The 115,343-nt window shown below is 68.8% G+C and carries 77 protein-coding genes (2 of these 77 only partly in view); 27 read left to right on the plus strand and 50 right to left on the minus strand.

The genetic code is table 11. The features are described 5' to 3' along the window. The 10 genes in view from AC1PMG_RS10575 to fabD are tightly spaced (at most 55 nt apart) and all read right to left on the minus strand, a layout consistent with a single transcriptional unit that may run on beyond the window. A protein-coding gene (locus AC1PMG_RS10575; RefSeq protein WP_481108851.1) for a polyketide synthase crosses the window boundary here: on the minus strand, positions 1-648 show its 5' portion. 105 nt of this gene lie to the left of the window's left edge; the window shows 648 of its 753 coding nt (coding positions 1-648); its start codon is at positions 646-648; the stop codon falls past the left edge of the window. 4 nt (positions 649-652) lie between these two features. Beyond that, entirely contained in the window at positions 653-1,453 is an 801-nt protein-coding gene (locus AC1PMG_RS10580) for an ABC transporter permease (protein WP_481108852.1), read from the minus strand. Then, positions 1,450-2,349 carry an ABC transporter ATP-binding protein gene (locus AC1PMG_RS10585; RefSeq protein WP_481108853.1) on the minus strand — a complete coding sequence of 300 codons (900 nt, stop codon included), beginning with the start codon at positions 2,347-2,349 and terminating at the stop codon, positions 1,450-1,452. The genes AC1PMG_RS10580 and AC1PMG_RS10585 overlap by 4 nt, the downstream gene beginning before the upstream one ends. Positions 2,350-2,404: 55 nt before the next feature. After that, positions 2,405-7,801, minus strand: a complete 5,397-nt coding sequence (locus tag AC1PMG_RS10590; protein ID WP_481108854.1) for an amino acid adenylation domain-containing protein — start codon at positions 7,799-7,801, stop codon at positions 2,405-2,407. Between the two features lie 28 nt (positions 7,802-7,829). Beyond that, on the minus strand, positions 7,830-8,594 hold the full coding sequence (locus tag AC1PMG_RS10595; protein ID WP_481108855.1) for an enoyl-CoA hydratase/isomerase: 765 nt from the start codon (positions 8,592-8,594) through the stop codon (positions 7,830-7,832). Continuing rightward, a complete protein-coding gene (locus AC1PMG_RS10600) occupies positions 8,591-9,850 on the minus strand; it encodes a hydroxymethylglutaryl-CoA synthase family protein (RefSeq protein ID WP_481108856.1) in 1,260 nt (419 codons plus the stop codon). The genes AC1PMG_RS10595 and AC1PMG_RS10600 overlap by 4 nt, the downstream gene beginning before the upstream one ends. Positions 9,851-9,903: 53 nt before the next feature. After that, complete coding sequence (locus AC1PMG_RS10605) at positions 9,904-10,152, minus strand: acyl carrier protein (protein WP_481108857.1); 249 nt, start codon at positions 10,150-10,152, stop codon at positions 9,904-9,906. A 7-nt stretch (positions 10,153-10,159) separates the two neighbouring features. Then, positions 10,160-11,581, minus strand: a complete 1,422-nt coding sequence (locus tag AC1PMG_RS10610) for a PfaD family polyunsaturated fatty acid/polyketide biosynthesis protein (protein ID WP_481108858.1) — start codon at positions 11,579-11,581, stop codon at positions 10,160-10,162. A gap of 37 nt (positions 11,582-11,618) precedes the next feature. Then, complete coding sequence (locus tag AC1PMG_RS10615) at positions 11,619-12,095, minus strand: PspC domain-containing protein (RefSeq protein WP_481108859.1); 477 nt, start codon at positions 12,093-12,095, stop codon at positions 11,619-11,621. 12 nt (positions 12,096-12,107) lie between these two features. Then, positions 12,108-12,980, minus strand: a complete 873-nt coding sequence (fabD, locus tag AC1PMG_RS10620; RefSeq protein WP_481108860.1) for an ACP S-malonyltransferase — start codon at positions 12,978-12,980, stop codon at positions 12,108-12,110. 333 nt (positions 12,981-13,313) lie between these two features. On the opposite strand from fabD, the gene AC1PMG_RS10625 reads away from it, so the two are divergent. Next, the gene (locus AC1PMG_RS10625; protein WP_481108861.1) at positions 13,314-14,045 is read left to right on the plus strand and encodes a metallophosphoesterase; all 732 of its coding nucleotides are present in this window, start codon (positions 13,314-13,316) and stop codon (positions 14,043-14,045) included. Positions 14,046-14,047: 2 nt separating this feature from the next. After that, positions 14,048-14,842, plus strand: coding sequence for a 4'-phosphopantetheinyl transferase family protein (locus AC1PMG_RS10630; protein WP_481108862.1), 795 nt, complete (start codon positions 14,048-14,050; stop codon positions 14,840-14,842). Here AC1PMG_RS10630 and AC1PMG_RS10635 read toward each other — a convergent pair. Genes AC1PMG_RS10635 through AC1PMG_RS10660 form a run of 6 tightly spaced genes read right to left on the minus strand, consistent with a single transcriptional unit; the run spans position 14,829 to position 56,710 of the window. Then, on the minus strand, positions 14,829-15,776 hold the full coding sequence (locus tag AC1PMG_RS10635; protein WP_481108863.1) for an acyltransferase domain-containing protein: 948 nt from the start codon (positions 15,774-15,776) through the stop codon (positions 14,829-14,831). The genes AC1PMG_RS10630 and AC1PMG_RS10635 overlap by 14 nt on opposite strands. A gap of 6 nt (positions 15,777-15,782) precedes the next feature. After that, on the minus strand, positions 15,783-16,433 hold the full coding sequence (locus tag AC1PMG_RS10640; protein WP_481108864.1) for a glutathione S-transferase family protein: 651 nt from the start codon (positions 16,431-16,433) through the stop codon (positions 15,783-15,785). 3 nt (positions 16,434-16,436) lie between these two features. Then, on the minus strand, positions 16,437-19,070 hold the full coding sequence (locus tag AC1PMG_RS10645) for a 50S ribosomal protein L11 methyltransferase (RefSeq protein WP_481108865.1): 2,634 nt from the start codon (positions 19,068-19,070) through the stop codon (positions 16,437-16,439). A gap of 29 nt (positions 19,071-19,099) precedes the next feature. Further along, the gene (locus tag AC1PMG_RS10650; RefSeq protein ID WP_481108866.1) at positions 19,100-23,656 is read right to left on the minus strand and encodes an amino acid adenylation domain-containing protein; all 4,557 of its coding nucleotides are present in this window, start codon (positions 23,654-23,656) and stop codon (positions 19,100-19,102) included. Positions 23,657-23,667: 11 nt separating this feature from the next. Next, positions 23,668-32,559 carry an SDR family NAD(P)-dependent oxidoreductase gene (locus AC1PMG_RS10655; protein WP_481108867.1) on the minus strand — a complete coding sequence of 2,964 codons (8,892 nt, stop codon included), beginning with the start codon at positions 32,557-32,559 and terminating at the stop codon, positions 23,668-23,670. 34 nt (positions 32,560-32,593) lie between these two features. Next, positions 32,594-56,710 (minus strand): SDR family NAD(P)-dependent oxidoreductase, encoded by a 24,117-nt coding sequence (locus tag AC1PMG_RS10660; RefSeq protein WP_481108868.1) that lies wholly within the window; start codon positions 56,708-56,710, stop codon positions 32,594-32,596. Between the two features lie 405 nt (positions 56,711-57,115). On the opposite strand from AC1PMG_RS10660, the gene AC1PMG_RS10665 reads away from it, so the two are divergent. Then, the gene (locus AC1PMG_RS10665) at positions 57,116-57,388 is read left to right on the plus strand and encodes a hypothetical protein (protein WP_481108869.1); all 273 of its coding nucleotides are present in this window, start codon (positions 57,116-57,118) and stop codon (positions 57,386-57,388) included. A 4-nt stretch (positions 57,389-57,392) separates the two neighbouring features. On the opposite strand, the gene AC1PMG_RS10670 is transcribed toward AC1PMG_RS10665, so the two are convergent. From AC1PMG_RS10670 to AC1PMG_RS10685, 4 genes are all read right to left on the minus strand, one after another. After that, positions 57,393-58,328: a beta-ketoacyl-[acyl-carrier-protein] synthase family protein gene (locus AC1PMG_RS10670; RefSeq protein ID WP_481108870.1), complete on the minus strand. Its 936-nt coding sequence runs from the start codon at positions 58,326-58,328 to the stop codon at positions 57,393-57,395. After that, positions 58,325-65,554: an amino acid adenylation domain-containing protein gene (locus tag AC1PMG_RS10675; protein WP_481108871.1), complete on the minus strand. Its 7,230-nt coding sequence runs from the start codon at positions 65,552-65,554 to the stop codon at positions 58,325-58,327. The genes AC1PMG_RS10670 and AC1PMG_RS10675 overlap by 4 nt, the downstream gene beginning before the upstream one ends. A 108-nt stretch (positions 65,555-65,662) precedes the next feature. Beyond that, positions 65,663-66,922, minus strand: coding sequence for a serine hydrolase (locus AC1PMG_RS10680; protein ID WP_481108872.1), 1,260 nt, complete (start codon positions 66,920-66,922; stop codon positions 65,663-65,665). A gap of 8 nt (positions 66,923-66,930) precedes the next feature. After that, complete coding sequence (locus AC1PMG_RS10685; RefSeq protein WP_481108873.1) at positions 66,931-67,983, minus strand: GNAT family N-acetyltransferase; 1,053 nt, start codon at positions 67,981-67,983, stop codon at positions 66,931-66,933. A gap of 146 nt (positions 67,984-68,129) precedes the next feature. On the opposite strand from AC1PMG_RS10685, the gene AC1PMG_RS10690 reads away from it, so the two are divergent. Continuing rightward, positions 68,130-68,405: a hypothetical protein gene (locus AC1PMG_RS10690; protein ID WP_481108874.1), complete on the plus strand. Its 276-nt coding sequence runs from the start codon at positions 68,130-68,132 to the stop codon at positions 68,403-68,405. Positions 68,406-68,787: 382 nt separating this feature from the next. On the opposite strand, the gene AC1PMG_RS10695 is transcribed toward AC1PMG_RS10690, so the two are convergent. Then, positions 68,788-69,033, minus strand: coding sequence for a CPCC family cysteine-rich protein (locus tag AC1PMG_RS10695; RefSeq protein WP_481108875.1), 246 nt, complete (start codon positions 69,031-69,033; stop codon positions 68,788-68,790). A 92-nt stretch (positions 69,034-69,125) separates the two neighbouring features. Further along, positions 69,126-70,331 (minus strand): FAD-dependent oxidoreductase, encoded by a 1,206-nt coding sequence (locus AC1PMG_RS10700; RefSeq protein ID WP_481108876.1) that lies wholly within the window; start codon positions 70,329-70,331, stop codon positions 69,126-69,128. 134 nt (positions 70,332-70,465) lie between these two features. Between AC1PMG_RS10700 and AC1PMG_RS10705 the strand changes: the two genes are divergently transcribed. Continuing rightward, entirely contained in the window at positions 70,466-71,386 is a 921-nt protein-coding gene (locus tag AC1PMG_RS10705; RefSeq protein WP_481108877.1) for a LysR family transcriptional regulator, read from the plus strand. Positions 71,387-71,505: 119 nt separating this feature from the next. Here AC1PMG_RS10705 and AC1PMG_RS10710 read toward each other — a convergent pair whose 3' ends face one another. From AC1PMG_RS10710 to AC1PMG_RS10735, 6 genes are read right to left on the minus strand one after another with little or no spacing between them, the layout of a single operon-like run. Then, on the minus strand, positions 71,506-72,312 hold the full coding sequence (locus AC1PMG_RS10710; protein WP_481108878.1) for a hypothetical protein: 807 nt from the start codon (positions 72,310-72,312) through the stop codon (positions 71,506-71,508). 12 nt (positions 72,313-72,324) lie between these two features. Further along, the gene (locus AC1PMG_RS10715) at positions 72,325-72,975 is read right to left on the minus strand and encodes a DUF3299 domain-containing protein (RefSeq protein ID WP_481108879.1); all 651 of its coding nucleotides are present in this window, start codon (positions 72,973-72,975) and stop codon (positions 72,325-72,327) included. Beyond that, entirely contained in the window at positions 72,962-73,558 is a 597-nt protein-coding gene (locus tag AC1PMG_RS10720) for a DUF3299 domain-containing protein (RefSeq protein ID WP_481108880.1), read from the minus strand. The genes AC1PMG_RS10715 and AC1PMG_RS10720 overlap by 14 nt, the downstream gene beginning before the upstream one ends. 2 nt (positions 73,559-73,560) lie before the next feature. Further along, the gene (locus tag AC1PMG_RS10725; RefSeq protein WP_481111654.1) at positions 73,561-74,814 is read right to left on the minus strand and encodes an ABC transporter permease; all 1,254 of its coding nucleotides are present in this window, start codon (positions 74,812-74,814) and stop codon (positions 73,561-73,563) included. A gap of 2 nt (positions 74,815-74,816) precedes the next feature. Continuing rightward, a complete protein-coding gene (locus tag AC1PMG_RS10730; RefSeq protein ID WP_481108881.1) occupies positions 74,817-75,530 on the minus strand; it encodes an ATP-binding cassette domain-containing protein in 714 nt (237 codons plus the stop codon). After that, complete coding sequence (locus AC1PMG_RS10735) at positions 75,527-76,036, minus strand: ZrgA family zinc uptake protein (RefSeq protein WP_481108882.1); 510 nt, start codon at positions 76,034-76,036, stop codon at positions 75,527-75,529. Before AC1PMG_RS10735 ends, AC1PMG_RS10730 begins: the two co-directional genes overlap by 4 nt. Before the next feature lie 190 nt (positions 76,037-76,226). Between AC1PMG_RS10735 and AC1PMG_RS10740 the strand changes: the two genes are divergently transcribed. From AC1PMG_RS10740 to AC1PMG_RS10750, 3 genes are all read left to right on the plus strand, one after another. Continuing rightward, on the plus strand, positions 76,227-76,457 hold the full coding sequence (locus AC1PMG_RS10740) for a hypothetical protein (RefSeq protein ID WP_481108883.1): 231 nt from the start codon (positions 76,227-76,229) through the stop codon (positions 76,455-76,457). A 353-nt stretch (positions 76,458-76,810) separates the two neighbouring features. Then, positions 76,811-78,091: a phospholipase D-like domain-containing protein gene (locus AC1PMG_RS10745; protein ID WP_481108884.1), complete on the plus strand. Its 1,281-nt coding sequence runs from the start codon at positions 76,811-76,813 to the stop codon at positions 78,089-78,091. Between the two features lie 272 nt (positions 78,092-78,363). Continuing rightward, positions 78,364-78,639 carry a hypothetical protein gene (locus AC1PMG_RS10750; protein WP_481108885.1) on the plus strand — a complete coding sequence of 92 codons (276 nt, stop codon included), beginning with the start codon at positions 78,364-78,366 and terminating at the stop codon, positions 78,637-78,639. Positions 78,640-78,746: 107 nt separating this feature from the next. On the opposite strand, the gene AC1PMG_RS10755 is transcribed toward AC1PMG_RS10750, so the two are convergent. The 3 genes from AC1PMG_RS10755 to AC1PMG_RS10765 all read right to left on the minus strand — a co-directional run bounded on the left by AC1PMG_RS10755 (position 78,747) and on the right by AC1PMG_RS10765 (position 82,194). Then, positions 78,747-79,187, minus strand: coding sequence for a hypothetical protein (locus tag AC1PMG_RS10755; RefSeq protein ID WP_481108886.1), 441 nt, complete (start codon positions 79,185-79,187; stop codon positions 78,747-78,749). 133 nt (positions 79,188-79,320) lie between these two features. After that, positions 79,321-81,033, minus strand: a complete 1,713-nt coding sequence (locus tag AC1PMG_RS10760; protein ID WP_481108887.1) for an ATP-binding cassette domain-containing protein — start codon at positions 81,031-81,033, stop codon at positions 79,321-79,323. A gap of 99 nt (positions 81,034-81,132) precedes the next feature. Continuing rightward, on the minus strand, positions 81,133-82,194 hold the full coding sequence (locus tag AC1PMG_RS10765; protein WP_481108888.1) for a phosphoenolpyruvate carboxykinase (ATP): 1,062 nt from the start codon (positions 82,192-82,194) through the stop codon (positions 81,133-81,135). A 184-nt stretch (positions 82,195-82,378) separates the two neighbouring features. Between AC1PMG_RS10765 and AC1PMG_RS10770 the strand changes: the two genes are divergently transcribed. After that, a complete protein-coding gene (locus tag AC1PMG_RS10770; protein ID WP_481108889.1) occupies positions 82,379-83,887 on the plus strand; it encodes a B12-binding domain-containing radical SAM protein in 1,509 nt (502 codons plus the stop codon). Beyond that, entirely contained in the window at positions 83,884-85,167 is a 1,284-nt protein-coding gene (locus tag AC1PMG_RS10775) for a nucleotidyltransferase family protein (RefSeq protein WP_481108890.1), read from the plus strand. The genes AC1PMG_RS10770 and AC1PMG_RS10775 overlap by 4 nt, the downstream gene beginning before the upstream one ends. A gap of 141 nt (positions 85,168-85,308) precedes the next feature. Here the strand turns inward: AC1PMG_RS10775 and AC1PMG_RS10780 are convergent, their stop codons facing one another. The 15 genes from AC1PMG_RS10780 to AC1PMG_RS10850 all read right to left on the minus strand — a co-directional run bounded on the left by AC1PMG_RS10780 (position 85,309) and on the right by AC1PMG_RS10850 (position 100,323). Next, on the minus strand, positions 85,309-86,445 hold the full coding sequence (locus tag AC1PMG_RS10780) for a glycosyltransferase family 4 protein (protein WP_481108891.1): 1,137 nt from the start codon (positions 86,443-86,445) through the stop codon (positions 85,309-85,311). Further along, positions 86,442-87,590 (minus strand): glycosyltransferase family 4 protein, encoded by a 1,149-nt coding sequence (locus AC1PMG_RS10785; RefSeq protein WP_481108892.1) that lies wholly within the window; start codon positions 87,588-87,590, stop codon positions 86,442-86,444. Before AC1PMG_RS10785 ends, AC1PMG_RS10780 begins: the two co-directional genes overlap by 4 nt. Before the next feature lie 2 nt (positions 87,591-87,592). Continuing rightward, a complete protein-coding gene (locus AC1PMG_RS10790; RefSeq protein WP_481108893.1) occupies positions 87,593-89,104 on the minus strand; it encodes a B12-binding domain-containing radical SAM protein in 1,512 nt (503 codons plus the stop codon). Positions 89,105-89,127: 23 nt separating this feature from the next. Next, positions 89,128-89,823 carry a class I SAM-dependent methyltransferase gene (locus AC1PMG_RS10795; RefSeq protein ID WP_481108894.1) on the minus strand — a complete coding sequence of 232 codons (696 nt, stop codon included), beginning with the start codon at positions 89,821-89,823 and terminating at the stop codon, positions 89,128-89,130. Further along, positions 89,820-91,052: an amidohydrolase family protein gene (locus tag AC1PMG_RS10800; protein WP_481108895.1), complete on the minus strand. Its 1,233-nt coding sequence runs from the start codon at positions 91,050-91,052 to the stop codon at positions 89,820-89,822. The genes AC1PMG_RS10795 and AC1PMG_RS10800 overlap by 4 nt, the downstream gene beginning before the upstream one ends. 2 nt (positions 91,053-91,054) lie before the next feature. Continuing rightward, entirely contained in the window at positions 91,055-91,903 is an 849-nt protein-coding gene (locus AC1PMG_RS10805) for a class I SAM-dependent methyltransferase (protein ID WP_342072751.1), read from the minus strand. A gap of 108 nt (positions 91,904-92,011) precedes the next feature. Continuing rightward, complete coding sequence (locus AC1PMG_RS10810) at positions 92,012-92,857, minus strand: Wzz/FepE/Etk N-terminal domain-containing protein (protein WP_481108896.1); 846 nt, start codon at positions 92,855-92,857, stop codon at positions 92,012-92,014. An 11-nt stretch (positions 92,858-92,868) separates the two neighbouring features. Then, positions 92,869-94,035, minus strand: a complete 1,167-nt coding sequence (locus AC1PMG_RS10815; RefSeq protein WP_481108897.1) for a hypothetical protein — start codon at positions 94,033-94,035, stop codon at positions 92,869-92,871. Next, entirely contained in the window at positions 94,032-94,973 is a 942-nt protein-coding gene (locus AC1PMG_RS10820) for a glycosyltransferase family 2 protein (protein WP_481108898.1), read from the minus strand. Before AC1PMG_RS10820 ends, AC1PMG_RS10815 begins: the two co-directional genes overlap by 4 nt. Next, positions 94,973-96,226: an O-antigen translocase gene (locus AC1PMG_RS10825; RefSeq protein WP_481108899.1), complete on the minus strand. Its 1,254-nt coding sequence runs from the start codon at positions 96,224-96,226 to the stop codon at positions 94,973-94,975. Before AC1PMG_RS10825 ends, AC1PMG_RS10820 begins: the two co-directional genes overlap by 1 nt. Beyond that, positions 96,223-97,353: a DegT/DnrJ/EryC1/StrS family aminotransferase gene (locus AC1PMG_RS10830; protein WP_481108900.1), complete on the minus strand. Its 1,131-nt coding sequence runs from the start codon at positions 97,351-97,353 to the stop codon at positions 96,223-96,225. Before AC1PMG_RS10830 ends, AC1PMG_RS10825 begins: the two co-directional genes overlap by 4 nt. Further along, a complete protein-coding gene (locus tag AC1PMG_RS10835) occupies positions 97,350-98,285 on the minus strand; it encodes a GNAT family N-acetyltransferase (RefSeq protein WP_481108901.1) in 936 nt (311 codons plus the stop codon). Before AC1PMG_RS10835 ends, AC1PMG_RS10830 begins: the two co-directional genes overlap by 4 nt. Further along, positions 98,272-99,231: a hypothetical protein gene (locus AC1PMG_RS10840; RefSeq protein WP_481108902.1), complete on the minus strand. Its 960-nt coding sequence runs from the start codon at positions 99,229-99,231 to the stop codon at positions 98,272-98,274. Before AC1PMG_RS10840 ends, AC1PMG_RS10835 begins: the two co-directional genes overlap by 14 nt. A 5-nt stretch (positions 99,232-99,236) precedes the next feature. Next, complete coding sequence (locus AC1PMG_RS10845) at positions 99,237-99,902, minus strand: acetyltransferase (RefSeq protein ID WP_481108903.1); 666 nt, start codon at positions 99,900-99,902, stop codon at positions 99,237-99,239. 4 nt (positions 99,903-99,906) lie between these two features. After that, positions 99,907-100,323, minus strand: a complete 417-nt coding sequence (locus tag AC1PMG_RS10850) for a sugar 3,4-ketoisomerase (RefSeq protein WP_150409103.1) — start codon at positions 100,321-100,323, stop codon at positions 99,907-99,909. A 277-nt stretch (positions 100,324-100,600) separates the two neighbouring features. Between AC1PMG_RS10850 and AC1PMG_RS10855 the strand changes: the two genes are divergently transcribed. The 14 genes from AC1PMG_RS10855 (at position 100,601) to AC1PMG_RS10920 (ending at position 111,601) form a co-directional block, all read left to right on the plus strand. After that, entirely contained in the window at positions 100,601-101,113 is a 513-nt protein-coding gene (locus AC1PMG_RS10855) for a cytochrome b (protein WP_017916198.1), read from the plus strand. Between the two features lie 65 nt (positions 101,114-101,178). After that, a complete protein-coding gene (locus AC1PMG_RS10860) occupies positions 101,179-102,543 on the plus strand; it encodes a cytochrome C (protein WP_481108904.1) in 1,365 nt (454 codons plus the stop codon). A gap of 23 nt (positions 102,544-102,566) precedes the next feature. Then, positions 102,567-102,962, plus strand: a complete 396-nt coding sequence (locus AC1PMG_RS10865; protein ID WP_481108905.1) for a c-type cytochrome — start codon at positions 102,567-102,569, stop codon at positions 102,960-102,962. Between the two features lie 184 nt (positions 102,963-103,146). Further along, positions 103,147-103,848 (plus strand): hypothetical protein, encoded by a 702-nt coding sequence (locus AC1PMG_RS10870; protein ID WP_481108906.1) that lies wholly within the window; start codon positions 103,147-103,149, stop codon positions 103,846-103,848. 63 nt (positions 103,849-103,911) lie between these two features. Next, positions 103,912-104,493, plus strand: coding sequence for an RNA polymerase sigma factor (locus AC1PMG_RS10875; RefSeq protein ID WP_017913785.1), 582 nt, complete (start codon positions 103,912-103,914; stop codon positions 104,491-104,493). Continuing rightward, complete coding sequence (locus AC1PMG_RS10880; RefSeq protein WP_481108907.1) at positions 104,493-105,134, plus strand: zf-HC2 domain-containing protein; 642 nt, start codon at positions 104,493-104,495, stop codon at positions 105,132-105,134. Before AC1PMG_RS10875 ends, AC1PMG_RS10880 begins: the two co-directional genes overlap by 1 nt. After that, a complete protein-coding gene (locus AC1PMG_RS10885; protein ID WP_481108908.1) occupies positions 105,131-106,459 on the plus strand; it encodes a S8 family serine peptidase in 1,329 nt (442 codons plus the stop codon). Before AC1PMG_RS10880 ends, AC1PMG_RS10885 begins: the two co-directional genes overlap by 4 nt. 8 nt (positions 106,460-106,467) lie before the next feature. Further along, on the plus strand, positions 106,468-107,268 hold the full coding sequence (locus tag AC1PMG_RS10890; RefSeq protein WP_481108909.1) for a heme ABC transporter permease: 801 nt from the start codon (positions 106,468-106,470) through the stop codon (positions 107,266-107,268). Further along, a complete protein-coding gene (ccmD, locus tag AC1PMG_RS10895) occupies positions 107,265-107,477 on the plus strand; it encodes a heme exporter protein CcmD (RefSeq protein ID WP_481108910.1) in 213 nt (70 codons plus the stop codon). The genes AC1PMG_RS10890 and ccmD overlap by 4 nt, the downstream gene beginning before the upstream one ends. Continuing rightward, on the plus strand, positions 107,461-107,940 hold the full coding sequence (gene ccmE / locus AC1PMG_RS10900) for a cytochrome c maturation protein CcmE (protein ID WP_342072736.1): 480 nt from the start codon (positions 107,461-107,463) through the stop codon (positions 107,938-107,940). Before ccmD ends, ccmE begins: the two co-directional genes overlap by 17 nt. Before the next feature lie 37 nt (positions 107,941-107,977). Continuing rightward, positions 107,978-109,948, plus strand: coding sequence for a heme lyase CcmF/NrfE family subunit (locus AC1PMG_RS10905; RefSeq protein WP_481108911.1), 1,971 nt, complete (start codon positions 107,978-107,980; stop codon positions 109,946-109,948). Then, positions 109,945-110,487, plus strand: coding sequence for a DsbE family thiol:disulfide interchange protein (locus AC1PMG_RS10910; RefSeq protein WP_481108912.1), 543 nt, complete (start codon positions 109,945-109,947; stop codon positions 110,485-110,487). The genes AC1PMG_RS10905 and AC1PMG_RS10910 overlap by 4 nt, the downstream gene beginning before the upstream one ends. Continuing rightward, positions 110,484-110,954 (plus strand): cytochrome c-type biogenesis protein, encoded by a 471-nt coding sequence (locus tag AC1PMG_RS10915; RefSeq protein WP_481108913.1) that lies wholly within the window; start codon positions 110,484-110,486, stop codon positions 110,952-110,954. The genes AC1PMG_RS10910 and AC1PMG_RS10915 overlap by 4 nt, the downstream gene beginning before the upstream one ends. Then, positions 110,951-111,601 (plus strand): tetratricopeptide repeat protein, encoded by a 651-nt coding sequence (locus AC1PMG_RS10920; RefSeq protein ID WP_481108914.1) that lies wholly within the window; start codon positions 110,951-110,953, stop codon positions 111,599-111,601. The genes AC1PMG_RS10915 and AC1PMG_RS10920 overlap by 4 nt, the downstream gene beginning before the upstream one ends. Positions 111,602-111,638: 37 nt before the next feature. Here the strand turns inward: AC1PMG_RS10920 and AC1PMG_RS10925 are convergent, their stop codons facing one another. Beyond that, positions 111,639-111,998, minus strand: coding sequence for a response regulator (locus AC1PMG_RS10925; protein ID WP_267081423.1), 360 nt, complete (start codon positions 111,996-111,998; stop codon positions 111,639-111,641). Between the two features lie 220 nt (positions 111,999-112,218). Between AC1PMG_RS10925 and AC1PMG_RS10930 the strand changes: the two genes are divergently transcribed. From AC1PMG_RS10930 to AC1PMG_RS10940, 3 genes are read left to right on the plus strand one after another with little or no spacing between them, the layout of a single operon-like run. Next, positions 112,219-112,557, plus strand: coding sequence for a DUF3649 domain-containing protein (locus AC1PMG_RS10930; RefSeq protein ID WP_267094086.1), 339 nt, complete (start codon positions 112,219-112,221; stop codon positions 112,555-112,557). Continuing rightward, positions 112,554-114,170 carry a PepSY-associated TM helix domain-containing protein gene (locus tag AC1PMG_RS10935; RefSeq protein WP_481108915.1) on the plus strand — a complete coding sequence of 539 codons (1,617 nt, stop codon included), beginning with the start codon at positions 112,554-112,556 and terminating at the stop codon, positions 114,168-114,170. The genes AC1PMG_RS10930 and AC1PMG_RS10935 overlap by 4 nt, the downstream gene beginning before the upstream one ends. Continuing rightward, positions 114,167-114,499, plus strand: coding sequence for a DUF3325 domain-containing protein (locus tag AC1PMG_RS10940; RefSeq protein ID WP_148828700.1), 333 nt, complete (start codon positions 114,167-114,169; stop codon positions 114,497-114,499). The genes AC1PMG_RS10935 and AC1PMG_RS10940 overlap by 4 nt, the downstream gene beginning before the upstream one ends. Before the next feature lie 41 nt (positions 114,500-114,540). Here the strand turns inward: AC1PMG_RS10940 and AC1PMG_RS10945 are convergent, their stop codons facing one another. The 3 genes in view from AC1PMG_RS10945 to AC1PMG_RS10955 are tightly spaced (at most 14 nt apart) and all read right to left on the minus strand, a layout consistent with a single transcriptional unit that may run on beyond the window. Then, on the minus strand, positions 114,541-114,864 hold the full coding sequence (locus tag AC1PMG_RS10945; RefSeq protein ID WP_481108916.1) for a DUF190 domain-containing protein: 324 nt from the start codon (positions 114,862-114,864) through the stop codon (positions 114,541-114,543). Between the two features lie 14 nt (positions 114,865-114,878). Further along, positions 114,879-115,268 carry a fluoride efflux transporter CrcB gene (gene crcB, locus AC1PMG_RS10950; RefSeq protein WP_019801484.1) on the minus strand — a complete coding sequence of 130 codons (390 nt, stop codon included), beginning with the start codon at positions 115,266-115,268 and terminating at the stop codon, positions 114,879-114,881. Beyond that, positions 115,265-115,343: the final stretch of a hypothetical protein gene (locus AC1PMG_RS10955; RefSeq protein WP_225851617.1), read on the minus strand. The gene runs 329 nt beyond the window's last position; the window shows 79 of its 408 coding nt (coding positions 330-408); its start codon lies off the right edge, out of view; it ends in the stop codon at positions 115,265-115,267. Before AC1PMG_RS10955 ends, crcB begins: the two co-directional genes overlap by 4 nt.

Below are 115,343 nucleotides of genomic sequence, written 5' to 3' on the forward strand. Positions count from 1 at the left end.
CATGCCGCCCACGAGGTGATCTTTCAGCGTGACCAGCGCCCCGCGGGGCTTGTCCGCCAGATCCACCGCCAACTCCTTGGCGTACCCTAGCACATCGGCGCGGGGCATCACGGGGAACGGCACGCCGCGCTTGGCGAGGTCGTCGCCGCGGTAGCTGCGGGCGCTCATCAGCATTTCGTGACCGAGCGGAATGCCGAGCTTGCGCACCAGAATATAGGTGGCGCCCATGCCGGGCGTGAAGCCGTATTTCATGAAGTTCGTGGTGTAGACGCTCTCGCGGCTGAGCACCACGAAGTCGGCGAATAGCCCGAAAACGAACCCGCCTCCGATCCCGTGGCCCTGCATAGCCGAGATGACCGGAATCCGGCACTCCAGCGCCAGGCTGTAGAGATTCACGTCAGAAAATTTGCTGCGCCCCTGCTGGATGCTATGCAGCCCCTCCTTGGTGCCGCCGGAGGCGAAATAGGTGTCGTAGCCCGTAAGGATCACCGCCCGGTAGCAGGGGTTCGCCTCGATGTGGGCGAAGGCCTCGACGAGCCCATGCATGAGCTCCGGCGAAAACGTGTTCTTGTTCTGGCGGTCCTGCATGGTGACCTGCAGGACGCCCGGCGCCACCTCGCTCAAATCGACGACCGATGTCATGGGCATGCCTTTATCCGTGGCGCGTCATCTTCTTTACGGTCAGTAGGGTGAGCCCGACGGTAAGCACCGCCAGGAAAAGCACGTGGAACCATGCCCCCACGATGTAGATGTGATTGGCGCCCCCCACTCCCAGCACTAGCTGGTTCAGGTAGAACGGCGGCATGAACAGCGCGATCCAGCCGATGGCCGCGGGCAGCGGGAAGAACAGGCCGGAAAAATACAGCTGCGGCATGTAGACGATAGTGGTGATGCCGTTGGCCACGTGTGCGCTGGCGCGGGCGCCAATGAAAAAACCGATGGCGCAGAACGGCAGCACGCCCAACCACAGCACCAGGCCCACCATCACCGCCTGGGTCGCGTTCAGCGAGATGCGGCCCATGGCCAATCCTACTGCGATCATCACCACGATCACCATGGCCGCATAGGCCATCGCGCAGACGAACTTGCCGATGAGATGTGCTGCCGCCGGCATCGCAATCGCCCGCTTGAACTCGAGCAGCTTGAATTGACGCTCGCCGGCGAGAATGGCGCCGAAACCGAACATCGCCGGTCCCATGATGCCGAGGATCGCCATGCCGCTGAACAATCCGAGCCGGAGATCGGGATCGGCCTTCTGCGGCGACCCCAGGGCACTGAACACGAGGAACAGCACCACCGGCATCACCAGGAAGGGAAAGCCGAAGCCGGGATTGCGCAACGAGCGGATGAACTCGTACTTGGCTTCCAGGTAATAGATGCGCAACACCTTCAGGCGCGACATCCGCTTGCGCTGCATCTTCGCGGTGTCCAGTCCGGAAACAGTCGAGTTCACAGGCGGTTCTCCTGGGTAATCTTCACGAAGGCATCAGCCAACCCCGCCTGGCTGACGGACAAGTCGCCGAGCGTACTGTCCCTTTCCAGCAAGCGGCTCACGGTGGCCTCCAATTCGGCATGGTCCACGGTCAGCTTAAGGGACCCGTTCTCGACCACCGCGATCGCCACGCCGGGCCACGTGCCGACTTCTTCGGCGGTGAGATGGCTGGTACAGGTGATCCGGCGGGTGGAAATCGACTGGGTCACTTCCTTGACCGTACCTGATTTGACGACGCGTCCTTTGGCCAGTACCACGATTCGGTCGGCGAGCGCCTCGGCTTCTTCCAGGTAATGGGTGGTCAGGAGGATGGAACACCCGGCATCGACCTGCTTGCGCACGATGTCCCACAGGCTCTGCCGGGCCTGCACGTCGAGACCCACCGTCGGTTCGTCGAGGAACAGCAGCTCGGGCTTGCCGCACAACGCGATGGCGAACTGCACCTGGCGCTTCTGGCCACCCGAGAGCAAGCCGTAGCGGCGATCGCGCAGCGAGTCGGTATTGGTCATCCGCAGGATCTCGTCGGGATCGTGACCGTCCGGATAGTAGCTGGCGAACAGCGTCACCAGCTCGCGCACCTTCAACTCCGGTGCCATGAAGACTTCCTGCAGCATGACGCCGAGGCGCCGCCTCGCCTCCATGTCGCCAGGCGGCAGGCCGAACATGCGGATCTGCCCGGCATCGGGCTTCTGCAGCCCCAGCATCAGGGAGATGGCGGTGGTCTTGCCCGCGCCGTTCTCGCCGAGTAGCGCGACCAACTCGCCACGATGCACGCGAAGATCGAAACCGTCGAGCGCGGTGGTGTCTCCGAAGCGCTTGTACACGCCTTCCATTTCAGCCAGATCGACGCTTGCCATCATGTTTCCCTGATTTCTTGGGTTGACTGGATGTAGCCGAAGCGGCGAGAGATCGTCAATGCGACGCCCCTCGTCCGGTGAGGCTCGATAGCGAAACCTCGAACGAATCCGCGATCCCCTGCAATGTATCGCGAGAATACCTGCTGCTGACGAAATTTACACAGAGGCAGCCATCCGTCAGGTTGCTTAGCAGCGCCATCTTCCACGGCACCGATACCTGCTCAAGGACACTGGCGTACTCGCGGTTGTCGAAGTGCATGGTGAACAGGCCACCCGGCGCCTCGCCGCCCAGCACGCCCTGGTGATTCAGCAGTACGTCGATGGGCGCATGCGGGAGACGTTGCTCCTTTTCGGCCAGATGGCGCGAAATGCCGTAGCCGAGGCCTTCGTGCGGCAGTTCGCGCAGCCTATGCCGCACGCCGGCCAGCGTCGCGTCCATCGTCGTGTCGGCCGCCAGTTCGAGCAGGCACGGCACCGGCGTGGAGAACCAGCCGAGCGTGCGTGATACATCGAGGCCATCGAAGCCGGCTACCCGGCCATGGTGATAGACGCCGAGCGCGAAGCTGGTCAGCCCCGACCATTGCCAGAGGGCACGTACCAGCGCGGCCAGCAACAGCTCGCCCGTCTGTGCCGCATGGTCGCGAGCGGCCCGGGCGAGCAGTCCGGACGTCCGTCGGGCATCGATGCACAGCATGACGCATTCGGAACGTTCCGCATCGCCGCCGTCTTCGAACTCCACCGGCAGCGGCTTGTGCGTGTTCCACGGCAACGCCTGCCAGAACTCCCGTTCCGCCGTGGCGCCCGAAGACCTGGCGTAATCCTCCAGGCCGAGTGCCCATTGCCGCAGGGACGCACCCTTCACGGGCAGGCGCACCGGCAGGCACGCCTCGAGTTGTTCGTACACGGTCTGCAGGTCTTGCAGCAGGATGCCCCACGAAAGCGGGTCGATCGCGAAGTGATGGACCGCCAGCAGCAAAACCTGGGTCGACGCATCGGCAGCTTCGACGAGGCTGGCTTGCAGCAGCAGGCCGTCACCGGCATCCACGCGTTCGCGCGTTCGCGAAAGGATCGCCGCGACAGCTTCGCCGACATCCGCGCCGGCATCCAGCCGTTCGACGGCCAGCACCTCGCGGCCGGCCATCGTGGCGATGGGCGCGATCGTCTGCGCCCATTCGCCTCCCGGCGTGGTGGTCACACCCAACCTGAGGACGTCGTGATAGATCACCAGCTTGCGCAGCGCGGCGCCAAGCAACGCCGGCGACAGCGGTCGGCGGCATGCCAGCACCTGGGAGGACACGAGGTGGCGGATCACCTGTTCGCCCTGCGCCAGCGCCCCGTGCTGGATGGGCGTAAACGGCACGTCGCCGGTCACGCCGCCGCGCTCGGGAGCTTGCGTCGCATCCGCGCGCCCGAGATGGCGCAGCGCGTCCGGCACGGACGCGGCGTCCGCCAGCGTTGCCGCTAAGCGGGCCACGGTGGGCTGCTCGAAGATCGCATGAAGGGTCAGGCGCAGGCCCGCGCGGCTTGCCCGCCCGATGACTTCGATCGCGCTGATGGAGCTGCCGCCCAGTTCGAAGAAATCGTCGTCGCGTCCCACGCGATCCACGCGCAGCGCCTCGCGCCACGCGTCCGCCAGCGCCGTCTCGACCGGTCCACGGGGAGGCTCGAAGGACCGCTCGCGTCCCCGTGGCGGTAGCGGCAATGCGCGCCGGTCCACCTTGCCCTGGAGGTTCATCGGCAACGCGTCCAGGACGACGAACGCGGCAGGCACCATATAGGCGGGAAGCGAGTCGCCTAGCCGACGGCGCAAGACCTCCACGATGGTCGCGCGGTCGGCGTCCGCGCAGCTCACCCACGCCACCAGCATCGGTTCGCCGGCCGACGATCGGTCGACGCCCACGACCGCCTCGCGCACCTGCGCGACCGCGCGCAAGCATGCCTCTATCTCCCCGGGCTCGATACGGAACCCGCGCAGCTTCACCTGATCGTCGTTGCGGCCCACGTAAGCCAGGTCGCCGCCGGGAAGCCAGCGGGCGAGATCCCCGGTGCGATAGATGCGCGCGCCCTCGACGAAGGGATCCGCGACGAAGCGGGCAGCGGTGAGGTCGTCACGATGCAGGTAACCGCGCGCGACGCCGGCGCCACCGATGCACAGTTCACCCACGACCCCCACCGGCACGGGATGCCCCTGCGCATCGAGCACATAGACACGTGCGCCGTCGATCGGGCGTCCGATTGGTACGTCTTCGAGCGAAGTCGTGTCGGCAGGCACGCGATACGCGGTACTGGTCACCGTGCCCTCGGTGGGACCGTACGTATTGAGCCATGCGATACGCGTTCCGGCGAGTGCGTGCCAGCGGCGCAGCGACGCCAGCGACACCCGTTCGCCCCCGACGATCACCAGCCGCAGCGGACCGGTATCGATCGATTCTCCGGCCAATGCCTCGACGAACGCATGCCAGTAGGCGGTGGGCAGGTTGAGCACCGTCACCCGCCGCATGACGATGCAGCACAGCAGTTCAGCCGCCGTCGGTACGCCCGCCTCGCGCAGGACGATCGCCGCGCCGGCCGCGAGTGTGGGAAAGATTTCTTCGACGGATGCGTCGAAACTGATCGAAGCGAACTGCAATGCGCGGTCGGCATCGGTCAGCGCGAACGCCTCGCACGCCCAGCGGGCATGTCCGGCCACGCTACCGTGTTCGACCACCACGCCCTTCGGTTCGCCCGTGGAACCCGAGGTGTAGATGACGTAGGCGGCATCGCGCGCCCCACGGGAGGCGGCATGCGGCGCCGGATTCGTGGACGGCTGGGCCGCCGCCAGGCAAGCGTCGCCATCCATCGCGACCAGCGGGACGGCGACGTCCGGTAGGCTCGCGGCCAACGCCGATTGCGTGAGAACCGCCACGGGGCGCGTCTGGGCGAGGATGTGGCCGAGACGCGCGTCCGACGTCGCGGGATCGACCGGCACGTATGCCGCGCCCGCCTTGAGCGTTGCCAGCAGCGCCACGATCAGCGAGGAGCTTCGCTCGACGTACACCACCACCCGGCTCTCCGGAGCGGCACCCAGCGAACGCAGGTGATGGGCCAGCCGGTTGGCTCGAGCGTTGAGTTCGGCGTAATCGATATCGACGACGCCGTCGGATATCGCGATCGCGTGGGGGCGTCGTTCCGCTTGAGCCTCGAAAAGCGCGTGTATCGTCGCGGCAGGCGCCGCTGTTTCTTCGCCTCGCGAGAAGCGCAACAATTCGTCGCGGGCGTCGCCGTCCGCCAGCGGAATGCGGGCCAGCGGCCCAGCCAGCGCGGCGGGATCGGTCAGCCGCGCGAGCAGGTCGAGCAGTCCGCGCGCATGGACCTGGATTTCCCAGGCCTCGAAGTGCCGTGCGTCGGCACTCCATGCCAGTCGGAGCTCTCCGTTCAGGTGCGCGCGAATGCGAAGTTCCACGTCGGCGTCGTTGGCGCCGCCGGCCACGTCGAGCACCGTGCGCCAGGCGGGCGATGCCTCGCCGGGGATGCGGCCGCGACCGGCCGCGACCACACGGGCTGCGCAATCTTGGATGAAGTTCGATGCAGGAACGGATGGCTGCGCGAGGTACGTGACGGGAACGGGCGTGCCGCCGGCGGACGACACGAGTGCCACACTCGCCTGCTCCATACGTAGGGCCTTGCACAGATAGAGCACGGCGGCGGCGACGAACACGTCGGCGGCCGCCACATTGCACGCCTCGGAGGCCGCGTGCAACGTGCGGAGCACGCTCGCCGGCGCGATGACCTCATGGCGCAGGCGTCCCGGTTCGGCGTGCGGATGCATCGCCACGCAGAGGCTTGCCGGCGCACCATCGCTCGCCGAGGCATCCGCTGGCGCGCCGAGTCGGCGGGCGGAGAACCGTTCGTCACGGTCCGGCGACGCGCCCAAGGCCAGGTCGAGGTCGTCGAGCGCGACGTCCGGAGACGCCGCGACCTGTCGCGTCAGCGCGACGAAGCGTTTCGCCAGATCCTCGACGGTCGATGCGTCGAAGAGGTCCGTGGCGTACTCGAAGGCCCCATAAAAGGCACCGGACGCCTCCTGGATACTCAGCGTCAATTCGTTCTTCGCCGTGGTCCAGGGAAGGATGACCGGCTCCATGCGTGCATCGCCCAGGGTCGCCTCGCGTGCCGAGTCACCGTGCATGGCGAACGCGATCGTACCCAGTGCCGGAGGTACGCCACCGGATTTCGCGCGCAGCGCCGCCACCAGTTCCTCGAAGGGCAGGTCCTGGTGCGCATAGGCGTCGATCACCACGTCGCGCACGTGGACCAACCATCGACGAAAGGTCATGCCTTCCACGGCCACGGCGCGCAGCACGAGATTGTTCACGCACAGACCGACGATGGCCTCGGTACCCGGATGGTTACGGCCGGCAACCGGCGTGGAAACGACGAGATCGCGCTGCCCGATCCACCGCGAAAGCAGCACGTGGAACACGGCGAACATCGCCATGAACGGCGACGCCCCCGTGGAGACGGCCAGGGAGCGCAGCGCCGCGCCGTCGGCCGCGGGAATCGCGAACCCGTGCACCGCGCCGCGAAAACTAGGCATCGCGGGACGCTCGCGATCCACTGGCGGCACCGGGGCGCGGAAACCGTCGAGCCGCCCCATCCCTTCGGCAAGCAGTGCTTCCAGGACCGGGCCGCGTAACCATTCCCTCTGCCATCGCGCGTAATCCGAATAGCGCAGCCGCACCGGCGGCAAGGGATCGGGTGCGCCGGAACGGAACGCCTCGTAGAGCGCCACCAGTTCGCTCCAGAGCAATTGCGACGCCCAACCATCGCACGCGACGTGGTGCAGGGTGACGAAGAGGACATGATCCTCGGGCCCCATCCGGATCAGTGCGCCGCGCACGAGCGGCCCGGCGGCGAGATCGAATGGCGACCGCAGTTCCTCCCCGAGCACCTCGCGGAGGCGCTCGTCCGCCGCTTCGACCGCGGCAGTGGCCAGGTCGACCTGACGCAAGGAAAACCCGCGGGGATCACCCACGTGCTGCATCGGCGTGCCGTCGACCAGCGACAGCGTCGTGCGAAGGACCTCGTGCCGTTCGACCAGGGTATCCAGGGCTCGCCGCAACGATGCGGTATCGAGCGCACCGATCAGGCGCACGGCCGATGGCACGTGGTAACGCGCCGCGCCCCGTGGGGCGGCCAACTGGTCGACGATCCACAGGCGCTGCTGTGCGAGCGAAAGCGGAGCCGGCCCGTTTCCGGGCGCCGGTACCAGCGGCGGCGGATCCACGCGATGCCCCAGGCTACTGAGGAAAGCGAGAATCTCCGCCTTGTGCGCGCGCAACCGGGATACGTCTTCCTCGCGCAACGCGCCGCGCGGCGCGTCCACCGCCAGTTCGCCGTTCTCCACCCAGAGACGAACGTCCCTGGCGCGAAGGCCATGGACCAGCCGGTCGATGGAGGGCTCGGCGCTCACGGAGGCCGATGGCCGTTCGGCGTGGCGGTCAGGCCTCCCACGGAAACACCCCGTGTTCCACGTAGCGGACGATGCCCTCGACGTTGCGGGGATCGGAAAACACTTCCGCGTTCACGTCGATCGCCGACTGCCGTTGCGCCCGGAGCCCGCCCGCGAGCTGGTCGGCATAGCGTTTGTAGCGGCCTATCGCGACGGGGGACAGCCGGCGCAGGCGCAACAGGTGCTTGCGCAGCAAGGCGTCGGATTGGGGTTCGAGCGCATCGACGAGTCCCCAGGAGAGCGCCTGCGACGCCTCGACCGGATGGGTCATCAGGGTGAGGTAATGCGCTCTCTGGAAACCGATTCGCCTGATGAGGAACGGCAGCACACAGGCGGGTATGAGACCGAACAGCAATTCGGAAAGGCTGAAGCGCGCCGTTTCATCGGCCAGCACAATGTCGCTCGCCGCCACGAAGCCCATGCCGCCGGCGTTGACCTTGCCGCGCACGTGCGACACGCACAGGTAGGGTCCGGTCGCCATGCGCAGCCACAGGTCGTACAGGCGGTCGGGGCCGGCCTCGGGGGCTTCGGCACCCAGGGAACGATCGCGGATGTCCGAGAAATCGGCACCGAAGCAGAACGTCTCCGCGTTGCCGCTGAACACGATGGCGTTCGCGCTGCCCTCGCATTCGTCGAGGACACGGTGGCATTCCTCCACCAGTCTGGCATTGATGGTGTTGTTGGCCTCGGGACGGTCGAACTGCAGGAAGCAGATAGAATCCTGCATGCGCACCTGCAACGTTTCGTAGTTCACGCGGTCCACTCGTACTCGCGATGGAATTCACGGATCTGGCGAAGGTACATGCGCGGGCGTCCTGAATGATTCATGCGCGCCGCTCTCTCCCACTGATCGTGCAGCACGACGTTGCGCGTGCCGAACTTCACGATGGCGCTTTCCCTCAACAGTTCGTCGTACTCGCCCATCGTGAGCGAATGGCGCGCATCCAGGCCACCCTTGATGTCGAAGCGGCTCTGCCGCTTCTGCCCCTCGGCGGTCACCACGCCGCTGTAGAACTCCGAACAGCAGCCTGAGCCATAGGAAAAGCATCCTATGCGCTTGGGATGCTCATACTCGCCGGTGTCGATGGTTCCCGCCAGCGACATGAAGACCGTACCGCCCATGATGTTGCCTACCCGCTGGCAGTACGACATGCCCGGGACGACGCGGCGCTGGAAATCCTCGTCGATCTCGTTCGGCCGGGCCTGCGCCACCTTCCGCATCATTGTGCGGTGGGCGCCTTTGACCATGCCGCCGAAGGGAGTGTGGAACGTCAGGTACTGGAAAGAGTCCCGGTAATCCACACCCTCGACGCGCCGCTGATACTCGCGGAACGCATTCTCGCAGCAGTCCAGGTACGAGAGCAGGGACAGATCCGCGTCGCCCGCTTCGCTGTCGGCCACCGGCCGACAGGTGTCCATCACTTCGTAACCGTAATAGCCGTTCGCGCCGACGTCGACCTGGAATACTTCCGGGTTTTCGCCGATCAGCATTGCGACCGCACCCGCGCCCGAACTCGGCTCGGCGAACGACCAATCCTGGGTAAGGGCCTCCCCAGCGTCGACGGCCATGAAACGTGAGATGTCGGTCGCCACCACGAGAGCCTTCGCCCCGGGCGAGGACTGTGAAAGGATGAAGTTCACGGCCATCTGGAAGCCGGCGGTGCCCGAATAGCACGCCTGCTTGATCTCGAACAGCCGACAGTTCCGGTTGAGCTTGAGATGATGGTGGATGTACGTGCTCATCGACTTGCCGAAGTCGATACCCGATTCCGTACACGTAATGAGCAGTTCGATCCGGTCCCGTTCCGATTCGTCGAGGCTGTCGACGATGGGCTTAGCCGCGTTCACCGCGAAGGTGATCGGGTCTTCGCATGGCAGCGCGACCGCCTTTTCCTTCATGAGAAGGTTTTCAAAACGCGTGGTGTCCAGTCGCCGGTGCTCGGCTAGCCTGCCGACATCCAGGCACGCAGTGCCTCCGAACACGTTCAACGCCTCGATTCCAACCAGCATTCCCTCACCCCCTTTCGATAGGCCGCGCCCGTGATCCTTAACAGACCGCCATGTCAGGCGGATGGCAGCTTGCCCAGCAACAGGTCGGCGAGTTCGCCGATGTTGCGCGGGCCGAACAGTTCCACACGAGGGATGGCCAGGTTCAGCTCCGACAGAACCTCCGCGAGTATCTCGGCGCGATCGATGGAATTGGCGCCAAGATCTTTCAGGCTGTCCTCGGCGACGAAACGATGGTCTTCCAGCGCGGGAAGAACCTCCGAAGCCTTGGCGCCGATGATTGCGACGATGTCGTTCTTGTCCATCAATGCCTCACGATGGCAGTCCACCGACCGCCCTCAACGATTTCGATTCAGACGCTTGGCTGGCGCGCTGCATCGACGCCAGTTCTGCGTAACTTTGGCTCAGCAGTTGCGCCGCACCTTCCATCAGGCGCACGCCGAGATCGGCGACACGCCGGTTGCGCCACGGCACGAGCGGCGTATCCCTTACCCACTGGTTGAACGCGCCCAGGGCGGGACCGCAGTGAATCTGGTAGTCGACCTTGCCCTCCGCGACGCCCTGCATGGCGAGCCGCGTCGTGTGCACGAAATACCACTTGAAGATGAGCGCCATCTTGTGCCGCGGATTGCGCTCCATCTCGCCGATCCTGTCCGGCATGACGCGCGCGTAATACGCCATCGTCTCTTCCCACACCGCCTCGAACGATCGCTGGAAATACTTGTCCTGAATCTGCTGGCGCGTCTGCGGGTCGATGTCCTCGATGGAACCGAACCGCTGGTACAGCTCGTAGAGCTTGTTTGCGCGCGCGGGGAAGAACAATCCGCGCCGGGCCACCTGAACCTTGGCGCCCAGTTCGAACATGTCGCCGGCCGGGGCATAGCACGTGTCCTGCACGTTCAGCTCCTGCAGAATGTCCTTTACCGCATCGCTGGTGCCCGCCTCGACCGTGCACTGGTTGATCGAGCCGGTCATGACGAAGGCGGCGCCCATGATGAACGCCGCGGCGACCGCATGAGGCGTACCGATGCCGCCAGCGGCGCCCACCCGGATGCGTCGGCGGTAACCGTGCTCCTTCATCGCCGCGTCGCGCAGCGCGAACATCGCCGGCAACAGCGCGAACGCCACGCCCTGGTCGGTGTGTCCTCCCGAATCGGATTCGACGCAGATGTCCTCGGACATCGGGATGCCTGCACCGATTTCCGCTTCCTCCGCGGTGAGGCGACCGGCGGCGATCAGGGCGCGCACGATCTCTTCCGGCGGCGGCCGCATGAAGGCCGAGGCCACCTCCGGACGCGATACCTTGGCCAGGATGCGGCGCGGGGATACGGCATGGCCATGCGCGTCGCGCCGGATGCCGTGCAGGCGAAACCGAACCAGGCTCGGCGTGATGCGCATGAACGCGGCGGCCTCGACGAAACGCACGCCGTGGCGCAGGTACATGTCGACCGTGTGGTCTTCGATGTCCGGTCGGTCGAGACTGCACAGCAGGTTCATGCCGTACGCCTCGCCGCCCGGAAGCCGCTCACGTATGCGCACCAGCGCCGCCTCGAGCGCATCGAAGGTCATGCCGCCGGCGCCGAGGTAGCCGAGCATCCCGGCCCGACCCATCGCGATAACGAGATCGGCGGAAGAAATACCTTTATACATCGCGCCGGCGAGATACGCGTAGCGCAGGCCATGATCGGCCCTGAACCCTTCGTCACCCAGCGAATCGGCGCCGATGGTCAGCATGGAAAGCTCCGGCCGGATCGTTGCCGCATCATCGGGCTCACCCGGCGTCCCGCGATCGCGTGGCAGCATGCGCATCGTCGGCCACTGGCACGACAAATATCGCGATCAGGTAGAGCACGGCCAGTGCGCCTCCGCTGAACACGCCGAGGATGATGAAAATGGAGCGCATCCAGGCCACGTCCACCTTCGAGTACACGGCCAGCCCATTGCACAGCCCGGCCAGCCACTGGCCCTCGCGGATGCGGTAGAGCCTGCGTCCTTCTTCCCGGACCGTCGGCGCCGCCGAAGAGGATGGCGTGCCAGCGACGTCGCGGAGGATCGCATCGATCTCGGGGGCGGTGACAACCGTCTTGGTCGCATCCACGCACGCGGCCAGCCTCCCGGCCAGCAAGCGCTCGGCGTCATCCCTCTCGGCAGGCGCGAGCGATTCCAGATACTCGCGCAGGTTCCGATAGCCGTCCTGCTCCACCTGGAATGCCCTGCCGCGCACGCTCAGTGTGACTACTGTTTTCACGGAATGCGCTCCTCAGCCGGCGATGGCTCGCGCGGCATCCTGGATCTGTTTGACAAGCCGGGTCAATACGTTGCCCGGACCCACTTCGCGGAAGTCCTTGATGCCCTGCGACAGGAGGTACTCGACGCTTTCGGTCCAGCGCACCGGCTGCGTGATCTGTTTCACCAGCAGTTCGCGGATGCTCGCTGCGTCGCCCGGATAAGGCTTCGCCGTGACGTTCGCCACCACGGGTATCCGCGGCGGCGCGAACGCGAACGAGGCCAGGTACCCTTCGAACTGACGGGCATAGGGTTCCATGTAGCGCGAATGGAACGCCGCGCTCACCGGCAACGGAACGAACAGGGAAGCCCCGGAGGATTCGAAGAGCGGGCCAAGCCGCGCGATGTCGGCCGTGGGACCGCTGATCACCGTCTGCGACGGCGAGTTGTAGTTGGCGACGTCGATGCCCTGAAAGCCGTGGTCGTCGATCACCGCGCGGACCCGCTCCGGCGCCAGGCCGATGACCGCGCCCATGCCACCGTCGCGCGCCTGGCCCATGAGCTCGCCGCGCTTGTGCACGAGGCGCAGCCCGGTCATGAAATCGATGACTCCCGCCGCCACGAGCGCGCTGTACTCTCCCAGGCTGTGGCCGGCCGCGTAGCGCGGCACATGGCCGTCCTTCACCGCCTTCAGCATGTGCAGCGAGCAGACCACATAGAGGGCCGGCTGCGTGTATCGAGTGTCCTTCAGCAGGCCGTCGGCGTCGTCGACGCAGAGCCTGCGCATCGAATAGCCGACGAGATCGTCGATGTCTTTTTCGACGGCACGATATTCGGGCAGATCGAAGAGCTCCTGACCCATGCCCTTCTGCTGCGACCCCTGCCCGGGAAAAACGAATGCAGTCATCAACGTCCTCCGCTTGCTCCCTGAACGTCGAGAATGCTTCGACGTAGCGATCCTCACGATGGTCACCGGCATCGTGAAGATCCCGGACAGCCGGTTATGCACGTGTTTTCGTAACTGAACCCGCATACGAGCGATGGACGGCGCGAATTCCGTTGCGCATCCAGGAAAATCCAAACCCCGAGGCGATGATTACAGATTCCCCTGGGGGCCGCAACCATGATCCAGGCCGTCGGCTGCGGCGTGGAGGGCACATGATAAAGTGCCTCGGGCGGCGGTTTTGCCGTGCCTCCAGACCGCCTTGCCATGCGAGTGTTTGCATTGTCGGATATCCACGTGGATTACGAGGTCAACGCGCGCTGGGTCCAACGCCTTTCCATCGTCGATTACCGCCACGACCTGCTCATCCTGGCCGGCGACGTCACCGATCGGCTCGATCTGCTCTCGTGGTGCATCGCCGAGTTCGCGCGGCGTTTCCGGCAGGTGTTGTTCGTGCCCGGCAACCACGATCTCTGGGTGATGCGCGACGCGCCGGGCAAGACATCCTGGGAGAAGTTCGACGACGTGGCCGCCTGCGTGAACGATGCCGGCGCAAGCATGCGCCCCTTCGAGCACGCCGGCCTCCACGTCATTCCCCTGCTGAGCTGGTACGACTACTCCTTCGGCGAGCCGGACGAGGCCCTGCAATCCATCTGGATGGATTTCGCGGCATGCCGTTGGCCCGAGGGCATCCGGGCGAACGACGTCAGCGAGCGCTTCGCGGCCATGAATCAGAGCGAGCCGCCGTCCGGCGCGAAACGCGTCGTGACGTTCTCGCACTTCCTGCCGCGCATCGACCTGATGCCGGCCTCCGTCCCCGGCCCGGTGCGCATGCTCTTTCCCGTGTTCGGGTCGATCCGCCTCGACGCGCAGCTCCGTCGCCTGGGCGCCGACACGCACGTCTACGGCCACAGCCATCTCAACAGGACGAAAAGCATCGACGGGGTGACCTACGTCAACAACGCCTTCGGCTATCCCTACGAAGATCACATCGCCGCGAAACTCCTGGTCCCGATCGTCGCGGAGTGACCATGGAGCCGCTCCTGCCCGGCGAGGTGCACCTGTGGATGGCTCGCTATCCGCAATTCGGCGATCCCTTGTCCAGCGCCAAGTGCGATGCCGTCATGACCGACGAAGAAAAGGCGAGGACGGAACGTTTCCACTTCGAGGACGATCGTCTGCGCCACCGGGTCACCCGCGCCCTGCTGCGCAACAGCCTGTCACGGTACGCGCCGGTGAATCCGGACGCGTGGCGCTTCGTCTCCAACGCCTACGGACGCCCCGCGATCGACCCGCATCACGGCGAGGCCTGTACGTTGTCATTCAACCTGTCGCACACGCGGGGCCTCATCGTCCTCGCCATTGCCCGGGACGTCGACCTCGGCGTCGACGTGGAGAACGTTCGCCATCGCGCCGCGCCACTGGACGTCGCCGACCGCTTCTTCTCGATCGAAGAGGTCGGCGCGCTCGCCAAGATCGATGCTGCGGCGCGTCCGCGCCGCTTCTACGAATACTGGACGTTGAAGGAGTCGTACATCAAGGCGAGGGGGATGGGTCTTTCCCTACCCCTCGACGGTTTCGCCTTCTCGTATCCCACCGACGATGCCATTGCACTGGCGATCGATCCGACCCTGTCCGACGACCCGGCGCGATGGGAATTCTGGCAATGGCACCCGATCGACGATTGCCTCGTCGCCCTTTGCCTCCAGCGGCGTGGCGACGCCGCCACGCGCATCCATGCGCGCCTCGCCTTGCCGGGCGGTGAGGCAACGCTGTCGCTCGTGCCGCTGCGCCGCTCCCGCGATGCTTCGCTCAGCACGCGGTAACGAAGCCGAAGCTCTTCAGCTCGCCCCCCAGGGGCGAAAGCACCTTGCTGATGCGCGACGCCGAGCCGGCTGGCAGCAGGTAGTTCAGGAATGTGGCGAGCGTGCCGGACGGACCGACGTCGAGGTAGTGGAAGGACTCGCGTGCCTCCAGTCGCTGGACGGCGGCCGGAAAGGCGATGGGATCGCGAACCACGTGCCAAAAGAAATCTTCCGGCAACGTTTGGTAGTCGATGGCCTTGGCGCAGCATACGACCGGCATGCGGGCCGGCCCCATGGGCAGCCCATCGAAACACCACCGTAGCGGTTGGCCGGCCGCGTCGATCCAGCGCGAATGAAACGCGTGCGTCACCGGTAACCGCTGGTAGGGTACCGTGCGTGCGTCGAGGAAACGCTCGACCTCGTCCAGCGCGGCGTCCAGTCCGGCCACCACGAAATGCGAAGAGAAGTTCACCGCCGCCAGCTCGGCGCGCGTGGCGATCTCCGGCGTGTCGTACAGCGTCGGGTCGCCGACGATGGCGAGCATGCCGCCCGGCGGGCAATGCTGTTCCACGATCCGAGACTGGCGCAGGATCGCCGCCAGCGCGTCCTCGGGCGTGATCGCACCGGCCACGGCCACTGCCGCGTAACTGCCCAGGCTGGCGCCCAGGGTGAGGTCGGCATGTACGTGAGCGGCCTCCAGGGCCTTCGCCATCGCGTACTCGACCATGAAGATCGCCAGGCCGCTGAGGGGCGTGCGCGCGAACGTGTCCGATCGCGAACGGGCCGGATCGTAGATCATGCGAACGATCGAGGTACCGCACAGCGCGAGGGCATGCGCGTCGAGGCGGTCCATCCAGCGCCGGAACACCTCGTTGCCCTGGTAGAGCGGTTCGCCCATGCGGTAGTACTGCGAGCCCTGCCCCGAGAACATGAAGATCGTCTTGAGTGGTTGCATAGAGACTCAGCTGGAGGATGGATGCGACATGCCCGGGGGCGACGCGGCCGCTCCGGGAGGCGCGGTGAAGAATCGGCTCGGCCATGGGCGACCGATGCATTGCGCCAGCCAGCGGCGCACGTCCGGGAACGCCGCTAGGTCGATCGATGTGGCGTGGACCGAACTGATGACACCGGCCACGTTCACGTCCGCCGCGGTGAACGCGGGGCCGAGCAGAAAGCGGGAGCGCGCGAGCGCGCGATCGAGCACGGTCAGCGGCGTGGCGAGACGCTTGGCATGCTCCGCGGCTCTCCCCGTGCTGTCCGCAAGCGCCGCGACCACATGCGGCTCGACGTCGCTCACGGCCCATAAGCTCCATTGCAGCACCGTCGCCTGCTGCGCCAACGCCGTCGGCCAAAGCGGGCCGCCGGCCTTTATCGCCAGGTAGAGATTGATCGCGATCGACTCCCAGACCACCACCGCGCCATCGCGCAACACGGGCATCCGTCCATTCGGATTCAGGGCCAGGTACGCGTCGGATTTCATGTCGTCCGCGCTGGCGCCTACCCACTCGTACGCCAAACCCAGCTCTTCGAGCATCCACAGGCAGCGGAACGTGCGCGATGGCAACGAACCGTAGAGGATGGGCACCGTCGGCCCGGCGTCCGCGTCGGCCATCGCTCAATCCCTGGAAGGGAGAAATTTCGCGACGAACCGTTCCGCGATGCGCGGATCGATGCCATGTGCGGCCGGGTCGACCGCGAAGCGTTGCGCGAGCTCCGCCACCCGTCGGTATTCGGCCGGATCGGACATGCAGTGCTGGAAAAGATCGGCGGTCTGGGCCTGCAGCTCGCTCGCCTGCTGGAACACGCGCGGATCGAAACGGGGTAGCGCCGAGAACGCGTCAGGCGGCACGGCGTCCTGCCGCCAGCGGAACATCAGCGAACTTCCGTTGTGACGCGCGGTGAGCGGCAACGCGTCGTCCTTCGCCACTCGCACCTCGGGAAGAAACTGCAACCCCTGCTTCCAGTGATAGCCCGGACCCTGACCGGGTTCGTTCGAGAGCCACCGTCCGGGCGTCATTTCCAGGTCGAACCAGAATAGCACCGCGCCTGCGATGCCGTCGGCCTTCGCGACGAGGTCGAGCTCCTGCTCCTGCGGGGACGGCTCGGCCCGGGCGAAATCGAAGGCGAACACGTCGAACGGTTCGCTCAGCGGCCGGTAGTCGATCTCGCGGGCATCGACGTTGGTGAACTCGGCCGTGAAACGGTAGGGATTGAGGAGGTTGACGTCGATGTCCAGTATGCGATCAAGCCGATACTCGACGAGCATCGCGCGCAGGCGCCCCGCCATCGGGAGATAGGTGGCGCCGTCCGCGAGCAGGTGCTCCCGCGCATGCGCCAGGAAATGCAGTACTCCCTCGCCGATAAGGCTGCAATCAAACAGTTCGAACAGCGCCAGTTCGGCGCGTTCCGGCAAGGATGCCGACACGGATAGCGCGCGACAGTCCATGGCGAGCACATCGACCCGTTCGTCCACCCCGTTGGCGGCGGCCACCTCGCCGGCGATGCGCGCCAGACGCGTATCCACTTCGCATGCATGCACGCGCGCGCCCATCTGCGCCGCCATCACCGACAGCAGACCGCAGCCGGCCCCGATGTCCAGCACGCGCGTGCCTTCGGCGCCTGAAAGGCGCAAGGCGAGCGCGTCGTGATAGGCCTGGTTGCGGGCGCCGTCGAGCACCATCGGCACGTACCACGACGGCAGCATGGCCGTGCGCGGCATTCGTGCCGGCGGCACCGTGGCAATCGACAGGCGCGTGGCCTCGATGCCTGCGCGGATCGTGAATGACTCGGCCGCTGCCACGTCGACGGGATCGATGTAGTGAGCCGCGGGCCGCAGGCAGCGCAGCCCGCCGTCAATGCCGGTATCCAGCCGCGCATCGGCCAGTTCGATCGAGAACCAGAACAGGATCGCCTCGACCGTGCCGTCGGCGGTCACCGTGAGCTCGCGCGTCCGCACCTCGGGCGCGAAGTCGTTTAGGTCGATGTCGCCCAGGTCGGTCGCCGCGGTGAGCGCCCTCCAGCTGTCCGCGGACGACGAAACCGCGAGGGGATAGGGACTCCAGCGAAGGGATGACAAGGGGCGGATGTCGACGCCGGCCCCCGGATAGTTCCACTGTACCGCCATCGCAAAAAGACGCGCGCGACCCGGCAGCACGCGCAGGTCGGGCGCCCCGCGACGGCGATAGCGTTCGGCGATGCGCACGATGCCCGTTCCCAGCAACGTATGGTCGATGTCGGGTACCACGAGCCAGTCGTAAGTCGCCGGCTGCAGGGACGCGTCGTCCTCGGGCAGCACGTCCACGTGCGCGGCGAAGGTTTCGAACGACGCGCGCCGCTGCTCGTCGTTCCAGCTCGCGATCTCGCCGACGTGCGAGGCATGCCAGGCCGCCAGCAGGTGCTTCTGCACCACACCGGAAGCGATCCGCGCGTCGATAGCGGAAGGCTCCACGATGGTGACGTGCGCCGCGCCGTGCGCCAGGGCACGCAGGGCCAGCACACCGAGTTCGCTGCCATGCATGAGCACGCGCTTGCCGGCCGTCGATCGCAGCGCCTGATCCCAGGCTCCGAGCCAGCCGTCGTCGTCCAGCCTCGCGAGGGCGTTGCGCGAGGCCTGGTGCGCGCCGTAACGGACGAGGTGCTGGCGAAGCCCACCCACCATGGCGGCGTTCATCGATTCGGGAATCGTCGGATCGACCAGCAGGACGGGATCGAACGGCATCGAAGGAAGCTGTTCGGGCTCGCCGGACGGCACTGCCGATTCCGGGTCGAGCGCCTGTCGCAGGATGTCGTCCTTGCGCAGTTGTTCCTGAAGCCACCCGATGCGTTCGGCGACGTCGGTGTCGTCGGGATCGAGCGCCTGCACGCGCAGATAGGCGGCAAGCGCGGCGGCACGGTCGCGCTCGTTGTGGTACGTATCGGCCAGCAGGCGGTGTCCCACGACGGAATCGGGATCGATCGCGACGATGCGCGAAGCGTCCTCGATCACCGCGCCGGGTTCGTCGAGGCGCACGTTGACCCGTGCGCGTTCCGCGCGCCAGCGCACTTCGTCGGGTTCGATCGCAACGAGCTGGTCGAGGTAGATAAGCGCCTGCTCGAGGTCGTTCTTGCCGAGCGCGTCGTCGGCCATGTGTGAGAACACCGGGATACCCTCACGCAGCACGTCGTGCGGCACGCGTTCCAGCGCGGCCTTCATCCCGGCCGGATCGCCGCGCCCGAGGGCGCGCGCGAGCTCATCCTGCCAATCCACCATGATTGCGACGCTCCCTGCTTCGTCGCGAGTTATAGTACGAACCGCTCCCGTTCCTTGGCAACCTCGGAACCGGCGGACGACGCCGCTTCGCGCGACCAGCGGATCGTTTCGATCCGCTGCGCGAGTTCGCTCAGATCCCGGCATTCGAAAAGGGTCTCGAAGGGGAGATCGACGCCGAACTCCGCATGCACTCGCGCGAGCACCCGTATGCCGAGCAGCGAATGCCCGCCCAACTCGAAGAAGTTGTCGCGACGACCGACGGCATGCACTGCGAGTACGTCTTTCCAGATGCGGGCCAGCGCTTCTTCCGTTTCGCCCGTGGGAACGCCTCCGGTCGGCTCGCCATCGTCCCGTCCTTCGGGCAACGGCAGCGCGTCGCGATCGAGCTTGCCGTTCGCCGAGAGCGGCCACGACGAGAGGCGCACCACTGCGGTCGGCACCATGTGCGGCGGCAGGTGGGCCTTGAGATGGTCGCGCAAGGCATCGATCGCGATCGTTTCCCCATCCACCCCTGTGACGTAGGCGACCAGGCGCCGATCGCCCGCGTATTCCTTCACCACGACCACCGCGTCGCGCACCGACGGATGGGCGGCCAGCGTGGCCTCGATCTCGCCTGGTTCGATCCTCACGCCGCGCAACTTCACCTGGTGGTCGCGGCGGCCCAGGTATTCGATCGTACCGTCGACGCTGCATCTCGCTAGGTCGCCGGTGCGATACATGCGCTGACCGGGTTCGGTCGCATGGGGATCGGGGATGAACCGGTCGGCGGTGAGATCCGGACGATAGCGGTATCCGCGGGCCAGGCCGGTCCCCGCGATGTAGAGCTCGCCCGGCACGCCGGGAGGCGTCGGATCGAGCCGGTCGTCGAGTACGAGCATGCGCGTGTTCCAGATCGCCCGGCCGATGGGCACCCGGTCGGGCACGTGGCCACGTTCGCATTCGAACGCGGTGACGTCGATCGCCGCCTCCGTGGGGCCATACAGGTTGTGCAGCCGCGCGGTGGCATGCGCGGCCAGGAAGCGACGGGCGAGATCGGCGGACAATGCTTCGCCGCTGCAGATGAGATGACGCAGTGCGGGAGCCTCGACGATAGGCACGCGAGCGAGGAAGGCGGCCAGCATCGACGGCACGAAATGCGCCACCGTGATGCCCTCGTCGCGCAGCATCCGATGGAGATGGTCGACGTCACGGTGGCCGTCGGGACGCGCGAGCACCAGGCACCCGCCGCACATGAGCGGCAGCAGGAACTCCCACACCGATACGTCGAAGGTATAGGGCGTCTTTTGCAGAATGCGGTCGTGTGGCCCGATCTCGTAGGCATGCTCCATCCAGCGAAGCCGGTTGAGCAACGCGGCGTGCGGGATATCCACGCACTTGGGCATGCCCGTCGATCCGGACGTGTACATGGCGTAGGCCTGCGACGCGCCATCTACGGCGACCGCCGGGTCGGTGGACGGAAAGTCCGCGAACGCCGTTGCGTCGACCACGCACGTCGGCGTGTCGCCGCGCAGCGCGGCCAGCCTCGTCTGGAGGCGGGCCTCCGTCGCGACGAGACGGGGCCGGGACTGGCCCAGGAAGTACCCGAGCCGTGCGTCGGGCGAACCGGTGTCCAGCGGAAGATAGGCAGCGCCGGCCTTGAGGATGCCGAGCATGGCGACCACCAGCGCACTGCAGCGCTCGAAGAACAGGCCGACGAGCGCACCGGCATTTACCTCGATGAGGTAATGGGCGAACCGATTGGCGCGTTCGTCGAGTTCGCGATAGCTCAGCGTCTCGCCATCTGAGCGTAGTGCGACGGCATCGGGGGTCAGCCGCGCATGCTCGGCGAAACGCTGGTGAACGGGGACCAGGCACGCGGCGTCGATGATGTCGCCGGTGCATCGCTCCAGCAGTCGCACACGGGCCGCGTAGCCGAGTAACGACAGGGCACGCGGCGAGTCCGTCGGTCGCTGTTGTGCCGCGCCGTCGAGGAAATGCACGAAGGCTTCCAGCAGCGCCTCGCGCTCCCACGACGACGCGGATGCACCGGCCATGTCGAACCGCACCACCGGGCCATCGGCGGAACCGCGCCGCACGATGCGGATGATCGATGGCCCACGTACGGATGATACGGCGCTGCCGGCGGACGGCGAGTCGTGCACATCCACGACGACGCGAAAACCGGGGCCCTGCTCCTCCGGCAGCCGAGCCTGCATCGAGGCGACCGCCGCCAACTCGGCGAACGCGACAGACCGGTTCGCGACGATGCGCCGGACCGCGTTTGCCATGTCCTCCGTTTCGTCCCTCCGGGACACCACCGGTACGAGCGCCTCGCGCGGCAATCGGATCGACGATGCATCCGCTTCACCCTGGCGCAGCACCACACCCACGCGCAGCACCGGCACGTCGGTGATCCGGTGCAGAAACAACACGGTCCATGCGAAAAGCAGGTCGTGGGGGTGATGTCCCAGGCTCGAGGCGCAGGCGTCGATGTATGCCGCGAGGCGCGGCGAAAGCTGGCGCTCCAGAGTGGATCGCTCGCGTTCGTCGTGGTCTCTGGCGAAGCCCTCTTGCGCGGGGAACGGGTCCACCGGGATGGCTTCCAAGACGTCGGCATGCCATGAGTGCGGAACCTCCGCGATACGGGGTGCATAGGCTGCCTCGCGCGACGCGTGCAGATCGGCGACAAGCATCGCCTCGTCGGACAAGGCATCCACGTCCGGCGCACCCTCGGGCTCCCGGCTCGCCGCCAGGCAACGTCGCACGATCGCCACGGCCTGCGTCTCGTCCACCGCCAGGGGGTGAAATCGAACATGCAACTCGGACGCGTGGCCCGGCCGAAGCACGAGCAGGCAGGCCATCGCCGGCATGGCCAATGCGTCGGACGCGACGTCGGTGACGTCGCTATCGCTCACCCGCACCTCGACGCGCGCCGCCGGCAGGACCGCCTGCCAGGCGCCCTCACGCGCACTGCCGCCGAAGGCCAGGCGCAAGGCGGCCGTGGTTTCCGCGACGGCGTTCACGGCCCGCTCCAGCGATGAGGGATCGACATCGGCCGGCACTGGCGCGACGACCCGGAGCGCAGCGAGTCCCTGCCCTCCCTGCCGTCGGTAACCCATCCAGCGAAGGCGCTGGATGGCGGTCAGCGGATAGCGCCTTCCGGAGGCGCCGGACGACAGGCGCATGTCGATGCGGTCCAGCGGTGCGTCCGGCGCCTCGGCCACGAAGCGGGCGACCCGAAGGAAACGCTCCGCAAAGGCCTGGATGACTTCGGCGTCGAACAGCCCGGTGGCGTAGACGAATTCGCAATCGAGGCCGCCTATCGTGGGCTGCGCGATCAGGGTGAGATCGTTGATCGCGCCGGATGGCGTACCGTGCACCGGGCCGATCTTCAGCCCCGCCACGCTATCGCCGTCGCGCTGCGCGTCCCGCAATACGAAATCGACCTGCGCGATGGGTTCGTGGGACAGATCGCGCCGGCCCACGCGCTCGGCGACCAGCCATTCGTAGGGAAAATCCTGGTGACTGAACGCCGCGAGCGCGCGTTCGCGCACGCGGTCGAGGTGGGCATTGAACGACGATCCCGCCTCGACCCTCGTACGCAGGGCGAGCAGGTTGACGAACAGACCGATGACGCCGCCGATCCGGGGATGCGTTCGCCCGGAGGATGGCGTACGGATCACGACGTCCGGCGTGTCGCACAGGCGCGCGAGGAACACCTGGAACACGGCGAGCAGGGTCATGTACGGCGTAGCGCCCGCCGCGCGCCCCAGGGCGTTCAATCGGCCCAGCGTCGGCGAAGGGACCTGGAATCGGTGCGTGGCGCCGCGGAAATCGCGCCGTGCCGGCCGTTCGCGCTCGAGGGGGAGGCGCAGCAGCGCAGGAGCGCCGTCCAGGTAATCTCGCCAGAACACGCGTTGCGCATGCAACGCCTCGGCGGTGAGGCGACCGCGCTGCCACACTGCGAAATCGGCATAGCTCATCGACGCCTCGCGAGAGTGTGGCGGCGAACGTCCGGCCCGGAACGCCGCATACGCCTCCATGAGGCCGGCGACGAAGATCTGCGACGACCAGCCGTCCCAGACGATGTGGTGCACCACCCACACGAAGACGTGAGACGCCGTGGCCCGCCGCAATAGCGACGCGCGAAACAGCGGGGCGACGCGCAGGTCGAACGCAAGCTCGGCCCGCTGCCGTATGGCCTTCAGGCAGGCCTCGTCGTCGGCATCCTCGAGGTCGACCCATTCGACGAACACCGGAAGCGTCGCTTCCGCGACCTGCGAGGCGGTGCCGTCCGCAGCGGTCACGATGCGCATGCGAAGCGCATCGTGCCGCTCCACCGTCCACGCCAGCGCCCGCTGCAACGTGTCGGCATCGAGCGGACCGTCGATGCGCAGCGCCACGGTCTCGTTGTACGCCGCGACCTGCGTACCGAGCCGTTCGACCAGCCACAAGGCTTCCTGCGCGTAGGTCAAGGGCCCGGGCGCGCCCGGCGCGCGCGCAGGCTCGGGAGCGGCCACACCACGTCGCTGGCTAAACAGGCGATCCGCCAGCGCCTGCAACTGTTCGGGCGACAAGTCGGGGACGTTATCGGGTTCGGAAGACATGCGGGTTTCCTTCATCCTTCGCTTTCGGCGGCGACCTGCCTGGCCAGTTCCATCACCAGCAGCTCGCTGAGCCGGACGATCGTCCCTTCCGGCCGCAGAAGGGCGGGCACCTCGATGGTCACGCGGTAATGCTCGTCGATCATCGCGACGACCCGGGCGGCGAGAAGCGAGCTGCCGCCGAGATCGAGGAAGGGATCGAAGATGCCGATGGACGAAAAGCCGAGAACCTCGCGCCAGATGTCAAGCAGGGTCGTCTCCAGTTCGTTGCGCGGTGCCACTACCTCGCGGTGCGACAAGGCCAGCAGCGACGTGTCCCCGATCTCGTATCCCTCGGTCGCGCTCCCGTCGGGCTCCGCGTCGCGGCATGATGCGAAGGCGGCGTCGCGAACGCCGACGCATCGCCCGACCCGGATGCCTGCGGCATCGAACAGGTCGATATCCACCACGATGGCCCGATCGTCGCCCATGTCGCCACGACGTATCCACGCAGTCCGGGCCTCGGCGACGCGCCCCCCCATCCACAGTTCCCGGCAGGCAAGCGCGGCGGGCAGCACGACGGTGCGCTCGTCGTCGCCGTGGCGTGCGACCTGTAGGGCGGCCGCCTGCAAAGCGATGTTCACCAGCACAGGCGGCAGGCCAAAGCCGGCATCCACCTCGGTGGCGGCCGGAGACGCGTCGATGTCCACCACGGTAAAGGGCTGGCCGTCCTCGTCGGCGCCGCGCGCCACCTCGCCATTCCGCCGGTAGGGCTCGCCGAATTCCAGGCCGATGCGCCGCATCATCCCGATCCATTGCGGCGCCGGCATGCGGTTCGCGGCGAGAACGCGCCAGGGACCGAGGTCGCCGCCCTCGTCGGACGAATTTTCCGCCGGTACCGCCGTGCCACGCAGGTGCGTCCGCCGGGTCCCGTCGCCATCATCCGGTACCAGCGAATACACCTCGACATCGAGTCGTCCCGCTGCGGCGAGACGCATGCCAACGTGCACGGTCACTGGCCTGGACGCGATCTCCACCGGGCCGTTCCAGCGCAGGTCCAGCAGGCGCACGGCATCGCCGGGACGGCCCGCTACACGCTCCACCGCGGCGCGGAGCATTTCCAGGCACAGCACGTCGGGCAGCAGCCGCAGACCGCGCACCTCGTCGCGAACCGCCCAGGGTTCGTCGCCGGAAAACGTGCTGCTGAAGCGGTACTCGCCGATGTCGGAGCTGTTCATCTGCAACAGGGGATGGAGCACCGGCACGCCCAGGCGTCCGTCGTACCCGATCGTTTCCACCCGGCGCGGCGCATCCGGCAGCGTAATGGCGGGCGGAACGACCGCCTGCGGCGCCGATGGCAACCAGAGACGCTCCCTGGCGAAGGGATAACCCGGCAGCGCGAGGATGCGGCGCCGACGCGGATGCAGCCGCGCCCAGGGCACCTTGCCGCCACGCGCCCAGAACATGGCCAGTTTCTCCGCGTCCGCTTCGCGCAGGAACGTCTCCAGCAGCGCGTCTCCCGCGCTGCCGCTGGTGAACGAATGGAAGTCCGCGGCCTCCGCCGGACCGCCACTGAAGACGGTCGTGCCGGGCACCGGCCGTTTGTCGCCGGCGAGCCAGGCATCGAATGCGGCACGCAAGGTGACGCGATCGCCCACCACCAGTGCGAGCCGGTGGGGCATCGCCTCACGGCCGCATTGCAGCGTATAGGCGAGGTCGCCCATCCTCATGCGCGGATCCGCGTCGACTGCCTCCGCCAGGGCGCGTACGAGGGCATGCAACCGATCCACGCCGCGCGCCGAGACGATCACCACGTAACGATCGGCGAACGGTTCGGCCGGAACGACGTCCGCCGAGACCTGCTCGTACTCCGACACGACCAGGCAGGCATTCGAACCGCCCGCGCCGAACGAATTGATCAGGGCGGTCCGCGTGCGTTCGCGCGGCCACGGCTCCACGGCCCGCGGCAGGCGGAACGGCGAACCCTCCAGGACGATCGCGGGATTGGGCGGTTCTGTCTGGATCGTCGGCACCCTTTCCCCATGGCGCATCTGCAGCAGCACCTTGGCCAACTGGGCCATGCCCGACGCCGCCTCGGCATGGCCGATGTTCGATTTCACCGCGCCTATCGCGCATGCGTGCTCAGGCAACCCGGAGAAGACCGTGCGCAGCGCGGCCACTTCGATCGCATCGCCCAAGGGCGAGCCGTTCGCCGCCGCCTCCACGTAACCGATCGACGACGCCGAGATGCGCGCCTGCCGCAGGGCTTCGCGCATGACGGCCGCCTGCGCGTCCGGATTAGGCACCGAATAGCCATTGCTTCGGCCGCCATGGTTCAACGCCGATCCCTTGATCACGCCGAAGATCGTGTCCGCGTCCTCGATGGCGCCGGACAGTGGCTTGAGCAGCACGGCACCGACGGCCTCGGACGGCAGATAACCGTCCGTCTGTCCGAAACTCCGGCCGGTGGCCTGGCTGGCGAGCATCTGAGCCTGCCCGAGCGTGATGTACTTCTTCGGATGGAGCGACAGGTTCACTCCCCCGGCGATGGCCAGTGTGCACACGCCCGCGCGCAGGTCCGTGCACGCCATGTGGATGGCGGCGAATGCCGACGAGCACATGGTGTCCACGGCGATGCTTGGACCTTGCAGGCCGAAGAAGTAGGACACGCGGTTGGCGATGGCGGCCTGCGGAGAGGTGCCCAGGGCGTCGACGCCCTCGTCGTCGCTCGTCGCGCCGTATTGGTTGTACATCGAGCCGACGTAGACGCCCACATTGCCGGCATGTTCCTCGCGCAACGCATCGCGCGTGTAGCCGCTTCCCTCCAGCAGGTTCCACACCGTTTCCAGGTAGAGGCGCTGCTGGGGATCGGTGAACCGCGCCTCCACGGGAGTCATGTTGAAGAACAGCGGATCGAAGGCATCCACGTCGTCCAGGAAACCGCCCCATCGACAATAGGTCTTGCCGAAAAAGGCCTTGCGCGCGTCGAAACGGGCGTCGTGATCCCAGCGTTCGGGCGGTATCCCGGTGATGCTGTCGGTACCTGCACGCAGGTTGCGCCAGAACGCGTCGAGGTCCGCGGCCTGGGGAAACCGTCCGCTGAACCCGACGATGGCTATGTCGTCTTCGATCGCGTCACACCTGGGCGCGGCATGGCCACCCAGGATCGACGGCGCCGACCGTGGCGGGCGCGCCGGCGCCGCGGCGGCCGCCACATGCGCATCGGGCATGTCCGCTGCCACGCCGAGCAGCCGGGCCACGGCCGGACGATGTTCGCGCAGCAGGTAGCCGTTGAGCGATACGAGGTCGTGGTGCTCGAAGAACAGCGTCTTCGGCAACGAGCCGAACGACTTCTCCAGCTCGTTGGTCATCTGCATTGCGAGGATCGAATCGAAACCGTAATCGTCCAGCGGTGTGTCCGCCGAAACGCGATCCAGCGGCAGCTTCACCGCGTTGCCGAGCAACGCGCAAAGCGAGCGCAGCATGCGGGACGCGAGCGGATCGGTCGACGGCGTCGGCTGCGCCTCCATGGCCGGGCGCACCGAAGGGGTTTCCACCGCTACGCCCGCCGACGCCAGCAAGCGGCGCAGGGCGCTCTCGTCGCCGGCCAGCACCAGTTGCACGCCATGCGCTTCGCCGAGAAGTCGCTCGAGCAGGTCGATGCCCTCCTCCGTCTCCAGGGCACGCTGGCCGCTCGACGCGAGGTACGACGCGGTCGCTTCGGCATCGCCCATGCCGAGCCCGCCGTCGCGCCACAAGGGCCACTGGATCGCGATACGCCGTACGCCCGCCGGCGCGGCGGCAACGCATGCGGCCTGAAAGCGGTTGGCCACCGCATAGGCGCATGCGCCGAAATCCCCCAATACCGCCGACGACGAAGAAAAGTGGCAGATGAAATCGAGCGGATGCCCGGCGAACGCTTCTTCCAGCACCAGGGTTCCCGCGACCTTCGGGGCAAGCACGCGTGCGATATCCTCCGGCGCGCTGTCGAACAGGCTTCCGGCAGCGGCGATGCCGGCGGCGTGGAAGATGCCGTCGATGCGCCTGCCGTTTTCCTGCGCGGCATCCATGGCCGCGCGCAACGACGCGACGTCGGCGACGTCGGCACGCGCGTGGATGATCCTCGCGCCGTGCGCTTCCCATTCGCGCATGCGTGCCTGCGCGGCCGCGTCGGGCGCCGATCGTCCGACCAGCAGTAACGTGGCCCGGTAGCGCCGCGCGAGATGCGCGGCGAGGTGCCCACCCAGGCCACCGAGCCCGCCGGTGATGAGATATGTGCCGCCATCGCGCAGCACGGCGCGCGTATCCGTTCGGGGCGTCGGCACCATTCGCCGCACGCGGCGCTCGCCGTCCTCGTGGAACGCGCTCACCGCCGCCGGGTCGGCCATGTCGCGCAACGCATTGTCGAGCGCGCCGCGCATGGCGGCGTGCGTGTCGGCCTGCGCGTCCACCACGGTGCCGACGATCTGGAGCGCATAGGGAGCGATCCGCCGGAGCGACGGCACCAGGGCGATCCAGGCATCCACGCACGCGCGTTCCATCGGAGTGCGGCACAAGGCGGCCAGCACGATCCGTGACGGGGGCGGATCGGCCAACGCCGCAGCGCGCAGAAACGCAATGAGAGCGGGTATGTCCGACGGGGCGGGCGCCCGTTCCACCGCCCAGAGGACCACGAGAGCGTCCGCTGCGCCCAGGTCCTGCGGGGCCGGCGCCGTTTCCGCGGGGAGAAGGCGGAAATCCACGGTGGTGGCGGCGTTATCGAACACGTCGCGCGACGTCGCCAGCGCGTGCACGCACACGATGCGGCCGGGCGTCGCCGCACCGTCCGGGGTCGGCGCTTCGTACCAGCGCTCATGGAACGTGACCGGCTCAGCCGGCGCCACGGCGCGATCGCCGCCTTCCATCCGGCGCGCGGCGAAACCACGCATCCGCACCAGCACGTTGCCCGCGTCGTCGCACAGCGTCACCTCGAGCTTGCGCAGAGCGGCGCTGCTCCCGATGCCGTTGCGGATCACTGCGTAGGCGGCGCCATGGCACGCAGCGAAGACCTCGAGCATGTCGAGGGCATACGGTACGTAAGGCGTCATCCGTGCCGGCGCGGCGGAAACGTCGCCGGGCACGCGCATCAGGCCGAGAGAGGCCTGCAACGCGCCGTCGAGGATCGACGGATGCAGGCCGAACCGGTTCGCTTCCGGGCGCGCGGCGTCGGGCAGGTCGAGGCGGACGAGCACGGTGGGCGCCTGTTCGGCATCCTTCCCTACCCATACCCCCCGCATGCTGCGGAACGATTCGCCGTAGCGCAGGCCACCCGCCTCCAGGAGTTCGTAGCACTCCGCCACCGGCAGTTCGTCGTCGCAGCCTGCGCGAACCGCATCCATGTCGATTCGCGGCGGCGCGTCCTCGCAAGGGGTGGCGGCGCACTGGAAGTGGATCGTCCGCTCCGTGCCCTCGCCGGCGAATATCTCGCAACCGAGTTCGCCCGATGGCATGCGATACAGCCCGACATGCACGGCCGCGACGGTGCCCGTGGCGACGATCGGCTGTACCCAGATCGCGTTGCGCAGACGCCAGCGTCCCGGCGACGCGTCGCCCATGGCGCGAGCGAGCGCGGCGTGGGCCATCTCCAGGTAGGCAACGCCCGGCAGCACTGGCGCACCGTTCACAACGTGGTCGCGGAAGAAAAACTCCGTGCCGTCGAAGCGCGAGGTGAAGCGCTGTTCGTCGAGGCTGGACGTATTCTCGTGCACGACCGGATGAAGCACCGGTCGTCCGCCGGCCGTGGAAGACGCGCGCCGCTCCGCCGCTGCGCTTTCCTCGACCCAGTAGCGCTCGCCGGCGAACGGATAGGTCGGCAGCGGGAGTCGGCGGGGCGCGGGATCGGCGTAAACGGCGCTCCAGTCCAACAGGTCGCCGGCCACCCACGCGCGTGCCACGTCGGCGTACCGGCCTTCCGCGAGCGCTGAACGGATGCCCACGGGCGACGACATCGCTCCGCCGGTACCGCGCCCGGAAGGCGATACCGCTCCCTCGAACACGTCGTGTCCTTCGGTCGCCTCCGCGAGAAAGGCCCGCAGCGCGCGCTGGAGCGAATCGAGATCCCCGGCGACGAAGGCGACGCGATGGGCATGCGATTCCCTGCCCCGCTGCAATGTGTGCGCGAGCCGATGCAGGCGGTCGCCCGTCGCCACGGCGTTACCGTAGGCCAGGTAGGCCAGCAGGCGGTGCGCGCTCTCGCGCACCTGCGCCGGCGTCTGCGCGGAGAGCGGCACGATGGCGGGCGTGGACGGCGGTACGCGGAACGGGTCGTCGCGCTCGACGTATTCTTCTAGGATCGCGTGGGCGTTCGACCCGGCGGCACCGAACGAACTGACCGCCGCGCGCCGGGGGTGGACCGTCTCCTCGCCATTCACGACCACGAGCGGTCGGTTCCAGGGCGCGGTGCACGTCTGCACGACAAACGGGGTGGTCGCCCAGTCGATGTGCGGATTGGGGCGCTCGCCGTGCAGGGACGGCACGAGGGTCGCGTGGTGGAGCTGCAGCGCGACCTTGATGATGCCGGCGATGCCCGCCGCCGATTCCGTATGCCCCATGTTCGACTTGATCGAACCGATGGCGCAGTATCCGACCGCGTCGGTACCGGTGCGGAACGCCCGGCCCAGCCCCTCGATCTCGATCGGATCGCCGAGCGCGGTACCGGTACCGTGGGCCTCGACGTAGCTGATGCTGCGTGGATCGACACCTGCTTTCGCCATGCAGTCGGCGATCAGATCGGCCTGGGCCACCGGGCTCGGCACGGAGATGCCGCTCACCGCGCCTACGTGGTTGACCGAACTACCGCGTATCACGGCGTAGACGTGGTCGTTGTCTTCGATGGCTCGCGCCAGGGGCTTCAGCACCACGACACCTACGCCTTCGCCGGCCACGTAGCCGTCGCCGCCCTCGCCGAAGGTGCGGCAACGGCCGTCGCTGGAATGCATGCCGAGCAAGGCGAAGGTGAGGTATTTGCCTGGATGCAGCGAGAGGTTCACGCCGCCGGCCAGCGCAACCTGGCATTCGCCCTGGCGAAGACTCTGCGTGGCCATGTGCACCGCCGTCAGCGACGAGGAGCACAACGTGTCGACGACGACACTGGGGCCGTGGAAATTACAGAAATACGACACCCGGTTGGCGATCGGTGCGTTGGACATGGCCAGCGATTGCAATTGCCCGTCGAACAGGCGCTGCGCCTGCCATAGCAGGTAATCCTTGTGCATGACGCCGGCGAACACGCCGACCGGCCGGCGCTGGCCCGCGCCGTGCGGGGGCACGAGGTTGCGCGGGGTGTATCCCGCGTCCTCGACCGCTTCCCAGGACACTTCGAGGAACAGGCGCTCCTGTGGGTCGATCGCTTCTGCCGCGCGAGGCGTGACGCGGAAGAACCGGGCGTCGAACCGATCGACGTCGGCGACGAATCCACCCCAGCGTGACACCTCCCTTCCGGCGATCGCCTCGATGCCGTCGAAAAGATGCCAATCCCATCGCTCCGCAGGCACCTCGACGATGCAGTCCTTGCCGGCTTTCAGGTTTCGCCAGAGTTCGCCGATGTCCTTCGCCAGCGGGAAGCGGCCCGCCATGCCGATGATGGCGATGGGCTCGTCTCGCGCCGGTTCCCGCGCTGGCACACAGGATTCGATCTCCGACCCCGTGACCGGGACCGGCGTCGACGCCTGGGCCGGAACGCACGCGAGCACGTCGCCGTAGCGCTCCACGAGATGATCGGTGAGTTCGTCGATCGTGGTGTATTCGAACAGCAGCGTCGGGGACAACGACATCCCGAAACGCTCCTCGAGGAGCTTCACAAGGTGAAGCAGGCCAACCGAATCCAGGCCCATCTCGTAGTAGCCGACGGATGGATCGATGTCGGCCGGCGACACCCCTAGACGGTCGGCGATGCCGCCCGCGATCAGCGCGCGCAGCGATGTCGGAGCGTCGTTGGCCGTTTCGGCCGCCGCCGGCGATTTCCCCGCGGGAGCCGGCGGCTTCGGAACGCGGGTGCCGCTGGCCAGGCTGACGATGGGGGGGGCCTCCCCGGTGGACCGACCGGATGCCTCGCTGATGGCGTCCTGGCGACGCAAGGCCTTCAGTGCCAGGTTGCGCAGTTCGGCGACCTTGCGACCACCCTCGTCGAGGAAATCGATGGTGACCAGGAACAGGTCGTTTCGCCGCCGCAACGTCGAATGATCGATGCGCGCGATGCAGCGTCCGCGGACCAGCGACGTGGCCCGGAAGCCGTCATAGGAAAGGGGAATGTACAGGCCGCCACCCGGCGAACCGTCGTCGATGTCTGAGCCGGGCAACATGCCCGACGCGCAGGTGACGCCACCGTCGAGCAGGGCCGGATGGAACATGTACTGCGTGTTGCTGTCTTTCGCCTCTTCGCTCAAGCCCACGTCGGCGAACGCATGGGTCGGCGTCGAGAAGCCCACGCCACGCACCTGCATGAAACCGCTGTGGACCAGCCCACGTGGGCGGAACGTGGCGTAGATGTCGTCCGAATCCAGCCGTCCCTGCGGCACGGGCGGTTCGGCCTGGTGTTCACCTGGGTCGAAACGCACCTCGCAGCGATGCATCTCCGCCATCGCGTAGCACGCCTTTTCCGCAACCGGCCGGCCGTCCTGCTGTCGCGTGCCCTCGACCAGCACCCGCCATACGCCGGGACGGATCTCCGGGGCCTGGATCTCGACGAGGATGTCGTCGTTTCCCGGCAACACCATGGGCTGGTGGATGGCCAGGTGGCGCAGCTCGAGTTCGGCGAAATGATGGCCGCTGCGCCGGAAGAACTGATAGATCAGGTCGATGTAGGTCAGGCCCGGCAGCACCTTGAAGCCGTGCACCTGGTGGCTGGCCACGACCGGGTTCGAGTTTCGTACAAGGAACGTCACGCCCATGCCGATGCCACCCGTCGTTGCGTTGTGCGGTCCGTCATTCCCATGCTCCTTCCACTACGTCTGCCGCGGCTTCCTCCGGATCCGTCGCCTCCGCCGCCGGTGTTCGCGCATCGCCATCCGCCAGGTCGATCCTGCGGAACACCGGCGGATCCAGCGGTATGCGCGCGGTGTCGTCGGCCGGCGCGGCCTCCACCAGCACGTGCGCGTTCGTACCGCCGTCGGCGAACGCGTTGATCGCCGCCACCCGAGGTGCGTCGTCCCACGCCCGCACCTGACGCGTGAAGCGGAACGGCGATTGGGCGAAGTCGTAGTGCTCCATCGCCTCCTGCGCCGACAGGAACGGCACCCGTTCGCCGTGATGCAACATCAGCACCACCTTGATCAGGCTCGCTATCCCCTCCGCGCACAACGGGTGCCCGATGTTCGGCTTCATCGATCCCAACTCACACCACCCCTCGCCCTTCGGACGGTACACCGACTCGATCGCCCGCAGCTCCAGCAGGTCCGTCACCTCCGATCCCGAGCCGTTCACCTCCACGTGGCTCACCTGCCCCGCCGACAGGCCCGCGCGCTCCAGCGCGCGGCGCATCACCGCCTTCTGCGCCTGCACGTTCGGCGCCGTCGGACCCGCCGTGCGGCCGTCGTTGTTCACCGCCACCGCGCGGATCAGCCCGTAGATCCGGTCACCGTCCGCCCGCGCCTGCGCCTGCGTCTTCACCACCACCATCCCCACTCCTTCGCCCAGGATCGCCCCCTGCGCGCGGCGGTCGAACAGGTGGAAATGGCCGCGCTGCAGAATCCCCCGCCGCTCGAACATCCGCAGCGCCTCCGGCCCGCCCAGCAGGCTTACCCCGCCCACCAGCGCCGCCGTGATCTCGCCTGCGTGCAACGCCTGCGACGCCATCTGCAACGCCACCAGCGCCGACGAGCACGCCGTATCCACCACCAGGCTCGGACCGCGCAGGTCGAAAAACCGCGACACGTTCGACGCCAGGTAGTTCTGCCCCGTCGCCAGGATCGGGTTCGGCGCCTCCGCCAACCGCGCCGCGTCCGCCTGCACCTGCCCCCGCGCGCCCAGGTACACCCCCGTCGCCGTGCCCTTCAACTGCGCCGCCTCGTAGCCGGCGTGGTGCCACGCCTTCACGCTCTCCTCCAGCACCATCAGCCCCTGCCGGTCCATCGCCCGCGCATCCGCCGGCAACAGGTGGAAATACCCCGGGTCGAAATGCTCCACGTCCCCCAGCAGCCCCGCCCAATCGTCCTCCCGCGCCTGCGACCAGCGCGAGCTCGGCACCGGCGCGATCGCGCTGCGACCCTCCCGCAGCAACCGCCAGTAACCGTCCAGATCCTCCGCACCGGCGAATCGGCACGCCATCCCCACCACCGCCAGCAGCGCCGACCGATCGGCCGACGGCTCGACCGAGGCCACGGCCGATACCTCGGCCGAAGCCACGGCCGGCACCTCGACTGGCACCTCTACCGGCGTCGCCGACAGCGCCGCCCCGTGATGCGCCACCAGCCACCCCGCGAACGCCTCGATCGTCGTGTGCTCGAACAGCAGCGACGGATCCAGCGTTGCGCCCACCCGACGGCCTATCGTCGCCATCGCCTGCATCAGCAACACCGAATCCACGCCGTAATCGGTCAGCGGTACGCTTGTGTCGATGGCGTCGACCTCCATCTGCAAGGCTTCCGCGAACAAGCCGCGGAGCCATTGGTGGAGGGCCTGGCGATCGTCGCCTCGGGAAGCGCGAAGCGGCTGCGGCGCCACGACACGCGACGACGGCGCCGGCCTGGACATCGGGCGCGGCAGCGCATCGGCATCGAAACGGTGGCCGTCCACCCGCAACGGCGCGACGACGCCACGCACGTCCGCCGCGATCAGGCGATCGAGCATCGCCAGCCCCTGCGCATCGTCGTGACTGAGCAGCCCCAGCTCGCCGTATGCGCGGCTGCGTACTTCGCCCATGCCGCTTTCCTTCCAACTGCCCCACTGCACGCTCAGCAACGGCACCCCTGCCACCTGACCATCCTCCGCCACCGCGTCCATGTACGCATTCGCCATCGCGTAATCCAACTGCCCGGCCGCCAGCGCCGGGGCGAGCGCGCTGATCGAGGAAAACAGCACGCAGAACGCCGGCGGCGTCGCGCGCAGGCATGCCAGCAACGCATCAAGGCCGCCGATTTTCGGTGCCAGCACCGCCCGCACGGCTTCCGGCGGCTTGCGCATGAACGCGGGTGTGCCCGGGTCGGTCGCTCCCGCGCAATGCAGCACGCCGTGGATCGGTCCCATGCCTTCGCGCACGCTCCACATTTCCCTGGCCAGGGCGTCGCCGTCACAAAGGTCGACGGCCGACACGCGCACCTGCGCGCCAAACGACTCGAGCATCCGCACGGCGCGCACCTTGTCACCCACCGATCCCGGCGCATCGGCATGCGCATCCCAGGTCGAACGGTCCGGAAGTGCCTGGCGACCGGTCAGCACGACGCGCCTTACGCCGTGGTCGGCGACGAAGTGGCGCGCGCAGGCGTACCCGAGGCCACGGGTTCCACCCGTGATCCACAGCACGCCGTCCTCGGGCCATGCGATCGTCGCCGTGGCCGGCGACGTGGAAGGCATCTCGACCAGTCGGCCGCGATGGCGCTCGCCGTGGACGTACCGCACTTCGCCATCCTCGCCGGAGTCGGCGAATTCGCTCAGGCAGGGTTCCAGCCATGCGCCCGGGTCGGACGTGTCCATCCGCACGTGGCGCACCTGGATACGTGCATATTCGCCCTGCAACAACCTATACAGCGCGGCGCGGCCCTCCACGTTCGCCGTGACGCAGAGTGCCCGCCCGCCTTTGGAAGCGCGTGCGCGCAACCAGGCCTGGAGTGGCGCGAGGTCCGCTTCGGGCGAAGCGTCCCCCCTGCCGGCGACGTCGATCCAGCCGTCATACGCCGCCCAGTCGAGATCGGCATGCCCTGCGGGTTCGTCCAACCGTACGATGCGCGAGTCCTGCCAGCGCGCCGAGAGCGCTTCGGCGAGTCTCACGGTGTCCGCCCCGGCAACCACCAGCACGCGGCGTGGATCGGGAGCGGTCGACGGTCCGGACACCAGGGGGGCCGGCTCCCACCGTTTGCCGAGAACGCATTCCCTGGGATCGGGTGCGCAAGGCACCTGTCGCGCGGCATCGTCATGCGCCATGCCGACCCAGTGCCGCTCGCGCTCGAAGGGATAACCCGGCAAGGGGATGCGACGCGGGGCGGGCGAGCCGAACAGGCGCGACCAGGGCAGCGTGTAGCCCTGGCAATGCAGGTCGGCCAGGGCGTGCAGGATCTCGCGCTCGTCGGCGGCCGGCAGGGGCGCATCGAGGCGGTCGAACAGTGCCTGGGCGTGGCGTTGCTGGGCCGGCTGGCCGACGAACTCGCGCGGCGCCTCGCCCCGGAACACGTCCGCCAGCCGCTCGCCGCCGGCCAGGCGGTCCAGCCGATCCAGGGCGTGCTCGTGGTCGTCCACCACCACCGCGCAGCGGTGCTCGAAGTGATGCCGGCCGCAGGCCAGCGTGTGGCTCATCGCGGTCAGCGCCGCCGCGGTCCAGTCGCCCGCAGCCAGCGTGTCCCGCAGCGCCGTGCAACGCCGCCGCAGCGCCGCGGCGCTGCGCGCGGACAGCAGCAGCGGCACGCTGCGCCGCGCCCGCACCGGCGGATCGGCCAGCAGGGCGTCCTCCAGCAGCACGTGCGCGTTGGTGCCACTCATCCCGAACGCGCTCACCCCGACCCGCCGCGGCCGTCCCGGCACCGCCGGCCATGGCCGCGGCGCCGTGTTCACCGCCAGCCCGCTGTCCTGCCAGGCCACGTAGTCGCTGGGCTGCTCGCCGTTCACGCTGGCCGGGATCTGCTCATGGCGCAGCGCCATCACCGCGCCCACCAGACTCACCAGTCCCGACGCGGCGAAGCTGTGCCCGAAGTTGCCCTTGGTCGAGGTCAGCGCGCAGGGCGCCCGGTCCGCCGGCCGCCCGACGAACACCGTGCGCAGCGCTTCGATCTCCACCGGGTCGCCCAGCCGCGTGCCGGTGCCGTGGGTCACCACGTAGTCGATGTCCGCCGCCGCCACCCCGGCCTGCCGGTACACCTGCGCGATCAGCTGCGCCTGCCGCGCCCCGTTGGGCGCGGTGATTCCGTTGGTCTTGCCGTCGTAGTTGGTCCCGCTGGCCCGGATCACCGCGTACACCGGGTCGCCCTCGGCCTGCGCCCGCTCCAACCGCCGCAGCACCACCGCCACCACCGCTTCCCCCGGCACCATCCCGTTGGCCCGCTGGTCGAACGCGTAGCAGCGCCCGTCCGGCGAGAGCATCCCCGCCTGGCTCATCCCCACGTAGGCCTGCGCGGTCAGCGACAGGCTTGCCGCCGCCGCGATCGCCGTGTCGCATTCCCCCGCGCGCAGGCTCAGGCACGCCTGGTGCAACGCCACCAGACCCGACGAGCACGAAGTGTTCAGCGCCATCGACGGGCCCTGCAGGTTCAGCACGTAGGCCAGCCGCGCCGCCAGGATCGCGTCGTGCGTGCCGGTCAGCGTGCCCTGCGCGCCGACCAGCGACTGGTACTCGCCCTGCTCCACTCCCACGAACGTCCCCACCGACCGCGCGCCCAGTTGCAGCGGACCGTGGCCGGCGTCCTCCAGCGCATTCCACGCCTCCTGCAGCAGCAACCGCTGGCGTGGGTCCATGCCCTGCGCCTCGCGCGGGGAAATCTCGAAGAACGCCGGGTCGAACTCCTCCACCCCCGGCATCGCCCCCAGCCACTTACTCGCTAGCAGCCCCTGGGCGAACCCTTCCCGCCAGTCGAAGCGCTCCAGCGCGATCTCTTCCACCACCTCGCGGCCCTCGGCCAGCACCCGCCACATCGCCGCCACGTCGCGCGCCTGCGGGAAGCGCCCGCTCAGGCCCACGATCGCGATCGCCGCCGGCGCCACCTCGGCCAGCGCGGACGCCGGCGGCGGGGCCGACGCAGTCGCCGGGGAGGTCGCCCCCGTGGCCGCGGGGGCGACCTCCGCCGGTACGGCCACCTCCGCCTCCCCCTCGACGGCCGCGTAGCGTGCTTCCACCGCCGCGCGATGCTCGCGCCACAGATAACCGCCCACCTGTTCCAGCGTGGCGTGGCTGAAGAACAGCGCCGGCGTCAGCGTCACCCCGTAGTGCGACGAGAGTTGCCTTGCCCATTGCGCCAGGCTGATCGAATCGAAACCGAAATCGGCCAGGTTGTCCTGCACCCGGATCTGCTCGCGCGGCAGCTTCAGCAACTCGCTGACCTGCTGCTTGAGCTCCCAGTGCAGGCACCCTTCCACCGTCAGCCCGCGCAGCTCCGGCCGCCGGGCCGACGCCGCACTCCCCGTCGGCGGAGCCGCGGCCCTGCGGCCGGCCCCGCGCCCGCGCAGGATCGCCTCGATCCGCGCCCGCTGGCCGTGCATCAGCAGGTACGCCCCCGATGGCTGGCCCAGCGCCTGCTCGAAGAACGCCAGCCCCGCCGCCACCGGCAACGCCACCTGGCCGCTGCTGCGCAGGTACAACCGCGTGTGCTCGGCCGACCCCGCCTGCATCCCGCCCTCGGCCCACAACGGCCAGTTGATCGCCACCCGCCGCGCCGTCCCCGGGCCCGCCACCTGCTGCGCCCAGGCCATCTGGAAGCGGTTGCCCATCGCGTAATCGCCACCGCCAAAATCCCCCAGCACCGCCGCGCTGGAACTGAAGTAGCACACGAACGCCAGCGGCTGCGCCGCCATCACCGCGTCCAGCACCTCGCTGCCGCGCACCTTCGGGGCCAGCGCCCCGGACAGCGCCGATGCCGACTTCGCCGTCAACGGCGCCGGATCGAGCACCCCCGCCGCGTGCACCACCCCCTCGATCGCCCCCCACCGCGCCACCGCCTCGGCCACCCCGGCGCCCATCGCCGCCGCGTCGGTCACGTCCGCGGCCACGTAGAGCCAGTCGGTCTCGCCCAGCGCCGCCACCAGCGCCGACCGCGTCGCCTCCGCCAGCCCGCGCCGGCCGCTGAGCACCACCTTCGCCGCGTAGCGCTCACGCAGGTAACGCGCCACGTGCAGGCCCAGTCCGCCCGCGCCGCCGGTGATCCAGTACACCCCGCCCTGACGCAACGTCGGTACCGGGGACGCCAGCGCATGGGCCACCACCCGCAAACGCTCGCGCACCGCGCCGGCGCGATGCACCGCCCCGCCGACCGCGCCGTCCAGTTCGGTCCACACCCGTGCCGCCCAGTCGGACCCCGGCTCCGACGCCACGCCCTCACCGACCAGCACCGTCACCGTCCAGCCGGGCACGAGCACGCCCAGCGACCGTTCCAGCCCGATCCACGACTCCGCGTGCGCCCGCGAGGGACCGTCCGCATAGGCCGCGCACAGCACCAGGTGACCCGGCGCGACACCGCCGGCCGCCAACGCCTGCACCGCCGCGTACATCGCCGTCCCCTGCGCCGCATCGGCCACCCCCGTCCAGACCCCGGCGTAGACGATGCCCTCCCATCCCGCCTCGGACCCGATCGCCTCGGCCACGGCATCGCCGCCCACCGACTCGATCCGCGCGTCCGCCCGCGCCGCACCCAGCGCCGCGGCCGCCGCCCTGGCGACCGCCGCGTCCGCCCCGATCACCAGCAGCCGTCGCGGCGTCGCCGCGGCCGGCGGTGCCGCCGCCGGCTCCCAGCGTTCCTGGAAGCTCAGCGCTTCCGGCGCCTCGTCGGCGTCCCCGTCCGATGGCGCCGCGCCCGGCGCTTCCACCCAGTACGGCGTCGGCGCAAACGGGTACGTCGGCAGCGACACGCGTGCATGGGGCTGGGAGGCGAATCCGCTCGCGTAATCCAGCTCATAGCCGTGGCCAAACAGTTCGGCGATCGCGGCCAGGCGGTCGAGATAGTCGTTCGCCGCCAGGGATTCGCCGAGCTCGCGCAGGCACTGGTTGCCGTATCCCTTCAACGCGGCCTGGCCGCCGTCCTCGAGCGGCGCGCAGGACGACGTCCGTACCTGCGGCGCGCGACCGTGCTCCAGCCACGTGCGCAAGCGCTGGACGAACTCGTCGCGATGACGGGCGACGCAGGTAAGTCGGCATGCGAAATGTCGGCGTCCCAACAACAACGTATAGGCGACGTTACCGCAGTCGATGGCGGGTTCGGCATCGAGATGGGCGAGCAGGCGTCCGACCTGCTGGCGGAGTTGCGCCTCGCTGCGTGCGGAGAGCGCCCACAGGTAGCCGGGGCGCGGAGCGGTGGTGCGGGCATGCGCGGGGGCTTCCTCGATCACCATGTGCGCGTTGGTGCCGCTGAGCCCGAACGAGCTGACCGCCGCGCGGCGGGTCTGCCCGGGGGCGACGTGCCAGGGACGAAGGCGCGTCGCTACCTGAAAGGGACTGCCGGCCAGGTCGATATGCCGGTTTCGATGTTCGTAGTGCAGCGACGGGGCGATCTGTGCGTGGCGCAGGCACAGCAGCACCTTGAGCACGCTCGCCACACCCGCCGCAGCGGTCGTGTGCCCCAGGTTCGACTTGATCGAACCGATCGCGCAATAGCTCTCGCGTGCAGTATCGCGACGGAAGGCGCGGGTCAGCGCATGCACCTCCACCGGGTCGCCGAGCTTGGTGCCGGTGCCGTGCGCCTCGACCAGCTGGATGCCGTCGGCGTCGATGCCGAAGCGATCGTAGACCTCGCGCTCCAGGCGCTCCTGGGAGACCGCGCTGGGCGCGGTGATGCCGTTGGTCGCGCCATCCTGGTTGATGCCGCTGCCGCGGATCACCCCATGCAGGTGGTCGCCGTCGGCGAGGGCGTCGTCCAGGCGCTTGAGCACTACCACGCCCACGCCCTCGCCGGGCACGAAGCCGTCGGCGCGGTCGTCGAAGGTGTAGCAGCGGCCGCTGGCCGAGAGCATGCCGGCGCGTTCGCCGCCCAGGTACAACGACGGCGTGCACTGGACGAAGACGCCGCCGGCCAGGGCCAGGTCGATCTCGCCGGCGCGCAACGCCTGGCAGGCCAGGTGCATGGCCACCAGCGAGCTGGAACAGGCGGTGTCGACGGTGATCGCCGGGCCCTGCAGGTCCAGGTGGTAGGCGATGCGCGCGGAGACCAGCGAGGTGGCTGTGCCCCAAATCGCCTGGGGTGGCGCGCCTTCCATGGAAGCGGGCACCAGGTGGTAGTCGCCGCCGTTGTAGCCGGCGTAGACGCCGCAGCGCTGGCCGGCGATCGAGGCGCCGACGTGGCCGGCCTCCTCCAGCGCCTTCCAGGCCTCCTCCAGGAACAGCCGCTGCTGCGGGTCCATGTGGTTGGCTTCCGTACCGGAGATACTGAAGAACTGCGCATCGAAACATTCGATGCCGTCGAGGAAGCCGCCGCGCGGGCAGTACGGGGTGTCGCCCAGGATCGCCGGCATGTCCCAGCGGGTGACCGGCTCGGTGAGGTCCTCGCCGGCGGCCAGGTGGGTCCACAGGGTCGCCACGTCGGGCGAGCGCGGGTAGCGCCCGCTCAGGCCGACGATCGCGATCGGAGCGAGCGCGGCGGGTAGCGCGGGCGGCGTTGTCGGTGCCTGTACAGGTGCCGGCGCGTCGTCGCCACGCGACGGCGCATCCACCGGCATGTTGGCGGACGTCATCGTGTCAACCGGGGCGGCATCGACCGTCACCCCGGCTAGTGCCGGCGCGTGCGCGTCGACGATGTGCGCGACCAGCCGGTTGACCGAATTGAAATCGAACATGCTCGTGCTGGTAAGACGCGTGCCGAGCGCGGCATTGATGGCGTCCACCGTGGCGAGGGCCTGCAACGAATCCAGGCCGTACTCCGCGAAGGACGCATGGGGCTGGATATCCGACAGCTCGATCAGCAGCAATCCGGAAAGCGTCTCCAGCACCACCTGGCGCACGTGTTCGCGCAACCACGGCGTGCCCGTCTTCGCGGCGGATGCATCGACGATCCGTGGCTGCGCCGGCATGGCGGTGGCGGAACGCGGTACGCCGTCGGCGACCAGTGTCACCCCCTGCAACGCCCCCGCACGATGCGTCTTCAAGTAGGCCACCCGGGTCGCATCGCTGCCGAGAAGGCGCTCCAATGCGTCGAACCCCTCTGCGGGATCGATCGAGCCCATTCCCGCCTCGGCGAGCCAGTGCTGGAAGCTGGACAGCTCGCGCGCGATGCCGGTGTTTCCCCAATAGCCCCAGTCGATGACCTTCACCGCACAGCCCATACCGTCGCGCAACTGATGCGCGTAGGCATCGACGAACGTGCTCGCCGCGGCGTAATTGGACTGCCGGCGCGTCTTCTCGAGCGTCTGGATCGACGAGAAGAAAACGAGGAAGTCGCGCACGTGACCGGCGAAGACATGGGCGGTCAGCACGGCCGTGTCGATCTTCGCCGACGTGACGGCGACGAAACGCTCTCGCGTCATTCCCGCCAGATCGCTTCCGCTCATCACCAGCGTGGCGTGCACCACGCCGTCGATCGCGCCATGGCGCGAGAGGATCGCATCGCGCGCCGCGCGGAGGGCGTCGACGTCGCGCGCATCCGCCGACAGATAGGTCGGCGGCTCGCCCCATGTCGCCAACCGTGCGCGGCTCGCCTCGATCGCCTCGTCGGCTGCGCGGCGGCCCAGCCAGACCACGCGGGCGTCGTGTTCACGTATCAGCCGTTCCGTGAGCGCCTCACCGATGCCGCCGGCTCCACCGACGATCACGTAGATCCCTCTGCGGCGATACACGGGAGCCGCGGGCGGCGGCAACTCGCACGGCGGGCAGACCTCGCGGAACCAGGTGCCGTCTCGCCAGGCCACGCCATTGCCGTCGGGATCGGCGGGTAGCGCCACGTGCGCGCCGACGGCGGCCAGCCGCGTGGCCTCGTCCTTCACATCGACGAGGCGCACCCGCCACTGTGGGTATTCCTTCGCCGCGCTGCCGACAAGGCCCCAGACCCCCGCATGGGTAGCATCCACGATGTCGCCATCGCTTACCGCCTGGCATTGCCGCGTTATCGCGGTGAGGTCGAGTGTGCGGTCACCATATCCGAGGTCGAGCAGTGCCCGGATCAAGGCGAGGCCGCGCAGGATGCCGCCGTTCTGCGCCTCGATCAGCGACGCGGGCGACACCTCGCCCGGCGTCTCCGGCAATAGCCAGACGAGCCGGTCGAATGGCCCCAGCGCATCCAGCCGCGAAGCGAGCGAAGCATCGCCCACGTCCATGCCACCGAGAATGCGGGCGCCGGGATACCGAAGGCGCAGCGAATCGTGACGACCGGCGTCGTCGTCCACGATGATCCATCCGTCGCCTGACACCGTCGACGCTTCGTCCCCGGAAGCCGCCGGCAACGGCTCCCATCGCGGGATGAGCATGAGCGTGCCCACCGGGTCGTCGGCTCGCGGCGAGGCGGACGCGATCGACGCGTCGCCAGTGGAAGCCGGGCGGGTACCGGAGGGGGGCGATCCTTCCGCCGGAGGCGGGGGCTGCACCCAGTAGCGCTGCCGCGCAAACGGGTACGTCGGCAGGGGCACCCGCCCCTGTTCCCCGGGCACGAACAGCGAGCCGTAATCGAGCGCGTAGCCCTGCGTGTAGAGATCGGCGACGACGGCGAGTTTTTCGAGGTGATCGCCGGCCTGGCCGCCTGCGAACGCGGCGACGCACGCGTCCCCATGACTGCGCAACGCCGCACTCTCGCGCACACTCTGTTCGGTCAGTTCGCCCACGTGCACCTCGTCGCCGGCCGTTCCCGCGAGCCAGCGGTCGAGGAGGCTGAGCAATCGTTCGCGATCGGTCGCGACGCAGGCCAGGCGATGCGCAAGATGCTTGCGTCCCATCAATAGCGTGAAGCTCACGTCGCCCAGGTGCATGTCGTCATGCGCAGACAGGTGCGAACGCAGGCGCACCGCCTGCGCGCGGAGCTGCTCCGCGGTACGCGCGGAGAGCACGACGAGGAAAGCCGGCCGGCGAACGACCGTCGGCGCGCGCGCGGGCGCCTCCTCGAACACCAGGTGCGCATTGGTGCCGCTGAATCCGAACGAACTCACCGTGGCCAGCCGGGGTTGCCCGGCGGGAACGGTCCACTCGCGATATGAGGTGTTCACGTAGAACGGGCTGTCTTCGAAATCGATGTGGCTGTTGCCGGATTCGAAATGCAGCGACGCCGGGATGGCCCGGTGCTTCAGCGACAGCAGTACCTTCACCACGCCCGCCACGCCCGCCGCCGCGGCGGCATGCCCGAGGTTGGTCTTGATCGAACCGATGGCGCAGTAGCGGCGCTGGTCCGTGTAGTGGCGGAAGGCGCGAGTGAGAGCCTGGAATTCGATGGGATCGCCGAGCTTCGTGCCCGTCCCGTGAGCCTCGACCATGGTGATGCGTGCCGGGTCGACGCCGAAGGCGTCGTACACCTGGCGCTCGAGCTGCTCCTGCGCGAGCGCGCTCGGCGCGGTGATCCCGTTCGTCGCACCGTCCTGGTTGATGCCGCTGCCGCGAACCACGCCGTGGATGTGGTCGCGGTCGCGCAGCGCGTCCTCAAGCCGTTTCATCACCAGCACGGCGACGCCTTCGCTCGACACGAAACCGTCGGCCCGGTCGTCGAAGGTATGACAGCGGCCGGTCGGCGAGAGCATGCCCGCGTGGCCCGCCGACATCTGGAAACGCTCGCCGGTCTGAATGAACACGCCACCGCTCAGGGCGATGTCGACCTCGCCCGTACGCAGTGCCTGGCAACCCATGTGCATGGCCACCAGCGAACTCGAGCAGGCGGTGTCGATCGCCACGGCCGGGCCATGCAGGTTGAGGAAATACGAGATGCGTGCCGGCGTCACCGAGGCGGTGTTGCCCCAGAAGGCCTGCGGCGGGGCGTAGCCGCCGAACAGCGAACTGTAGTCGCCGCCGGTGCCGCCCAGGTAAACGCCGCAGGTGCTCCCCTCGATCGCCGCCCCCACGTAGCCGGCGTCCTCCAGGGCCTTCCAGGCCTCTTCGAGAAAGAGCCGCTGCTGCGGATCCATGTAGGTGGCTTCGATACCGGAGATGTTGAAGAACAGTGCGTCGAAAAGGTCGATGCCATCCACCCTGCCGCGCCGCATGCCTACCGCCGTGCCGAGCAGATCGTCACCGCGGGCGAGGTGATCCCATAGCGCGTCCACGTCCGCAGACTGCGGATATCGCGCGCTCATGCCGATCACGGCGATGGCGCCGCCGGGCGCGGCGACGGCAGTCGTCGGCGTACTTTCCGCGCCGGGCCGCAGCGCCGTCTGCCGGGTGGGTGCGCGGAACACCGACGCGGCGGCCGGGCGCGACGGCGCTGGCGCGGATGCGGGCGATCCGGTGACCGTCGAGCTTCCAGGCTGGGCCGCAAGCGCGACGCCGTGCTCGGAGACGATGTGCGCGGACAGCCGGTTCACCGTGGCGTAATCGAACAGGCTCGTGCTCGCCAGTTGGATGCCGAGCCGTTGGCCGATCACCTGCACCGCCTGCACGCCGAGTATCGAATCCAGACCGTAGTCGGCAAACGATTCGTCGAACTGCACCTGTTCCACGGAAACCATCAGGGCATCGGCGATGATCGCGGCGATAACGCCCTTGATGCGGTCCTCGTCGATCGAGCCCGTCGGCGCGAGCGCGGCGGGAGCCGATCGCGGCAGGCGCACGGGCGTGACCGGCTTCGGCACGTCGTCGGTCGCATGCCGCTCGTCGCGCTGGCGAACGATGCCGTCGCTATGGGCCTCGATGACCTGCTGTCCGAGCGCCTGTTGCGCCTCCTCCGGAAAACGGATCGCCTGGAAGCCCTCCGCTTCGAGCACCCTTGCCCAGGCGTCGGCGCGCAGCGCGGGCGAGCCCGGCAGACGCAGCGCGGTGTCCGTGAAACGCCACCAGCCCTCGGTGAGCCCGAACGTGAGATGCGCGACGAGGCTGAAGCAGTTGATCTCGTTGATGAGGATCAGGCCGCCACCACGAAGCGCCGCCTTCGCATTGCGCAGGGTCTCGCGGATGTCGCGAGTGGCGTGCAGCACGTTCGTGGCGATCACCACGTCGTACGCGCCTTCTTCCACCGATTGCGGCGCGAGTGGCCGTTCCACGTCGAAGATCAGGTAGCGAAGATAAGGATTGTCGGACCCGTACCGTTGCTCGGCATGCTTGAGGAACGCGCGCGAGACATCGGTATAGGCATACTCGTCGACGGATCCGGCCCAGGGTCGCAGTGCCTCGAACACGCCCGCGCTTGTACCGCCGGTGCCGGCCCCGATTTCGAGCAGGCGCAGGCGGCGGCCGGGCGCCTCCCTCATCCATCGGCCAATCGTATCGGTCAGGCGGGCGACCAGCACGCCGTTGAAATGGTCCGACAGCGGATTGGACTGGTACATCCCCTCGACGGCGTCCATTGACGATCGTGGGAATAGCACGTCGGTGGCGCGCATGTCGCCGGCGAGTATCGACGGCAGCGCGCGGAGCATCTCTTCCAGCAGCTTGCCGTGCGCGCCGGCGCCGTCAGCCTGCGCATGCTTTTCCGCCTCCCACGCATCCCATGGCGCCACGTCGTCGCGATCGCCCGCCGACAGGCTTTCCCTGCCGTCGTCCCGCAGCCAGCCATGCGCCACGAGAAGGCGCACAGTGTGATCGAACCAGCGCTCGTAAACCGCCGGCAGGCCGACGCGCCGTTTCCACGCGGCGACATCGTCGGGCGACCAAGGCGATGCCTCTATGGTGAACAGGCCCATGGATTGCAACTGCGCGCCGACCAGGCGGATCAACGATCGGTCCAAGGCCGAAGGCAGGGTATCGTCCGCATGCACGGACGGCACCGGCTCGATGCCGGTGCCGCCGCGCCACCGCGTCAGGTCGCGGGGCACCGGCAAGGCGCTCATTCGCTCGTCGCCGATCGATGCGTTGAGGACGCCCCACGCCGTCGTCTTGACGAAGGCGAGGCGATCGAAGCTGCCGGCGAGCAGCCGGTCGAGGGCGGCCATGGCTTCGGCCGGTTGCAGCGATCCCACGCCGATCTGCGCCATGCGTTCACGATGGAACGGCGTGGCCACGGAGCCGATGTCGCCGAAATATCCCCAGTTCATCACCTTCACGGGACAGGCCCACATCGGCGCCGCCCCCTGCCCGAACGCGTCCTTGAACGCGCAGCCCGCCGCGTAGTTGCTCTGGCCGGCGGACTTGCTGAAGGTCTGGAACGAGGAGAAGAACGCGACGAAGTCCAACGGCAGATCTGCGAACACCTGCGCCACGCGCACGCTGACGTCGACCTTCGCGGCGAGGCTGGCGATGAAGTCGGCTTCGTTCATGCCCAGAAGGCTTCGGTCGCGCAATACCAGCGCGGCGTGCACCACGCCGTCGATGCGTCCGAACCGTTCGAGCACATCGTCACGTGCGCGTTCGAGCGCCATCCGATCGGTGGCGTCGGCCTGGATGTACACGGGTCGAGGCCCCGCCAGCGCGAGTCGGTCCATACGCCGTTCGATGTCGCCGTCGAGCGCGCGCCGGCCTATCCATGCCACCCGCGCACCGTGGCGTTCGATTACGTGTTCGCTGAATATCTCGCCCAGTCCGCCCGCGCCGCCGATCACGACGTAGACGCCGCCGTCTCGGTACAGCGGCTCGTCCGTCGCAATGGCCGTGACCCGCAGAAGTCCGGGGCGAAACCATTCCCCGTTGCGGTAGGCCCACGCGTCGCCCTGCGCGTCGGCGGGCAGCGCAAGGATGTCGTCAAGGGGTAACGCCTCTCCCACCTGCAGGTCGACCAGCCTGATCGACCAACCCGGATATTCCTTGGCCAGCGACCCGACGAAGCCGTGCACGCTCGCATGCGCCGGGTGCAGCGCATCGCCGGGCTCGACCGCCTGCGCCTGCCGGGTCAGCACGGTCAGGGAAAGGTCACCACCGTCACGTCCCAGCGCGATCAGCGCCTTGACCAGGCGGAAACCCAGGAGCACGCCGTCCCGCTGTGCATCGATCAGCTCGTCTCCTCGCCATGCGGCAGCGGAAGACGGCACGATCCAGACCACGTGTCCGAACGGACCCGCATCGGCGAGCATGCTCGCGATCGCCGGTACGTCGTCGTCGCGACCTGGCGACAGCGCACGGGCGCCGGGATAGCGGTCGGCAAGCCGTGCCCGTTCGGCGGCCGTGCCACCAATGATCACCACCGGCACCTCGGGAACGCCGGCCGAGGTATCGGCCGATGGCGGGGCGACCGTACTCCAGCGGGACGCGAGCGACCATGCACGCTGATCGTCCGCGCCGTCGCGGGAAACCGTAAGCGCCGTATCGCCCGGCGCGCCGTCCAGCGGGCGCGCCATGAAACCGCGCAGGACCACGCGCACGACGCCGCCCTCGTCGCAGACGGCCAGATCGAACCGCGATGCGCCGGTGTCTCCCGTTCGACCGGAGCGGGTGACATGGACGAAACCCCGCTCGGGTGTGGGACCGTAGGCGATCAACTCATCCAGCGCAAACGGCAGTTGCGCACCCTGTCCGTCCGTCGCGTCCAGCGCGAAGCCGGTCGTCGCCTGCAGCGCGCCGTCCAGGACTCCAGGGTCGAGTTCGAACGCCGTGTCACCGCACGTGTCGGGCACGGAAAGCGCCGCCACGACGAACGGTTCCTCCGCGTCGATGCCCGTACCGATCCATTCCAGCGTGCGATACGTCGGTCCGTAGGCCAGGCCGGCGGCGCCGAACATCGCATAGCAGGCGTCGGCCGGCACACGACGATCGCACGCGTCGCGCAACTGTTCCGGGTCGAGCCGCTCCACGCGCGTGCCCTCGACGAGGGTCGCCATGCCGCGCGAATGCAATACCGGTGCGGCGTCACGCACGCTCGCGTAGACTTCGAAGCTGGCTTCGCCCTGGTCGTTCCAAGCCAATTCGTAATGGACCTGCGTCGGCTCGTCGACCACGAGCGGCCGCAGCCACGTCACGTCACGGATGGCAATACACGAAAACGCGTCCTCGGTGGAGGCTCCCGCCGTGCGCCGGATCGCCTCGCGGACACCCTCGAGATAGGCCACGGCCGGCAATACACGCGACGTTCCCACGCGATGATCGGAAAGGAACGGCTCGTCGCCCGAGAATATGCTCCGAAAGCGAAGTCCCGTCATGTCCGACACGTTTTCGTGCAACAACGGATGCAGCACGCCGACCGCCGATGGCGCATTCGTCGCCGCGGCGGGCACCACAGCGGGAAGCCAGTGCCGTTCCCGTGCGAACGGATAGGTGGGCAACGGACGGATGCGTGGCGAGACATCGCCATGCAGCCGGGTCCAGTCGACGGCCAGGCCCTTCGCCCACCACTCCAGCACCTTGTCGATGCGGCCGCGTTCGAGCCAGGTCGCGACGACGTCGCCAAGATCCTTTTCCTCGGCGAATAGCGAGAGCGCCTCTCGATGCTGTTTGACGTGGCCGCGGTGCAGCGCCTCGCCGTCCGCCGTGGATTCGGCCTCGCCGGCCAGGAAGCGTTCCAGCGTCGCGCGCAGCGCGGTCATCGAGGCGGCGGTGAAGCCCAGCCGGTGCTCCATCGCCTCGCGGCCGACCTGCAGGGTGTAGGCCACATCGGCCAGGTCAGCGTCCGTCCACCCCTCGCGCTCGCCCGCCGCCAGCAACTGCGCCGCCCGCTCGCGCAGCGCCTGGTCGGTGCGTGCCGACAGCACCACCACCGCCGGCCGCGACGGCGTCACCGTCACCGGGGCGACCTCCGCCGCCACGTATTCCTCCACGATCACGTGCGCGTTCGCGCCCCCGGCGCCGAACGAGGAGATTCCCGCCAGCCGCGGGAACGTCCGCTCCTGCCCGTCCACCGTCAGCCGCGGACGCGGCCACTCGGCCAGCGTGCGCTGCACCCGGAACGGCGTGGCTGCGAAGTCGATGTTCGGGTTCGTCGTCGCCGCATGCAGGCTCGCCACCCACTGTCCGTGGCGCATCTGCAACAGCACCTTGGTCAGCCCGGCGATCCCCGCCGCGCTCTCGCAGTGGCCGATGTTCGACTTGGCCGAACCGATCGCGCAGAACTGCCGGTCGTCCGTGGCGAAGGCCTGGGTCAGACCGGTGATCTCGATCGGGTCGCCCAGTTGCGTGCCGGTGCCGTGCGCCTCCACGTAGCTCACCGCCCGCGCCGGCACCCCGGCCCGGGCCAGCGCCGTGGCGATCAGGTCGCGCTGGGCCAGTGGGTTGGGCACCGTGTAGCCGTTGGTCTTGCCGTCGTGGTTGATCGCCGTGGCGCGGATCACCCCATGGATCACGTCGCCGTCGGCCTCGGCCCGCGCCAGCGGCTTGAGCAGCGCCACGCCCACGCCCTCGCCCGGGACGAACCCGTCGCCGTCGGCGCCGAAGCTGTGACAGCGACCGCTGGAGGACAGCATGCGATGGCCCGACATCAGCAGATAATTCGACGGATGCAGGTACAGGTTCACCCCACCGGCGAAGGCCATCTCGCAGTCATCGCGCAGCAGGTGCTCGCAGGCCTCGTGGATCGCGGTCAGCGACGAGGAGCACATCGTGTCGACCGGCATGCTCGGACCCTGCAGGTTCAGCGCGTAGGACACCCGGTTGGCCAGCGAACCGAACGAGGTATGCGGCATGACCGGTTCGCCGCGCTCCCACAGCGCCGGGCCATGGAGTTCGAACCCCGTCCGGGTGATCCCGGCGAACACGCCGACCCGGCGCCCGTGGGCGCGGGCGAAGCGCTCGCGCGTGTAGCCGGCGTGTTCCATCGCCGCCCAGCAGGCCTGCAGGAAGATCCGCTCCTGCGGGTCGAGGTTCATCGCCTCGCGCGGGGAGATGTTGAAGAACCGCGCGTCGAACTCGGCGAAGCCGTCGAGGAAGCCGCCCCATTTGCTGTAGCTGCGGCCGGTGGCGATCGCCCGCTCCCTGTCCGGTTCGTGGAACCCTTCCAGCGACCAGCGCTCGGCGGGGATTTCGGTGATGCTGTCACGGCCGGCGGCCAGGTTGTCCCAGAATGCGTCCAGGTCCGCCGCCCCCGCGTAGCGTCCGCTCAGGCCGACGACGGCGATCGCCCGTTCGGCGGGCGCGGTACGTGGCTCGGGCGACGCGGACGGCGCCTGCGCGATCGGCGGTGGCGCCTCCGCTGCCTGATGTCCGGTTTCAACAACAGGAGCGACCGGCGCCGATTCGCCGGTCCAGCGTGCGCACGCGTCGAAATGATCGCGCACGAGGAACGACGCCACGTCGCCGAGCGTCGCGTATTCGTAGAAGAGCGTCGCGGAAAGCTTGCCGAACACGCCGGAGAGCCGCGCATTGAGCTGCGTGATGACCAGCGAGTCGACGCCGTAGCTCTCCAGGGGTTCGGTGGCGTCAATCTGCCCCGGGGGCTGCTGTGTCACCTCGGAAAATACCGCCGTCAACGCACGCAGCGTTTGCGTGGCGATCCGATGCGGATCCAGGTCGGACAGGATGGCATCGGAACGCGGTTCGCCGACGCGGAGCGCGCTCTCTGACAACAAGCGCAACACGGTCACACAGGATTCGCCCTGCCCCCATGCGCGATACAGGGCTGCCATGCCATCGGCCGTTTCCAGCGGTACCAGCCCCTGCTCCTCGCGCAAGCGTTGCCGTTGCTCCGCGGAGATGCGCATGCCACCTGCCGACCAGAGCGGCCACCCCACGGATAACGTACGGCCGTGCCGTTCGCCCCGATCCACGCGTCGCTGCCGCCACCGCGCGAAGCATTCCACGAATCCGTTCGCGGCCGCGTAGTCGGCCTGCCCGGCGTTGCCGAACGCGGCCGAGGTGGACGAGAACACGAGGAAAGCGTCCATCTCGCGCGCGCCGAGCACCTCGTCCAGGTGCATGAGGCCGTGCGCTTTCGCCGCCATCACCGCGGCGAGATCGTCGCGCCCCTTTGTCGCGATGAACCCATCGCGCAGTACACCCGCGGCGTGGATCACGCCGTCGAGGGCACCGTGGCGATCCATGATGTGCCCGAGCAGGAGTTCCACGTCTTCACGACGGGACACGTCGGCCGCCACATAGTCCACCTGATGGCCTTCGGAGGCCCAGTCGCGAAGCAGGGCCGAACGCGCTTCGTCCAATGCGGACCGGCCGGCGAGAACGACACGCGCTCCGGGCGCGCGCGCAAAGATCTCCGATGCGAACAGCTGGCCCAGTCCCCCCAGGCCCCCGGTCACGAGGTAGACGCCACCAGGCTTCCACGGCATCGCCTCCCGCGTCGCCTCGACCGGCTCGAGTTGTCTTGTCTCGCGCACGCCGTGCCGGTGACACACGTGGAGATCGCCGCTGGCGGCATCCCGCAGAAGGCGTGCGACCAGCGCTTCGCCGTCGTCGACGGCTTCCTCCACCGCGACCCATTGGACACGCAGATTCGGGATCTCCTGGCACGCCGTCGCCATCAGTGGCAGGAGGCCTTCCAGCCAGCCGCCCGCGTCCTTTCCTGCCAGCACCTGCACGAGCACCGGTCGGGACGGACGCTCCTCGCGAACGGCATCGAGGTAGCGCAGGAGATACCAGGCGGCCTCTTCGTACGCGGCGGCCACGTCCGTCATGTCGCCGACCCAGCGATCGCAACGTACGTCGTGCGACCGCAGGGCCGTCTCGCAGGCCTGTTGCATGCCTGCGTCGGCACCGTCGCCCAGCATCAGCACGCGATGCACGGCCGCCACGGCATCGTCGCCCGCAGCCCTGGGCCGCCACGTGGGCGCCATGAGCAGGCTATAGCTCGCGGAGGATTCGATCGCGGGGAGCGAACGTTGCGCGGGCGGCGGTATCGCCTGACCACCCGACGGCACCCAGTAGCGGTCGTCGGAAAAGGCATAGGTCGGCAACGGCACCCGGCCGTAGCCGCCCCTGGCGAAAAGGTCCGCGTAATCGAGGGCGTAACCCTGGAGAAAAAGGTCGGCCACCGTGGACAGGTGCTCCACGACGCTTTCCCGCCCCTGCCCATCCCTGCTCGCACGGATGCACTCGTTGCCGTGGCGGCGGATCGGCGCCTGTTCGCGAAGTTCGCTCGGACGGATGGAACCGACCACGACCTGGGCGCTGCGTCCTTTCTCCAGCCATCGCGACAGCGAGCCGACGAGCTCCTCGCGGCTGGCCGCGACACAGGCGAGGCGGTGCCGAAGGTGACGTCGCCCCATCAGCAGGGTGAAGCTGATGTCGCCGATATCGGCGGCATGTTCGCCATCGCGGCAGTAGGCCAGCAAGCGCTCCACCTGTGCGCGCAACTGTTCGCTCGTCCGCGCCGACAAAACGATGAGGTAGGCGGGGCGCTCCGCGTGACGACGCGTCGACGACGGCGCCTCGGCGATCACCGCATGCGCGTTCGTGCCGCTGATGCCGAACGAACTGACCGCTGCGCAGCGGCGTTCGTCCGGTTCGACCGCCCATTCGCGCAGCACGGTATTGACATGGAACGGGCTGTTCTCGAAATCGATGTGCGGGTTGCCCTCGCGAAAATGCAACGAAGGCGGAAGCTGGCGGTGGCGCAACGCCAGCAGGATCTTCAGCACGCCGGCCACGCCCGCCGCCGATGCGGTGTGGCCGATGGAGGTCTTAATCGAGCCGATCGCGCAATAGCCCCGCTTTGCAGTGTCCTTGCGGAAGGCCTCGGTGAGCGCCTGGAACTCGATCGGATCCCCCAGGCGCGTGCCGGTGCCATGGGCCTCTACGTACTGAATGCGCGCCGGATCGATACGGAAGTCGTCGTACACCTGCCTTTCGAGGCGTTGCTGCGACACCATGCTCGGCGCCGTGATGCCCTGCGTGCTGCCGTCCTGGTTGATGCCGATGCCGAGGATGACGCCATGGATGGTGTCGCCGTCGGCCCGCGCATCGTCCAGACGCTTAAGGGCGACCACGCCCACGCCTTCGCCCGGCACGAAGCCATCCGCGCGGCTGTCGAACGCATGGCACGCGCCCGTGAGCGAAAGCATGCCGGCACCGCGCGCCTGCAGATAAAATGCGGCGGTGGACTGCACAAAGACGCCGCCAGCGAGCGCCATCGTCGTTTCCCGCCGCCACAGGCCCTGGCAGGCGAGATGGATCGCGACGAGCGAACTCGAGCACGCGGTGTCCACCGCGATCGCCGGCCCCTGCAGGTTGAGGTAGTAGGCGATCCGCGCAGGAATAACCGACGTGGCGTTGCCCCAGAACGACTGCGGCGGCGGCCGGTCGACGAAGAGGCCCGTGTAATCGCCCTGTGCACAGCCCACGTAGACACCGCAGCGTGAGCCATCCATGCCCTCCCCCACGTAGCCGGCATGCTCGAGCGCCTGCCATGCGTGCGTCATCAGCAGCCGTTGCTGCGGATCCATGTAGGTGGCTTCGGCGGCGTTGATGTTGAAGAACAGCGCATCGAAGCGATCGATGTCCTGGAGGAATCCGCCATGTCGGCAGAATTGCGCGGGGTCGGCGTCCGCCGGCAGGTAGCGGTCGAGGTCCCAGCGCGACACCTCCTCGATCAAGTCGCGCCCGTTCGCCAGATGATCCCAGAGTTCGTCGAGATCGCTCGACCGCGGAAACGCGCCGCTCATGCCGATGACGGCGATCGTGTCGCCGTCGACGGCCGTGGCGGCCAGAGCCGGTGCGCCAGGCAGCGTGAAACGATGCGCCTCACCGACTGCGATCACCACCTTGCCGATGTTCTCGCGTCGCTCCAGCCGGCGATAGGCGTCGACGAGCCGGTCGAATGGGAACACCTCATTCACCGTGGCACGGATCACCCCCTCGCGGACCCAGCGATCAAGGTCGGCGAGGTCGCCGCGCAACCGCTCGGGGTCATGCAATCCGAGGCGGCCCAGGTCCACGCTGTGGAAAGTTTGGTTGCTGTCCAGCACGGAGAGGTCGATCGACTTGGCCGACTTCAAGCCGGTCATGGCGATCTCGACGTAGCGGCCGCCCGGTGCCAGGCTGCGAAGCCCCTTCTGCAAGGCATCGCCGGCTAGCGTGTTGATGACCACGTCGACGCCACGCGATCTGGTGAGCCGTGAGATCTCGGCCTCGAAATCCTGTTCGAGGTAGTTGATCGCGTGCGGCACGCCAAGCCTTGCGAGGTAATCCAGCTTCGCTTGCGAACCTGCCGTGGCGTAGATTTCGGCACCGAGGTGCTGCGCGAGCTGCACCGCGACCAGGCCCGTGCCGCCCGTCGCCGTCTGGATCAGCACGCTCTCCCCGCGCCGAAGCCCCACTCTCCGGAAGACGTCGATCATCGTAATCGCGACCGCCGGCAATGCGCATGCCTCCTCGTGGCTCAGGCCCGGCGGTTTGCGCCAGACCTGGGACGCATGGCAGACCAGCATCGTCGCGTGCGCGCCAAAGGCGAGCCCGGTCATGGCCACTACCTCGTCGCCCACGCGTATGTCGCGGACGTCGCTCGCCACCTCGACCACGACGCCGGACGCTTCGACGCCGGGTGTGAACGGAAACGGCGGCATCGTCGGATACAGGCCCCTTGCGCAGAGCAGGTCCCCGAAATTGAGCGAAAGGGCCAGGGTCGCCACGCGCACCTCGCCGGGCATCAACGGAGCGATCAGCGCTTCGACGACGCGCAGGTCGTCGACCGTGCCCGGGCGGCTCACCAGCGCGCGCAGGTAATGCCCCGGCGTCGCATGGGGCACGGACGGCGTCGCCGTGACGGGCGCTACTGTGCGAGGCGGCGCCTTCCTGGGCAACGGGGTCTCCGATGGCCTGTTCCGGGACAAGGCGGGCGGGACGGGGACGGGGACGGGAGCGGCCTGCGGCTCGCTGACCGCGCCGCCATGCCAGGCCAGCACCGCATCGCGATGGCCGTTCAGGAGGTAACGGCCCAGTTCATTTACGTTGCTGTGATCGAAAACGATCGTAGCCGGCAAGGTGACACCGAAGCGTGTGCCGATCTTGTTGATAAGGCTGATGGCGATGATCGAATCGACGCCATAGGCGGGAAAATCGCGCTGGTCCTCGATCTGCCGCTCCTCGATCTTCACGGCCTCAGCGAGGCACTCGCGAACCACGTCACGAAGGCTGTCGAGAAGCACGTCATCACTTGGCGCATGGCCGGCGGCCACTCGCGCTGCGGACGGACCCGGTGCGGACGGCACGGGCCGCTTCGCCGGTTCCGCTCCAAGGGCAACGGAGGGCGTCGCGCGCCGGGGAAGCTTCTCCCGTCGAAGTACGCCATCGCTTTCCGCAAGAATGATCTGCGGTCCTAGCGCCTGCGCGTCCGCCGCGGGGAACAGCACTTGGCGAAATCCTTCGGCACGCAGCGCCTGCTGCCACGCCGACGGCGTCAGCAGCGGCGAACCGGGAATGCGGAGCGCGTCGTCCTCGAACAGCCACCAGCCGTCGAGCAGACCGAAGGTCAGGTGCATCGAAAGGCTGCCCTGGCATAGCTCATTGAGGAACAACCATCCGTTCCGCCGCAAAGCCGCTTTGGCATGCCGCAGCGTGCGCCGCACGTTTCGCGTGGCGTGCAGCACGTTCGCCGCGATCACGACGTCGAACAGCCCCTCGTCGATGTCCGCCGCACGCGGCGGCTTCTCGACATCGAATATCCGGTAGGTGACGAAGGGATGGGACGCCGACCAGCGGTCCCTGGCCTCGATCAGGAACGCCGCGGAGATGTCCGTGAAACAGTATTCAGCGATCGCTTCCACATGCGTCGCGACCGCATCGAGCACGGCCCCGGTCGTACCGCCCGTGCCGGCGCCGATTTCCAGGATGCGCAGCGAGACGCCGGGATCAAGCCGGCGCCTTTCGCCGACATACGCGGCCACGCTGTCGGCCAGCACGCGATGGAAATGGTCGGCGACCGGATGGCTCGCATAGATGCCCGAGACCTGTGCCGTGGAAGCGCCGGAAAACAGTACTTCCGTGGGCCGCCGGCGCTGCGCCAGCAGATCGGGCAAGGCGCGCAGGGCGACGTCGAGAAGCTGGAACTGCGCCGCGCTGCCCGCGTCGAGCGGTTCGTCGCGAACTGTCGCCCAGGCGCCCCACGCGCGATCAGTATCGGCCGTCGACCATTCGCGTTCGACGCGCCACCCCTGCGGCAGGCGCTTCAGGTGTCCTGCGAGCGTGAGTTGGCGCAGCGATTCATCGATCCAGCGCGACTGCGCCGACGTAACGTTGCATATCTGCTTCCATTGCGTGACGTCCGCGGCGTCGAGCGTTGTCCCCAAGAAGAGATCGAGGCCTTGCAACTGCGCTCGCAGCAGATCCGCCAACAGTCGATCGAGGTGTTCCGCTTGCGTCGCGCTAACATCCATTTCGCCAACCCTTGGTCCTGGTGTCAAGAATCAAGTGTGACACGATGCCGGGCCAAGCCTATTCGCGCAGAGCCCGTACACACGGATAAGGTTCCCCGTGCACCGCCGGAAACGGCGGCCGTCGTGCGACATGCAGAGATCGATGTGCGCCGGCCGCCCCATTTCGCGCGCGCCCCTGTGCGCGTGATGCTCGGCGATGATCATGGTGCCAACGGCCGGCGATGATGCACTGGGAGCATACATGCGGCGAACGCCGGGCCGCAATGCGGTTGTGCCCCCCCTTCGGACGGACTAGTATCGGAGCGGACGGCGCGGCAGCCAGCGGCCGCACGACGAGGTCCTTCGAAGCAACGGGAGCATGACGTGCCGGGCCACACAGAATCGATCGAAGCACTCATCATCGACATTCTCACCCGCACTTTCGACCCGCCCGACCCCGTCACGAAGAGCACGGCGCTGCTCGACCTCATGAACTCCATCGGCATGGTGATCGCGATGGCCGAGATCCAGGATGCATTGCAGGTGAGGCTCGAGCAGTGCTCCTTCATCGAGGCATTCCAGTGTGCTACCGTCGCCGATCTGGCGGCAATCTTCGAGACGTCCGTTCACTCGTCGTCGGCGCCGACAGAAAAGTGATGTACTAGCCCATCGTCGTCGGCCGCCGTTCAAGCAGCATTACGCCGAAATGTCCGTGCGCGCTCGAACCCAGTACCGAACGCGCCATGTTTTCGTTGTCGCCTCGGGCGTAGAAATCGAACAGGTTGATGAACGGATCGGCACCTGCGCAGTGGCCGTACGGTGCGATGTTGCCGCGTTCATGGACAACACCGTCTATCGGCATTACGGATCGTTCGAGGTCCTGGATCGGCAGGAACACGTTACTGCCGAAGAAGACGCTTCCCTCGTAGGAAAATTCGCCCTTCTCCGAGCCCAATCGCTCGAACACGGACTGGATCAGCATGCATTTCTGCGCAATGTCCTGCCCGGAACCGTTGAGGGACGGCAGCGACGAGGCCACGGCAACGCCCGCGACGGTGAAGTCCGTAGGACCTTCGCCGCGAACGACGAAGCTGCAGGCGCTGTCGCTGAAGACGCCGTAGCGCTGAAAACGCGCCGCCTCGTTGTCAACCTTGTCCACGCCGACCACCAGCACATTCCGAAACGTGTCGGCCATGACAAGCGAGCGTGCGACGCGCACCGCGGAAAACAGCGAAGCGCAGCCGGCGCCGCCGATCCACGTCACGAACTCGCAATCCAGGCCGAGGCGCTTCGACAGCTCGCTGACGAGCACGTTCTGAGCGTAGTAATTGAGTCCGTCGCCACAGCAGACGACGAGCGCGTCGACCTGGCCCGGGGCCACGCCACCGCGGGTCAGGGTGCCCGCTGCGCTTTCACCGGCGAGATCCGCGCGGCTTCGCTCGGTGCGGCGATAGCGATCCCATCCCCATAGCGCCTGGCGATCAGGCATCCGGTATTCGCGCATCACCTCCGCGCGACCGTCGATCTCCGCCACCGGCAGCGACTGTTCGCCCAACACATAGCCAAGGCCGAGAATGCCTACCGAGGTGGGCCTCACTCCCGGGCCCCCACACGCATAGACGACAGGACCCTCGCCTGCTCCGCCACGGTGTTGCAGGACAGGATGCGGGTGATGTTTCCTCGAAGATCCAGGCGCTCGCGGATACGGTTCAACAGCAGCACGAGCAACATCGAGTGTCCTCCGAGCTCGAAGAAATCGTCGTCGACGCCGACCCGGTCCACGCCCAGGATGTCCGCCCATATCGAGGCGATCACGTCTTCCATCTCGCCGCGCGGAGCGGCGGCAACCGTCGCGGCCCCCCATGACGGCTCAGGCAAGGCACGCGTGTCGAGCTTTCCGTTAGGCGTCAGCGGCAACGCGCTCATCGCCACGATGGACGACGGCAGCATGTAGGCGGGCAGCATTCGCCGAAGGTGATCCAGCAGGCGCGCACGCCACGATCCGAGGTCGTCCGGCGGGCTCTCGGTGACGACATAGGCGACGAGTGCCTTTTCGCCGCCGGGACCATCCGACGGACGAACCACCGCATCCTTCACCCCATCCAGCGAACGGAGCGTGGCCTCGATTTCGCCAGGCTCGATGCGGAAGCCCCTTATCTTTACCTGCCCGTCCTTGCGCCCGAGTATGCGGACCGTGCCGTCGGGCTGCCGATAGCCGATGTCGCCGGTGCGATAGCGGCCACGTCCGCCCGGCAGTGTCGTGAAGGCCGCCGCCGTCATGGCCGGATTGTTGAGATAACCGCGCGCGAGCGCCTCGCTTTCGACGAAGACGTCACCCGTTTCGCCCAGCCCACATGCCGTTCCCAACGCGTTGAGTACGCGGATGGCCGTATCGGGCGCCGTCTCGCTTACCGGGACGATTCCGCCAGCCGCCCGCGAGCCGGACATTTCGAAGTACGTGGTGGCGCGCTGCGTTTCGGTCGTGCCGTACGAATTGAGCACGCGCATCGCCTTGTTGTGCGACAGGAGCCGGGACACCGTCGCACCGCCCAGCTTGTCGCCCGTGACGAACGCGATGCGCAAGGAGGGAAAACCGACGATATCGGTGGCGCACAGCACTTCTGCCATAGCCGGAGTGAGGTGCGCGAACGTGATCGCCTGCCCGACCAGCCATTCGGCCAGGCGATGCGGCGCGATCGCCTCGGCATCGGGAATGAACAACGTGGCGCCGAGGCACAACGGCGTGAATATCTCGCGTTGCAGCGGATCGTGACCGAGGCCCGACAGCATGCTGAAACGATCGAACGGCGACAGGCGCAACCATTCGGGCACCCAGTCAAGGTAACCGGCCAGCCCGATGTGCGTGCCCGCGACCGCCTTGGGTACGCCCGTGGTACCCGACGTGAAGGTCACGCAGGCCAGTTGCCGCGGCTCCGCCTCGGCCATCGGGGCCACCTCCGCGAGGTCGTAATCTCGCGGCACAAGCGCGGACACGAAGGACGTCGCCACCATGCCGTCGAGCCTTGCGACGAGCCCCGGAGGGAACCGTCCGGGTTCCCCTGCGAAAAGGATGCGGCCGGGCCGGACGATGTCCACGAGCTGCACCACCCGTTCGATCGGATACTCCGGATTCAGCAACGAGAATGCCGCCCCCGTCTGGAGCACCGCCATGACCGCAACCACCAGCGCCGCCTGGCGGCTGGCGACGATCGCTACGACGTCGCCGGGCACGGTCCTGGAAGCTCGCAGGCCCGCCGCGAGCCGGCTGGATGCGACCAGCAGCGCGCCGTAGCTCCACGATTGGCCGCTTTCCACGATAGCCGGCGCATCCGGCTGCGCCAGCGCGCGATCCCGGAACAGCGCATGCACAGGTCCTGGCCAGAACCGGCGGGGCTCGAACGGCGCGTCGTCGCCTGCGCGCAGGGAATACGCGCCGCAGGCCATCGACGGGTCGTCGGCGATCTGTTCGAGAAGCAGAATGTATTGGCGCAACAGGTTGGCCAGGGCCGCCGATGCGAAGACGGCATCCTTGCCGTGACAGGTCAGGGTCACGTCGGTGCCGTCGTCTTCGACGTAGAGCGTGAGGTCGAACTTCGCCTCGATCTCGGTCGCCTCGACGCGTTCGGCGGCCAGGTAGCGCGGCCGTGCCGGAGGCTGCACGCTCTGCATGTTGAAGAACACCTGGAGCGCCGGCACGCCGTCGGTGCCGCGCAACTGGGGCGCCTGTTCGAGGATCTTCTCGAACGGATAATTCTGGTGCGAGAGCACCTGGGTAACGTTACGCACCTGCTCGGCGAGGTAGTCGCCAAACCGGTCTTCCGGCCGCCAGCGCGTGCGTACCGGAAGATTGTTGAGGAAGTTGCCGATCACGCCCTGGGCCGAGCGACCATGGCGACCGCTGACGGGTACGCCGATCACCAGGTCGTCCTGGCCCGCCAGACGCCCCAGCAACAGCGCAAATGCGGCGTAGAGCACGCCGAAGAGCGTCCCATCGTGTTTGCGCGCCACGCGATCGAGCCGCTCGCGAACGTCCGGCGACAGGCCAGCGACGTGACGAGCAGCCTCCTCCGGGTCGGTCGACCAATCGTGCTGACGCGGCATCGCCAGGTGTTGCGGACAGCCGTCGAGGTAGTCTCGCCAGAAAGCTCCTTCTGTCACGGCGGCGTCGGATGCGAGCCAGCGCTCCTGCCCGGCGACAAAGTCGAGGTAGCTATGGCCGACCGGATCGAGGGCGGGTTCGACACCGTTCGCGAGGGTCTCGGCGACGAGCAGAAATTCCTCCAGGAAGATGGAGAACGACCCGCCGTCGAACACGAGATGATGGAAGTTCAGGTGCAGACGATGGTCATCGGCCGCCAGGCGAAGCAGCATGGCCGACATCAGCGGTGCCTTGTGCAGCTCGAAGCGGCGTGTCGCGTGGCCCACCGAAAGGATGTTCAGGCTTGCTTCGCGCTGCGCCGCGTCGAACGTAGAGAGGTCCCTGTACTCGAGCGAGACTTGCGCCGTCGGCTCGATCACCTGCACGGGCACATCGTCGTCCAGCTCGAAGCGCGTGCGCAACATCTCGTGCCTGGCGACGAGCCGGTCGAGCGCGCGCTCGACGGCCTGCCGATCGACCGGACCGCGCAGCGCCAACACGAACGGAATGTTGTGCTCGCTGCCGGGACGCAGCTGCTCCATGTACCACACGCGGAACTGGCTGAGCGACAACCTCGACCGGCCCTGTCGCTGGGATGCCCCGTCGGGCGCGATCTCCCCCGCAGATCGCACCACGGCGGCGAGGCGGCGGATAGTGGGATGCCGGAAGACATCGGCAACCGCTATCTCGACGCCAAGACGTTCACGGATGGCGTGTACCATCCGCATGAGCAGAAGCGAGTTGCCACCCGCCGCGAAGAAATGCAGGTCGACATCCACCGATGCCTGCTGGAACAGGCGGGCCCAGATGTCGTGAAGCGCCGACTCCACATCGTTGGGGACTTGCGCCGGCGCGATCCGGTGCGACGGGAGCACGTCGTCGGCACGGGGCGCGGGGGTCCGGGGCGCGTGAGGGCACATGCCGTCACCGGTCCCGGGGAGTCGCCACACCTCGCTACGCGGTTCGAGCACGACCTGCCGCAGGAGCGCCTCGAAGTTTCGTGCCAGCCGCTCGATGGTGGAGGCATCGAAGAGATTCTTGCGGTAGACCCAGTCCAGCAGCAGCCCGTCGTCGGTCTCCGTCACCTCGAGGGTCAGCTCGACGAGCGCGAGTTCCGGACGCACCGTACGAGGCGTCGCCTCCACCCCGGTCAGCCGAAGCGGCGTACGTCCCGTATCCTGTAGCGAGATCATCACCTGGAACAGCGGCGCGTGCCCCAGCGAACGCGACGGCTGCAACCGTTCCACGAGGTAATTGAACGGCACATGCTGATGTGCGTGGCCGTCGAGCACGAGCTGGCGGCTCTGCCTGAGTACGTCGTCGAACGTAGCAGTGGGCCCGACACGGCTGCGCAGGATCAGCGTGTTGGTGAACAGGCCGATCATGGCGGCGAGTTCGGGATGCTCGCGATTGGCCACGGGCGTGCCGACGACGATGTCCTCCTCGCCGCTGGCGCGCGCCATCAGCAGCGCAAACACGGCGTGCAGACCCATGAACGGTGTCGCTCGTGCGGCTCGGGACAGGTCGGCAAGCCCCTTCGCGGTCGAACCGTCCAGATGCGTGCGAAGCACGTCGGCAGCCATTTCTTCCCGTTCCGCACGGGGCCTGTCCAGGGGCAGCGAATGGGTGGCAGGCAAGCCCGCGAGCTGGGCCAGCCAGTAAGCAGATTCGGCTTCGAGCGTGTCGTCCCGGAGCCATTTGCGCTGCCAGGCAGAGTAATCCGCGTAGCGGAACTGCAATGTGGGCAGCGTCGGAGACACGCCACGCAGGCCGGCATCGTAGAACGCGCCGAGCTCGTCGACGAGTACGTCGATCGACCAGCCGTCGGTGGCGACGTGATGCATCGTCATGAGCAACTCATGACGTCCCGGCTCCAGCCGGACGAGCACGGCGCGCAGCATGGCATCGCGATCGAGCGCGAACGGCGCGAGCGCATCCCGCCTGACTTCGGCCGTCAACGCGCTTTCCCGCTCCGCCGCCGCAAGATCGCTCAGATCGACCTCGAGAAAAGGCAGCGCGAGATCGTCGCGCACGCGCTGCACGGGTACCTCGTCGCGGAAGGCGATGACGGTGCGAAGACTTTCGTGGCGACGCAGGATGGCTTCGAGCGCAGCCCGCAACACCGGCACGTCGAGTTCGCCCTCCAGTAGGAACCGGACCTGTACGTGGTACTGCGCACTGCCTCCTCCGAGCTGGTCCACCAGCCACAGCCCCTGCTGCACGAACGACAGCGGCACGGCCTCGCCTGGTGCCGCGGGCGACAGCGGCGGCAGTCGGGACGAAGCGTCCCGCGCGACGAACCGCGCGAAATCGTCGAGCGTGGCCGACTCGAAGAGGCTCCCCAGGGACGCGTCGATGCCATGGTCGAGGCGAAGGCGCGACTGCACGCGCATGGCGAGGATCGAATTGCCGCCCAGATCGAAGAAGTTCGCGCGCATGCCGACCGGCGACGACAGCCCCAGTACGTCCTGCCAGACTCGTGCGAGGCGCTCGTGCAGCGGGCTGGCGGGCGCCTCGTACGCCGGGCCCGTCGCCCGGGGTGGCGAAGGCAACGCCGCGCGATCGATCTTGCCGTTGGGCGTCTGCGGCATCGCATCGAGAACGACGAAAACCGCGGGAATCATGTAGTCAGGCAGGTGCTCCGCCAGAGATCTCGCGCATTCGGCGGGCAACCCCTGCATGGTTCGCCCCGACGGCGTGGGGACCACGTAGGCCACCAGTTGCTTCTCGCCACGCTCGTCCTCGTACACCGTGACAACGGCTTCGTCGAGCCAGCACATGTCCACAAGACGCGCCTGGATCTCGCCCAGCTCGATGCGCAAGCCGCGCAGCTTCACCTGGAAGTCGACGCGACCGAGGTACTCGAGCTGGCCCTCGGCGGACCAGCGCGCGAGATCGCCGGTCTTGTACAACCGCATGCCGGCCGCCTGATGAAACGGATCGGGGACGAAGCGTTCCGCTGTCAGCGACGGTCGTCGCCAGTAACCGCGCGCAACGCCTGCGCCACCGACGTACACCTCACCCACGACGCCGATGGGCACCGGTTGCATGTGGCGATCGAGCACGTAAGCCTGACCGTTCGCGATCGGAGCACCGATCGAAGGTGGACCGGGCCGGTCGCGTTCGATCTTCGCGTAAGTGGAATAGGTGGTATCTTCCGACGGCCCGTAGAGGTTGTAGACGGCTTCGGCCGACGTGCGCCGATAGATGTCCCGAACAAGCGCTTCGGCCAGTGGTTCGCCGGCGAGGTTGACGATGCGCACCGACGACGGCACGGCGTCTTCGTCGACCAGCGCCTTGATGGCCGAAGGAACGGTATTGATCAGCCTGAGTGCCGGCGCGCGCGCAATGCCCTCGAAATCGAGCGGGCTGTCGACCAGCACGATGCGTCCACCGCTGGCCAGCGGAACGAACAGTTCGAAGATGGACAGGTCGAAGCAGATCGAGGTGGCCGCCAGCACGCCGTCCAATGCGTCGGCATCGTATACCTCACGTGCCCAGGCGATGAAGGCGACGGCCTGTCGGTGCTCGATGCAGACACCCTTGGGACGGCCAGTCGAGCCGGAGGTATAGATGATGTAGGCAAGTGCGGCCGGCGCCGCGGCATGCTCGGGCGGCGGCTCATCCGCCGGGCTGGCGGCAATGCGTGCCTGCCACGAGGCATCGTCGAGCACCAGGCGATTCGCCGTGGCGCTCAGCCTGTCCACCGTACCCGATTGTGCCACGACCCATGCCGCGCCGCTGTCGGACACCATGAAATCCAGGCGATCGGAAGGATAATGCGGATCGAGCGGCACGTAGGCCGCGCCAGCCTTGAGCACGGCCTTCAGCGCGACCACCATCGACGGCGAGCGCTCGAGGCACACAGCCACGACGCTATCGTCGCCCACGCCCTGCGCGCGGAGCACGTGCGCGAGCTGGTTGGCGCGACGGTCCAGTTCCGCGAAGGTCCATCGCTCGTCGCGCCAGCAAAGCGCTATTGCATCGGGCGTGCACGCGGCCTGCGCGGCGCATAGCGCATGCATCGTGCTTCGCGGCCATGGAAGCGAGGTCGCGTTCCAGGCGTTCAACACCATGCGTTGCTCGTCGGCGTCCATCACCTTAAGACGCCAGACGTCGGTGTCCGCGTCCGTCGCGACCGCATCCAGCAACACGCCGAAGCGGCGCGCCATGCGTTCGACCGACGCCCCATCAACGGCGTCCTCGGCATGCACCCAGACCAGTTCGACGCCGTGTGGTACAGGCGACGCGAAAAGCGCGAGGTCGCCTACGTAGTCGTCCGAAGAGGCATCGCCGCCCCATTCGCGAGCCACAACATCGACATGGAACGAGGCCTGCCACACGCGGCCAAGCTGGGCCGCGCTCTGGGCTAGCATGTACGGAAAAGAACGTCCCGGCGGCGCATTGATCGACGAAAGACGCCGTCCGCTCTTTTCCGCCGCCGAGGTGGCGATGCGCACCTGCGTTTCGCCGCTGCAGCGCATGAGAAGCAATGCGAAAATCGCATGCAGGCCTGCGACGACGTCGGCCTGGACTGCTTCGTAGCGCAAGGCGAGGCGATCTATGCGGCCAGTGGCAATGACGTGTGTGAACCGGGAATACCGTGGAGCCCCCTTCGCCAGCCGGGGTCCGTCCACGGGGAAATTCTGGAGCAGCGGCAGCTGCCCCGACGCCTCGGTATCCACGGATATTCGCCCTGACCGATGGAGTTGACGATGCCAACTATCGATGGACCAAAGCACCGCTGTCAACACGCCATGGAGCGCGCCCGAAAGGCATCGCGGACACCGTCGTCACGGCGCGTCGTGTGCCGATACTCGACGCCATACCTGCTTTCCATTCCATAGGAAAGCGGAGTCGTTCGAAGAGCCGTCGGGCACGAACTGCACGAACAGGAATTGGGCGTCCCGCCCCGCCTCGGAGAGAAACACGCCCTGCTCCGCCGGCCGCAGCCGCCGCGGAGGAAACACGTTGGCATCCCCCGCGAACGTTGGCCTCAGGCACAGTGCACCCTGTTCGTCGAGGATTACCTCGACCTCGCCCTGCGCCTGGACGTAGCGACCCACATGCCGGACCATCGAGGCCGCATCGACATCCGTAGCCTTCATCAGGCGCGGCGGGCGCATCGCGTAGAACTCCGGCAGGATCTCCCCGAAAACCGCCGATGCGGCGACGGCGGCACCGTTCGCGTCGTCCGTGGCGACGAGCACGGACGCGTTCATTCCAGGATGGATCCGCAATACCGCCGAACTCGTGGTGAGATTGGCGTTATGGCCCATCCATCCGTCGCCATAGCATTTCCAGCCACGACTCACTGCGCGCTCGGACGGGTGCCAGCCGGGCAGTGCGATCGGCGAAGATGGCGCCTCGCGATGCCGGCGGATCGCTTCCTGAGCGAACGCCAGCCAGCGCTCCATGCCAAGGGACAATTGCCCACCCGTCGCGGGACAGATCGCCTGCCGCTCCGCCGCCGAGGATTCGCCGGCGAAGCCTCGCTCCGCGAGCATCGTCTCGTAGGCCACGCCGCGCACTCGTTCGAGCACCGCCGCGGCAAGCCATGCGCCGACGTGACCATAACTGTACATCCGACCCGAGGCGTGCAACGGCCGGGAGGACACGCTCTGGCACAATGCAATCACATCGATGCCGCCTGCATCGTCCAGCGGGACACCGGTCAACCGTGACACGTCGAGGCCGTGCGTATGGTCGAGCAGCTGACCCACCGTGATACCGGACAGCCGCTCCGTCGGTCGCTCGCCAAGACCTGCGAAGACGTGCGGGAGCGTATCGGTCCAGGCGATGCGACCGGCGGCCACCGCCTCTTCCACGAGCATCCCGGTCAAAATCTTTGCCAGGCAGCCCGCGACGACCCCGCCGGGCTCGTCCCCGATGACAACCTGCTCACCGTCGATCCAAGCGGCCATCCTCACCCGGGCGAGACCTTTGCGTTTCGTCACCGCATCCAGGCGCGTGCGGAGCGTGTCCCGGTCCCGCAACAGGGTAGCGACACGGGCCAGCCTGCCATCGTCGGTCGTAGCTGCATCAACCGTCATCGTTCGTCCTAGAGGAAATCGAGCGCGAAGGGCGGAGCGTCATCGAACCGGTGCGCAAGGGCGACCGGACTGCGCACGCTGAACGTGACACTATCGGCGGCTTTCGTGAATCCGCATCGCTCCATCACCGCGGGCGCCGCCGCCGGTTGCTCGACCATCGATACCGTGGAGCATCCCTGGCGCGCCAGGAACGCGCACATCGCGTTCAGCGCCTCGACCTGCGCCGCCTCGCCGCCGTCGAACGGCAGGAAGAACTGGATGCGGCCGATCGTGCCAACGGCGAGATCGTCCATCGCCAGGGCAAAGATGGAGAAACCCACCGCGCACCGGGCGCCGTCGTCCGTCTCCACCCACATCGTTCCCGAACGTGTGAACTCGCTGTTGAAATAGACGTGGCGGAAGTGCCGTGACGGCGCGAAGGTGAGCCGTCCGTTCGCAGCCATCGACGAGGAAAGCGTCGCAAGATTGATGGGCATGTCGGCGTATTCCAGCGCGTACTCGCCGTCGACGAAGCAAAGCCGTTGCATGGCGACCGGCGCGTGCGCGATGACCGAGCCACCGACCGGGCGGCTCCAGATGGCACCGCAGTGATGGGCGACGATCCTACCGCGATCCTCGGCGTCGTCGCGAAACACGACGTCGCCGCGCGTACCGGAGAGGCCCGCGTGGGATGCACCAATCGACACGTACCCGCCTTCGCGGACGCGATCGTGAAGGGCCAGCCAGAGCCGCAGCGACACGCCCGTGCGGCGATAAGCCGGGTCCACTGCCCAACCGGTCGAATAGACCGAGGGAAACGACTCGCCGCGAATGTAGAGATCGCGCACCAGGGCGAACATGCAACCAACGATGCGTCCCTCGCCGTTACGCGCCAGCACCGCGAACAAGTCCCTGCCGCTCAGCAGCCACGCATAGAATGAGGCGTCGTAAACGACGCGCAAGCGTCCCTTGTAATTGTGCCGCCAGGCCAGTTCACTGAAACGCACCAGATCATCGATGTCGACATCGCCGATGTCGGACGTCACGACGATTTCCAGCGGCGTTCGTGGATCGATCCTCATGCGTCGATACCCCCCTCGACCGTTACACGGCTCACCTGAAGGTAGCTTTGCCGCAGGCTGTGGCTGATGCTAGCATCAGCGGAGGCGGCTTGGGGAGGCACTCCCTCGCCACGCGCATCGAGGCAACCGGGGGGAACACGCAGCCTATGGAACCGACGCTCACCGTCAAGGAGCTGGTGCTCGACGCGTTGCATGGCGCTTATGCCGACGCCCACGGTCCGATCGACATGGAAACGCTGCTCGATGGCATCGAGTTCGACTCGCTCGGTCTCACCGCCGTCGTTTCGCGCGCGGAAGCCGAACATGGCGTGGAATTCCTCTCGTCGCAGATCCTCGACATGTACCAGGCGATGCGCGTGGCCGATCTCGTCGAGACCATCGAAAACGCGATCGCCGCATGCCGCGAGGCATCGCGCAGGTGACATTCATCGAGATATGCGGGTGGAAGGGTGCGCCGGTTGAATCAGCTTCTCCTGCCCCGTGCGCGTAATGCGTAACTCGCGGATGATAGTGGCATCCAAAAGCACCGCCGCGCCCTCCTTCCGCATCTCAGCCAAAATTTGAGGAAAAATGTAGCAGCGTAGCCACCATGGCGGTTGCTAGAAGTTCGAGCCGACCTTAAAGCTTTGCTTCACACTAGCGGATGAAGTCAAAGGAATATTTCAGGCCTGAAGTCAGCTCTCTCCACCCCCGATAAACACCCCTAATCACTTCCCGGCTAAGCTTGCTTTAGACCATAAGAGAACCTTTCACGATGTCGGCATAAGCCGAGCCTAGAAGTCGGGTCGGCTGCCCCCCCCCACTTTACGCTTCTTCCGCCAAGGGCGGGCGACCATGCGGGAGGCCCCGTCTACGGGATGCACCAAACTGCTGATAATTGGCTCGAGCTTGTGTAAGGCTGAGGTTGCCATTTTGGCCACCTAGTACCTCGTCATCATCTTGGCCATCATCCTCCCAAAAGCAAACGGCGCAACTCTCATATGCCCTTCGCTCGGAAAGCGTCTTGTAGCCACAGCAGGGGCAGCGCAGTAGAAGGTCTTTGATCGGCATGACGTAGCAACCCAGTAAAATGGATCCCCGGATTCGGTGGAAATGCTTCCTGCAGCGAAGGTGCTACGCGACGCTCGGATCAGGATTGTCTGTCAAAGGCGATACAGACTGCCAGGCGTCCCGGCAATGCAGTCGGCCATCGGCAACCCCTGCGACCATCCCGCCGCCATGGCCTGAGCATCGCGCAACGGATCGGACGCCTTGGCGCGCTCATTGCGAAGACGGCAGGTTTCGGGGTCTTGGGCGAAAAGGCCGCGCGCGAACATTCGGCCCTGCTCTGCCAGCTTTGTGGTCTTTGGTCCGCGGACTGCGGCAAAGCGCAGCAGTACTTCATCTAGGCCACCGTCGGCGCCATCGAGGCAACGCGCCAGATGCCAGGCGTCTTCCAACGCCTGACAGGCGCCTTGGCCCGAGGTCGGCAGCGGCGCGTGCGCCGCATCTCCGACGAGCAGCACATTTGCTCGGCTCCATGTGTGCAGCGGTTCCACGTCATGGACGGCAATCAGTTGGATGGTATGCGCCGGCGTGGCCTCGATGAGGCGCGCGACAGGCTCGGGCCATTCTGCAAACAGATCCATCACCTGCTTGTGCAGATCCGCTGCTGGCGTCGCCTCGGGCAATGGCCGCGCTTGCGCGGCGGCCCAGTACACCAGATCTGTCCGGATCGGGACGCAACCGAAACGATCGCCAGACCCCCAGTAGTCCTGAATTGCAAGGTCGCTCACCAACGCGCCACTTCCCTGTGCAACGCCGATCCAGTTCACGAACCCTTGGTAGATGGGGGGGGGGTCCCCTGCGACGAATTTGCGCGCGACCGAGTCCATGCGGCCATCGGCACCAATGAGCAGATCTGGACGGATGCTCTTGCCGTTCTCGAATCTCGCGACGGCCTTGCCGTTGGCATGCAGGTCGATTGCGACCGCTCGATGCCCGAACTCCACCTGGATACCAGCGCGTGCCACGTGGTCCAACAGTACCGCCTGCAGGTCGCGACGCAGGATCGTATGGGTCGGGTAGCCCATGAGTCGGTCCAGCAGCGTGATGTCCAGGCCTCCCAGCGCATTACCCGCTGCGTCTTTGCGGTGTACCGACAATGGCCGACCGCCCACTGCCCCGACAGCCTCCAACAACCCGAGTTCTTGCAGCACAAAGCCCGCGTTGGGCCAAAGCGTCACGCCTGCGCCCATGGTGGCCGGCCCGTTCCGACGTTCATAGACGCGCACGGTGTGCCCCTGCTTGTGCAACGCGAGGGCCACGCTCAAGCCTGCGATGCCACCCCCCAGTATTCCGATCTCCATGCCGATGCATCCCGATTCAATTGGTCCAGGCGTACCGTTGAAGGGCAGCCGTTGGACGGGAGTGCATGTTGGTCCCCACCAATTGCGCAAACTAGCATGCAAAAATGGCGGGCTTTCATACCTCAGGTGGGATAATGGTGCGCAGCAAGCTCGACCTGAATGCAGTCCGCGTCTATGTGGCCGTCGTCGACGAGCAGAGCTTTTCCGGCGCGGGGCGCCTGCTGGCCCTGCCGTCGTCGAACGTCAGCCGTCACGTCGCGGCGCTGGAGCGCAGGTTGGGCGTGCGCTTGCTGGAACGCAGCACGCGCCATCTGCGCATGACGGAAGCCGGCAGGCTGGTGTACGAGCGCGCCAAACCGGTCCTCGACGCCCTGCTGTCCACGGAGGAGGAGCTCGGCGCAGTACAAGGCGAATTGAAGGGGTCTCTCAGGATGTGCATGCCCAACGAAGCGCCCAGGCTGCTCGCGCCTATCCTTGCCGAATTCTGCAGTCTTCATCCTGGCATCGAGCTGGAATGCGACACGCGCCTGACCGGCCTGGAAGTGTTGCGCGAGGACATGGACCTCTCCATCGTCTTCCACCGCGGGCGTCAGGATGACAGTGCGTTCATTACCCGCGAACTGGCGACATTGCCCAGCATCGTGGTCGCGTCCCCCGCGCTATTGGCCCAAACCGGAATGCCGCGCCACGTGCGCGAACTCAAGTCCTTGCCATGCATCACCACCGTGAGCGCCCTGAAGGGGCAGCCCTGGCAGTTTCTCGATCCTGCGGGCGAGATCGTGAAGGTGCCTGTGCGTAGCCGCTATCGCGTCAACAGTGGTGAACTTGCGGTGGCGGGCGCGCGCCAGGGGCTTGGCTTCGCGATCGTTGCAGCCTACCCATGCCAGGAAGATCTTGCCGCAGGCAGGTTGCAAGAAGTGCCGCTGGATCTATGCCCTGCCCCGCTGCAATTGCTTGGCGCCTACAGTCACCGTCATTCGGTCACTGCTCGGGTTCGGGCGTTGCTGGAGTTCATCCAGGTGCGGTTGCAGAGGGTCGGAGGCAAGCCAGCTTGAGGCCCACGCAGCAACGTGGCGTGGAAACCTCCCTAATCAACTGCTCCGCGAACTTCTGCCTTGGCCAACTCCTGCCTTTCGCAGCCGCTAGCTTCCGCCGTGCAAGAGCACGTGCGCGCTCAGCGACAGGACTCCGGCAACTTCTCCAACAAGCCCGCCACCACCGGCGTCAGCCGGTTCGCGACCTCCGGCGGAATCGCGTCACCCGCCCCCTGCCCGCCTTCGCTTCGGGCTTGTTCGCAGGCCTTGACGATCCGCGGGCGCATGCCGGACCAGAGCGCCCTGCACTGCCAGCCATCCCGGCCCAGCGTCAGGACGGCGTAGGCGATGGACTGGCATTCCTGCGCGGCGCGGGTGGCCAGCGGTTGGCCGGCATACTCGTGCGGCACGGTGTCCAGCGTGGGTTCGTAGTAACTGTCGGGGAACGCCGCCGCGTAGCGTTCCGGGTCCAGTTGCAGCGGCAGGCCGGTCGCCGTCAGGTCGAGCACGCGGCCGCAGGGCGCAGCGGCGGCGATGCGCTGGATCACCTGGTAGATCGGATGGTCCAGGTCGGGTTCGCGCGTCGTCACCTCGGACGTTGCGACCAACACCGGCAGGCGCGCGCGGTTGGCCATCTTCGCCAGTTCGCCAGAATGGGCCGGTGCGCAGCGTTCGCGGACGCTGGCCACGATCAGGAATGTGGCGTCGCGCGCGAATGCGGGATCGCTGTGCAGCAGTGCGGTGATGCGCTTGTCGGCTGCATCGTCGGACAATGGCGCGACATGAAATGCGGGCATAGTTGGCGGGTGGATCGCCGTGGTCGCAGCAGCACGCGGTGTCGGTGCCCCATGCCCGTGCGTGCGCAATGCCAACAGCACGCCGCCGGCAACGACGACGCCACAGGCGGCGATCGCGATCGCCAAACGCATCGGCGACTTCAGGCGCATCGGACCGCGCCCTCAGCCCTGCACCGGAGCGATGGTGGCGTCTTCCGCCTCGTAGGTGGCATTGGCGATATCGGCCTTGAAGTCGGCCAGATGCAGCCGCCCCTGCAGGTGGAACGGGTCCCACAGCTCCGGTACGTCGATCGGGGTGCGCAGCACCACATGCAGGATCTGGTTCGGGGGCGGCGGTGGCACGTGGATGCAGGCGCCATAGAACGGCACGAACAGCAGTTCGCTGACCTTGCCCTGGTCGTCGCTTTCCAGCGGCACCACGTAGCCGTCCAGGGCGAAGCGCTTGCCTTCCAGGGTCTTCACCACTTGCGACGAACCGAACTGCGCGGCGCGCTGGGTGCCGGAATGGTCGATCGGCATGCCGTTGACCACCGAGGGACCATCGTCGACCGGCGCCGCCTGATCCATCACCTCGGCGTCGCCTCGCCACGCCGTGCCGATCCGCGGCGGCGGGCGCTGGTAGATGTCGTTGGCCGGTGCCAATTGTTCCCAGCGTTCCACTGTGTCAGGGACGGCGTCGGCGGCTGCGGCCGCATGCGTCGCTGCCGGCGATGGTGTGGGCGTGGCGTCCGGCTGCTTCCCGCCATCGCCGTGGCAGCCCGCCAGCAGGCACAGCACTCCAGTCAGCAGGAAATGGCGATCAGCCTTTTTCATAGGGATGCAGGTGCGCCTGCTCCATCGTGTAGGCGGTGCCGGCGAGTTCGCCGTGGAGGGTTTCCGCGCGCAGTTGGCCGGTCAGGTAGAACGGGCTGTACATGTCGGGCGGGTCGATCGGGGTGTCCAGGCGCACATGCACGATCTGGTTCGGCGGCGGTGGCGGCACGTGGATGCAGGCGCCGTAGTAAGGCACGAACAGGAACTCGCGCACGCGGCCGGCGTCGTCGCTGTCCAGCGGCACCACGTAGCCCGGCAGGCGCACCTTGCGCGCCAGCACGGCGGCCACGGTGTTGTAGGTGCCGGTCTGCGGCATCGCATGCTTGCCGGTGTGGTTGACCGGTGCTTCGTCGCTGTTTTCCAGGGCCTTCAGCTCGGCGGGCGGCAGCATCGCGCTCCAGTCCAGCTCGCGATAGCCGTCGGCGTCGGGTTCGCCCAGTGGCGGATTGATCGCGGCGTCGTTGGCCGGTGCTGGCTGCGCCGCCGCTGTCGTCTGGGCTTTTTCCGGGATGGCGGGTTGCTGCTGGCGGCCGCAGCCGCACAGCAGTGCGAGCGCCAGCAAGGAAAGGATCCAGCGGGTCATGCTCACAACTCCGGCGACAGGCCATCGGCCAGGGTGCGGCGATAGGCCAGCAGCGCCGGCACGATGCCGGCGAGCACGCCGGCCAGCAGCACGCAGCCGAGCCAGCCCCACTCCACCGCGCTGGGCGCGATGCGGTTGATCGCCAGGCCGAAATGATCGAGCACCCAGCCGCGCGCCAGCCAGCTGGCCGCGGTCACCAGCAGCAGCGCCAGTGCGCACGACACCACGGTGACCAGGCCGGCCTCGAACAGCAGCAGCCAGGCGATGTCGCGCGGCCGTGCGCCGACCGCGCGCAGGATCGCCATCTCGCGCCGGCGCTCCTGCAGCGTGGCTACCAGTAGCGCGACCATCGACACCAAGCCGAGCAGCACCACCAGCGAGGCGATCATGCGCAGGGCGCCTTCGGCCGTGCCCAGCGTGCCCCACAGCTGCTGCAGGGTGACGCCGGGCATGATCGCCAGCATTGCTTCCTCGGGGTACTCGTTGATGCGCCGCTGCACCGAGAAGGTGGCGATGCGGGTCTTCAGGCCGAGCATGAAGGCGGTGATGGTGTCCGGGGTCAGGTCCATCGCCCGCGCCTGCGCGGCGCTGACGTGGTGGCCCGGGAGGCGCACGCCGGAATGCCAGTCGATATGGATGGCTTCGATCGCCTGCAGCGAGACCAGCACGCTGGAGTCCACCGGCGTGCCGGTGCGGCGCAGGATGCCGACGATCCGGAACGGTTTGTCGGCATGGTTGGCCAGGCTGATGCGCCCGGTGCCGTGAGTCAGCACGATCTCGTCGCCGAGGTGGCGGCCGAGCGCCGCGGCGACGTCGGCGCCGATCACCGCATCGTAGAGGTCGTCGAACGCCCTGCCCTGCGCGAACGCCAGGGGATGCTTGGCGCCGTAGTGGTAGTGCTCGAAGAAGCCGGTGCTGGTGCCGACCACCCGGTAGCCGCGATAGGAATCGCCCAGCGACAGCGGCACCGCCCACTTCACTTCGGGCATCGCGCTCAGGTCCTGGTAGCTCTTCCACGACACGTTGTTGGTGGCGTCGCCGATGTGGAACACCGAGTACAGCAACAGGTTCACCGGGCCCGAGCGCGCGCCGACGATCAGGTCGGTGCCGGACACGGTGCTGGCGAAACCTTCGTGCGCCTGCGTGCGGATCCGCTCCACGCCCAGCAGCAGGGTCACGCTCAGGGTGATCACCAGCACGGTCAACGCCACGCCCAGGCGCCGGCTGCGCAGGCTGGCCAGGGCCAGCTTCAACAGGCTCATCGCGCACCTCCGGCGCTGGCGCGGTTGAGCATGGCCAGGTCGGCCTGGGCGTCGAACAGCGGTGCGATCGACGGATCGTGGCTGACCACGATCGAGCTGGTGCCGCCCTGCCGGCATTCGGCGAACAGCAACTGCAGGAAGGCCTGCGCAGCGATCGGGTCGAGCGCGGAGGTGGGCTCGTCGGCGAGCAGCAGCGGCGGCCGTGCGATCAACGCGCGCGCAGCGGCCACGCGTTGCTGCTGGCCGACGCTAAGCCTGGCGGCCGGTCGCGACCACAGTGCCGCCACGTCCAGGCCCAGCGCGACCATCAGCCGCTCGATCTCGGTGTCCAGCGCCTGCGTGCCCGCCGCCAATCGACCGCGGCGCGCCGAGAACTGCAGGCCCAGCGCGATGTTGTCGCGGGTGCTCAGGAACGGCAGCAGGTTGAACTGCTGGAACACCACGCCGCAGTGGTCGGCGCGGAAGCGGTCGCGTGCGGCCTTGCGCAAGGCCGCCAGGTCCTGCCCGGCCACGCGCACGCAGCCGGCGGTGGGCTGCAGCACGCCGGCGATCAACGCCAGCAAGGTGCTCTTGCCCGATCCGCTGGCGCCGCGCAGCAACAGCTGTTGCCCACGCGGCAGCGCAAACGATGCGATGTCCAGCACCGGCGTGGCGGCGCCGGGATAGCCGAAGCGCAGCTCGGTCAGTTCGACGACGTGGTGCTGGTTCATTCCGGCAGCTTCACCCGGGTCTGCCCGGGCACGACCTCGGTGCGGCCCTGGCCCGCAGCGGTGGCGACATCGACCAGCACCGTGTGCAGCCCGGGGAAACGTTGCGGCAACAGCACCTGCAGGTGATCCAGCCGCGCCGGCTGCGTGCAGTCGAACGCGTACCGGGCGTGGAACTCGGCATGGCTGTGGCCGGGCTCGTCCGGATCGGCCATCGCCACGTCGTAGCCCTCGGTGGTGACCTGCGCACTGCGCAGCGAACAGGCCGCCGCGACCGGGAACTGCAACCAGCCGGCACCGCGCAGGGTGGCGACCGCGGCATCGAGTCGTTTTCGCTCGCCGGCATCGCGCGTCGGGTGTTCGAAATCGAGGATGCCGATGCCGGGCGCGCTGAGCTGCACGTCCACGGCGGTGCCGTCGACGGCGACCTCCAGGTTGGCCTGGCCGTGCACGTGCGGGCCGTGGTGGCGGATCGCAGCGGTGGCTGGCGAACTGGCGGAGAGGAGCAACAGGATCAGGGGAATGCCAGGTCGCATATGCAGCGCATCGGTTGAGTTACACTATAACATTAGTGAACTATCGAGCACAGGTGCAAGCCCGCCGTTGCCGTCAGTCAGCCGCGGTTCGCATCCGGCCACCACCGACGCGCCTCGCACGGCGGCCCTGTGCCGCGATGGGCGCCGAACTCCAGGGATCTTCATGTCTTCTTCCATCATTCCCGACAGCTACACCGCTTGGCGCCACTGCATCGAGGTCGACTGCGGCCTGCGACTGGAGCCTGCCTACATCGCGCAACGCATCGCCGCGCTCAACGACCCCACCGACCACCACACCCAGCAGTTCGTGCGCTGCTGGGGCGAGCCGCATCGCCAGCAGGTGCTGCACTGGTTTGCGCAGGCGCAGGCCGCATTCGCAAACGGTCGCGAGTGAAGCCTCTGGCGCGGCAGGACGCGGCCGCGGTTGCCGTTGGACGGCGATGCATTCCTTCTGCGAACGCGGCACGGCCTGGCGTACTGAACGCGATGCGTCTCGGCATGGCGACGTCCTGATCCAATCAGGGCAGTAAGTCGTCAAGCGATGAGGCCGGACGCGGCCGGCGCGCATTGGTGGTGCGCTCTGCCCCGAAGCGCTGACGCCCCTTGAAGGGAACGCCAACTCAGCCGGAACCACCTCACTGACACGTGCGCTACAAAGCAGGCTGCCAAGCTACGACAGCTGCCGGTAGCATGCACGCGCATTGCCGCCCGGCATCCACTTCCCACGCTCCCGCAAGGACACCCAACGTGCCTCTCGCTTCCATCGCCAGCGCGCATCCCGCGCGCCGCTTCCTGTCCGCCGCCATGGCCTGCCTGCTGCTGTCGGCAGCCACCGGCGCCGAGGCCCGGCCGCAGCCCTCGCAGTTCCAGATCGTCGAGAGCGTGCCCGAGGCCAGCGTCTACGGCGAACCCGGCGTGCCGCGCACCCAGCAGACCTGGCTGGCGATGATCAACGGGGCCAGGCAGCGCATCGACATCGCCGCGTTCTACATCTCCGAGAAGCCGGGCACCGGCCTGACGCCGGTACTGGACGCACTGGCCGCCCGCGCCCGCGCCGGGGTGGCGGTCCACCTGCTGGTCGACCACACCTTCCTGGCCAAGAACCCGGACAGCGTCGCCTGGCTGGGCAAGGTGCCGGGTATCACCGTGCGGGTGCTGCCGGTCGATACGCTGACCGGCGGCGTGCTGCACGCCAAGTACATGATCGTCGACGACGCCAGCGTGTTCGTCGGCAGCCAGAACTGGGATTGGCGGGCGCTGGAGCAGATCCATGAGATCGGCGCGCGCATCGATGACGCACGCTTCGCCAAGACCTTCGCCGCGAGCTTCGACTACAGCTGGCGCCTGGCCGACGAAGGCAATCTGGCCAAGGCGCAGGCGCGCGGCGTGCAGCCGCCGGACTTCGCCCCGGTCACCGCCACCGATCCGGTGCTGCTGGATGCCGGCAGCGCCGCGCCGCTGGTCGCCTTCCCCGCCTTCAGCCCGCCGGCGCTGCAGCCGGCGTGGGTCAGTGCCGAGGAGCCGGCCCTCGTCGACATGATCCGCGCCAGCCAGCATGCGCTGCGCATCCAGGTGATGACGCTGTCGGCGATCCGCAGCTTCGGGCCCAAGGGCTGGTGGGCGCCGGTCGACAGCGCCATCCGCGACGCCGCCGCCCGCGGCGTGCAGGTGCACATCATCGTCGCCGACTGGGCGCTGCGCGAACCGATGCAGGCCTACCTGAAAAGTCTGGCCGCGCTGCCGAACATCGCGGTGAAGTTCAGCCGCCTGCCGCCGGCGCCGCAGGGCTTCATTCCGTATGCGCGGGTCGAGCACGCCAAGTACGCGGTGGCCGACGACCGCAGCAGCGTGATCGGCACCGGCAACTGGGAATGGAGCTACTTCAATACCGCGGTGGACGCCTCGGTGTTCGTCAAGGGCAAGGGGCCGGCCGAGACGCTGACGCGCATCTTCGACCGCGACTGGAACGGCCCTTACGTCACCACGCTGCAGCCTGGGCAAAACTACGAGGCGCCGCGGACTGAGTAGCCTTTGCTGTCGCGTTGGCCGCACGCACCTTCAGGGCTGGCAGTTCCTGGCTCACTGCGCGCTTCATCGCGTCTCGGCAGGAGCGCGCAGCCGAAATGCACCTTGGGTGCGCGGATGGCACCGCGGCATCTGCCGCGACCGTCCCCACGAAGCCTTAACCAGCGCTCCCTATCCTGGCTCCGCGCTGGAGGGCGACCGCGGCGCCGGGCATTGCCGCAGGCGCCGCAACGCACGCCTCCCACCGCGTACGGACATCAAAACAAGGAGACGCCATGAAGACGCTGCACGCACTCGTGTTCGCAGGAAGCTTGTTGGGCCTTGCCTCGCCGGCCTTCGCCGAGGTCGCCAATCTCACCAACAGCGCCGACGGTGCCAACCGCGATGCCGGCATCGCCGCGGTCAAGAAGAAGTTGCTGGACGCCTGCACTGAACGCAAGGGCAAGCCGGACCCCAACTCGTTCGAAGTGGTGTTCGAGAAGACCAGCCAGAATCCGGACGTCCCCAAGCCGTACTACGTGGATGGAAAGATGAAGTGCGACATTCCGTAGCTGTGAGTTGGATGTGAGGTGACTCACGCCCACATACGTTTGAATGCGAACGAGGCCCCGCTTGCGGGGTCTTGTTTTTTGCGCATGCGCCGAGCACACACGCGGCTTCACCTACCAATAAATCCCGACGGCAGCTCCACCGACGGTCTGCAACGCAAATAATTGCGATCGCGGTCCAGCGCCTGCTCCCAGCCGTTGCCCACTTTGCGGATCACGCGCCCTTCCGAGCAGGACACGCCGGCGGCCCGGGCTTCGGCAGTGCCCAGTTCGGGAATGTCGAGTTGGATCTGGGACGGTCGCGGACGGCCGAAGTTATGGGCAAAGTTGTCCTGCATGGAGAAGTCCACCTGTTCGCAATAGGCATGCGTCCAGGGACGAGGATCGTTTGCCAGCAGCTTGCGGCAATCCAGGCGTGGAATCGGGGCGACGTTGCGCTGCGGATTCACACGCTCGACGCCCCGTCCGACCGCCGAGCGCGTTTGCGCGAATGCCGTGGTCGAGACGGCGATGAGGAGCAACCCAACTGCTGCCCGTTGAATGACGTCCATGATCCCCCCTGTGCGGAGAGCTTAGCGATGCCTAGTCCATGTCGCTTAGACAAAATTGCGTGCAGCACCTATGGGCATCCAGCGCAGTTGCAGACAATAGCGCCAGGCCCCGGCAGAGTACCGCCGCGTTCGCTCAGGACGCCCGATCAGCCAACAGCAGCGGGGACACGGTCGCGCGTTGCACCATCACGCACTGGTCGGCGATGGCGGTCAGGCCGAGGCGGTGCGAGACCGCGACCAGGGCGGTCTGCGGCAGCCGCCGCCGCAACGTGCTCAGGACCTGCTGTTCGGCGACGGCGTCGAGGGCGCTGGTGGCTTCGTCGAGCAAGGCCACGCGCGGTTGCCGCAGCAGCACCTGGGCCAGCAGCAACCGCTGCAGTTCGCCACCGGACAGGCGCGCGCCGGCGCCGTGCGCGGCGGTGTCCAGGCCGGCGCCGCCCTGCAGACGCGTGGCCAGGCCGACGTCGCGCAGGGCTTCCCACATTGCCGTCTCGCTCGCGCTCGGCGCCGCCCAGGCCAGGCAGTGGCGCACGCTGTGCTGCCAGGGCCGCACGCCCTGGGCGACATAGGCCAAGGGCTGCAGCGCGGCGCGGTAGCCGGCGAAGTCGAGCACGCGGCCGTCGCAGTGCGCAGCAAACTGCGGTGGCGCGACCATGCCGGCCAGCGCGTCCATCAGGCTGCTCTTGCCGACGCCGGATGGGCCGCTGATCAGGGTCAGCGTGCCTGGCGCGAGGACCAGACCGGTCAAGGCCACCGCGGCCAGCGGCGGTGCCAGGCCGATGCGTGCGATCTGGATCGGCGCCGTCGCTTCCGTCGCTGTACTGGACTGCGCCGCCACAGTGCCAAGTGGTGTTGGCAGCGTGCCGAGCGCGACGTAGCGCTGCCACAATTCCAGCGCAGGCGCGGCCGAGCGCAGTTGCTGCACGCTCTGCCGGGTCGAGACCAGGTACGGCAGCAGCCGTCCCAGCAGCAGGCCGACAGTGATCAGCGCGCCGCGGTCGATGCCGTGCCACACCCCGGCCAGCAGCATGATCGCGGCGATGGCCGCCACCGCCGCCAGTTCCAGCAACAGGCGGCCGGAGGCGACCAGCGCCTGCTGGCGCGCGTAGCCATAGGCGAGCCGGCCGGCGATCGCCTCGTAGGCTTCCTGCTCGCGTGCCTCGCGGGCGAACGAGCGCACGTGGCGCAGACGCCGCGGGAAATCCTCGCTGAGCCAGAACAGCCGGGTCATGTCGGCGACGTACTGGCGGCTGACCCGGGCCTGTTCGTGGCCGGCGATGCGGAAGGCGAGCAGGCCCAGCGCCAGCAGCGGCGGCAGTGCCAGCACCAGCATCGGGGAGACCAAGAACGCCGCGGCCAGGCTCACCGCCGCGGTGATCGCCGCCACCAGCAACTGCAGCAGCGCGCTGAAGCCCTGCACCACGATCTCGACGTTGTAGGTGAGCAGGTTGGCGATTTCCGCCGAGCTGGCGTCGGCCAGGGCCGGCAGCGGCGCCTGCAGCAGCCGTGCATGCACCTGCCGGCGCAGGTCCAGCGCGTGGCGGCTGGCCAGGTCCGCGGCCAGTCGTGTGCCCCACCAACGCAGCAGGGCGAAGCCGCTGCTGGCGGCGACGAACAGCAGGGTCTGCGCGAGGAAGCCGTTCGGCAACGGCAAGACGTGGCCGGCCAGGGTCAGCACGTGGCCGGGTTGCACCAGCGGCACCAGCGCGACCGCCGCCAGCGCGCCGGCCAGCGCGCCGAGCAGCGACAGCAGCACGTACCCGGCAATGCGCAGGCGCTCGCCACGGCCGAGCACGGCGACGAAGGCGCGCAGCAAGTGCGATGCCGGCTCCGGGCGTGCGCTCATCGGTGGGTGTCCATGCGGCGGACCATCGACGCGGTGCGCCGCCTGCACTCCCCTGCGTCGGCGATGCGCGTCGTCGGCATCGTCACGCCCAGCAAGGGATCAGGCCAACAGTGTCTGCACCGCATCGACCGAGGCCTCCGGATGCGTGCCACGTTGCAGTTCGTACACGCCCAGCCGCTGCAACTGGCGCGCGAACAACGGCCAGTGCGGCTGGCCCGCGGCGTAGGGCTGGTCCGCGGCCAGGCGTGCCGCCACGTCCGCGTCGGGCAGCGGCTGCAGCAGCCGCTGCGGATCGGCGGCCATGGTGGACGAGACGAACACGGCCGCGGCCAGCCGCAACGGTGCCTGTGCCAGGCGCCCTTCGCCCTGGCGGATGTCCACCTCGTGCTTCAGCGCGCCGCTGCGGCGGCGGATCATCGGCGCCGCGGCGATCCAGGCGCGGGTATGCGCATCAAGCAGGTGCAACAGTTCCGGCCGCAGATGCAGGAAGTTGCCGATGCCGGTGGCGAGCAGGTATTGCGGAGCGACGAACAGCGCGTCCTCGGCAAGGAACTCCAGCCCACGCAGCAGGCTGTGCAGCGCCAGGGTCGACTTGCCGGCGCCGCTGCCGCCAAGCAGCAGCACGCCGCGGCCATCGCGGCCGACGCAGGCGCCGTGCAGCGGCACCAGGCGCATGCCGTGCGCGGCAAGCACGAACACGGCGAACTCGATCAGCTCGTAACGCACGTGGTAGGCGTGCGCGAGCATGTCCTCGGACACCACGACCAATGCCCTGCGCTGCTCGGGCACCAGCACGACGTAGTTGTGCGCATCGATCACCCCGCTCAAGACACCCGCGCCCGAATGGGTCTGCACCGGCGGCGGCTCCATTGCCAGCGCGTAGGGTGCGTCGCCGCGGTCCACCAGGGTCAGTTCGATGCGGAACGCGGCGCTCTCCGGCAGGCGATGCGCCGGCACCGCGCCGAATGCCGCTTCCACCAACGCCAGCAGCGCCGGACTGTTGCTCTCGAAGTGGAAGCGTCCGCCGAGCAGTTGCTTGCTGAGCCTGTGCGGGCGCCGCAGCTGAGTGTGGAACGGATCGCAGGCACCGGCCGCAGCGACGACAGGCGTGGCGTGGTCGCTTGTTGCCACGTCCAGAACACGCACGGTCGATCGCTGCATCGGAGAAGAGTCGCTTGGGTGGATGCAGCGTGGGTGCGCCTGCCGCGGCCAAAGGTTGCGCGGGTCATACCGGTATTTCGCGCAACCAAACGGTGCAGCCCCGGCACCTACCGCCACGGCCACCTGCGCGCGGCCATCGCTGCATGCGCCCCTCCCCCGCGGCGCCGAACGAGACCTTTCGCCGATGCTCAAGATCCAGGTCAGCCACTCCTACTTCCTGCGCTACGACCCCAAGCAATGGGAGCGCGGCAAACCGTACCCGCCGCTGGCCACGCTGCAGGTGGCGGCGCTGCTGCGTCAGCATGGACACCCGGTGACGCTGTTCGACGCGATGCTCGCCGAAGGCGTGGAAAACTACGACCACGCCGTCCGCACGCAGCGGCCGGACCTGGTGGTGTTCTACGAGGACAACTTCAACTTCCTCACCAAGATGTGCCTGAGCCGGATGCGCGAGGCCGCGTGCCGGATGATCGCCGAGGCGCGCGCCGGCGGCAGCCGGGTGATCGTCGCCGGCTCCGACGCCTCGGACCATCCGGAGGCGTTTCTCGCGGCCGGTGCCGACGCGGTGCTGATCGGCGAAGGCATCGCGGCCTTGCTGGAACTGGTGGCGCGGCTGCAGGCGGAACCGGACATCGACCCGGCGCGCTGGGTGGCCGGCCTCGCCGAGGTGGCCAGCGCGGTGCTGCCGCAACTCAAGCGCGCGCAGATCGGCGCGCGGCCGCCGGATCCGCGGCTGTCGGTGACGGCGGCCTGGGACCTGCTGGATATCTCGCGTTACCGCGCGTTCTGGCAGCAGCGACACGGCCATTTCAGCCTGAACATGGCCGCCTCGCGCGGCTGCCCGTTCCGCTGCAACTGGTGCGCCAAGCCGATCTGGGGCAATCACTACAAGCGCCGCGAGGCGCAGGACGTGGCCGCGGAGATGACCCAGCTCAAGCGCAGCTTCGCGCCCGACCATGTGTGGATGGCCGACGACATCTTCGGCTTCCACGTCGACTGGGTGGAGGACTTCGCCGATGCGCTGGTCACCGCCGACGGTGCGGTGCCCTTCACCATCCAGACCCGTGCCGACCTGTGCAGCGAGCGCATGACCGCCGCCCTGGCGCGGGCCGGCTGCCGCGAGGCCTGGATCGGCGCGGAGAGCGGCAGCCAGCGCATCCTCGACAAGATGACCAAGGGCACCGACGTGGACGGCGTGATCGCCGCGCGCCAGCGGCTGGGCGCGCAGGGCATCCGCGTGGGCTTCTTCCTGCAGCTGGGCTACCTGGACGAGCAACTCGACGACATCCTCGCCACGCGCCGGCTGGTGGCGCAGGCGCGCCCGGACGACATCGGCGTCAGCGTGTCCTATCCCCTGCCCGGCACTGTGTTCTACCAACAGGTCAAGGACCAGCTCGGGCGCAAGACGCATTGGCAGGACAGCGACGACCTGGCGATGATGTTCCGTGGCGCCTACGACTCGGCGTTCTACCGCCAGGTACGCGATCTGCTGCATCGGCAGGTGGACCTGCAATGCCGCGAGGATGCGTGCCAGGCGCCGACGCACGCGCAGGACTGGGCGGTGCTGGACGCCGACTGGGCAGCACTGGTCGCGCACGAGGCGCAGCATCGTACCGACCAGCCACCAGCGCCGACGGCCAAGGCGGTCGCCGCCGGCGGCAGTCGCCGCATCCCGCTGGTGCAGCGCTCATGAGCGACCTGGCGACGCCCTCGTCTCCGGCCGTGGCGGCCGACCTGCCGACAGCGGCATCCGCGGCGACGCCGGCACACCTGCCGTTGCGGCGCATCGGCCGTGGCCTGCGCCTGGCCACCGAAACCCTGGCGCATGAGCTGGCACGCCCCGGTGCGCCGATGCCGGACTGGAGCGGCCTGAACTGGCAACTGGCCGCAGCGGCGGCGGTCGCGCACGGCGTGGCGCCACTGCTGAGCCAGCGCTCGCAATGGCCGGACCGGCCGTGGCGCGCGTTCCTGGAGGGGCAGCGCGAACACGTGGCGCAGCGCTACCAGCGCATCGCGGCATTGCTGCAGCGAATCGACGCCCTGGCGCAGACCGCCGGCCTGGCGATCGTGCCGCTGAAGGGCGCGGCGCTGCATGCGCAAGGCCTGTATCGGCCGGGCGACCGGCCGATGGCCGACATCGACCTGCTGGTGCGCCCCGAAGATGCCGAGCGTGCCGCGACGCTGCTCGCCGCGCTGGGCTACGTGGCCGAGTTCGCGCAGTGGAAGCACCAGACCTTCCGACCGGCGCAGGCGCAGGCGGTTGGTGGCCTGGGCGAGCACCGCGACACGCCGATCAACATCGAACTGCACGTGCGCATCCAGGAGCGCCTACCGCTGCGCACGGTCGACCTCGGCACGCAGCTCCTGCCGGGCGACGGCAAGCCCGGCTTGAATCCCTACCCGAGCAACGGCGCGCTGATGCGCCACCTGCTGCTGCACGCGGCCGGCGGGCTGTGCAGCCGCAGCCTGCGGCTGATGCACCTGCACGACCTGGCCTTGCTCGCTCCGCGCATGCGCGCCAGCGACTGGCAGGTGCTGACCGGTGCCGATGCCTGGTGGGCGTGGCCGCCGCTGCGGCTGATGTTGCGCTACTACCGCGCGGCGATCCCGTCGGCGGTGCTCAAGCAACTGCGCGCGCAGTGCCCGCCGCTGCTGCGGCTGCGCGCGCGTGGGCTGGACCTGACCGCGGCGTCATGCTCGCAACTCTGGTTGCCGGCGCTGCCGGGCATCGAGTGGGCGCGTTCGGGCCGCGAGGTGCTGGACTATCTGCGCCAGCGCCTGCAGCCGTCGGCGGAAAGCCGCCAGGAACGCGCCGAGATGATCCGCACCCAACTGTGGTTGCAGGGCCAGGATTGGGTGCGCCTGCCGCAGCGTCGTCGCGTGCTGCAGCGCCTGCTGCGCCCGGTGCCGCGGATGGACACGCTGTATGCGGTGCGGACCGCGCTGCAGGGCTATGCGCCGTCGTCGGATTGACGCACGCCCTCATAAGACCGTCGCAGGAGCGCCTTCAGGCGCGACAGCCGTTGCGGGAAATGCGTGTCGCGGCTGAAGCCGCTCCTACGACAAGACACGATGCCGCCTTGAAGGCGAAGCGCCGGCACGCCGCGCTGCGCGTCAACCGTTCTGCGCCGCGCGCCGCTCATCGGTGCTGCGCGGTGCGCACAGGCGCTGGTACAGCGCGGTGAAGCCGCGCACGCTGCAGTCGGCGTCCTCGCGCACGGCCCGGCATTGCGCCGCCCAGGCCAGGCGCAGGCGCAGTTCGTCGTCGCTGAGCACCTGGCGCAGCGCATCGGCCAGCCCGGCCCAGTCGCCGACCGGCACCGCCAGCGCCGCCGATGGCGCCCACTCCTGCAGATGCCCGACCGCGGTGCCCACGGTCGGCACGCCGGCCACCGCCGCTTCCAGCAGCACCAGCGGCCCGGCCTCGTGCTGCGACGACAGCACCAGCAGATCCGCCGCTTCCACCAGCGGCCGCAGGTCGCGCTGGGTCTTGAAGCCGAGGAAGCGCACGCGCTCGCTCAGGCCCAGCGTGGCGACCAGGCGCTGCATCGCGCCGTCGAGGGTGTCCACGCCGACCAGGTCGATGCGGAAGTCGACCCCGGCGCGGGCCAGTGCGGCGAGTGCACGCAACAGGGTGGTCTGGTCCTTGACCGGATTGAGGCTGGCCACGTGCAGCAGCCGCGCCGGGCGCTCCCCGCGCGGGCGCGGCGGACGCGGCGGCCAGGCGCGCAGGTCCACGCCCAGCGGCACGCGCTCGGCGGCGATGCCCAACGCCCGCAAGCTGTCGAGGATGGGCGCGCTGGCGGCGGTCACCGCACTCGCCAGGCGCAGCACCAATGCCTCGCGCAGCCGTCCCTGCCATTTGCGCCGGCCGCCGTAGCCGATCGCGTGCAGTGCGACCAGTTCGCCGCCGGCGATGTGCACCAGGCTCGGCCGCTGCAGCCAGCGCGCTGCTGCCACCGCGATCAGGCTGCAGTGGCCGGAAAACAGCGACTGCACCACGTCGAATGGCGCGCGGCGGTGCTCGGCGCGGATCGCGGCGATCGCGCGCCAACGCGTACGCAGCGCGCCGATGTTGTGGATGCGCGCGCCCAGCAGGTCCCATTGCGCCGGCAGCGGCTCCTGGTGCAGCACGAAGACGTGCAGGTCGTGCACGCGCGCCAGGCGCTCGATCAGGCTCAGGAAGGCCGGAATCACCCGGTACTCGCCGCTGCGGTCGACGCCGCCCGGCACCACCAGCGCCAGCTTCATGCCGCGCTCCGCGACGTGGCGCCGAGCAGGTGCGCATAGGCGCGCGCCCAGCGCCGGCCGACCGCCGCGAACGACAGCTGCGCATCGAAATGGGTGCGCACCAGCGCCCGCGACGGCCCGTCGCGCGAGGCCTGCAGCAGCGCGGCCGCCAGGCGTTCGGCGTCGCCGCAGGGCCACAGCGCACCGACCCGGCCGCCGTCGCTGAGCGCACGGAACGCCGGGATGTCGGTCAGCACCGGCACCGCGCCGCAGGCATAGGCCTCCAGCGCAGCGTAGCCGCAGCTCTCGCCCAGGCTGCCGGACACGAACAGGTCGGCCGCGCGCATCAGGGTCTGGATCTGCGCGTGCTCCACCCGGCCCAGCAGGTGCACGCGGCCGGCCAGCCGCGGATCGGCCTGGATGCGCTGTTGCACCACCGGCAGCAGCGGCGCATCGCCGAACGCGCAGAACAGCTGCAGCCCGCTCAGCTGCTCGCTGGCGCGGGCCACGCCGTCGAGCACGGTGAGCGGATCCTTGCCCTCGCTCAGATGGCCGACCCACAGCACGCAGGGCGCGCCATGCAGCCCGCTGTCGCGGCGCGCCTGGTCGCGCTCTCCGGGAGTGAAGCGGCAACTGGATTCGGGAATGGCGAACAGGCGCGTGGACCCGGCGAACAGCCCGGCGCCGACGAAGCCGCGTGCCAGGTCCAGCGAGGTGAAGGCGATGCCGGCGGCGGCGGCGTACCAGCGCCGCCATTGCGGCCGCCGCCACCAGCGTGGCGGTCGGTTGGCGTGGTCCTGCAGCAGGATCGGCAGCGACGGCCGCCAGCGCGCCAGCGTCGCCGCCTCGCGCGCGAACTGCAGGCCGTGCACGTGGACCACGTCGGCCTCCAGCTCGGCCAGCAGTGCGGCGATGCGGCGCAGATGGCGCCGGCGCCCGGTCTCGGCACGGCGCACGAAGTGGTAGTCGACGCCGTTGCGCTGCAGTTGCGCATCGACCGCGGCGGCCTGGATCACCGACACGCGGGTGCCGGCGCTGGCCACCGCCTCGGCGATGTCGGCCAGCGATGGCCACAGCGCGAACGCCTGCTCCGGCGTCACCCCGTCCGGCAACGGCACGAAGTTGAGTTGCACGGCATGCACGGCGCGGGCGACGTTGCCGGCCATGCTCAGATCCCGGACACCTGCGGCCGGTGCAGGCGCACCAGCCGGTTGGCGAGGTTCAGTTCCCATGGCCGGTCGTAGCGCCGGTAGCGGTAGCGCCACGCGGCCAGCGCGCTGAGGCCGCGCTTGGCCCAGCCAGGCGAGCGCTGATCCTGCGCGGTGGGATAGCGGCAGCCGAGCACGGTAACGAAATCGCGGATGCGCTGGCGCAGCGCATCGGTGAGCCAGGGCGCATCGGCGTGGCAGGCGTAGTCCACCCACTGCGGCTGGGCCCATTCCTCCGGTGTGCGCGGGAACTGCACCGGCACGCCGTCGCGATCGAGCAAGGGCATGCCGGCGCGGCGGCCGCGGTCCTTCTCGTGGCGGCTGCTGTCCGGCAGCGGCGTGTACACGTAGACGATGATTTCCGACTGCGGGTTGATCCGCTTCAGCTCGCGGATGAACTCGAAGGTCTGCTCGGTCTCGCGTTCGCTGTCCTGCGGCGGCGCGACCATGAACGACAGCTCCGGGATCACCCCGTTGCGCCGGCACAGTTCGGCCACCTCCAGGGTCTGGTCCGGGCGCGTGCCCTTGCGGATCTCCTTGAGCATCGCCCCGCTCGGCGACTCGGCGCCGATGTAGGCCATGCGCAGGCGGCTCTTGCGCACCAGCTTCCAGGTGCTCTCGGACAGGTTGAGCAGCGCGTCGGCGCGGGCATAGCACCACCACGGCAGTTCCAGCTTCGCCATCACCTCCAGCAGCGGAATCATGTCGGCTTCGCGGTCGAAGAAGTTGTGGTCGAAGAACTGGATCGAGTCGGCGCCCAGGCCGTATTTCAGATAGCTCAGCTCGCGCTCCAGGCGCGCCGCGGTCGGCAAGGCGGTGGCACCGCCGAACATGGCCGCCACCCCGCAGAAGGTGCAGCGGAAACGGCAGCCCAGCGCGGCCTGGTGCGAGGCGGTACGGCGGCCGAGGAAGGTGCGGCCGAGATAGCGGCGCGGTTCGCCGAGTTTCTCGTACGGCAGCGATGGCAGCGCGTCGCCGCGCTGGAACGCGCGGTTGCGGTTGTGCACCACGGCGCCGTCGTGCTTCCAGGATACCCCGTCGACCTGCGCCAGCGTCGGCCCCTCGCCGCGCAAGGCGGCCAGCAGTTCCGGCAAGGTGTCCTCGCCCTGCGCGCGGATCGCGTAATCCACGTACGGTGCGGCCAGCGCGGTGTCCGGGTACAGCGTGGGAAAATAGCCGCCCCAGACGATCGGCAGCGCCGGGAAGCGCGCACGGATGGCCTGCGACAGCGCGATCGACGGCGCCAGTTGCGGCCCGCCCATCACGCTGATGCCGACCGCATCGAAGCGCTGCTCCTGCAGCGCCTGCAGGCTGCGGTCGATGAAGTCGCGGTCGACGTTGCCGTCGATGATGCGGCTGTCGCCAGTGCGATCCAGTGCCGCCGCCAGGTTCAGCAGCGACAGCGGAAAGCGAGCGCTGGACGGCTTGGTGATGGTGGGATTGACCAGCAGCGTGTTCGGTGTGGAGGACATACGGGGCGGACGCAGGACGGGGGTCACGGCAGGCGCCGCAGGCGCAGCACCAGGGCCACCGGCACCTGCAATGCAGCGGGATCGAAATGGGCGCCGGCGGGGATGTCCGCCGGGTCGAGCATCGGTTCGCTGACCGCGTCGATGGCCAGCCCGAGCGCAGCGCAGGCGGCGTGCCAGTGGCTGTACAGGTGCTGGGTGTGGCGCACCGCGTAGCGCTGGCCGCCGGCCTTGAAGTCGCGGCGCCAGCCCAGCGCCGGGCCGATCGGGTGCACGTCGCTGCACAGCACCCAGCCACCGGGGCCGGTGACGCGGCGCAGTTCCGCCAGGGCCGGCGGCAACTGCGGCAGGTGCCCCAGCGCCAGCGCGCAGAGGCTCAGGTCGGCGCTGGCGTCGGCCAGCGGCAAGGCCTCCAGGCCGCCTTCGTGCAACGTGTAGCGGTCGGTATCGACGTCGGCCAGTTCCTGCGCCGCGCGCGTCAGCATCTGTGGCGACAGGTCCACGCCGGTGACGTGGCCGGCGCCACGCTGCAGCGCATGCAGCAGGTAGCGGCCGCTGCCGCAGCCGGCATCGAGCACGTGCTGGCCGCGCAACGACCGCGGCAGCAAGGCCAGCATGGCGCGCTGCTCGGCCTGCATCACCGGGTTGTGCGCCTGCGCCGGGTAGCTGTCCGCCCACAGCGCATAGGCGGCCAGCGGATCGAGGGTCGGGATCGCGCTCATGCCGGGCATTCCTGCGACAACTGGGTCAGGCGTGAACGCGGCGGTGCAACCTGGACTTCCAGGCCCGGCTCCAGCGCGAGCAGCGCCGGGTCGGCGAGTTCTGCGGCGAGCAACTTCGGCACGCCGTCCAGCGTCACCGGCACCGTGTCCACGCCGGCCGCGGCGAACCATGGGGCGAAATCGGGATCGGCGATGCGCGGACGGCCATCGCGCACCACCGCGCGCAGCGCGCTGCGCGGCAGCCCGACCAGGCTCTGCGCCGGCGCCCCGCCACGGTCGGCGACGATCAGCAGATCGGCGTGTGCGCCCGGCGCCAGATGCCCGCGATCCGGCATGCGCAGGATCTCGGCCGCGGCGGTCGTGGCCAGGCGCAGCGCCTGGGTCGCGTCCAGGCCGTGGGCGGCGGCCAGGCGCAGGTCCTCGAGCAGGTCGCGGCCGCCGCTGACCCGCGCATCGCTGCCCAGCGCCAGGCGCCCGGCCGCGCTCAGGCGCTGCGGATCGAGGGTGCGTCCGAGCAGGGTCAGGTTGCTGCTCGGGCACCACACCACCGCCGCGCCGCACGCGAGGACGCGGGCGACGTCGTCCGCGCCCAGGCCCACACCGTGGATCAGTACCGTGTTGTCCGCCAGATAGCCGCGCCGCTCCAGCTCGGCGAGTTCGCCGGCAGCCACCGCGTCGGTACCTTCGGCCAGGTGGATCATCCACGGCCAGCCGGCAGCGGACGCCGCGGCGAAGCTCTGTGCCAGCGGCGGCCCGTAGTCGGGACCGTGCAAGGTGTAGCTCCAGCCGAAGTCGCGCAGCAGCGCCACCGGGAAGTCGGCCGCATCCAGCGCGGCATGCCAGGGATCGTGGTGGGCCACGCAGGTCACCCCGGCCAGCAGGTTCTTCAGCCCGCCATGGCGCAGCCGCAGCGACTTGGGCAGGGCCAGCGCGGCGGTCACCGCCGGCGTGCGGAAATGCGCGGCGAAGGCGTCGATCCAGGCATAGCTGTTGGCGAACGGCGCAGCCTGCCGCAACGGCGGCACCGCATTGACGTGCAGATGCTCGTGGGCGTTGATCAAGCCGGGCAGCACCAATTGCCCGTGCAGATCGATGCGCAGCGCGGCCGGCATGGCCGTCGCGGCGATGCGGCCGGCGTGCAGCGCCAGCGGCGCGTGCACCGCGCCGCCGGCGTGCGCGACGCGCGCACCCTCCAGGCAGAGGTCGATGGAGGCGGCAGACGCGGCCATGCTCAGCGCTTGCGCATCACGATCAGGAAGTGATCGCCCATGTCGCGCAGCAGCGGCCAGCCGCCGATGCGGTCGTCGAGGCGGCCCAGCGCCTCGCCCAGGCGCGGATGGCGCTGGTAGTGCTCGACCAGGTACGGCGGCGGCAGGCACAGGCTGAGCGCGCGGTACGACTCCAGCGCGAAATGCGGCGCGAACGCGCGGTAGAACTCGCGCGGCAGGTAGTACCAGGTCCAGATCGTGTGCCCGTTCATGCCCACGGCGGTGGCGCCACGTGCGGCGCGCACGGCGGCACGGCGAACGCGGCCGCGCAGCAGGTAGTGGCCCAGCTCCCACGGGCACAGGCGGCCGATCACCGAGAACACCAGGCGGCCGTCGCGGCGCAGCAGCCGCGCGCAGTGGCGCGCGACGTCGGGCAGGTCCGGCGCGCAGTTGAGCGGGCCGAAGTTGGAGTACATGCCATCGAACTCGCCGTCGAGCAGCTCCAGTTGCTGGATGCCGACATGGGCCACGCTGAGCCGGCCGCGCAGACTGGGATCCTGCGCGCGGGCACGGGTGCGCTCCACCATCTGCGGCGACCAGTCGGTGGCCAGCACGCGGTAGCCGCGCTGGGCGAAGGCGTGCGCATCCAGGCCGGTGCCGCAGCCCAGATCGACCAGGCGCGAGCCGACCGGCAACTGCGTCGCCACCGTGTCCCACAGGGTGGTCCGCATGCGCTGGATCAGCGCGTTGTTGCCGCGCGGGCCATCGTAGTCGGCGGCCACGCTGTCGAAGGCGCGCTGCGTGTCCAGCAACCGCACCGGGTCCAGAGTGGTCGTGTGCGCCGTTGCACCCGCCTTGCCATTCGCTGTCACCTGCACCTCTCCACTGCTCTGCCCTTGTCGGAATCCGCACGCATCGAGCGCGCGGTACTGCAGGTAGGTGCGGCGGCAGCGCCGTTTGGTTGAATCGGCGAGGTGCCGTTATGCGGCGGCGCACTCCCCTGCCGGCCGGACGTGGCGCCGGCGCAGCGCATTGCGCACCACCGCGGCCAGCACGCCACCGCCGAGCCCAGCCAGCAGGGCCGCCGCCAGCACCAGCACCGGGTTGGGGAACGCCGCGCGCGGCGGCACGTAGGTCTCCCAGGGCGCCGAGGTGTCGTAGGTGTAGCGCGTGCCGAGCCGGCCGAGCAGATCCTCGCGCTCGGCCTTGAGGCCGCGCAGCGTGGTGGTCTTCTCCGACAGCAGCATGTTGCCGAGCAATTGCTGCTCGACGCTGCCGCGGCCTTCGCGTTGCTGCTGCAGCAGGCGGTCGCGCTCGGCCTGGGTGGTGGCGATGTCCGCGGTCAGCTCCTGCAGCCGCGCCGTGGCCTGCTGCAGCGGACCGGCCTGGATGCGCCGGTGCAGCGCCTGCAACTGCGCGATGGTAGCCGTGGCCAGTTGTCGCGCCTGCTGCGGCGATTGCGCGCGCAGGGTCAACTGGATCAGGTTGGCGTACGGGTCCGGATCCAGCTTCAGGCTGTCGCGGTACAGCGCGGCCTGGCGACTGTCCAGGACCACGCCGGCGCTGTGCAGCACCTGTTCCTGGAACTGCCGTGTCTTGATCCGGTCGATCACCCGCTGGAACGGCTCCAGCTTGGGGTCGCGCCCGGACGGGGTCGGGCCGAACTCGCCGACCTGCACCCAGGCGGTGGCCTGCCACTGGCGCGTCGCCCCGTGCAGGAACAGCGCCGCCAGCGCCAATGCCAGCAACAGCGGCAGCAGGCACCAGCGCCATTCGCGCCGCAGGATCCGCCACAGGTCGATCAGATAGATTTCGTCTTGGTGCATTGCGGTGTCGGTCATGGCAGCGAGGATCTCGGGGAAACGGAAGGCAGAGCCGTGGACGGCGCGGCGTCGCGGCGGTTCGGCAGCAAGGCGCTGCAGGCGTGCAACAGCAGGCACAGCGCGACGAAGCCGGCATTGGTCCAGGTGAAGGCCTGCGGCGCGAACGGCGACATCACGCAGGCATAGGCGATGCGCAGGAACACCAGCAGGTTGAACAGCGCCACGCCGCGACCGAGCAGGCGTACGCTCCACAGCAGCGCCGCGTACAGCGCCAGCATCGCCGCCAGCGCGGCGCCGGGGCCGCCGGCCAGCAGGAACGGCAGGAACTCGGTGCCGACATTGATGTTCGGCGCGTCCAGCGGGATGCCGGTCCCGGCGGTGGCGATGGAACCGCTGAGCGGCACCAGTTGGTTGATCAGGAAACTGGCGTTCTCGTAGCCCTTGCTGAGCAGCGCGCCGAAGTTGTACGGGCCGGCGACGATGTACAGCAGCAGCCACTTGATGCCCTGCGGTGCGGCCCGGTACAGCGCGCCGAACGGCAGCGCCACCGACTCCAGCGAGCCCGAGCGCAGCGTGCCCAACAGCGAGAACGCGGCGGCGCCGGCGCACAGCAGCGCCAGCACCCGTTTCCACGGCAGCGGCCGCGCCGGGTCGCGGCGCAGCAAGAGCAGCAGGCCCACACTGAATACCGCCGCGAACAGGCGGTTGCGGTCGATCACCAGCACCGGGAAGGTGAAGCCGGCCAGCAGCAGCGCGTTGCGCACGCTGCGCTCGCGCACGCACAGCAGGCCGATCGGCGGCAGGATCCAGCACATGTTCGATACATGCCGCACGTGCGATTGCAGCGGGCTCAGGTCGGCGTAGGCGGAGGGGTTGTGCAGCAACGGGATCGGGAACAGCAACAGGTCCAGCAGGCAGAACAGGCCCACCGCCGCGGCCAGGCCGAGCGCGACGAAGGCCTCGCGGGTGCCGGCGTACTCGCGCGACCGGAACGCCGCCAGCGGCGGCAGGCGGATGCCGAGCAGCGCATCCAGGCCCAGCGTCGCCACCGCCACGGCGGCCAGCAGTGCGATGCCGGCGAGATAGCCGGGCGGCAGGTCGAAACTGAGCAGTGTCAGCGCGCAGCTCAGCAGCAGCGGCAGGCCGAAATACGCCGACGGCAGGCGCAGCAGGCGGCTCATCCGCGCTCGGCCAGCGTCGGTTGGCCGCCCTGGCGCAGCCGCGCCAACAGCGACAGCCACGCATGCGCCAGCAGGTGTCCGCCCAGGGCCAGCGGGCTGCGCCGCAGGAACGCGATCTTCGCGGCGATGTAGTGCGCCTGCGCGTGCAGCAGGGTGCGGCAGGCCGGATCGAACAAGCGCGCGCGACGCAGCGCCACCTGCCGCGACTCGGCCAGGTTGGCCAGGCGGCTGGGCAGATGCCGGGTGCGGCTGGCGTTGTGGTCGTGCACGCGGTAGGCGCAGACCGCCACGTCCAGGAAGCCCAGGGCGTCGCGCGCGACCAGGCGCAGGAAGAAGTCCCAGTCCTCGATGCGCAGGCCCTCGTCCCATCCCGCGCCCGGCTGCAGCGCACTGCGCCGGACCAGCGCCACCGCCCCGCTCACCGCCCAGTGGCGGATCACCGCGCGGCGGATGCCGGCCTCGCTCAGGTACAGGCGTTTGTCCACGCCGTGCAGGTCGCGCATGCTGCTCTGGTGCACGGTGCGGCCCTGGGTGTCGACCACGATGGCGTCGCCGATCACCGCGGCCTTGTGCGGATGCGCGCCAAGATATGCCACCTGCACGCCCAGCCCGCCGGGCAGCAGGTAATCGTCGCTGGCCCCCAAGCGCAGGAACTCGCCGCGCGCCATCGCCACCAGGTGGTTGAGCGTGGCGGCGATGCCGAGGTTCTCGCGCGGCCAGAAGCGCACGTGCAACCTGTCGCCGTGCTGCGCGATCCACGCGGCGATGCGCTCGGCGGTGCCGTCGCTGGAGCCGTCGTCGACGATCACCAGCTCCTTGTTCGGGTACGGGTCTTCCAGCACGCTGTCCAGGCAGCGCTGCACGAAGCGCGCGTGGTTGTAGGCCGGAATCAGCACCGACACCAGCGGCAGCGTCGGCGGGGTGTGTGTCGCGTCCATCAGCCCAGTCCTCGCAGGTAGCGGCGCACCACCAGCATGTTGAACGCCAGGTACAGCGCGTAGTTGCAGGCGAACGCATAGACCGCGCCGATCAGGCCCATGCGCGCGGTGAACAGCACCACCAGTCCCAGGTAGCTGGCGGCGAACAGGCATTCGGAGAGCACGAACAGCCGCGTCATCGCCTTGGCCAGCATCAGGTAGGACAGCACGAAGGAGGCGATCTTGAGCACGTCGCCCAGCAGCTGCGGCGCGTACAGCGGCAGTGCGGCGGCGAAATCGGCCGAGAACAGCAGGTGGGTGATCCAGTCGCGGCACAGGTACACCGCCGCCGCGGCGAGGAGCACCGCCGGCAGCACGTAGCGGTAGGCACCGCGCAGTTCCTGCCACAGCGCCTGCCGCGTATGCAGCGCCGCCAACTTGGGCAGGTAGTAGACGTTGATGGCGGTGGTGAAGAACAGCAGATAGGCATCGGAGACGCGGCTCACCGCCTGCCAGTAACCGACCTGCTGCCAGCCGAACTGGCCGGCCAGGTGATCGCGCACGCCGATGTTGACCAGCAGCGGCAGCAGCGCCGAGGCCAGGGTCATGACGGAGAAGCCGGCCAGTCGCCGCACCATCGCCGGGTCGAAACGGATGCGCAGCATCTCGCGGCGGAAATACGGGCTGCGTCGCAGCGCCGGCACGCCGGCGCACAGCCAGGCCACCTGCCCCAGCACCAGGCCCAGTAGCGCCCCGGACAGGCCCATGCCGTGCGCCAGCGCGGCCACCAGCAGCACGCTCAGCACCGCACCGGCTACCTGGACGAAGGCCAGCCGGCGCACGTCCATGAAGCCGTTGACCACCGCCAGGATGTAGTTGGCCAGCGCAATGCCGAGCTGCGCCACCGCCAGCACGCAGATCAGCGGCTGGTACTGCGCGTCGCCGAGCAGGCGCTCGGCGATCAGGCGGCTGCAAAGCAGCGCGGCCACGCCCATCGCACACGCGGCGACGCAGGCGTAGCCGAGTGCGCTGCCGAGCAGCCGGGTCAGTGCCGGTGCATCGTCGCGGTACTCGGCCACGTACTTGACCACGCCGGCGCCGATGCCGCCGCCGGCCACCACCGCCAGCAGCGACATCAGGCTGGTGAACTGTCCGAGCCGGGCCACCCCGGCCGGGCCGGCGTACACCGCCACCAGCTTCAGCACCAGCAACGCGGACAGTAGCTTGGCCGCGGTGGCCACGCCGCTGTACACGCCGCTGCGCAGCACGTTCATGCCGCCTCACCCCCGAAACGCTGGCAGGCATCGATGACCTGCGCCACGGCCGCATCGTCCAGGGTCGGTCCGATCGGCAGGCTCAACACCTCGGCACCCAATCGCTCGCACAGCGGCAACTGCAGGGCGGCGAGTTCCGGATAGGCCGGCTGCCGGTGCGGCGGCGTCGGGTAATGCACCAGGCACTGCACGCCCTGGGCCTGCAGATGCCGTTGCAGCGCGTCGCGTTGCGCGCAGCGCACCACGAACAGGTGCCACGCGTGGGCCGCCGGGTCGGCCACCTGCGGCAAGGCGATCAGCGGATGCGCGATGCGCTCGAGATAGCGCTGGGCGATTGTGCGGCGCGCGGCGATATCGGCATCCAGGTGGCGCAGCTTGACCCGCAACAGCGCCGCCTGCAGCTCGTCCAGGCGCGAGTTCACGCCCTGCACGAGATGCCGATACTTGATGTCCGAGCCGTAGTTGCGCAGCACGCGTAGTTGCGCCGCAAGTTCGGCGTCGTCGGTGGTCACGGCGCCGCCGTCGCCCAACGCGCCCAGGTTCTTGCCGGGGAAGAAGCTGAAGCCGGCGGCGTCGCCGAAGCTGCCCGCATGGCGGCCGTCGCGGCGGGCGCCATGCGCCTGCGCGGCGTCCTCGAGCAGCAGCAACCCATGGCGCTCGGCGATGGCACGCAGTGCGGCCATGTCGGCCAGTTGCCCGTACAGGTGCACCGCCAGGATCGCCCTGGTGCGCGGGCTGATCGCCCGCTCCACCTGCGCCGGATCCAGATTGAAGCTGGCCGCCGCCGGCTCCAGCGGCACCGGCCGCAGCCGGTTCTCGCTGATCGCCAGGAAGCTGGCGATGAAGGTGTTGCCCGGCACCAGCACCTCGTCGCCTTCGCGCAGCCGGCCCAGCGCACGGTAGCCGCGCAGGATCAGGGTCAGCGCGTCCATGCCGTTGCCGACGCCGATGGCGTGGGCCGCGCCGCAGTAGGCGGCGAACTCGCGCTCGAATGCGCCCAGTTCCTCGCCGAGCACATACCAGCCCGAATCGATCACCCGTGCCGCTGCGGCCTTGAGCTCGTCGGCATAGCGCGCGTTGCTGGCGCGCAGATCCAGGAACGGCACGCTGGCCGGCGGCAGGCTCATTGCAACTCCCAACGGTAGAAATCGTGGACCACCGCGCGCGCGCCGAAGCGCTCCTTCTGCTCGACCAGGCCGGCATTGAGCACTTGGCCCTGCTGCTCGGTGGAAATGCCCAGGCTGAGGAAGTCGCGCTGGGCGTAGACCTGTTCGATCAACTCGGCCAGCAGCAGGCTCAGCGCATCGGCGCGGCGGCCCGGCTCCGAGCAGGCCAGGTATTGGGTGTGGACGACGTGGCCGAAGTCGTACACCAGCGTGCCGGCCAGCAGGTCCACGCCGTCGCGCACTTCATACGGCACGATCTGCGCCGGGAAGCGCGCGCACAGCAGGCGCAGTTCGTCCAGGCTGTGGGTCGGACGCGCGTCGTGGCGTTGCAGGACCTCGCCCAGCAGCGCATGCAGCGGCGCCGGGTCGTCCACGCGCTGCACGCGCAGCCCGGCGCGACGCGCCTTGGCCACCGAGCGCTTGCGTGCGGCGGCGAAGCGCGGCGGCGCACGCAGCGGCACCGCCGAGGACAGGTCGCGACGGTAGAGACGCGCCCCCAACCGATGCAGCGCGTACAGGTCCTCCTCCGCCGGGCTGCGGTGGAACAGATGCGGCACGGCCTTGTACAGCAGGGTGCGCACGCCGGCGTCGCGGTAATGCGCCGCGATGCGTTCGAACACCTCCAGCGTGGCCGTCGCCCGCAGCGCGTGGGTCGACACCAGACCGGCATAGCTCAGCCCGGCATGGCTGGTCACCACGTCGCCGTCGCAGTTGGCCGGGAATACCGCCACCGGCGTGCCGGCGTCCTCGACCAGCAACGAGACGTCGACGAAGCGCGCCGCGTGATACTCCATGTAGCCGCGCCGGTGCAGCAGATTGCCGTTGCGCGAGGCAGTCACCACGGCATCCCACGCCGGCGCATCGGCTGTGGTGTAGGCCCTAACCGACAGCATCGGCGTCCTCCCGGACCATGCCGGCGGGCAGCACCGCCTCGGCCACGCCAAAGCCGTCGCGCCCCATGTCGTTGCCGTTGTAGAACATCAGCAGCCGCTCGCCATGGCGGATCAGCGCCGGATAGCACAGCGTGCGCGCATCCCAGCCAGCGGCGGACAGCGGCAGGCCCAGCGCCGCGTCGCTGCGCTGCCAGTGGCGGCCGTCGTCGCTGACTGCCATGCCCGGCAGATAGGCGCCATCGCGGCTGCCGTGGGTGAAGTACATCAGATAGCGGCCATCGTGCCGGTACACCCGCGGGCGGCCGATACGGTATTCGTCGCCTTGCGGCTGCAGGCAGACGGTGTCCTGCCGCGGGATCGCCTGCAGGTCGTCGGTCTCCACGCAGCGGATGTGGTAGCGCGGATACGGCGTGCCGCCGAGCCATTCCCAGTCGTCGCCCACCGCGTACCACAGCTGCCAGCGGCCAGCGCGGTAGCGCACCGAATGCACCGCGGCGATGGTGCTGCGGCCCGGCGCGCGGTCCAGCAGCGGCGTGTCCTGGCGGCGCTGGAAGGTGTCGCCGCCATCGGTGGACACCGCCAGGCCGGTGAAGGCCAGGAACTTGGCACGGGCCACCTGCTGGAAGCCGACATAGAACATGTAGAGACCGTCCGGCCCATGCACCACGTCGCCGAGGATCATGCCGTTGTCGTCGAAACAGCCGGCGCGGCCTATGTCCAGTACGGGTGCTGCGCTGACACCCAGCACCCGGGTCGGATCGTCGGCGCGCACGTCGACGTAGCCGATGCGGCTGACGCCGGCGTCGTCGCGGAAGCCGGCATAGATGCGCAGACGCTCGGCGTCCAGCCGCAGCGGCGTCGGCGTCAACGCCGAATGCCGCATCCAGCCACCCACGCCGTCGCGCACGGTGTCGAACACCAATCCACGTTTGTGCCAGGCGAACATGTGCCTCACAGGTCCACGTCGAAGCTGGACTTGCCGGCCACCGCCCGCGCCGGCGCACCGACGTAGATGCGTCCCGGCTCGGTGTCGCGGGTCAGCAGCGCGCCGGCGCCGATCACGTTGTCGGCGGCCACCTTGACCCGGTCGCTCAGCGTGGCGTTGACCCCGACGAAGCTGCTCGCGCCGATCTCGCAGTAGCCGGAAATCACCGCATGCGAGGCCAAGAACACGTGGTCGTGGAGCACCGTGCGGTGGCCGACGTGGTTGCCGCTCCACAGGATGCAGTTGGCACCGATGCGGGTGAACGGCTGCAGCACGTTGTGCTCGAACACGAAGCAGTGCTCGCCCAGTTCCACGTTGCGCCAGACGAAGGCGTGCGAACTGACGTAGCTGGCCATGCGATAGCCGCGGCGCTTGGCGTCCAGGTAGAAGCGCGTGCGCAGCCGGTTGAGGCCGCTGGCGGGAATCGCCACGAACACCTCCACCTGCGACGGCGGATACCGTTGCTCGAGTTCCTCGTAGGCCACCACCGGCAGGCCGGCCAGGGTCGGCGTGGACAGGTAGTCGCGCTCCACGCTGAAGGCCAGCACCTCGTAGTCGCTGTCGTGGGTGAAGTACTCGCAGGCGATCTGCGCCAGCTCGCCGGCGCCGACGATGACCAGGGGACGTGCCATGGCTTCAGGCCTCCTGCCGGCGCAGGCCCGCGGCTTCGCGCAGGAACTCGTCGTAGTCGAAGATGTAGTCGGTGGGATCGTAGGCCTGGTCGGCGAGCACCATCAGCACGCAGTCTTCGCTGAAGTCGTAGAGATCGCGCCAGACCATGCTGCCGAGCAGCAGGCCCTGCCGCGGATCGTCCAGCACCACCTGCATCGGGCCATTGCCGTCGTCGAGCAGGAACGACACCGAACCGTGCAGCGCCACCGCCAACTGGTTGAGATGGCGGTGCGCATGCTGGCCGCGGTGCACGCCGTTGCGGGTGGCGAACAGGTAGTACACGCGGCGGATGTCGAAAGGCACGTCGCGCTGTTGTTCCAGCGCCACGAGCTGCCCGCGCGCATCGCCGTGCGTCCGCAACTGGATTCGTTCGATTGCCATCAGAGTGCCCGACCGGGCTCCACATCGGAGTGTCCAGGCTGAGTGCCGCCGGTCTGCGGAAAGGTTGCGCGAGGCCGACGCGCAGCGCGAGGCAACCTTTCGCCGCAGCGCCGGCACCCATCGACGACCACCGCTGCCGCGATGCCCCGCCGGCATCGGCCTGCGTCCCACTTCGTTGCCCCCAAGGACACCGCGTACCGCCATGACCTCGCCCACGCCGGCCGCTCCGCCCCCCCCTGTGTCCCCTGCCGCCGCGTCGGCCGCGTTGCCGCGGCCGATGGTGTGGCTGCACTGGCTCACCGTGCTGTGCCTGGTGCTGGCGGCGGGGCTGATCCTGCTGCGCGAAGAGGTCGAAGGCCGCATGTGGCGGCAGTGGCTGCTGGAAGGCCACCGCCACTTCGGCCTGTTCGTGCTCGGCCTGTTCTGCCTGCGCGTCGCGCTGCGCATGCGCCTGGGCAAGCGCCACGACCCGGAGGCCGGTTCGGCGCTGATGCGCTTGCTGGCCGGCGCCACCCACGTGGTGATGTACGCGCTGCTGCTGACCCTGCCGGTGCTGGGTTGGGCGCTGAGCCAATCGATGGGCAAGCCGGTGCATCTGTTCGGCGCGACGCTGCCGGAACTGGTCGCGCCCGATCCCGATCTCGCCGACACCCTGGGCGCCTGGCACGTGGACGCGGCCTGGCTGCTGCTCGGCCTGATCCTGCTGCACATCGGCGCGGCGCTGTGGCACCACCTCGTCCGCCGCGACGCGGTGCTGCAACGGATGCTGCCGTTCCTGCGCCGCCGCTGAGCCGCGTCTCCCTCCCCCGTTTGCGTCCGTCGCCGCCCCCACCCGCCCGCCAAAGGACTTTCCGCATGCACCAGGCCCTGTCGTCCCCCTCCACCTTCTCCCGCAGCGACAGGACGCGCGGCGCCGAGCAGGCGCTGCTGTGGTCGGCGCTCGGTTCGCTGCTGCTGGTGCTGAGCCCGCGCGCGGCCGCGGTGCCGGCATTCGCGCGGCAGACCGGCTCGTCCTGCGCCGACTGCCACATCGGCGCCTACGGCCCGGCGCTGACCCCGTACGGCATGCGCTTCAAGCTCGGCGGCTACACCGACAGCGACGGCAACGGCACCAAGATCCCGGTGTCCGCGCAGCTCACCGCCAACCGCAGCGTGCCGGCGCGCGGCGAGAGCCGCACCCGCTTCAGCGAAGCCGACCTGTACCTGGCCGGACGCATCACCGACAACGTCGGCGGCTACGTCAAGGTCGCCAGGACCAACAACGGCAAGAACGACTACACCACGCGCCTGGACAACGTGGACCTGCGCGCGGTGGTCAAGAGTTTCCAGCTCGGCGGCAAGGACACCCTGCTCGGCGTCAGCGTCAACAACAATCCCGGCAGCCAGGATCCGATCGGCATGCTGCCCAACGCCTCCGGCCTGGGTCCGGCCTCGGCCTATGCCAGTTCGACCACCCTGCTCAACCAGTCGTCGCTGTCCAACCGGGTGATCGGCACCAGCGTCTACGGCCTGTACGACCGCAACTGGTACGGCGAAGTCGGCACCTACACCGCCCTGCCGGTGTCGACGCAGGACGATCTCGGCTACGCCATCGGCGGCGATCCCGGCAAGCTCAGCGACACCGGCTACCTGCGCCTGAGCTACATGAAGGACCTCAAGCGGCAGTTCTTCTCCGCCGGCGTGGTTGCGCTGACCACGCGCCGGCAGCTGCCGCGCGACACCGGCCCGCGCGACGACTTCACCGACCTCGGCTACGACCTCAACTACCAGTTCCTGGGCACCCGCGAGCACATCCTCAAGCTCGGCTACCTCAACATCTACGAGCGCCGCCGCTACGGCAGCGCACTGATCGACCCGACCAACCCGGCCCTGGCCGGCCCGCGCCGGGCCATCGTGCGCGACCAGTCGATCAGCCTCAACTACACCTACAAGCAGAGCTACAGCCTGCTGCTGGCGCACTTCATCAACACCGGCTCGGACGATCCGTTCCGCTACCGCCCGTACGGTGCACCGGACACCACCAGCAACCTGATCAGCGCCTCGTGGGCACCGTTCGGCAAGGACGACAGCTACTCGTCGATCTCCAACCTGCGCCTGTCCGCGACCTGGTTCCGTTTCAGCAAGTTCAACGGCAGCACCGGCAACGTGTTCGGGGCCACCCCGGTCACCCGCCCGCGCGACCTCAACCAGTTCGCGCTGAGCCTGAGCCTCGCTTTCTGATCCCCCCGCACGGAGCTTCCCCCATGAAACGCACCAATGCCTTGTCCCTATGCACCCTGCTGGCCGGCCTGCTGCCGCTGGCCGCCGCGGTGGCGCCGTCCGCACGGGCCGCCGGCGGCATGCCCGGCGCCGGCGTGTTCGCCAGCGAATGCGCCGAATGCCACAGCGCCGCGCCGGCCAAGAACAAGAAGGGCCCGACCCTGTTCGGCGTGGCCGGGCGCCGCGCCGGCAGCGTGCCGGACTACGCCTATTCCGACGCGATGAAGCAGAGCCAGTGGACCTGGAGCGACGACAAGCTGCGCAGCTACCTGTCGCAACCGGCGTCCAAGGCCCTGCCCGGCGGCAAGATGAAGTACGACGGCCTGGACGACGCCAAGCAGTTGCAGGACCTGATCGCCTACCTGCACAGCCTGCATTGAACTCGCTGCCCGATCCGGTCATATTCGGCGCCCGACGGGCCGGCCAGCGTGCCGCGCCCGTGCCCGATTCCTGACCTGCGAGCATCGAGTCACCGTGCGTTTTTTGCCTGCCGTCCGCGGCGCCTCGTCCCGGCCACCCGCCGTCGCCCAGCGTTGCAGGACGGGCACCGCGCTCCGGCGGTCAGTGCATCCGTGCGCCGGCGCGGCGCTGGCCCTGGCGCTGGCCGCCCTGCATGCACCCGCGGCGATGGCCGGCGATGTCGGCGGCGCCGCCGGGGTCAGCTCGCAACTGGTCGACCGCGGCATCGCCGTGACCCGCGCTACCCCGACCCTGCAGGGCGCGCTGTTCTGGCTGCCGGCGCCGGGCTGGTCGCTGAGCGGCTCGGCCAGCGTGGCGCTGGGCGCGCCGGGCAAGGTGCTGATGGGCAGCGTCGGCCTGTCGCGCAGTTGGACCGTGTCCGACAGCTGGCAAGTGCAGGCCGAGGCGCTGCTGTACCGCTACCCTGGCGCACGCGCCAACCGCCTGTTCAACCGCGACGAGGTCAGCCTGGGCTGGAGCTACCGCGACCGGTTGAGCCTGTCGCTGGCCGCCTTCCGCATGCCCGACAGCGGCCTGCAGCAGCGCTGGTACGGTGCGCTGGACCTGACCGCGCACCAGCCGCTGACCGGCCCGCTGTCGCTGTCGGCCGGGGTCGGCGTCAGCCAGGCACCGCCGGCCCTGTACGGGCTGGAGTACACCGCGCACTATCGCTACGGCCACGCCGGGCTGATCTGGACCACTGGGCGCTGGAGCGTGGAGGTGGACCGCGTGTTCGGCAACGCCCGCACCGGCTATGCCGACCGCGGCCTGTGGCCGTGGGTGGCCAGTGTCTCCCGCAGCTTCTGAGTCCAGCGCAACCTTTCCGTGCCGCCCCGGCACATACCGGTGCCCGTTGCCACACCTGCCCCCATGAACGACACCGACCTGCTCGGCGATGCCACCGACCGCATGCTGCTCCGGCGCATGGCCGCCAGCGACCGCGAGGCGCTGACCCGCCTGTACCGCGCCTACCACGGGCGCCTGTGCCGGTTTTTGTCGCGGCTGACCCGGCGCCCGGACATCATCGAGGAAGCGATCAACGACTGCTTCTGGATCGTCTGGCAGAAGGCAGGCGACTTCCGCGGCGATTCGCAGGTCTCGACCTGGATCATGGGCATCGCCTACCGCTGCGGGCTCAAGGCGATCCGCCACCACAGCGACGACGCCATCGACGACGGCGTGGCCGCCGAGGACCACGCCGCGGCGGCCGACCCGGACGAGGACCGCGAGCTGCGCGACTGGTTGGGCAAGGGCCTGGAACGCCTGTCGGCCGACCAGCGCCTGGTGGTGGAACTGGTCTACGGCCTCGGCCACAAGCTGGAAGAGGTCGCCGCGATCATGCAGTGCCCGGTGGGCACCATCAAAGCCCGGTTGTTCCATGCCCGGGTCAAACTTCGCAACGTGTTGCCGGGATTGGCCGGCGATGCGTCCACGCTGACGGAGAGCGCGTGATGAAAACGGGCTTCAACGAGCCGGGCAACGAGTGCGCGCATGCCTGGGACCTGATGCCGTGGGTGCTGCAGGACAGCGCCACGGAAGCCGAAAACGAGTGGCTGGTCGCGCACCTGGCCAAGTGCCGGCACTGCAGCGCCGAGTTCGCCCAGCAGAGCCGCCTGCGCATGGCCATGACCCTGCCCAGCGACGTGCCGGTGGACGCCGAGGCCGGGCTGCAGCGCCTGCTGCAGCGCCTGGACGCGCCGGTCCCGCAGGCGCCGCCGCAGCGCAGCCGCACCAGCTGGACCACGCGGGCGCTGGTCGCCGCCGCGCTGCTGCAGGCGGTGGGCCTGGGCGTGCTGGGCCTGCGCCTGTCCGCCGAGCACGAGCGCAGCACCGCCTACCGCACCCTCAGCGATGCCGCACAGCCGCTGGCGGCCGACGCGATCCGGGTGGTACCGGACGCGCGCATGACCCTGGCCGACTGGGACGCGCTGTTGCGCAAGCTGCAGCTGCGGGTGATCGGCGGCCCCAACGCCGCCGGCGCCTACACCGTGGTGCCGACCCAGGCCGGGTCGCCGGCGCAGCCGCAGCGCAGCGTGCAACAGTTGCGCGCCACCGCCGGCATCCGCCTGGCGGAGCCGATCGCCGCGCCATGAAGCTGCGTCTCGCCAGCCTGCTCCTCGCCTGCCTGGGCCTGGGCGCCTGCGCCCATGCCGCGCCGGCGGCCGTCGCCGATCCGGCGCCCGCGGCGGACGCCAAGGCGCCCAGCCTGGATCCGTCGCCGGCGCTGGACAGCGAGCGCCAGATCGTCCTCGCCGTGGCCAACCCGATGGCCGCGCCGAGCCGCCACGCCGGCTCCAACCTGCTCGGCTACGCCTCCGCCCGCTACTACGGCGCCGGCACCCAGGCAGTCGCCACCCTGGACGCGCTGAACAAGCGCTACGGCCTGCGCCAGGTCGCCGGCTGGCCGATCAAGGCGCTGGGGCTGTACTGCGTGGTGCTGGAGCCGGCACCGGGCAGCGACCGCGCGGCGCTGCTGGCGCAACTGGCCAAGGACGACCGGGTGGCGCTGTCGCAGCCGCTGCAGGACTTCGGTACGTATTCGACCGACAGCCAGGCTGCGGCCGCACCGGCGCAGCCGCTGCGCTACAACGATCCCTACGTGGACATGCAGCGCGGCTTCGCCGCGACCAACGCGGCCACCGCGCAGGCGCTGAGCCAGGGCCAGGGCGTGGACGTGGCGATCGTCGACACCGGCGTGGACACCGCGCACCCGGACCTGCGCGGGCGCCTGCGCACCACCCGCGACCTGGTCGCCGCCGACCCGGGCGCGTTCAACCGCGACCACCACGGCACCGAGGTCGCCGGCATCATCGCCGCCGGCAGCAACAACCACCTGGGCATCGTCGGCATCGCACCGAAGGCGATGCTCGACGTGTACAAGGCCTGCTGGTATCCGCAGCGCCCCGGCGCCGGCGCCGGCTGCAACTCCTTCACCCTGGCCAAGGCGCTGGCGGCGATCGGCGACACCCGCACCCGCATCATCAATCTCAGCCTCGGCGGCCCGGCCGACCCGCTGCTGCGCAAGCTGCTGGAACAGCTGCTGCGCGATGGCCGCATCGTGGTCGCGGCGATGCCGCCCAACGGCCGCATGGACGGGTTTCCCGACGGCATTCCCGGGGTGATCGTGGTGCGCAGCAGCGCCGCTTCGCCGGCGCCGGCGGGCGTGCTCAGCGCGCCGGGCGAGGACATCCTCACCACCCAGCCCAACGGCGGCTACGACTTCACTTCCGGCTCGTCGATGGCCACTGCCCACGTCAGCGGCGTGGTCGCACTGCTGCTGGCGCTGGCCCCGCAACTCGACGCGCGCAGCGTGCACGACCTGCTGCTGCGGACCAGCCGCACGCGCGATGGCCTGCTGCAGGTCGATGCCGCCGCCGCGGTACAGGCGCTGCCGCGCAACGCTTCCCTCGCCCGCTGAAGGCCCCCATGCGTTCCTGGATCCCGCTCTGGTTGCACCGGCTCGGCGCGCCGCCGACCTTCTACCGCGTGGCCGGCGCGGTGCGCCCGTGGAGTCTGGCCGCGGCCGTGCTGCTCGGCGCGGTGGCCTGTTACGGCGGGCTGGTGCTAGCGCCGCCGGATTACCAGCAGCACGACGCCTACCGCATCCTCTTCGTGCATGTGCCGTGCGCGTGGATGAGCCTGTTCGTCTACGCCACGATGGGCGTGGCCGGCCTGGTCGCGCTGGTGTGGCGGGTGAAACTGGCGGAAATCGCCTGCATGGCCTCGGCGCCGATCGGCGCGGCCTTCACCTTCGTCACCCTGTGCACCGGCTCGCTGTGGGGCCGGCCGATGTGGGGCACCTGGTGGACCTGGGACGCACGGCTGACCTCGGAACTGGTGCTGCTGTTCCTGTACCTGGGCGTGATCGGCCTGCACCGTGCCATCGACGATCCGCGCCAGGGCGCGCGCGCCGCCGCGCTGCTGGCGCTGGTCGGGCTGATCAACCTGCCGATCGTGCATTACTCGGTAGTGTGGTGGAACACCCTGCACCAGGGCTCCACGGTGCGCGTGCTGGGCCCGTCGAAGATGCCGCTGTCGATGCTGTGGCCGCTGCTGACCGGCGTGGTCGCCAGCAAGTGCTACTACGTCGCCAGCCTGTGCGGGCGCATGCGCAGCGACCTGCTGGCGCTGGAGCGCGGCAAGGCCTGGGTGCGTGCGATCGCGTTGCAGGCCGCGCCGGCGACGCCCGCCGACGCCGCGCCGCTGCCCGCGGAACACGCGGCATGAGCGGGTTCTGGGCGATGTGCGGCTACGCCGTCTACGTGTGGAGCGCGTACGCGCTGGCCTTGGTGGTGCTACTTCTGGACACCCTGCTGCCGCGCCGCCGCCAACGCCGCCTGCTCGCCGACATCCGTGCGCAAGTGACGCGCGAACAGGCACGCCGTGCCCGCGGCAACGTTGCGATCAACGGAGCGCACGATGCATCCCACCCGTAAGCGCCGCCTGCTGCTGGTGCTGCTGTTGCTCGGCGCCGCGGCGCTGGCCACCGGCCTGTTCGTGCTGGCCCTGCAGCACAACGTCAGCTACCTGTTCACGCCCAGCCAAGTGCAGGCCGGCGCGGCCAGGGACTACCGGGTGTTCCGGCTCGGCGGCATGGTCAAGGCCGGCTCGATCACGCGCAGCGCCGATGCGCTGCAGGTGCAGTTCACGGTGATCGACAAGGCCGGCGCCACCGCGGTTGCCTACACCGGCATCCTGCCCGACCTGTTCCGCGACAACCAGGCGGTGATCGCCACCGGCTCGATGCAGGGCGCGCGCTTCGTCGCCACCGAAGTGCTGGCCAAGCACGACGAGACCTACATGCCGCAGGAACTGAAGGACGCAATGGCGCAGGCGCATGCCGAGCGCGCCCACGTCGCTCGCGCTGCAGCGGCCGCCGCAGCGGCGGCGCGGCCATGAGGCCGATCACGCCCCACCGCGCCGAGAGCGCCGCACGATGAGCGCCGAACTCGGCCAGTGCGCGCTGATCCTGGCCCTGCTGCTGGCATTGGTGCAGGCCGTGTTGCCGCTGCTCGGCGCCTGGCGCGGCCAGCGCGCCTGGATGGCGGTGGCGCGGCCGGCTGCCTACGCCCAGGCCGGCTTCGCCTGGCTGGCCTTCGGCCTGCTCGGCTACGTGCTGCTGCAACTGGATTTCTCGGTGCGCTACGTCGCCGCCAACGCCAACCTGGCGCAGCCCTGGTACTACCGGCTGGCCGCGGTGTGGGGCGCGCACGAAGGCTCGCTGCTGCTGTGGATCGCCATCCTCAACCTGTGGACGGTGGCGCTGGCACGTAGCGGCCGGCACCTGCCGGACGCCTTCGCCGCGCGCGTGCTCGGCGTGCTCGGGCTGATTTCCAGCGGCTTCCTGGCCTTCGTCCTGTTCACCTCCAATCCGTTCGTACGGCTGTCGCCGATGCCGCGCGATGGCAGCGAACTCAACCCGGTGCTGCAGGACCCGGGCATGGTGCTGCATCCGCCGGTGCTGTACACGGGCTATGTCGGCTTCTCGGTGGCCTTCGCCTTCGCCATCGCCGCCCTGCTCGGTGGCGAACAGCAGCAGGCCTGGGTGCGCTGGGCGCGGCCGTGGACCAACGTCGCCTGGGGCTTCCTCAGCGCCGGCATCGTCGCCGGCAGCTGGTGGGCCTATGCCGAACTGGGCTGGGGCGGCTGGTGGTTCTGGGACCCGGTGGAAAACGCCAGCTTCATGCCCTGGCTGGTCGGCGCCGCGCTGATCCACACCCAGGCGGTCACCGAGAAACGCGGCGCGCTCGGCGCCTGGACCCTGCTGCTGTCGATCCTGGCGTTCTCGCTGTCGCTGCTGGGCACCTTCCTGGTGCGCTCCGGCGTGCTGACCTCGGTGCACGCCTTCGCCGCCGATCCGCGCCGCGGCCTGTACATCCTCGGCTTCCTGGTGCTGGTGGTCGGCGGCTCGCTGCTGCTGTACGCGCTGCGTGCGCCGCGCATGGCCGCCGGCAAGCCGTTCGCCGCGCTGTCGCGGGAGACCGCGATCCTGGTCGGCAACCTGATGCTCAGCGTGGCCGCGGCGATGGTGCTGCTGGGCACGCTGTTCCCGCTGCTCGGCGATGCGCTGCGGCTGGGCAAGATCTCGGTCGGGCCGCCCTACTTCGGCCTGCTGTTCCCGCTGCTGATGCTGCCGGTGGTGCTGCTGTTGCCGTTCGGTCCCTACCTGCGCTGGGGCCGCACCGAACCCGGCGCACTGCGCGCGGTGGCCGCGCGCGCCGGTCTGGCCGCACTGGCCTGCGCGCTGCTGGCGTGGCTGTTGAGCGCGGGCACGCTGCGCGCGGTGGCCGGCGTCGCCGCCGCGGCCTGGGTCGGCGTCGGCACCGCGCTGTATGCACTCACCCGCTGGCGCAGCGCCCCGCGCGGCCGGCGCTTCCCCGCCGAACTGGCCGGCATGCTGCTGGCGCATGCCGGGGTCGCGGTGTTCGTGGCCGGCGTGCTCTTGTCGGAAAGCCTGTCGGTGGAACGCGACGTGCGCCTGGACCCCGGCCAGAGCGCGCAAATCGGAGCGCATGCATTCCGCTTCGATGGCGTGCGCCTGGTCGATGGCCCCAATTGGAAGGCCGAGCAAGGCACGGTGAGCGTGCTGCGCGACGGCGCCGTGGTGGCGGTGCTGCATCCGCAGAAGCGCCTGTACAGCAGCGAGCGGATCCAGACCGAGGCGGCCATCGACGCCGGTGTGCTGCGCGACCTGTACGTCGCCCTGGGTGAGCCGGTCGACGACCAGCACATCGAGTACGGCTGGACCCTGCGCCTGTACGACAAGCCGTTCATCCGCTGGATCTGGGCCGGCGGCCTGCTGATGATGCTCGGTGGCTTCGTCAGCGCCGGCGCGCGCCGCTTGCGTGCGCAGCCGGCCACGGACAACGCCGCCACGCCGGCCGCGCTCGCCGGAGCCGCGCCATGAGCCGGCTACTGCCGCTGGCCGCGTTCGCGCTGCTGACCGCGTTGTTCGGGTTCGGCCTGTGGTGGAGCCGCAGCCACGATCCGCGCGAGGTCCCTTCGCCGCTGCTGGGCAAGCCGGTGCCGGCGTTCGCGCTGCCGCGCCTGGACCGCCCGGACCTGCGCAGCGGCAGCCAAGAACTGCGTGGCCGCCCGTATCTGCTCAACGTGTTCGGCAGCTGGTGCATGGCCTGCAGCGAGGAGCATCCGCTGCTGATGGCGCAGGAGCGGGAACTGGGCGTGCTCCTGATCGGCTACGCCTACCGCGACGAGCCGCACGACACCGCTGCCTGGCTGGCGCAGCGCGGCAATCCGTATGCGCTGGTGCTGGTGGACGCCGATGGCCAGCGTGCGATCGACCTGGGCGTGTACGGCGCGCCGGAGACCTTCCTGGTCGATGCCGACGGCGTGGTCCGCTACAAGCACGTCGGCGTACTGACGCCGCAGGTGCTGGCCGACGAGCTGCGTCCGGCGATCGCGGCGCTCGATGGAGCACGGCGATGAGCGCGTTCGTCGCACGGACGCGCAGGCGCACGCCGTGGTGGCAGCTGCTGGTGCTGCTGTGGTTACTGGGCGGTGCACTGCCGGCCTTCGCCCAGGCGGTGGACCCACTCCCCTTCAAGGACCGCGCGCAGGAACAGCGCTTCCAGCAACTGACCGCGCAACTGCGCTGCCTGGTCTGCCAGAACGAGAACCTGGCCGATTCCGACGCGACGCTGGCGCGCGACCTGCGCCACCAGGTGTTCGCGCAACTGCAGGCCGGGCGCAGCGATGCGCAGATCAAGCAGTACATGGTCGATCGCTATTCGGCCTTCGTGCTGTACGACCCACCGCTGGCGCCGGGCACCTGGCTGCTGTGGTTCGGGCCGGCGCTGTTGCTGCTGGGCGGCGCCGCGATGGTGCTGGCGACGCTGCGGCACCGCCGCCGCGCCCTTGGCGCCGTCACGACGGAAGCGGAGGACGCCTGGTGACGCCCGGCTTTCTGATGGCCGCCGCCGCGATGCTGGGCGTTGCCCTGTTCGCGGTGTTGCGCCCCTTGCTCGTCCAGCGTTCCGGCGCAGGTCGGCAACGCGGCGGCGCGCTGCTGCTTGCGCTGCTGCTGCCGTTGCTGGGTGCTGGCCTGTACTGGCGCATCGGCACACCCGCGGCCCTGGCCGGCGTCCCGCTGCAACCGCTGCCGCCGCCCGCGCCGGACCAGACCGCGCAACTGCTGCAAGGCTGGCTGCAGCAGGCCTGGGACGCGCAACAGGCGCAGCGCCCGCACGAGGCGCAGCAGGCCTATGCGCAGGCGCTGCGGATCGCCCCGGACAACGTCGAGGCATTGCTCGGCTGGGCCGAGACCGACATGGCGCAACGCGCCGATCTCACGGTGGGCAGCGCCGCCCGCGCCATGCTCGACCGGGTGCTGGCGCAGCAGCCGGACAACCAGCGCGCGTTATGGATGCGTGGCATCGCCGCCTTCCAGCAGCAGCGCTATGCCGATGCGGCCGGCGACTGGCGCCATCTGTCGACCTTGCTGCCGGCGTCGTCGCCACTGCGCGAGGCGGTGACGCAGAAGATCGCCGCTGCCGACGCGATGGTCGCAAACACAGGCGCAGCGAGCGCAACACCACACTGATGCGAGCACCAGATCGCACCTGCGCTCCGCGGTCCACTCACAGCGCGTACGCGATCTTCTCCTTCAGCATGTCCGCATTGAACGGCTTGACGATGTAGCCGCTGACCCCCGCTTCGCGGATCTCGATCACCTTGTCGCTACGACCCTCGGTGACCGTCATCAGGAACGGCGTGCCTTTCAGCTGCGCGTCGCTGCGAACCGCCCGCAGCAGCTCCAGACCGGTCATCGGCGCCATGTTCCAGTCGGAAATGACCAAGCCGATCTTCTCCGCCCGCATCGCGGCCAGCGCCGCCTCGCCGTCGGCTGCTTCGACGACGTCGTCATAGCCGAGTTGGCCCAACAGCATGCGGATGACGCGCCGCATCGTGCGGTAATCGTCGACGACCAGAATCTTCATGACGTCCCCAGGCAGCCCGATGGCAGGACCGATGGTGCAGGAGTCCTGCCCCCGATGCCACCGACCAAGCCGGGCGTGCCCTGCAGGCGCAGCAGTGCCGACCCACCTGCACATTGCGCCGAAAATAGGAATGCGTATCATTAACGAAACTGATCGCCTCGCTGCCATCCCGCTCCGCCTAGCCCTGTCGCCAAGCCGGTGCCTCTCCCGACGGGCCCCCATGCATCCAGTTCCGCCAGCGCCGCCGCGCCTCTCCACGCCGCCCACCGCCGCCTCGCGCGGGTTGCCTCCCTGGCTGGGCGTACTGGCACGCACCCTGGCCGCGATCGTCGGCGGCTATGCGCTGGCCGCGGCCACCTCCGTGCTGCTGCCGCTGCTGTGGCCATCGGTGCGCGCGCAGGCGGTGTTGAGCGGGATGATGCTGGGCATCCTGGTCTGCGCCTGCACCGCGCTGTGGGCGTTCGCCGCGCGCAGCGCCGGGCGCGCCTGGCTGGGCATCGCCGCGCTACTGGCGCCGATGGCGCTGGCCATCGCCTGGCTGCAGCAGCACGCGCCATGAAGCAGGGATTCCGCCAATCGATGGCCTGGCTGCACACCTGGAGCGGCCTGCTGGTGTCGTGGGTGCTGCTGCTGATCTTCATGGCCGGTACCGCCAGCTATTTCCGCAACGAGATCAGCCAGTGGATGCGCCCGGAACTGCCGCGCGCGCAACCGAGCACCGACGTGGTGGCTGCACGCGCGGTGGCGCTGCTGCAGCGCGAGGCGCCACGGTCGCCGCAGTGGTTCGTGTCGCTGGCCAACCCGCGCGCGCCGTTCACCGATCTGTTCTGGCGCAACCCGCCGCCGGCCGACGGCACCCGCCCGAGCCGCAAGGCGATGTTCGGCAGCGCCCTGCTCGACCCGGTCAGCGGCGAGGCCAGCCAGACCCGCGACACCCGCGGCGGCGACTTCTTCTACCGCCTGCACTTCGACCTGCACTACATGCCTGCGCTGTGGGCGCGCTACATCGTCGGCTTCTGCGCGATGTTCATGCTGGTGGCGATCATCAGCGGCGTGATCACCCACAAGAAGATCTTCAAGGACTTCTTCACCTTCCGCCCGGCCAAGGGCCAGCGCTCGTGGCTGGACTTCCACAATGCCAGCGCGGTGCTCGCCCTGCCCTACCACGCGATGATCACCTACACCGGGCTGGTCACGCTGATGCTGATGTACCTGCCCTGGGGCATCCAGACCGCCTATCCGGACGCCGAGCAGGCGTTCTATGCCGAGGCCTTCCAGGAACCGCAGAACCTGCGCGAGGCGAGCGGCACGCCCGGCCACATGCTGCCGATCGCGCAACTGCTGGACGTGGCGCGCCGCGAATGGGGCGCGCAGGCGCCGATCGCCGGCTTCACCGTGTACAACGCCGGCGACGCCGCCGCGGCGATCCAGATCCGCCAGGGCGACGGCCAGCGCCTGGGCTACACCACGCCCTCGCTGCTGCTGGACGCGGCCAGCGGGCAGATCCTGGGCCGCAGCGGCGAACTCGGCGCCGCCGCGGAAACCCGCAGCACCCTGTACGGCCTGCACCTGGCGCACTTCGCCGGTCCCTGGCTGCGCTGGCTGTTCTTCGGCTGCGGCCTGCTCGGCTGCCTGATGGTGGCCAGCGGCGCGATCCTGTGGGCGGTCAAGGAGCGGCCCAAGCACGCCAAGGCCGGGCGCATCGGCCTGGGCCTGCGCCTGGTCGACGCGCTCAACATCGGCACCGTGGCCGGGCTGCCGATCGCCTTCGCCGCCTATTTCTGGGGCAACCGGCTGCTGCCGCTGCACCTGGAATCGCGCCCGGAAAGCGAAGCAGCGGTGTTCTTCCTGGCCTGGGCCGCGGCCCTGGTCGCCGCGCAGGTGTGGCCGAAGCGCGCGATGTGGGCCTGGCAACTGTATATGGGCGCGGCACTGTTCGGATTGCTGCCGCTGCTCAACGCCGTCACCACCGATGCGCACCTGGGCGTGAGCCTGCTGGCCGGCGACTGGGCGCTGGCAGGATTCGACCTGGTCTGCCTGTTCCTCGGTATCGCGCTGGCGCTGGCTGCGCGGCGCATGCAACTCTGGCAACCGCCGCTGTCGGCGGCCGAACGCCGCGCCCGCGACCGCGGTGGATCCGGCAAGCCGGTCCTGGCCACGGAGGGCGCATGACCGTCCTCGGCCTGTGCCTGGCCTTCTCCGGCTTCGTCGCGCTGTGCCTGGGCATGGAGAAGCACCAGCTCGACCTGTACGGCGCACGCCGCGCCGCCGCGCCGCGCCTGCGGCAACTGCAGGCCGCCGGCTGGCTGCTGTTGAGCGCGGCGTTCGCCTGCTGCGTGGCCGCGCGCGGCTGGGGCATCGGCCCGGTGCTGTGGGTGGGTTCGCTCAGCGCCAGCGCAGCGTTGCTCACCCTGGGCCTGCTGCCGTACCGGCCGCGGCTGATCGTGCCGCTGGCGTTGCTGGCGCCGCCGCTGGGCGTCGGCGCCGCCCTGCTGGGTTGACCTCGACCATGCACCGCCGGCGGTGATGCGCCGCAGGTCGCCTAGGCGACCGCCCTGCCCACGCGTCCATACTCGACCGGCACTTTCACGTAGCTCAGATCGAGTTCTTCCTCCGCCAAGGCCTGCATCAGCCGCTGGCAGGCGGCCTCGTCCACCGACACGGTGACCGCGAGTGGCTGTTCGGCCAACTCGAAAAAGTGCGTGGCATGCAGGTGGCCGCCGTGATCGAAGCCTTCGAGCCCCCCGATCACCGTGCCGCCGCAGGCGCCATGCGCCTTGGCGAACTGCAGCAACCATTCGCCGATCGGCGCATGTCGGTGCCGCCGTTCCTGTTCGGTGAAGAACGTCAGTTGATAGCCTTGCATCGTCCTCGCCTCGCTCATGCGTTGCGGACCAGTGAGATGGTGAACATGCCCAGCAACGTCATCAGCAGCGAGCCGCCCACATGCATCGCCAGCATCGCCGCCGACCAGCCCAGACGGCCGTCGCGCAACAGCAGCAACAGCTCGGCCGAGAACGTCGAGAACGTCGACAACCCCCCGGCCAGCCCGGTGATCACGAACAGGCGCCACGCCGGCGACAGCGTCGGCATCGCCGCGAAGAAGGCGATGCCGGCCCCGACGATATAGGCCGCGATCAGGTTGGACGCTAGCGTTCCCATCGGGATCTGCGGCACCACGCCGTTCATCGCCAGGCTCAAGGCGTAGCGCGCCAAGGCGCCGATCATCGCGCCGATCCCGATCGCAACAATGGTCTGGAGCGTGTTCATGGAGCGGCACCCTGGGCGCGGAAGGCGGAATGAGAGCCCCCATTGTGCGCAAGCGGCAGCTCGCAGAGGAAGAGC

The sequence above is a fragment of the Xanthomonas sp. NCPPB 2250 genome (genome assembly GCF_056725265.1).

Excerpts from the sequence above, each read along its gene's own strand:
- AC1PMG_RS10585 (WP_481108853.1), bottom strand. The coding sequence starts at position 2,349 with ATGGCAAGCGTCGATCTGGCTGAAATGGAAGGCGTGTACAAGCGCTTC.
- AC1PMG_RS10600 (WP_481108856.1), bottom strand. The coding sequence starts at position 9,850 with ATGCTGGTTGGAATCGAGGCGTTGAACGTGTTCGGAGGCACTGCGTGC.
- AC1PMG_RS10605 (WP_481108857.1), bottom strand. The coding sequence starts at position 10,152 with ATGGACAAGAACGACATCGTCGCAATCATCGGCGCCAAGGCTTCGGAG.
- AC1PMG_RS10610 (WP_481108858.1), bottom strand. The coding sequence starts at position 11,581 with ATGCTGACCATCGGCGCCGATTCGCTGGGTGACGAAGGGTTCAGGGCC.
- fabD (WP_481108860.1), bottom strand. The coding sequence starts at position 12,980 with ATGACTGCATTCGTTTTTCCCGGGCAGGGGTCGCAGCAGAAGGGCATG.
- AC1PMG_RS10630 (WP_481108862.1), top strand. The coding sequence starts at position 14,048 with ATGGAGCCGCTCCTGCCCGGCGAGGTGCACCTGTGGATGGCTCGCTAT.
- AC1PMG_RS10635 (WP_481108863.1), bottom strand. The coding sequence starts at position 15,776 with ATGCAACCACTCAAGACGATCTTCATGTTCTCGGGGCAGGGCTCGCAG.
- AC1PMG_RS10640 (WP_481108864.1), bottom strand. The coding sequence starts at position 16,433 with ATGGCCGACGCGGACGCCGGGCCGACGGTGCCCATCCTCTACGGTTCG.
- AC1PMG_RS10645 (WP_481108865.1), bottom strand. The coding sequence starts at position 19,070 with ATGGTGGATTGGCAGGATGAGCTCGCGCGCGCCCTCGGGCGCGGCGAT.
- AC1PMG_RS10650 (WP_481108866.1), bottom strand. The coding sequence starts at position 23,656 with ATGTCTTCCGAACCCGATAACGTCCCCGACTTGTCGCCCGAACAGTTG.
- AC1PMG_RS10655 (WP_481108867.1), bottom strand. The coding sequence starts at position 32,559 with ATGGGCGTGACGTTCCTTGTACGAAACTCGAACCCGGTCGTGGCCAGC.
- AC1PMG_RS10680 (WP_481108872.1), bottom strand. The coding sequence starts at position 66,922 with ATGACGGTTGATGCAGCTACGACCGACGATGGCAGGCTGGCCCGTGTC.
- AC1PMG_RS10685 (WP_481108873.1), bottom strand. The coding sequence starts at position 67,983 with ATGAGGATCGATCCACGAACGCCGCTGGAAATCGTCGTGACGTCCGAC.
- AC1PMG_RS10690 (WP_481108874.1), top strand. The coding sequence starts at position 68,130 with ATGGAACCGACGCTCACCGTCAAGGAGCTGGTGCTCGACGCGTTGCAT.
- AC1PMG_RS10695 (WP_481108875.1), bottom strand. The coding sequence starts at position 69,033 with ATGCCGATCAAAGACCTTCTACTGCGCTGCCCCTGCTGTGGCTACAAG.
- AC1PMG_RS10700 (WP_481108876.1), bottom strand. The coding sequence starts at position 70,331 with ATGGAGATCGGAATACTGGGGGGTGGCATCGCAGGCTTGAGCGTGGCC.
- AC1PMG_RS10705 (WP_481108877.1), top strand. The coding sequence starts at position 70,466 with ATGGTGCGCAGCAAGCTCGACCTGAATGCAGTCCGCGTCTATGTGGCC.
- AC1PMG_RS10710 (WP_481108878.1), bottom strand. The coding sequence starts at position 72,312 with ATGCGCCTGAAGTCGCCGATGCGTTTGGCGATCGCGATCGCCGCCTGT.
- AC1PMG_RS10715 (WP_481108879.1), bottom strand. The coding sequence starts at position 72,975 with ATGAAAAAGGCTGATCGCCATTTCCTGCTGACTGGAGTGCTGTGCCTG.
- AC1PMG_RS10720 (WP_481108880.1), bottom strand. The coding sequence starts at position 73,558 with ATGACCCGCTGGATCCTTTCCTTGCTGGCGCTCGCACTGCTGTGCGGC.
- AC1PMG_RS10730 (WP_481108881.1), bottom strand. The coding sequence starts at position 75,530 with ATGAACCAGCACCACGTCGTCGAACTGACCGAGCTGCGCTTCGGCTAT.
- AC1PMG_RS10740 (WP_481108883.1), top strand. The coding sequence starts at position 76,227 with ATGTCTTCTTCCATCATTCCCGACAGCTACACCGCTTGGCGCCACTGC.
- AC1PMG_RS10750 (WP_481108885.1), top strand. The coding sequence starts at position 78,364 with ATGAAGACGCTGCACGCACTCGTGTTCGCAGGAAGCTTGTTGGGCCTT.
- AC1PMG_RS10755 (WP_481108886.1), bottom strand. The coding sequence starts at position 79,187 with ATGGACGTCATTCAACGGGCAGCAGTTGGGTTGCTCCTCATCGCCGTC.
- AC1PMG_RS10760 (WP_481108887.1), bottom strand. The coding sequence starts at position 81,033 with ATGAGCGCACGCCCGGAGCCGGCATCGCACTTGCTGCGCGCCTTCGTC.
- AC1PMG_RS10765 (WP_481108888.1), bottom strand. The coding sequence starts at position 82,194 with ATGCAGCGATCGACCGTGCGTGTTCTGGACGTGGCAACAAGCGACCAC.
- AC1PMG_RS10770 (WP_481108889.1), top strand. The coding sequence starts at position 82,379 with ATGCTCAAGATCCAGGTCAGCCACTCCTACTTCCTGCGCTACGACCCC.
- AC1PMG_RS10775 (WP_481108890.1), top strand. The coding sequence starts at position 83,884 with ATGAGCGACCTGGCGACGCCCTCGTCTCCGGCCGTGGCGGCCGACCTG.
- AC1PMG_RS10780 (WP_481108891.1), bottom strand. The coding sequence starts at position 86,445 with ATGAAGCTGGCGCTGGTGGTGCCGGGCGGCGTCGACCGCAGCGGCGAG.
- AC1PMG_RS10785 (WP_481108892.1), bottom strand. The coding sequence starts at position 87,590 with ATGGCCGGCAACGTCGCCCGCGCCGTGCATGCCGTGCAACTCAACTTC.
- AC1PMG_RS10790 (WP_481108893.1), bottom strand. The coding sequence starts at position 89,104 with ATGTCCTCCACACCGAACACGCTGCTGGTCAATCCCACCATCACCAAG.
- AC1PMG_RS10795 (WP_481108894.1), bottom strand. The coding sequence starts at position 89,823 with ATGAGCGCGATCCCGACCCTCGATCCGCTGGCCGCCTATGCGCTGTGG.
- AC1PMG_RS10800 (WP_481108895.1), bottom strand. The coding sequence starts at position 91,052 with ATGGCCGCGTCTGCCGCCTCCATCGACCTCTGCCTGGAGGGTGCGCGC.
- AC1PMG_RS10810 (WP_481108896.1), bottom strand. The coding sequence starts at position 92,857 with ATGCACCAAGACGAAATCTATCTGATCGACCTGTGGCGGATCCTGCGG.
- AC1PMG_RS10815 (WP_481108897.1), bottom strand. The coding sequence starts at position 94,035 with ATGAGCCGCCTGCTGCGCCTGCCGTCGGCGTATTTCGGCCTGCCGCTG.
- AC1PMG_RS10820 (WP_481108898.1), bottom strand. The coding sequence starts at position 94,973 with ATGGACGCGACACACACCCCGCCGACGCTGCCGCTGGTGTCGGTGCTG.
- AC1PMG_RS10825 (WP_481108899.1), bottom strand. The coding sequence starts at position 96,226 with ATGAACGTGCTGCGCAGCGGCGTGTACAGCGGCGTGGCCACCGCGGCC.
- AC1PMG_RS10830 (WP_481108900.1), bottom strand. The coding sequence starts at position 97,353 with ATGAGCCTGCCGCCGGCCAGCGTGCCGTTCCTGGATCTGCGCGCCAGC.
- AC1PMG_RS10835 (WP_481108901.1), bottom strand. The coding sequence starts at position 98,285 with ATGCTGTCGGTTAGGGCCTACACCACAGCCGATGCGCCGGCGTGGGAT.
- AC1PMG_RS10840 (WP_481108902.1), bottom strand. The coding sequence starts at position 99,231 with ATGTTCGCCTGGCACAAACGTGGATTGGTGTTCGACACCGTGCGCGAC.
- AC1PMG_RS10845 (WP_481108903.1), bottom strand. The coding sequence starts at position 99,902 with ATGGCACGTCCCCTGGTCATCGTCGGCGCCGGCGAGCTGGCGCAGATC.
- AC1PMG_RS10850 (WP_150409103.1), bottom strand. The coding sequence starts at position 100,323 with ATGGCAATCGAACGAATCCAGTTGCGGACGCACGGCGATGCGCGCGGG.
- AC1PMG_RS10855 (WP_017916198.1), top strand. The coding sequence starts at position 100,601 with ATGGTGTGGCTGCACTGGCTCACCGTGCTGTGCCTGGTGCTGGCGGCG.
- AC1PMG_RS10860 (WP_481108904.1), top strand. The coding sequence starts at position 101,179 with ATGCACCAGGCCCTGTCGTCCCCCTCCACCTTCTCCCGCAGCGACAGG.
- AC1PMG_RS10865 (WP_481108905.1), top strand. The coding sequence starts at position 102,567 with ATGAAACGCACCAATGCCTTGTCCCTATGCACCCTGCTGGCCGGCCTG.
- AC1PMG_RS10875 (WP_017913785.1), top strand. The coding sequence starts at position 103,912 with ATGAACGACACCGACCTGCTCGGCGATGCCACCGACCGCATGCTGCTC.
- AC1PMG_RS10880 (WP_481108907.1), top strand. The coding sequence starts at position 104,493 with ATGAAAACGGGCTTCAACGAGCCGGGCAACGAGTGCGCGCATGCCTGG.
- AC1PMG_RS10885 (WP_481108908.1), top strand. The coding sequence starts at position 105,131 with ATGAAGCTGCGTCTCGCCAGCCTGCTCCTCGCCTGCCTGGGCCTGGGC.
- AC1PMG_RS10890 (WP_481108909.1), top strand. The coding sequence starts at position 106,468 with ATGCGTTCCTGGATCCCGCTCTGGTTGCACCGGCTCGGCGCGCCGCCG.
- ccmD (WP_481108910.1), top strand. The coding sequence starts at position 107,265 with ATGAGCGGGTTCTGGGCGATGTGCGGCTACGCCGTCTACGTGTGGAGC.
- ccmE (WP_342072736.1), top strand. The coding sequence starts at position 107,461 with ATGCATCCCACCCGTAAGCGCCGCCTGCTGCTGGTGCTGCTGTTGCTC.
- AC1PMG_RS10905 (WP_481108911.1), top strand. The coding sequence starts at position 107,978 with ATGAGCGCCGAACTCGGCCAGTGCGCGCTGATCCTGGCCCTGCTGCTG.
- AC1PMG_RS10910 (WP_481108912.1), top strand. The coding sequence starts at position 109,945 with ATGAGCCGGCTACTGCCGCTGGCCGCGTTCGCGCTGCTGACCGCGTTG.
- AC1PMG_RS10915 (WP_481108913.1), top strand. The coding sequence starts at position 110,484 with ATGAGCGCGTTCGTCGCACGGACGCGCAGGCGCACGCCGTGGTGGCAG.
- AC1PMG_RS10925 (WP_267081423.1), bottom strand. The coding sequence starts at position 111,998 with ATGAAGATTCTGGTCGTCGACGATTACCGCACGATGCGGCGCGTCATC.
- AC1PMG_RS10930 (WP_267094086.1), top strand. The coding sequence starts at position 112,219 with ATGCATCCAGTTCCGCCAGCGCCGCCGCGCCTCTCCACGCCGCCCACC.
- AC1PMG_RS10935 (WP_481108915.1), top strand. The coding sequence starts at position 112,554 with ATGAAGCAGGGATTCCGCCAATCGATGGCCTGGCTGCACACCTGGAGC.
- AC1PMG_RS10940 (WP_148828700.1), top strand. The coding sequence starts at position 114,167 with ATGACCGTCCTCGGCCTGTGCCTGGCCTTCTCCGGCTTCGTCGCGCTG.
- AC1PMG_RS10945 (WP_481108916.1), bottom strand. The coding sequence starts at position 114,864 with ATGCAAGGCTATCAACTGACGTTCTTCACCGAACAGGAACGGCGGCAC.
- crcB (WP_019801484.1), bottom strand. The coding sequence starts at position 115,268 with ATGAACACGCTCCAGACCATTGTTGCGATCGGGATCGGCGCGATGATC.